Origin of the sequence: Mucilaginibacter phenanthrenivorans, from assembly GCF_024721155.1 — a bacterium.
Lineage (GTDB): Bacteria > Bacteroidota > Bacteroidia > Sphingobacteriales > Sphingobacteriaceae > Mucilaginibacter > Mucilaginibacter phenanthrenivorans.
The window spans coordinates 344,194-459,536 of record NZ_JAHVAP010000003.1 but is presented as its reverse complement, the minus strand read 5'-3'; the positions used below and the strand labels follow the sequence as shown (position 1 = coordinate 459,536).

Sequence of the window (115,343 nt, the reverse complement as noted above, 5' to 3'; positions counted from 1 at the left end):
TATTGCAGTAGCGTTCCTGACATTTGTCGTAGCGTCTTTAATTGCACCGGTTGCTGAACTGAAGGCGCTTTCGTTAAAGTGATATACGCCCTGGTAGTCGCTGCTCCAGGTACTGGTAGTAGCGGGATGTGAGGCAGGGGCATTTGATCCAAAATAATAATATATGGCTGTACCCGTCCCCGACGCGCTCAAAGTGGGTATCTGCACCCAAACCAAAAGGGTATTGGTTGAGCTGTCATAATTATCAATTTGATAGGGCAGTTCTGCTGTTTGTCCGGTGGTTGCATCAGTAAATGCCAGGTCGGCCAGCGTAGTTGATTGTATTTTATTGGTACAGCTATTGGCGGTATAAACCAGGTCGGGATCAACTATTTTTAGCAATACCGGGAAACTGGTGAGGTTGGCAGCACCTGATATTTTTGTTCTGTCTAAAAGAATTTTTTTTCTGAAAACATAGGTGGAGTACCAACTGGCAGACCCAACTATTACCGTTTGTGTAATTGTTGAGGAGCATCCGTTTGCATTACTTACTGTTAGCGTAATGGTTTTTACTCCTGCGGTGCTCCACGAAACAGAAAATGGCCCCTGCCCGGTACCTGTGGTGGGAGTGCCGCTATTAAAGTTCCAGGCGTAGGTCAACGTAGGGTCATAAGTACTGGTGAGTGTAACAGTAGCGTTTACGCCTGTATTAACGGTTGATGTGGCCGTAAACGTTGCTGCAGGTGTGGTATAAAATGTAGGCGTAACCGTAGCTGTTGAACTACAACCGCCCGGGCCGCCTGTTACAGTAAGGGTATAATTACCCGCAACCGCATTTGTAAAAGTAGGGTTTTGGCCCGTAGCGGCAGCGCCGTTTGGATCGGTCCAGTTGTACGTTGCACCGGTTATTAGCGGACTGTAAATTGTTAACGACGAACCAGGGCAAACCGGGGCATAAGCCCCGATCTGGTTTATATCATTTATTGTAGTTATTCCCGTTGTTGATAAATCGGTGCTGTATACCGAAACGTCATCAATTGTTCCCTTAAAATAGGCACTTGTTACGCCCGTTCCTGATGGCCACCCGCTAAGGTTATTCCCACCTATTTCCCAATAGCCTGTTACCGATTCTGCAGCTGTATAGAGTGGATTAGAATCCTGCAATACATTATCTACATATAGTTTCATCCCCGCGCTGGAAAGTGTGCCAACCACGTGGTGCCAGGTGCCATCGTTATATGAGTTTGTTGTAGTAAGTGTATGTGTAGCGCCAGAATAAACACCAAAATATAACTGGCCTGAATTAACCATATAAATATGCCTGTCAAACTGGCCGCCACCATTTTGAGCCCCCGAAAACCCGATTAATCTTCCGCCCGTTGTGGTTGTTGTATTAAACCACAGGCTTATTGTAAAAACCTGCGGACTTACAAACGGAGTTGTGGTTTCAATAAATTGGGTTGTGCCATTAAAAGTATATGCGCTGTTTGCAGCGCCATACCTGTCTGTTGTTAGTGTAGGTGCGTTTTGCGGGATCCCGTCATTTTGATTTCCCGATATGTCCTTAGTATTGCCTGTAAAAGGGTAGGAAAACGAGGCATTGGCTACCGGCGATGAAACGATAGGATTGATGGTAACAGTGGTATTAGACGAAGTAATACTTGTTGAGCCTTGCGTATAGATTGCGTAATATGATCCGCTTACAATTGGTGAAAAGCTGGTGCCCGTACCCAATACAGGATCGGGTGTTATGGTGCTTGATGAGTTATACCAGCTATAGGTACCGCCGGAGGGTGTGCCGCCCGATGCTGTAAGGGTTACCGACCCGGCCCCGCAGCCGGGGTTTCCTGCGGCACTAACGCTAATGGTAAGGGCAGCACTTTTAATATCATCTGCCCTTATCCCCGCAGTGCCAAAGCCCGTAATCTTAATTTCATCAATGCTGTAAAAGCTGGAATTTGTTGAAAAATCAAAAAGCACTTTGGTGGTACTACCGACAGATTTTGTGACAGGCGAGCCAATAGCTACTCCATTTGCGTATGCCTGCACCGAGACGTTCGAAGTTCCGGATACTGTGAGCAAGTTAATAGATACTAATTGAAACTCTCCTCCCGGTGTGGGCAATGAAGTTGCCGAATTTGTGGTTGTTGCTCCTGTAGCCGCACTCATGATATATGCTGCGTTTACTGACAGACTTGTGCTCGAACGGTCAAATGATATCATCCCATCATTGAAGGCGAAGGGATATGAGTATGAAGAGACATAAAGAGATGCTCCCCCCGGAGTACTTACGGTTCCCTGCGTTACAAATTCATATCCCAGGCCCATGTCCTGTGTTGCCGTTCCTGATGCAGGAACATAGCATGAAAAACCGGCATATCCGTACACTAGCTGGTAATTTCCCTGGTATTGGAATGTAACCGTTCCTGGTGTGGGCGTTTGGGCAAATGCTGTTGTGAAACAGACAAAACAAAATAAAAAAAGAACGAAGATTCTTAGTAAGCGTTTTTCCAATGTTTTAAATTAATTGAGGCCCTAAACGCAAATGTAACGTAATGAAATAGTTACTTAACTTATGTAATTATCAACAAGCTAACATTGCTAATTGTAAATTTTTCAATGAATTAACCATTAATATATAAATTCCTTATTTTTTTCGTTTGGAGCACTTCGTATTGAGTATACGTTAAATTCAGGACGTTGGATTTATGACGAATGGCATTTATTTTTCGAATTTTAAATTAACATTTCCATAACTATCAATATTTTATAATCATATTGACATATTATTGGTGGGTTAAGTCTAATAAATCGAACAGCCCTTATCTTTGTTAAAACAAAATATGAATATTCAGAAAATAACATTTGGCAATGGTTGCTTTTGGTGTACCGAAGCCATATTTGAAACACTAAAGGGAGTGAAAAGCCTGGCATCGGGCTATATGGGAGGGCACACGCTTAACCCGACTTACAAGGATGTCTGCACAGGAACTACGGGGCATGCTGAAGTTATCCAGTTGGAGTATGATGCGGATGAATTATCGTTCGATGAGTTGTTGCTTGTGTTTTTTAAAACGCACAATCCTACTACGTTGAACCGCCAGGGAGGCGATGTTGGAACACAGTACCGTTCGGCTATATTTTATTATAACGATGAGCAGCGCGATCAGTCTTTGGCCATGATAAAAAGATTAACTGATGAAAAGGTTTTTGATAATCCGATTGTAACGGAAGTTACGGCTGCAAGTGAATTTTACAAAGCCGAGGATTACCATCAAAACTACTTTGCCAACAATCCTGGAAATCCGTATTGCGCAGCTGTTATACAACCGAAGCTTTACAAATTTGCCAAGGAGTTTACCGAAAAAATTAAGCCGGAGTTGCTTTAAGCTACTGCTGACTTTAAGCGAGGAAGGTAGAAATAAAGTGGTTTAACGTGAGTTCGATATAAAGGTTGGCGGTGTAATATTTGATTTGTCGGTCAGTCTTATACGGCTATAGGTTTCCAGTCAATTCCTGGCGAAAAATAGAACTGTTGATAATCAACATGTTTCACTTTGTTCCGGGTGTTCCGCGTGTAAAAATGGAACGTTTTTCCGACTTGGATACACATTAATTAAACAACACATCCGCAGCCACCAACCGCTTATCAACTGTCCCTGGCGCTATCATATAAATGCGCGGTGATGGCGTATTCCTACGACGAACTCCCACTGCCGGTGCATTATAAAAGTATTTGATCTTAATTTTATGGTAGCCTTTTAGCAGTGATATGGCGCCCTCATTTTCATTTAGTTTAATATTATCGATAGATAGCTGGGTGTCATTATAAGTAGCGGTGTAGAAATTATAAATGCCGTCTGTTAGCACGGAAATATAGCCCTCGTAAATAATTCCGGAGTTCGGGCGTGTTTTCCGGAATTCTGTAGTTTCTAAAGTTTTGGTGATGCCGCTTGTGTCTGCAGGCGCGTAATCCAGTTCATCAATTGATGTAAAGTTCCCCTTTACCAAAGTGAATTTTAAACCCGGGTTGTTGGCGGTATAGGCGGTTGCCGTTATTGGCGCCTGGTTGAACATTACTGCGCTGGTGGGTAAACTTCTTCTGCCTGATGGGGTAATTACCAATGTTTTAAAGGTTCTCTTTTCGCCCGGCGGGATGTTAAACACAACCGGCGCTTCATAAGGCAGGTCGGTATCCAATGGGTCGCGACCATTCAGTGTATAAAAGATCCTTGCACCGGGGATGAACGTTTTGGGTTCCATGGTAAATTGTGCACCAATCATCATGGTATCGATCACATCGAATGCGGTTGGCACACGATAGTTATAATGCATGGCATCCAGCCGCTCAAAATGCTTGGCCAGGCGTAACTCGAAAAATGTCTTATAATCCTTCTTCTCCGGTTTGCTCCAGGCAATTTCCGAGAGGGCGAACAACCTTGGCAGGATCTGGTATTGTAATTTGGCGACAGACGGTACATACTCTGTCCATAAATTCCCTTGTACGCCGATGATATATTTCTTTTCTTCAGCAGTAAGTACTTTAGGTACGGGCTCATAATTATACGTTTCGGAGAAAATAGCGTATCGCCCGAATGAAACGGGTTCCAACGGCGACCTGCTTTGGTAATGATCGAAGTATAAACCGGTAGTTTGCGGCGTCATGATCACATTATGCTTTTGCTGGGCTGCTGCTATTCCGCCAGCCTCGCCTGTCCAGCTCATTACCGTTGCATTTGGCGCAAGGCCGCCCTCTAATATTTCGTCCCAGCCGATTATGCTGCGCCCTTTGGAGTTCAGGAATTTTTCTATCCGTTGGATAAAATAGCTTTGCAGCGCATTCTCATCCTTCAGGTTTAACTGCTTGATCAGACTCTGACAAAAGGCAGATTCTTTCCAAGGCTGCTTGTTGGCTTCATCGCCACCAATGTGGATGTATTTGCTGGGGAAGAGATCCATAACTTCAGTAAGCACATTTTCCAAAAAGGTAAATGTTTCTTCAGTAGGACAATAGATCCCGGTTGTTCGCGCCGGATTTTTAATGGAAGTGTCGGGCGTGCACATCAACTCCGGGTAGGCACGTAAAGCGGCGTCAGAATGGGCCGGCATCTCAATTTCAGGCACTACATTGATAAAACGGTCGGCAGCATATTTTACCACATCACGGATTTCATCCTGGGTGTAAAAGCCGGTATAAGGCAGCCCATCGGGCCAATCGCGGTTACTACCAAACATGGTTTGCAGGCGGGTGCCGCCAACCTCGGTAAGCTTTGGATATTTCTTTATTTGGATGCGCCAGCCCACACCGTCAACCAGGTGCCAATGAAAATTGTTCAGCTTATAAAAGGCCATCAGGTCGATCACCTTTTTTACCTGTGCCACATTAAAAAAGTGACGGGATACGTCAAGCATCATTCCCCGGTATCCAAACCGGGGTTCATCAGTAATAATCAGGCAAGGCAGGTTTGCGGTGGCCACCTTATCAATAGGAAATAGCTGTATTAAGGTTTGAATTCCATAAAACAAGCCCGCGCCTTTGCCGATGACAGTAATTTTACGTGGTGCTATGATAAGTTTATAACCTTCGGCAGGCAACGCTTCCGAACCACGTGCGGTAAGCACCACCTGTGTGCCGCTTCCTTTTGTTTTAGGACTATACTTAATTACCTTATTATTTAACCCTCGATTGATTAAAATAAAATCTTTAAACAGCGCTACGGCCTTGTCATTTGGCTGACTGGCCTTTATAATGGTGCTTTTGCTAAAGGTAAATGTCCCCGACGATTTAACCAGCGACGCCGGTGCCGGTATAATACCCAGGTTAGGATCATCCTGTGCGTAGGCGGTGTTCATTAACAAAACCGGGAATAGTAAAAATAACGCAGCGTTTGTGATTCTCATTTTGTTTGTTTTAGGGCGGATATGATTAATTGCCGGGTGTTAAAGTTAAACTATTACTTTAACAGGAAAGTAGTACAACAAATTGACTTTGAACAGAATTGAGGCTACTGTAATCATATTATTACAAAAAAATCCCCCGACTGTATATAGCCGGAGGATCATAAAATGGTTTAAATCTCAACTATCAAAGCCCTTTGCCCTAGAAATGTGTTACGCTACCGCTAGTGGCATCATAAAGGATACCATGAGTAGAGCCTACGGTGTTTCCATCGGAACATTTACATAATATTCCTATACGAAAGCCATAGCTGGCAGAAGGACGCGGCAGGGTAAGTGTATTTGAATAAGTATTTCCGGCCGGGAATGGCACGAACGGACTGCCATTATAATAGCCGCCGTAATTGAACGAAGTTGGCGAACCTGTGTAGGTCCAGGTTACGGTAAACGAGCTGGAAGTTACCGATACAAGGTTAACAGTACCCATATCGGCTACGCAATTAGCCATTTTGGAAGGCACTGCTTTAGCATGAGCCTTTTTGCGGGGCGTTCCATTTTTAATAATAGAGAAAGATGCGGTAACAAGCAGTGCAACGCACAGCGTTAACGCCAGAATTAGATTTCTTTTCATAGCATGTGTTTTAATGGTTTGGTTAATAAATTGGTTAATAATAGCTTAGGCTCTGATAATTTTTAGGTAAGGCAATATAAATAAAATATTTGCAGATATTATTTTAATTTATATTATAATTAAATCAAAACTCAAATACATATCCTGGTCATCTTTATTGCTTTATTATTTATAACCGATGCAAGAATGTTTAACTTTGCGCTCCAATAATTACAAAGCTTATGCAATATGATGTTATCGTTATCGGTTCGGGCCCTGGTGGCTACGTTGCCGCTATACGTTGTGCCCAACTGGGTTTAAAAACTGCAATAATTGAAAAATATAATACCCTTGGCGGTACCTGCCTTAATGTAGGCTGTATCCCATCGAAGGCCCTGCTTGATTCATCAGAGCATTACCATAACGCAGCCCATGCATTTGAAGCACACGGGATCAAGCTCAGTAACCTGGGCATCGACTTCGGGCAGATGATAAAACGTAAGGAAGAAGTGGTTACTGCGAATACCAGTGGGATAACTTACCTGATGAAGAAGAATAAGATCGACGTGCACACAGGAGTAGGATCGTTTAAAGATAAAAACACCATCATCGTAACCAAGGCCGATGGAACAACATCGGAGTTAACCACCACCAATGTTATCATAGCTACCGGCTCAAAACCATCTTCGCTACCTTTTATAAAGATCGACAAAAAACGGATAATTACTTCAACTGAGGCGTTAACGCTTAAAGAGATCCCAAAACATTTGGTATTGATTGGCGGCGGGGTGATTGGTTTGGAGCTGGGCTCGGTTTATGCCCGTTTAGGATCAAAGGTTTCTGTAATTGAATTTATGGATGGTATTATTCCCACTATGGATAAGGCCCTTGGCCGCGAGTTGCAAAAAGTATTGCAAAAACTCGGTATGGAATTTTACCTGGGCCACAAAGTTACCGGCGCTGCTGTAAAAGGCAAGGAAGTAACCGTAACGTTTGACGACCCGAAAGGCGAAAAGAAGGAGCTGAAGGGCGATTACTGCCTGGTGGCTGTTGGCCGTATCGCCTATACCGATGGCTTAGGACTAGATAAGATAGGCCTAACCGTTGAGGAACGCGGCCGCAAGATAACGGTAGACGAACATTTGGAAACAAGTGTTAAAGGCGTTTATGCAATAGGCGATGTTATTAAGGGAGCAATGCTAGCCCATAAAGCTGAAGATGAAGGAACATTTGTTGCTGAGATTATCGCCGGCCAAAAGCCGCATATCGATTATAACTTAATCCCAGGTGTAGTTTATACGTGGCCCGAGGTTGCCGCCGTTGGGCAGACCGAAGAACAGTTAAAAGCTGCCGGTGTAAAATATAAAACCGGCTCATTTCCATTCAAAGCCAGCGGACGTGCGCGCGCCAGTGGCGACCTGGATGGCTTTGTAAAAGTACTTGCCGATGCAACTACCGATGAGATCCTGGGTGTACACATGATAGGCCCACGGGCGGCAGATATGATTGCCGAGGCAGTTGTAGCAATGGAATACCGTGCATCAGCCGAGGATATCTCGCGCATGAGCCATGCACATCCAACCTATACAGAAGCTATGCGCGAAGCTTGTTTGGCGGCTACTGAAAATCGGGCGATCCATATTTAATCTGGATTCCGGAGGTCGGAATTCCGATCCCGGAATTGGGATTAACGCGGATAGATTCGACAACTTTTAAAGTTGTCGAATTTTTTTTATGTTTTTTTTGGAAGGTCTGGCAAATGCTTTCCATTATTAACTCTTTCATAGACTTTCTTATTTAAATAAATGCAATAAGCCGCCGGCCTGTGGCTTTTTAGTGCTCCGCAGCTTCTCCGCTACTACCCGTATTGAGAAATTATAAATGGCTTTTTTAATTAGTAATTTATCCATAATACAATAACAGTATAATGAATAAAACCAATTCTATTAACCGCCTTTAAGCCTTATTTTCAACAATGAAGCAGAATGTTTTTACGCGATTTTACGTAAAACCAACAGGTGTTTTCATACAAAAAAGCGGGTTATTTAACTCCAAAAAATGGGTTATTAAACGGGCGTTAATATGTATTTATGAAATTATATTTATATATAGTTTTGATAAGTTAAAGCAACTTATCAAACCATGATAAAGGCCTGGTAAAGAAAGCCCGTCTTGTGAATTGTAGCACTCGCGATTTTGTATTTATCTATAGTTATTAAAGCAAGCGGGCTCTCAACCGTGCTCAGGCCCAAAGACTTTGAAAGATAAAGGGTTAACTCTGTTTTTATTTATGAAAAAGCAGAACATTTATTTTTTTCACCCGTATAATATTTTGTTAAGGCATTTTTAGCTCTGCTAGCTATGAGAAAAATTTTATTTTATCTTTTGGGGGCAATTGTTTTAATGCTGCCGGGTTACAATATCATGGCTGCCGTCCCTGTTATTACTTATACCCCATCAACAAATACTTATACTGTAGGTACAACAATTACTACTTTAACACCTACTATTACCAACGGCGTTAGTACTTTTGGTTTTGGTACCGGCACTGCCCTTACCGGCGCTACTTTAAACAACCCGCGTGGTATAGCTATTGATGCCTCGGGTAATGTTTATGTAACCAATAGTGGCAATAACACCATTAGTAAATACAGTTCAAGTGGCGCGTACGTCGGCACATTTGGCACCGGAGCTACAATGTCTCTTCCGAAAGACCTGGTTTTTGATTCATCAGGCAATGCTTATGTATTGAACCTTGGCGCTACACCCGGCACAGGCAGCGTGTATAAATATAATTCAAGCGGTGTTTATCAGTCAACCATACTTAGCGGCCTAAACTACGCTTTGGGGCTTACTATTGATGCATCCGACAATATTTATGTTGCCGATCAGGGGGCTACAACGGTAAAAAAATACAGCACAAGCGGCACACTTTTACTTTCATTACCTACCACTAATTTAAGCACTCCCCTTGGTGTGGCGGTGGATGCATCGGGTAACATTTATGTGGCAAATAACGGCACTGGCAACGTAACAAAATATAATTCAGCCGGAACATTTCTATCTACTTTTCTTACCGGATATACATCCCTGCAAACCATAACAATTGATGGCGCCGGGAATATCTATATAGGCGACAATGCAACTACTAATGTGGTTAAAGTTTATAACCAAAGCGGCACATTGCTTACCAGTACAGCAGTTACCGACCCCGAAGGGATTGCTGTTGACAGCAAGGGCAATATGTTTACATCGGCCTATTATGCCAACCAGGTAAATGAATATGCGCCGACGGGCGGCGTTTTTTTAAACAAGGCTTTACCGGCAGGCTTAAGCTTTAACAGCAGTAATGGCAGCATCAGCGGTACGCCAACAGCAGGAATGGCAACTACTGTTTACACTGTTACGGGCTATAACGCCAGCGGCAGCGGGAATACTACGGTTACTATTACTGTAAACTTAGCCATAAACAATTGGAACGGTTCAACAAGCACTGACTGGAACACTACAAGTAACTGGAGTAGAGGTATAGTACCGGCAATCGGCGATGCTGTACAAATAGGTGTCTCTACCGCCTTTAAATTCCAGCCAGTTATTAGTGCTGGGGCAACAAATACTATTGGCAGCCTAACTATTGGAACCAATAATAGTACTTTGGGCTTTCCTGTTACGCTTACCGTAAATGCTAGCAACAGCCTTACAGTTAGTGGCGCTCTCGTTCAAAACCCGAGCAATACAGGGAGCTACACATCCACACTTGCCGGTGGCGGGAGTATTATATGTGCCTCAGTTCAGGTAGGAAATACTACTACATTTCCACCTGTGCTCGCTGTGGACCTTACACAGTTAACTTCAACAATAGCTAATTTACATGTAACAAGCAATGTAACCGTTAATTCTACCGACTTTGGGGTTCTTTTTGTCGGCGTTGGGCTTATTAATGCAACCTTTTCATTACAGGGGGGCACCACTATTGTTGATGGTACAATATTAACCACAAATACAAATAGCGGGGTTCTATCGCTAGTTTTTGCCACTCCAACGTTTAGTATCGACATGCCAACAGGTTCATCGCAAACGCCCGTTTTACAACTAACTAATGCGGCTCCCATAAATACAGCAAGCGTTTCCGGAAGTATTGATTTTTATAACAACACAGGGGGTACAGGGACAGCCACCGTAAATTATAATTATGGCAGTACTAACCAGGAGGTCTACACAGCTTCAACTTCGGCTTTAAATACAAGCCCGCAAGTTTACCAATACCTCACGCTCTCCGGGACCGGCTCACAAAGGGTTGACGCAGGTTCCTTAACCACAGGGCAGGATATTACTTCGTCATCAACTGTAGATTTGAATACCAATAACCCCACAATATCCGTTGGCAATAGCTGGGCAAATTCCGGTAATGTAACCCAGGGCTCCGGCACTATAGCGATAACCAACACCCTTCAAAACACCAGCGGCACATTTCAATTGGGAACCGGCAACACAACAACCAGCACTTTGCAAAATAGCGGCGGAACAGTAGCCGGAGGCGCAGGTCCGGGAACCATAACAGTTAGCGGTACATTCCAAAATAATGGTGGAACGTATCAATGTAATGCCGAAGATCTTTACGTAAATGGCGGCTATCAAAACACATCGACGTTTACGGCCGGTACAGGCACCGTATTTTTTAATGGAACTGCCCAAACGTTAACAGACGCCAGTTCGGCAGGAACATTGTTCAATAATGTCACATTTAGTAACAGCGGTACAAAAACCATATCATCAGGCGTTTTTGGGGTATCAACAACTGGGGTATTAAGCGTTTTGGGCTCATCAACGATATTGGCGCCGGGTGGAAATCTTACGCTGTATGCCAGCAGCTCTTCGCCGTTAGCCTATGCACAAATAGCCCCGGTTACAGGTAAAATTAGCGGCAATGTTAATTACCAGGTATATTTTACCGGTGGCGCAGGTTACCGTAATTACCGTTCAATGGCTTCGCCTGTGTATAACAATACTTCAAGCTATAGTTCAACAAATGGAACATATACACTGGCAAGCCTTATCAATTCTTTTATAATAACCGGGGTAAATGGTTCAACCAATGGGTTTGATAAATCAACAAATAATGGCGCTACTCTTAGAATCTATAACACAGCCACCAATATTTATACATTTATAACAAGCCTGTTGACGGCACCTACCGTTGCATCGGGTACTGCTTTTTATATGTATTTCAGAGGGAGCCGCACCCCGGCAGGCACGGTAACCGCAGCAGACCCGTTTGGTTCAAAAACAAACCGGACAGATGGCGGTGGATTATACGCTACAGCTGATGCTGTAATGTATACTTATACCGGAGTGCCAAACCAGGGGAGCCTTGCAGCACCAACGTTTGCTGCAACCGATTCAAGATATTACTACCTGGCAAACCCTTATGCTGCAACGTTAGATGCAAATGCTATTATTAACAGCGCTTTGGTATCGGGTACTACTTATTTTGTAAATACCAAAACCTGGATCTGGAGCCCTTCGGCGGCTAACTATGCGATATACAATTTTACCACTCCAGGCTTATCTGTTAATGGAGGTAAACGATATATAGTACCGGGGCAGGGCTTTTTTATCCAGGCCGCAACCACCGGAACTGTAAAAACGCTAACTATAACCGAAGCTATGAAGAGCGTTACCAATAGTTCAAATGCAGCCCGCTTTTTATACCAGGCAGAGCCGTTAGCGGCATCTGATCCGCCGATATTAAGACTGAAATATTTGAAGGATACTGTTTTATCTGATGAAATTGCTATTGCGTTTATAGACAGTTCAAAGGCGACGATGGACAACCAGGATGCAACCCACCTGGAAGGCTCCAGCCTCACCTTGTCCAGCTTAACTACCGATAATCAATATCTTGCTAACGACGTAAGGCCTTTTACTGGAAAAAAAACAACCTTTCAATTGTATATAACCCCTGACAAGGATACTACTTACACGTTAAAACTATCATATAAAAATGCTTTAATGAATAATTTTAAGATAAGCTTGAGCGACAGCTTGCTTAATACAACCACTGATATTACCAATAGTGTTTATACATTTAGCGTGGTCTCGTCGCAGGCAAATACCTATGCCAAACGTTTTAAGCTTATTGTTGAGCCACAACCACCATCACCGGCTTTTATGAAGTTTACAGCCCAGCTTACTCCGGTAAGGCAGGTTTTTTTGCATTGGGACGTTATTGGTGATCGAAGCGCTATCAAGTACCAGGTACAGCGCAGCGTCGATAACAAAACGTTTACCGATATCGGCAATCCGGTAAATATTATCGGGGAAACTTCTGCCGGAAGCTACCAAATACTTGATCAAAGCCCACGGATAGGTTTAAACTACTACAGGTTGGTACAAACAGATATGTTTAATGACAATAGCATTTCTGACACGGTAACAATAGCAAACAACCCGGGATTATTGAATGGGATTGCAAAAAATGGATTTGTTTTGTATTCAAACCCTGTAAAGGACGTTTTGGCAATAGTAAGTGATAAGAGTTACCAGGGGACAGTAAAGCTGCAGATCTATAACAACATGGGGCAAATGCAGGAATCACAATCATTTACAGGGATGAGTGCCCAGGTACCTATACAAAAGGACATAAGTGATTTAAAAATGGGTGTTTACACTGCACACATAGCCAATAACAACAAGGAAATGGCGATAATTAAGTTTATAAAGGAGTAGAGATAAATCGCCTAACCTACCGGGAGTTGGCCTTAACTAAAAGGTCACCTCTCCCTAAATCCTTCTGCAACAGCGTTAAGGTGATGTGCAAATTGGATATCCGCACCTGACAAAGCGTTCCATTTTTACAAGTGGAACACCCGGAACAAAGTGAAACATGTTGATTATCAGCGTTTCTATTTTTCGCCGGGAATTGAATAGATGTAAGTAGCTGAATCCTGTATATCGATAAAACTTACGAAGTTTTAGAAACTTCGTAAGTTTATGGGCAGCAAAAAGCCCCGGCAAAAATACCAGGGCTTTTCAAAATCAGTGTAATCCAAAAATATATTATTCTTCTACCAACAGATCACCGGTAACAGTAGATTTAATTTTAGCTTCCAGTTCTTCCATTAGTTCAGGGTTATCAAGGATCAGCTGCTTAACGGCATCGCGGCCCTGCCCTAAACGGGTTTCGCCGTAGCTGAACCATGAACCTGCCTTTTTTATGATGTTATGCTCAACGCCAAGGTCGATGATCTCACCAGCCTTTGAAATGCCTTCGCCAAACATAATGTCGAATTCAGCAATACGGAAAGGAGGAGCAACCTTGTTTTTTACAATTTTTACCTTAACACGGTTACCTGATACTTCGTCGCTATCCTTTATCTGCGAGATCCTGCGCACATCTAAACGAACCGATGCATAGAATTTAAGGGCATTACCACCGGTAGTGGTTTCCGGGTTACCGAACATCACACCGATCTTATCGCGCAGCTGGTTGATGAAGATACAGCAACATCCCGTTTTACTGATGGTACCGGTTAGCTTACGCAATGCCTGCGACATTAAACGTGCATGCAAACCCATTTTCGAGTCGCCCATTTCGCCTTCAATTTCCGCCTTGGGAACTAATGCAGCAACAGAGTCGATAACCAGGATATCGATAGCTCCTGAGCGGATCAGGTTATCGGCAATTTCCAAAGCCTGCTCACCATTATCCGGCTGAGAGATCAGAAGGTTCTCTACATCTACACCCAATTTCTTGGCATAAAAACGATCAAAGGCGTGCTCTGCATCGATAAATGCTGCGATACCACCATTCTTTTGGGATTCAGCAATGGCATGGATTGCCAGCGTAGTTTTACCTGATGATTCCGGACCGTATATTTCTATAACACGGCCTTTAGGCAAACCGCCAACGCCCAGGGCGATGTCGAGCCCTAAGGAGCCGGTTGATATAACTTCAGTAGGTTCAATAACAGAATCGCCCAGCTTCATGATGGTGCCTTTTCCGTACGATTTTTCCAGCTTGTCAAGGGTTAGCTGTAATGCTTTTAATTTATCTGCGCTGCTCATTGTAAAAATTGTATGGACAAATATAAAATCTATTTTTTATAAATGCTAATATTTTTAGTAATTTATTTTTTAGTGTTTTAAGGTCTGATTTGGTTGAGTAAGGTAAGAGGAATATCTAAATATATCAAAACAAACTACTCACTTAATCTAACCTAATCAACCACTCACTCACTCATCACCAACACTTCTCTTCCGTAGTTCTTTGGTGATCTTATTTAAGGTGTTCCGCTTCTTAAGCTCCTTTGCCTTCTTCACCTTTAATGCCTCTGCCTTCAGCAATGCAGTTTCTGTATGGGTGCGCTCATAATACCTGCAAAACCAGCTGATAGGACAGATCTCGCATTTAGGCGTGCGGGCAACACATATATAACGGCCATGCAATATCAGCCAGTGATGCGCAATACCCAGTGTTTCCCTTGGTAAAAATTCCACCAATTGCTTTTCAACTGCAAGTGGCGTTTTGGCTTTATTGGTTAAACCAATCCTCTCCGAAACCCGGAACACATGGGTGTCAACAGCAATAGCCGGTGCCTCGAAAACTACAGATGAAATAACATTTGCTGTTTTACGCCCAACGCCGGGCATCTTCTGCAAATCATCAATAGCTGATGGTACCACGCCGCTAAAAACATCCAGCAATACTTTAGCCATGCCCACCAAATGCTTTGCCTTATTATTGGGATAGCTTACGCTGCGGATATAAGTAAAGACCTCATCGGGAGTTGAAGCCGCCAATGACTCCGGCGTAGGGAAGCGTTCAAATAATGCCGGTGTTACCTGGTTAATCCGCTTATCGGTACACTGCGCCGAAAGAATAACCGCTATTAATAATTGAAATGGGTTGCCATAATGCAGCTCAGTTTCCGCATCCGGCTGGTTCTTTGAAAAATATTCGACGAAATGTTTGTAGCGTTCCTTCCTGTTCATTTGTTCAATTGTTCATTAGTTCATTGGTATTTGCAGGCGGGCAAAGGCAATAACTAAACCGTAATAATCTTGAAAAGCCAAAGATATATAGAATAAATTATTGATGATTAGTATCGAACTTTTACCAATGAACTAATAAACCAGTAAGCAAATGAACTAAAATAGAAAGGTTCACAAATCGCAGGGTGTTTGTTACAACAACGAGGATCTGTGAACCAGTGGGGCAGATACTGTACTAACGTAAACTCTTCGAATAATCGAGAATTTGGTGGATGGTTTGAACTTTCGGGGTTCTTTTCAGCAGATCCAAATCAGCACGAAGTGAGTGATAGAACATCAGTTCGTCGCCTTCCAGATTCTCCTGTAATTCCGCGTTTACCATGGCCTTGTCGGTCAGTAAATTTAAAGTCGTTGTAAAGGTTTCATCCATAAGCTTTGTTAAAATTTTGTGGTTTACAGAATACTAAACGAAAGCTTAAATATAATATTTTATCAAGATGAAAATTAAATGAAATTTTTTTGTTACAAAGCTGGAGGTTGTGAAGAGAAGTTGTAAAGGTTGTAGTTGTTGCAAGGGTTGTAAATGTTAGAAAACGTGTAAGGGGTGTAAAAGAAGCGCTTTTTACGACTTCAACCTTTACAACCCTTACAACTTTTATAACGTTCTTAAACTTAATTTTTCAAGCTCAATTCCTTGCTTTGCATCATTTTGCGCAGGTTATTCAGCGCGTAACGCATGCGGCCAAGGGCGGTGTTGATGCTCACGTCGGTAATATCAGCAATCTCCTTGAAGCTCATATCACCAAAATGGCGCATTATCAGTACCTCTTTTTGCTCGGCAGGTAACAGGTGAATCAGCGATTTAAGATCCTTATACGTTTGCTCCCTAACCATACGGTCCTCGGTGCTTTCGTCATAATTTCCAAGTACTTCAAAAATATCGAAGTCGTCGCCATTGCTGATCATCGGCGCGCGTTTTTCGCGGCGGAAATGGTCGATCACTAAGTTGTGTGCTATTCTTGTTACCCAGGGTAAAAACTTTCCTTCCTCGTTATATTTCCCGGCTTTTAAAGTATTGATCACTTTAATAAAGGTGTCCTGGAAAATATCCTCGGCAAGGTATTCATCCTTAACAAGCAAGTAAACAGAAGTGTATATTTTTGATTGATAGCGGCGAATTAGTTCTACCAGCCCTCCTTCATCACCCGCAATGTAAAGATGGATTAGATCCTGGTCACTCTTCAATTGAAAATCCATAGAAAAAACTACTAAATATAATTAATTAAATATTTTAATAAAGTAGAGTTCTATCTATAGCGTTATTTTTTAGGGATTAAAAAATTGTTATCCCAAATAAAACAATTTATCGCGTAAAAAACAAATATTATTTCCTGTCAAAAATGCTACAAGGGATTATTTAACATTTTTTAACACTTTGCCACACAATAAACATATCGGCGTACTGTTGCAAAATACGTTATTGTCAGCCCAATGCAAACTCTGCAACAAATTGCCAGTTAACCAAATACATTTCTCAAACTCATTTGGATTCTGCTAAATATTTTAGGATTTTTGCATTTTGGAAGTAGTTCATGGTTGATAGTTAATGGTTCATAGCCGGAATGCTATTTGCTATCGTCAGTAAATCATCAAATACCACCCAAAATTCGCATAGTTTTAGTGTAAGTACCACCATGAACTATGATCTATGAACAATGAACTACATGAAAGAAGCAGATAAAGATCCTCAAAAACATATTATTATAAAGGGAGCAAGGGTGCATAACCTGAAAAACCTGGATGTTGCCATACCCAAAAACAAACTTGTTGTGGTTACAGGCATGTCGGGTTCGGGTAAATCATCGCTTGCTTTTGATACTTTGTACGCCGAGGGGCAGCGCCGGTATGTGGAGAGCTTATCATCCTACGCGCGCCAGTTTTTGGGCAGGATGAACAAGCCTGATGTTGATTATATAAAAGGAATAGCCCCGGCAATAGCAATCGAGCAAAAGGTAATCACTTCAAACCCGCGCTCAACAGTTGGCACCTCCACTGAGATCTATGATTACCTTAAATTACTTTTCTCGCGGATCGGCAAAACCATTTCGCCAATATCAGGCGGCGTCGTTAAAAAGGATTCGGTTACCGACGTGATCAATTTCATTATGACCCTGCCTGCCGAAACGCAGGTTACTATATTATGCCCCTTATATCCGCATAACAACCGCAGCTTAAAGGAAGAGCTGGCGGTGCTGATGCAAAAGGGGTTTGTTCGTGTGGAATTCCGTGGCAAGCTTTCAAAAATTGAAGACCTGCTGGAGGATATGAGCATTGTGGATGATGGCAGCTGGTTAGTGGAAGAGGTGGGAGCTGAAAGCGTAAAGCCGAAAGCTAAAAGCAAAAAGGCAAAAGCGGAAGTTGCAGAGCCTGAAGTTGAAATTTCTGGACCTGCGTCTAAAATCATCACTACCGTTCGCATAGTTATCGACCGTATTTCTAAAAATGATGAAGATGAAACGGTAAGTCGTTTAGGCGATTCTATCCAAACCGCCTTTTTTGAGGGCAAGGGCGACTGCTATGTACGTTACCGCGAACCGGATGCAGAAGACGAAACTGAACGCTTCTTCTGCGACAGGTTTGAATTGGATGGGATTCGCTTCGAAGAACCTACGCCAAACTTTTTCAGCTTTAACAACCCTTATGGCGCTTGCAAACGCTGTGAGGGTTACGGAAAGGTTATAGGTATTGATGAGGACCTGGTGATCCCTGATAAAAGCAAAAGTGTTTACGAGGGCGCAATAGCCCCATGGCGTGGTGAAAAAATGCGCGAGTGGAACGATGTGCTGGTAAAACACGCATTGAAGTTCGACTTTCCTATCCACCGCCAGTATAACCAGCTTACCGAGAAGCAACAACAGTTGTTATGGACCGGCAACGGCTTTTTTCGTGGGTTGAACGAGTTCTTTAAAGAGATGGAGGAGCAGACATACAAAATTCAGTACAGGGTTTTGCTATCGCGATACAGGGGGAAAACAACCTGCCCGGAATGTAAAGGCAGCCGTTTAAGGCAGGATGCCAGCTACGTAAAGATCAACGAAAAATCAATCACCGATGTGGTATTGATGGCGTTGGATAAGGCGCTTGATTTCTTTCAAACAATTCAGCTCAACGAAACAGACACCAAAGTGGGTAAGCGCCTGCTGATGGAAATAACCAACCGCCTGTTGTTTTTAAACGATGTTGGTTTGAGCTATTTAACCCTTAATCGCTTATCGAATACATTATCGGGCGGTGAATCACAAAGGATCAACCTGGCTACCTCTTTAGGCAGCAGTTTGGTAGGCTCGGTTTACGTATTGGACGAGCCGAGCATCGGCCTGCACCCGAGGGATACACAACGATTGATCGGCGTGCTTAAATCCCTGCGTGACGTTGGCAACACCGTTTTGGTGGTTGAACACGAGGAGGAAATAATGAAGGCCGCCGATCATATTATCGACATTGGGCCGGAAGCCGGGACACATGGTGGTAATTTGATATTCAGCGGCACATACGACGAAATCATAAAGGATGAGAATAGCCTTACAGGTCGTTACCTAAGCGGCAAAGAAGAAATTGCTATCCCAAAAAGCCGCCGTAAATGGAACGATTTTATCGAGATAAAAGGTGGCCGGGAAAACAACCTGCAACATGTAAATGCCAAATTTCCGTTGGGGATTTTAACCGTAGTTACCGGGGTATCCGGCTCGGGTAAAACCAGCTTGGTAAAACGCATTCTTGCTCCTGCCCTGCAAAAAGTACTTGGTAATTATAACGGTGAACAAACCGGCGCATACGACAGCATTGAGGGCGACTACCAGAAAATTGAACAGGTTGAAATGGTGGATCAAAACCCCATCGGTCGTTCATCACGCTCAAACCCGGTTACTTATGTAAAGGCCTGGGACGAGATCAGGAACCTGTATGCTGCCTTACCTGTTGCAAAGGCCGCCGGTTTAAAACCATCGGCATTCTCATTTAACGTAGAGGGCGGCCGTTGCGATGTTTGCCAGGGCGAGGGTGAAGTAAAAATAGAGATGCAGTTTATGGCCGACATTTTCCTTACCTGCGAGACCTGTGGCGGTAAACGCTTTAAGCAACACATTTTGGATGTTACGTACCAGGATAAAAATGTATCGGATGTATTGAGCATGACCATTGAGGAAGGCCTGGAATTTTTCGCGAAGGAGCCGAAGATCATTGCCAAAATAAAGCCGTTGATGGATGTGGGTTTGGGCTACGTGCAATTGGGACAATCATCAAACACCCTATCCGGTGGTGAGGCGCAACGGATCAAGCTGGCGTCATTCCTGGTTAAAGGCAATAACACACATAAAACGCTTTTCATTTTTGATGAGCCAACAACGGGGCTTCATTTTGCAGATATTAAAAAGCTACTGAAGTCATTCGATGCATTGCTTGATCATGGCAATACCATTATTGTTATAGAGCATAACATGGATGTAATTAAATGCGCCGATTGGGTAATAGATATCGGCCCTGAAGGCGGCGACCGTGGTGGTAAAGTTGTGTTTGAAGGATTACCGGAGAATTTAATTAAGGAAAAGGATTCTTATACCGGGAAGTTTTTGAAGGAAAGGTTTTCGTAGAGCTGCGGTATTATTTGCATTGCCGTACAAAAAAGGTGAGAAATTGTTCCTTTGTTATTCTAAAGCCTTACGCTATATAATCGCTTTACCGGCGACCTTTTATTTTTTAATAAGTATTAAACCTTCGAGGGTTTCACGTGTCAGTGATCTGGTATTTTGTTGTTTAATAAACCGATCAATAATATACGTTTAAACTGTCCGTTTTACATCCTGTAACTTATCACGAAATGAAAACCTTTACTCAGCCTTTCAAACAGAATTTTTTAAAAATTTCTTTTTTATTATTAATCTTATTTTCAACAGCCTGTAAAAAGGACCTTGACCCACTTATGCCAGCCTCTAAAAAAGCTATCGTTTTTTTTGGGGGACAGGATGGTAACTTTTATGCGCTTAATGCCCAAACTGGCGATCTGGTCTGGAAATACCATTCAGATGGTAATTTTTCTTATTCAGCACCGGCACTCGAAGATAGTACATTATATTCCACCAATACTGATCATAACCTTTATGCACTTAGCGCCATCACAGGTGCGTTAAAATGGAAGTTTACTACTGCGAGCTCTGTAATATCCAGTCCTGCCGTAGTTAATAACATTGTCTATTTTGGCAGCGATGACCATTATATATATGCTGTAGATGCAGTTTCAGGTAATTTGAAGTGGAAATACCTCACCTTTCAAAACGTGGATTCGAGCCCGGTAGTTGCAAATGGCGTAGTATATATTGGCAGTGCCGATGGAAATCTTTATGCCCTGGATGCATTAACCGGGAACTTAAAATGGAAATATGACACTGGCAGCATAATAGTTGAAGCAATCCCTGTTATTTCAAATGATGTCGTATTTATAGGAAATAGGAATGGCTATTTAAATGCTATAAACGCCACTAATGGTCAATTAAAATGGACATTTAGTGCGGATGGCATTTCGCTTGAACAAGCCAAGCCATCTGTCAATAACGGGGTGATCTACCTGGCAAGTTGGTATAACGTTAATGGACCTAATCAACCTGGTTCTCTGTTTGCCATTAAAGAAAGTGATGGAAGCCAGATCTGGAAGGCCCTGAATGGGCAGGGCTTTACATCAAGTCCGGTTTATGCTGATGGAAAAGTATTTATAAACAGCGATGATCTGAATATCTATGCAGTTGATGCTGCTACCGGGAACGAGGCCTGGAAAAAATCTATTGTTGCGAATGGCGCCGTACCTACCGTTGCAAATGGTAAAGTATATGCAGGCGGCGGTGGATCAAATGCTTTTTACGTGTTAGATTCTGCTACCGGCAATGAAAGCTGGAAATTAGCATTGACTAATTGCATTGATACCTCGAAACCGTTGATTGTAAGCGAAAAATAAGCGTTACAAATTGTGATGGACTATTTCACCGATTAAAATGGATGATTACACCGATTGCTTTCTCAATCGGTGTAATCATCCCCAAAATCAGTGTAATCTAAAAATGATACCTGACAAAGGCCTCCATAGCTTCATATTCCGCCATGCCGAGTTTGTCATAAGCCCTTGCAGTTTCTCTTGTACGATCCTCTGCCCTTACTACAAAGGCCTCCATAGCTTCATATTCCGCCATGCCGAGTTTGTCATAAGCCCTTGCAGTTTCTCTTGTACGATCCTCTGCCCTTACCCAGAACTCCCTGGCATCATCACCCGGGAATACCGGCCTGTCCTTTTGGCTCTGGTGCTTGAAGATGGCATTCCTTTTCCTGATCACTTCCTGTGGTGAAAGCGGTACGGCCATCTCTATCTCGTAGGTCTCAAACTCCAGCCATGCACCACGGTACATCCATACCCAGCAGTCCTTTACCCAGTCTTCTGTTTCGCTTAGTTTTCTCAGTGCTGCTATAATGATGTTGAAGCATACCAGGTGAGTACCGTTCGGGTCGGCAAAGTCACCCGCTGCAAATACCTGCTGTGGTTTTACTTTTTGCAATAGCTCCATCGTGAGCCTGATATCTTCCTCGCCTGCTGAGTTCTTCTTGATCTTCCCGGTTTCATAAAACGGCAACGCCATAAAGTGGATATGGTCGTCTGCTAAGCCTGCATATCTTGCTCCTGAAATGGCTTCTGTCTTCCTGATAAATCCCTTTACATCCCTGATCTCTTTGGTGTCAACCTGGTTAGGCTGCTTGGTAGGGATAAAAGCTCGCATATCTTCATAGGTTTTGATCAGCTTTGTATTGTCTTCGCCTATGCTCTTTGAAAAGTCTATCGCAAATTCAACAAATCGAAGTACGTCATCATCCCAAACTGCGGTATTCCCCGAGGTTTGGTAGGCTACATGCACATCATGCCCCTGGTCAACCAGCCTGATGAATGTACCACCCATCGAGATCACGTCATCATCGGGGTGCGGTGAAAAGATGATCGAGCGTTTTCTAGCAGGCAATGCACGTTCCGGCCTTTGGCTGTCGTCGGCATCCGGCTTGCCACCCGGCCAGCCGGTGATGGTATGCTGTAGTTGATTAAAAATATCTATGTTGATGTTGTATACAGGTCCCTGCTCTACGGCAAGCTGTGCCATGCCGTGGTTATTGTAGTCTTCTTCGGTAAGTTTTAGTATCGGCTTGTTCAGGTTATCTGCCAGCCAGATCACTGCTTTCTTTTTCAGTGTGTTTTCCCATACACAATCCTTTACCAGCCATGGGGTATTGAACCTTGTTAATGAAGAGGCAGCCGGTTCATCCAGCACAAATTCCACATGATCCGACAATTGCAGGTATGTTGCAGGTACCTCGCCCGAGATCTCTCCTTCTACTGCCTTTTTGATGATCGGTGCCTTCTTCCCGCTCCAGGCCATCAGGATGATCTCCTTGGCCTTGAAGATCGTGCCTACACCCATCGTGATAGCTTTGGTGGGTACGTTTTGCTTGCCGCCGAAATCACGGGAAGCATCGTTACGGGTAAGGTCGTCAAGGGTTACCAGTCTTGTTCCCGAGTTGGGGGCAGAGCCCGGCTCATTGAAGCCGATGTGACCGGTTCGGCCGATCCCTAAGATTTGCAGGTCCAGGCCCCCAAGTGCCGTGATCTTTTTTTCGTAGTCCAGGCAAAAGGCCGCTACCGCGTCCTGGTCCAGGGTACCATCAGGGATGTGTACATTTGCTTTATCTATATCTACATGGCTGAACAGGTTCTCGTTCATGAACGTTACATAGCTCTGGGCTGCATCGGGCTGCATCGGGTAGTATTCGTCCAAATTGAAGGTGATCACGCTTTTAAAGCTTAAGCCTTCCTGCTTGTGCTGGCGCACCAGTTCGGCATAAACGCCAATCGGGGTTACACCAGTTGCAAGGCCCAATACCGTCTTTTCGCCTTTTGCTGTTTTGTCTTTTATCAGCTTTGCTATCCGCTGCGCTACTGCTACTGACGCTGTCTTTTGATCTGCGTATACCGTTACCGGCAATTTCTCGTATCGCGTCTCTTCTAATAAATTTAATCGGGCCATTTTTACTGACGCTGTCTTTTGATCTGCGTATACCGTTACCGGCAATTTCTCGTATCGCGTCTCTTCTAATAAATTTAATCGGGCCATTTTGTGCTTTTTTGTTAGTCCAAAACCTGGAGATAAAAGCCTGTAATGTGGCTCATTACAGACTTATAACTAAAGACTTAGACCTGAAATTGGTGAAAACAAATATATAGGTTTAGCATGTTGATTTATTAATAAAAAACACGCAATCGTTTGCGGAAATATTAAACCGCTACGAAAAGCCTTTTTGATGCGAATTCCTTTTTGAGTAATTTGAGCCCATGTTAGCACTTAACAAAAACCTGCAGCGACTTGTAAATATCGCCCAAAAAGAAGAAAAATTGGGCATCGGCTTAATGTCGGGCACATCACTTGATGGGTTGGATATTGCCCTTTGCAGGTTTACAGGCAGCGGACTGCAAACCAAATTTAAGTTGCTCAACTTTATCACTATCCCTTACCAGGAAGATTTTAAAAAAGACGTACAACAGGTGTTTGCGCGCAAGGAGGCCAGCCTTGAAAAAGTTTGCCTGCTTAACGAATATATCGGAACCTTTCATGCGGAGCTGATATTACAGGCACTAAGCGAATGGAATATAAAGCCGAACGAAGTCGACTTTATCGCCAGCCACGGACAAACCATATACCACGCACCTAAAAGCCAACATCGGCAACCGGGCTATCCAAATGCTACGCTTCAAATTGGCGATGGCGACCATATCGCTGTTAAAACAGGGATTATAACGATCAGCGATTTCAGGCAAAAGCATATTGCAGCAGGCGGCGAGGGCGCCCCACTGGCTTTATATGGCGACGTTTTGCTGGGCAGCAAAGCCGGCGAAAACAGGATTCTGCTGAATATCGGCGGGATTGCCAATCTTACTTATTTGCCAGGCGATGGCAATTACGCTAATATTTTATGCACAGACATTGGCCCGGGCAACACCCTGATTGATGCTGCTTGTCGGAAATATTTTGACCGGCCTTATGATGAGGATTCAAAAATCGCGTTGTCAGGAACAGTAAATGAAGATCTATTAAACGCCTTGCTTGATCACCCTTTTTTCAATGAAGCCGCCCCAAAAACTACAGGGCCGGAATTATTCAACCTGGCATTTGTTGAGGCAGCTCAACAACGGTCGGGCACCTTACCCATCAGCAATGAAGATCTGATAAGTACCTTAAGCGAGTTTACCGTTAAATCAATCGCAAATTTTATATCGGAGAACTTTAAGGCTGATCACGTTAAAATATTCACCAGTGGCGGCGGGGCACGCAATATTTATATCATCGAAAATTTAAAAAAGGCATTACCACAGGCAGCTATTACAGGCACAGGAGAGTTAGGCATTGATCCGGATGCAAAAGAGGCTATTCTTTTTGCATTGCTAGGCAACGAAACGCTTTGCGGCGAACCGATGGCAATAGGGAATAATCCTGCTGTATTGATGGGAAAGATTAGTTTTCCTTTGTAAACCAACTGGGTACATAAAGATGTCCCACCGGGCAATGGGTGCTTGATTATCAGCTATTTTATTATTGCTTTAAAATGAATAGACTGATAATCAGCATGTTTCACAGCGTTCCACGTGTTCCACCTATAAAAATGGAACACATGGAACACCTTGCCGACGCTGATCCGCAAACTTGCATTTCGCATTAACAGACTAGTTTATCAATAGCTTATATCCCCGCCCGTGAACATTGATGATCTCAACAGATGGATCATCCCTCAGGTACTTCCTGATCTTACTCAAAAAGACGTCCATGCTGCGACCATTAAAATAGTTATCGTCGTGCCAGATGTTCAATAAGGCTTCCTCGCGGGTTAATACCTCGTTTTTGCGGATACAAAGCAGGCGCAATAATTCGGCCTCTTTGGTCGACAGCTTTTGCTGGGTATCACCAATGGAGATAAGTTGAGAAGTATAATCAAAGGTGTAGCGACCAAGCTTAAAGGTGGTTTGTTTTTCCTCCTCATGCTTTTCCGAATTACTGGTGCGCTTAAGCAGTGCGTTTATCCGGAGCAACAGCTCCTCGATGCGGAAAGGTTTTGTGATGTAATCGTCTCCCCCTAAATTAAATGCCTGGGTTTTATCTTCAATCATTCCCTTTGCTGTTGCAAAAATAATCGGGACATGGGCATTGATCTTCCGGATATCCTTACCCAATGTAAAGCCATCCTTTTTAGGCATCATCACATCCAGGATCAGCAGGTCGAATGTGTGTTTGGTAAACGTGCGTAAACCCTCCTCCCCGTCCTTGCATAAAATAACATCAAACTTCCCCTTTAGCTGCAGGTAATCCTGTAACAGTAAGCCTAAATTCGGATCGTCCTCAACCAGCAGTATTTTTTTCATGTTTTTTTTAGTCCGGAAAGTCGGGAAAGTCCGAAAGTCCGGAAGCGTATTATTTAAGGTTTGTCAGTCGTATTATTATAATTTAAAATCCGAAATCGAACATACGATTTCCGAAACCCATCCTCACGCCGCCTGGAACTTTAATTCAAATTCCGATCCTTTTTCCTTTTCCGATTTTACGCTGATAATCCCGTTAAGTCGTTTTACAACAGTGTTCACATAGCTAAGGCCGAGGCCAAAACCTTTAACATCATGCAGGTTCCCGGTTGGGATGCGATAAAACTGTTCAAAGATCTTGGTTTGCTGATCGCGGCTCATACCTACACCCTTATCGGCCACCTTAATCACCACCTGCCCGTTTTTGTTAAGCGTGCTTATGGTAATTTCAGGGTGATCAATGCTGTATTTAATAGCATTATCTATCAGGTTATAAATTACATTCGAAAAATGGAGCTCGTCGGCACTAATTATTGCATTTTCGGCATCAAGCTGCAGCGTTATTACAGCGTTGTTTTTTTGCAGTTTAAGTTCCATACTGTCAACCACAACAGCAATCATATCGTTAACATCAAGCGGTTTTTTCTCCAGCTTAAAGTCGTTTTTCTCTATCCGGGCAATGTTAAGCACCCTTTCTATATGGCTGCCAAGTCGCTCATTCTCCTCGTAAATAATATTCGCGAGGCGAGCTACCCGGCTTCTGTCCTGTGCAATTTCATTGTCTTTTAAAGCTTCGCTGGCAATCATTATGGTTGATACAGGAGTTTTAAACTCGTGGGTCATGTTATTAATGAAATCGGTTTTCATTTCAGAAACCTTCTTTTGCCTTAAGATAGAGAATATGGTATAGCCAAAGCAAAGGATCAGCACCAGTAACAATCCCCCTGTTGTAGCCATTGAGGCAGTCATCTTGTTTAATATTAGGGTGTTTTTTTGCGGGAATGCTACGCGGATAAGCCCCGGATCGTTAATCACTTCCTTGCTGAATATAAGGGTTTGATAAGGGGTTCCGTCATCAAATGTTGGCCTGCTGCCAGTCATGTCATTCGCCTTTGAAAATATCAGCGAGTCCTTATTGGCCATTGTAACTTCATAGCTAAATGGCAGATTGATGCCTTTGTTGTGCAGCTCAAACCTTAATAAAGTATCAATCCAATACGGATCAACGCGCAATCTTAAAGGCTCACCATATTTACCATATTCTTCCGCCAAATTTTCAATAACCGTTGATTTGGTTTGCGGAGTATTTTGCAGCGAATCATTTTCCAGTAACTTTCTAACCTCAACAAGTTGCCTTTCCTTTAATTTCCTGTCCTGTTCACGCGCCCATATCGGGTTAATATGCGTTTCAGTTATAATTTGCTTGCCAAACTGGGGGTCGCTGTAAATAAAGCGTACGGTATCAAATTTATGCAGTCTGTGGTTTTTCTTTGATCCCTGGAATAACGGGTTGCGCACCAGTACCGGCGTCATGCGCCGTTGAATAACACCGGTTTCGTCGGTAAATTCTTCAAATTGCAATTGAAGATCATACTTGCCACCTTGTGTAAGCTTAGCGTACTCATCGTCAAGCTTCTTGCTCAATATCAGCCGTTGCAGGCTGTCGCGTAATATGGATAGTTTCTTGTCGCGATAGGTAAGTCTTTTTTTTGAGATCCCCTTATTAAGGGTTGCATTAATTGTCCCGTTGTCAATAACGGTTTTATTGGCCCAAATCAGGTTTTGATTATTACGTTCGCGGGTTTTCCTGTTTAAAAAGTCGAGTGCATCCTTGCGGGTAACTTTTGCAACAACATTATTTAAAGCCTCATTAACAGAACGGTCAAAGAGTTCAGACTGTAATTGGTACGATTGCTTAAGAAAGTATAATTGCATGGTTACTACGCCCAAAAGCGCAAAACCCATCAAGCCGATAATAAGTGCAATACTCCTTTTTTTCATCGTAACAACAAAAATATTTTAAATAAGCTCATATATTTTGCTTTTAACAAAATTTAACAATTTATAACCACTAAATAACATATTGACGTCTAGTTGTTTGCTACATTTGGAATGCAAAATAAACCTCGTACATGTAACTTTGATGTGCGCAAATAATAATTAGAACCCATTAAAGTTAATTAACTTAAATAACATACCCCACCATGAAAAAGCTTTTAGTAAAACCCGGCTTCGAATTAATTTTCTCAGTTAGTTTTATGGCGATACTCTGTCTGCCGCCCATGTTGCTTGCCCAAAACAAAATTAAGAAGGATATGGACATCCAGATCCTGAATGGCGACACTACCGTTAACGGTAAAAACATAAAACAGTTGTCTGCTGCCGACAGGCAGGATGCATTAACAGACATCAATAACCTGCACAATCCCGCTAAAGGAAAAGTCTTCTTCTTTAAACACATAGATACTACCGGCGGAAAAATAAATCATGTTGAAATCAGGAGAAGAGATGGCCGGAACGACCAGGTTTCAATAGCCGAAAATTTTGTGTTTAGAGATAGCCTTGGCAACGCTGTTGAAAGACGGCCAAGGGTAATGGCACGCAGATGGGAGATCAGAGGCGACAACAACGATGGAGGCCCCGGCATGGGAAGAGGTGCTGACCGCAGGACGATGGGCCCAATGGCGAGGTTTGACCGTAAGAACAGCCAGAACTTTGAATATGTGAACACCGATAACGATGGTGTAGCCACCCGGGTAAGCTTCCACGTTTCTGAAGCATCAGACGATGATTTAAAAAGAATGCCTTATGTTGAAGGGCCTAAATTTGAAATTAAAGACCTGAACCTGGTGCCACAGTTTTCGAGCGGAAAAGTATTACTGATGTTTAACCTGCTTTCAAAAACCCCGGCTGAAGTTAAGCTGAGCGACAGTGAAGGCAAATTCCTGTGGAGCGAGAAGGCTGTTAACGGAACATTCAGCAAAAGCTTTGCCTTAGGACTTAATGGTATTTACTACCTGCAAATCAAGCAAGGTAAGAGCATTTCATTAAAGAAGATAATGAAAGAAGAATAGTTGGCAGTGAGCAGTTTTCGGTTGGCAGTCAAACTTCAAAACACAGAAAAGCCATTTCGTGATCGAAATGGCTTTTCTTATTCTTCTTACTGCTAACTGCCTACCGACAACTGCTTAGATTAGAAAGGCAAATCATCCTCATCAGGCGTAGCGCTGATATCGGCTGGCGGGGCATATTCAGGGGTTGCTGCAGCACCGGCACCGGCCAATACGTTTATTTTCCAAAGCTGCATAGAGTTGAAATAGCTCTTTTTGCCTGTTTTATCGGTCCATGGGCGGCCCTTTAAGTTGAAGAAAACTTCAACGTCATCACCTACCTTAGTATTATCTAATAAGTTGCAGCGATCCTGTATCGCTTCAAATTTTAAGTATTCCGGATACTGAGGATTCTCAATATATTCAAGTATCAATTCTCTTTTTTTCAGTGAATCTGTAACCTGCGTGGTTGGTCCCACTTCGTGTACTTTACCCTTAACTTCCATAATTTCAAAATTAAAAATGTAAAGTTAATAGATAAGAAATAAAATCGGGTGTATTTAATTCATAAATTCGCAAAATATCATGCAAGTTTTCCACACTGAAAATAAAATCATCATAACCTGTAATAAGAGGTTATCGCCCTACCTGCAACAGGAGGTTGAAGAACTGGGCTTTAAACCCGTTCGCGTTTTTCAAACCGGCATCGAACTTTTGGGCACCGTAACAGACTGTATAGCCTTAAATTTAAATTTACGCTGTGCCAGCCAGGTTTTATATTTAATAAAAAGCTTTAATGCCGATGACCCCAAACAGTTGTATGACGAGCTGGTTCAGATTGAATGGGAAAACCTGATCGATTTTTCGGGATATTTCTCCGTTACTTCAACTGTAAATAACGAACATATCCTTACACCGCTTTTTGCAAATGTTAAGGTAAAGGACGCAATTGTCGACCGGATCAAATCTGTTAAAGGCATCAGGCCGAACTCAGGTGCCGAAGCTAATAAAACGGTTGTTCACCTTTACTGGCAGGATAATGAGGCCGATATATTTTTAGATACATCGGGCGAAACACTGGCAAAACATAGCTATCGTAAAATTCCCGGTAAGGCACCAATGCTTGAGGCACTTGCGGCATCAACCATAATGGCTACCCGCTGGGACAGGAAAAGCACGTTTATTAATCCTATGTGCGGATCGGGCACGCTGGCAATTGAGGCTGCATTACTTGCTACCGATAAATGCCCCGGCCTGTTCAGAATGAACTATGGCTTTATGCACATAATGGGTTACGACGAAACCGTGTTTTTTACCGAAAGAAGAAAATTAAAGGACAAAGCAAAGAAGGAAACCGGCTTTAAGATCATCGCTACAGATATCTCTGAAGATGCGGTTGACATCGCCCAAAAGAACGCAAAAACGGCCGGCGTAGAACATTTGATTGATTTTAGCGTTTGTGACTTTGCAGACACGCCGGTACCGGAAGAGCCCGGTATTGTAATGTTTAACCCGGAATACGGCGAGCGCCTTGGTGTGCACAACAAGCTTGAAGCCACTTACAAGCGCGTTGGCGACTTTATGAAGACCAATTGTTTGGGTTACCGTGGTTATGTTTTTACCGGCAACCCCGACCTTGCAAAGGTAATCGGTCTGCGTGCAGCCCGCAAAATTGAGTTTTACAATGGCAAGCTTGATTGCCGACTGTTAGAGTACGAACTTTACGAAGGCAGCAAAAGAGAGCCGAAAGTTTAGTTTTGGGTTGATTGGGTTAGACTGGGTTGATTAAGTTAAACCCGGATTGCCAGTCAATTTTATTTAAGGATTTACAATATGAAAAGGATCGCAATATCAATAATAGCTCTTTTAATAACGGTTAGCTGCTTTGCGCAGGAAAGGACAATATTCCCCTTCCAGGGCGGCAAGGAGGCTATGACCGGTTTTTTTAGAGATAGTGTCGTGGTTGGCCAGAATATCATCCATAAAAGGGCGACCGGTGTGGTTATTTTAAAGTTCTCGGCAGATTTGCAGGGAAACGTGAGCCAAACCATTATTTATTATGCCGATGATGCAATTTTGGTAACACCTATTATTGAGGCTATTAAAAAGTCAAACCATAAATGGATCATCCCGAACCGGGAAAAGAGCCATGATTATATCATTTCGGTTAATATCCGCTATAATTTACCCGACACCGATGATAGTGCAATTGTAAAGGCCGCTATGGAAAACTATCGTAATAAACGCCCTATATTCTCAAATAACCAGGTGCCCCTTGGTTTGGCTACCCTTTTGCCTGCCGTAACAATTAATTACGATATTATGTAGTGCTTAGGGGCTTGCCTGCTTTTTCGTGGATGTAAACCGTGTTATATTTGTATAACCAGTAAGCGTTAAATGGAAAAGGAGCCGGTTCAAATTTTTCGTAAGATCATCCATATTGATATGGATGCTTTTTACGCATCTGTTGAGCAGCGCGATAATCCGGAATATCGCGGAGTTCCATTGGTTGTGGGCGGCTTACCGCAGGGGCGGGGCGGGGTAGTTGCTACCGCAAGCTACGAGGCCCGAAAGTTCGGCATCCGTTCTGCTATGTCATCCAAGCAAGCTTTACAGCTTTGCCCGCATGCCTTATTTGTACCGCCACGGTTTGATGCTTATAAGGAGGCTTCCCGAAAAATTCGCGAAATCTTTAGCCGCTACACCGATTTAATCGAACCGCTCTCGTTAGATGAAGCTTATCTGGATGTAACCACCGATAAACTGAACATCGGCTCTGCAATAGAAATAGCGCAGCAAATAAAACAAGCTATTAAAGACGAATTACAGCTAACCGCATCTGCCGGCGTATCCATCAATAAATTTGTTGCCAAAATTGCTTCTGACATCAATAAACCGGATGGGTTGAAATTTATCGGCCCCTCATCCATCGAGGGTTTTATGGAGAAGCTGCCGGTAGAAAAGTTCTTCGGCGTGGGCAAGGTAACCGCTCAAAAAATGAAGAACATGGGCCTGCATCTTGGTGAGGACCTTAAAAAACTTACCGAGGACGAGTTGACCAAACACTTCGGCAAGGTCGGCAGGTTTTATTATAACATAGTGCGGGGGATCGATAACCGCGAGGTCCAGCCTCATCGTGAAACAAAATCATTAGCCGCCGAAGACACCTTTGCGTATGATTTGACCACCATTGAGGAAATGGAGACCGAACTGGACAAAATAGCAGTCACCGTTTGCAACCGCCTGCAGCATTACCAGTTAAAGGGTCGCACCATCACCTTGAAAATAAAATACCACGATTTTAAACAGATCACCCGAAATCAATCTTTTACCACGGGTTTAAATGACCTGGAGATAATCAGCTCAACCGCTAAAAGGCTGCTTGCCGCAACCGAACCAGAGGATAAAAAAATCAGGCTATTGGGAATTTCGCTGTCAAATTTTGGCGAGGTTGTGGTAAGGGCCAGGGAAGAAAAGCAAACGGACCAACTAAGCTTGTTCCCCTTTTAACAATTTTATTTTGTTTAGATTTTGCCGGGGAAAAGCGCCATTGTTAGGGGGCGACGGGATAATTACGAAGTAGCCATGAATTTAAACATTGCTATATTTGTTTTAAGTCTAATCTAAAAGCAGCATTCACCTATGCAGGAACCCAATTTTTATGATAGCGTTTATGAAGTAGCCAGGCTAATCCCTAAAGGGAGGGTAACATCTTATGGTGCAATTGCTGCCTACCTGGGCACAAAAGGCTCCTCAAGAATGGTTGGGTATGCCATGCAGGCGGCGGGCAGCGCGAATCCACCGGTTCCGGCACACAGGGTAGTAAACAGGCAGGGCTTGTTAACCGCGAAATTTCATTTTGGTGGAAACCTGATGGAAACTTTATTGGAAAATGAGGGTGTAAAAGTTGTTGACGACCAGGTACAGGATTTTAAAACCGTATTCTGGGATCCGTCGATTGAATTGGCTTTATAAAAAACCGGTTATAGCTTGGCTACGCTGTGGATGCTATCGCCCCTGTAATCTGTAACCAGCCAGGTTAGCAGTAAGCAATTACCGAATATCACATAGAATAATTTACCATCGGCGGTGTTGCCAAAAGCAGTGTAAGCAAGCACGATTACTGCTACAGCAACAATAAACTCAATCAACTCGTGGATACTAACCGGGATGATTTTAACTATGCCCATGTTGAAATCAGTAAGCAATGTGAGTATCAAATGCGCCACGCCCAATCCGTAAGTAAATATGGCCAAAGTGCCTGTAAAGCCAAAAATTATTGGCGATGCCAGTAAAAACACACAAACCAGTATATCTATAATTCCGTGAACTTTGGGCGACATGAATTTCATAACTGTAATTTTTTATGTTAACTAATTTACAACTTATTATTTAATATACAACACTACTAATCAACTAATTGCAACAATTCCATCCTGTTGCCAAAAGGATCGAGAAATGCGAATCTCTTGCGGCCCGGGATTACCGGCTCCTGTAGTATGTGTACGTTATGTTTTTCAAAAAGTTTCAAAGCATCGTCAACATTTTTTATTTCAAATGCAATGTGCCTAACCGATTGTGGCTTCGGCGGCTCAACGCCGACATGCAGCTGGATATTGCCGATATCGAACCAGTAACCCGGGGTTTCAAAAAGATGGTCGGGGCGCTCAATTTGTTTAAGGCCAATCACATCTGTATAAAAAGCCCTTGCCTCCTCCAGTCTTTCCGGTGGCACGCAAATGTTGATATGGTCGGCGCGGATAAATTCAATCATTATTCATCTTCGGCAAAGGTGAGCACATAGTTATTATTGTCGACAATTGAGAATTCGGTCGCCCCATAAAAAGTAGTTTCCAACCCCTTCAACACCTTTACCTTGTCCTTTATCAAATCAAAATATTGGCGAATTTCCTTTAGCTTGATATAAAGCAATTGCGACGCACCGTTCTTCCGGCTTATTTCCGGCAACTCCTCACCCAGGCTGGCAAAGGTTTGAAACATAAAGGTAACATTGCCATTCATCATCATGGCCCAGATAAAATCCTCGCCATTGTCAGGTACGGTCATCACCAATTGAAACCCTATCGACTTATAAAAAGCGATGGTTTCGGTCATACTATCAACAAAGATATTAGGGGAAAGGCTTTCCATGGTATTTGAATTTCGGAGTAATTGAAAAAGGAAAATTACAAAAATGAAATTAATCTATATCGTAACTTGCCCCCTAAATTATTCACATTATTTATCCCAAAAAATCACTAATTCACTAATTCGCCAACTCACTAATTGTACAACTCATGGGGAAACTTATTGACGATTTTGAAAGCTACAGAACAAAAATGAACGACCGGATCATGGAGTCGTCCAATACCAATATCAAACGTTTTTTTGCGCTGGATACAACCACCTATGCTGATGGCGCACTGGATGTTAAAACCAAAGAAATGCTCGGCCTGGTTGCCTCTATGGTTTTGCGTTGCGATGATTGCATAAAATATCACCTTGGCAAATGCCATGAAGCAGGCGTTAAGCATGACGAAATGAATGAGGTGTTTATGATCGCCAATTTGGTTGGCGGATCGATTGTTATTCCGCATTATCGCAGGGCGGTTGAGTATTGGGATGAACTAAATGAGGAATCATAAGTCTAGAGTCGGAAGTCTTGAGTCAAAAAATGGTTGGTTTGGTAGTGTGACAATATTTATCGACTTTAGATTTAGCCCTAAATTTGATATCAATGAGTTCATTCCGAGATTTAATCGTGTATAAAAAAGCATTTTCATTGTCGATGGAAATCTTCTTGATTACTAAGACCTTTCCTAAAGAAGAAACTTATAGCTTAATAGACCAAATCCGCCGCTCGTCTAGATCGGTTTTTGCATCAGTCGCGGAGGCTTATAAAAAACGAAGATATCCTAATCATTTTGTAAGCAAGCTTACAGATGCTGATATGGAAAACGGTGAAACCCAAGCATGGCTTGATGCATCGTTAGCATGTAAATATATAACTGATGAAAAATACAAGGAACTAAACGAGTTAAGCGAAGAAGTAACTCGTTTACTTATTTACATGATCAATAACCCCGAAAAATTCAAATAAAAATGACTCAAGACTCAAGACTTAAGACTCAGGACTTGCATCGCTGCCGCTGGGCAGGTACAGACGAACTCTATATCAAGTACCACGACGAAGAGTGGGGGAAGGAAGTTCATGACGACCATACGCTATTTGAATTTTTAATCCTTGAATCTGCTCAGGCGGGATTAAGTTGGATAACTATATTAAGACGGCGCGAAAACTACCGCAGTGCATTTGCAAATTTTGACGTTAAAAAAGTTGCTGCCTTTAACGATGATGATGTGGAGCGGTTGATGAATGATGCAGGGATCATTCGAAATCGTTTAAAAATATTGGCGGCTATAAGCAATGCCAAATTTTTCATCGGGATTCAAAAGGAATTCGGTTCATTTGACAGCTATTTGTACAGCTTTATGCCGGGTGGAAAATCCATCAATAATCACTCCGGCATTACACCCGCAAGTACTCAAATCTCCGACGCGATCAGTAAGGACATGAAAAAGCACGGCTTCAAATTTTTCGGCACTACAATTTGTTACGCCCACATGCAAGCCACCGGAATGGTAAACGACCATATACCGGAATGTAGTTTTAAGTGATTTCACTGATTGGAGAATGATTTCACCGATTACCCGAGGCGAGTCCTCGATTGAAAGGGATTTCGTTGATTTACGATTTTCGTGATTCGGTAAACACCATTTCATCAACATAAATTGTATTTTTGAAACACACTTTTTCAAATTGGAAGCACCATTAATTATTAAAATCACCTAACATTGGTGTAATCAAGAATTAATCGGTGTAATCACAAAAGATAATCGGTGCAATCAATAATATGAAAAAACTATTTCTCCTGGATGGCATGGCCCTTATTTACCGGGCGCATTTTGCTTTGAGTAAAACGCCGCGGTTCACTTCAAACGGATTGAACACATCTGCGGTAATGGGCTTCACCAATACGCTGCTGGAAGTGTTACGTAAGGAAAACCCTACCCATATGGCCGTGGTATTTGATACCGAAGCACCTACTGATCGCCACATTGAGTTTGAAGCTTACAAGGCCCATCGCGAATCCATGCCGGAAGACCTGAGCAAGGCTTTGCCGTATATATTTAAGGTGGTGCTGGGCTTCAATATCCCACTCATCACCTCCGACGGTTATGAGGCGGATGATATTATAGGCACCCTCGCCAAAAAAGCCGAGGCTAAAGGCTACCAGGTTTATTGCATGACACCTGACAAGGATTTCGGTCAGTTGGTGTCTGAAAATATCTTTGTTTACAAGCCTGCCCGCATGGGTAACGAGATGGAGATATTGGGTGTAAAAGAAATATTGGAGAAATGGGAAATTGAGCGCGTTGACCAGGTAATTGATATTTTAGGCCTTTGGGGCGATGCCGTTGATGGCATTCCCGGTATTCCCGGCATCGGCGAAAAAACCGCCAAGCTGCTGATCAAGCAATATGGCTCGGTTGAGGAGATCATCGCGCATAGTCACGAGTTAAAGGGCAAGCAGCGCGAAAACGTGGAAGCCTTTGCCGAGCAGGGGTTAATGTCAAAACGACTTGCGACCATCAACCTAAATGTACCGGTTGAGCTTGATGAAGCAGGATTGGAAATGTGTGCACCAAGCAAGGATCTATTGGAGCCGCTATTTGCCGAATTGGAGTTCAGAACTTTAGGCAGACGTGTATTTGGCGATGATTTCAGCATTACTGAAACCAGGGCAGTATCTATTCAAACGGATCTCTTTGGCAACCCGGTTGCTGAAGGCCGCACCACCATGACAGTTGACGTGACGGATATTTATGAGCCGCCTGCATCTGTCGAGATAAAAAACATTCATACTGTTCCGCATGAATATCATTTAGCAGATACTGTTGAGAAACGCGCGGAACTCATCAGCCTTTTAAAACAACAAAAGAGTTTTTGCTTTGATACCGAAACCACAGGTACTGATGCCAACCATTGCGAGTTGGTCGGCTTATCGTTCGCTGTAAAAGCCGGCGAGGCCTGGTACGTACCGGTGCCTGTTGACGATGAGGGAATAAGAAAAATAGTGCAGGAATTTAAACCTGTGCTGGAAGATGCCGCAATCGGCAAAACAGGGCAGAACCTGAAGTTCGATATCCTGATGCTGAAATGGTATGACGTAGAAGTTAAGGGCGACCTGTTTGATACCATGATGGCGCATTATATCATCGACCCGGATACCCGCCATAATATGGATATCCTATCAGAGAATTATTTGAGCTACAAGCCCGTTTCCATTACAGAGCTGATTGGCGCCAAGGGTAAAAACCAGGGCAACATGCGCGATGTGGAGATTGAAAAAATAAAGGAATATGCTGCAGAAGATGCCGACATCACCTTACAATTAAGAACAGTTTTTGAGCCCAAATTGAAGGAAGTTGAAAGCGAAAAGCTGATCCATGAAATTGAGCACCCTTTAATATATGTGCTGGCGGATATTGAATACGAAGGCGTAAAGATCGATCATGATACGCTGAAGGAATTTTCCAAAGAATTGGAAACCGACATAGCCAAGCTGGAAAAAATAGTTTACGAAAAAGCAGGTGTGCGCTTCAATATAGCATCGCCAAAACAATTAGGCGAAGTGCTTTTTGAAAAACTGATGCTTGATCCAAAAGCCAAGAAAACAAAAACAGGCCAATACCAAACCGGCGAGGATGTACTGCTTGCGCTTGCTGCAAAAAGCGATATCGTTCGTGATATTTTGGATTACCGCCAGCTGCAAAAGCTAAAATCGACTTACGTTGATGCTTTGCCGACAATGGTAAACCCTAAAACCGGCCGCATACATACTTCCTATAACCAGGCGGTGGCTGCAACCGGGCGTTTAAGTTCAACCAATCCCAACCTGCAAAACATCCCTATAAAAACAGAACGTGGCCGCGAAGTGAGAAAAGCTTTTATCCCACGTGATAGCGGACACACCATCGTCTCTGCGGATTATTCACAGATAGAGCTGCGGATTATTGCCGAGATCAGCAAGGATGCGAACATGATGGAAGCATTTGTTCAAAACCTGGATATTCACACGGCAACTGCTGCCAAAGTTTACGGCATCGGTTTGGATGAAGTAACCGGCGAACAGCGCCGCAATGCCAAGGCGGTAAACTTTGGGATCATTTATGGGCAGTCGGCGTTTGGGTTGTCACAAAGTTTAGGTATCCCGCGTAAGGAAGCTGCAGAGATCATTGAAAATTATTTCGCCCAGTACCCGGGAATCAAAAATTACATGAGCGACACCATGAACTTTGCGCGCGAAAACGGGTATGTGTGTACGCTGATGGGGCGCCGCCGGTATTTACGTGATATCAATTCAGCCAATCAAACCGTGCGCGGCTTTGCAGAGCGAAATGCCATTAACGCGCCGATCCAGGGTTCGGCCGCGGATATGATCAAGATAGCGATGATCAATATTCACCTTGAATTTAAAGCCCGCAACCTTGATGCCCGCATGACCATGCAGGTGCATGATGAGTTGGTGTTTGACGTTCCGCATAACGAAGTGGAGATAGTAAAACCCATCATTATGGAGAATATGAAGAATGCTATTAAAACCACGGTACCTATTATGGTGGAGATTGGAACCGGCTTGAATTGGTTAGAAGCACATTGATTTTTTAAGCGAATGGTTGATTGGGTTAGATTAGGTTGATTAAGTTTATTTTAACACAACAATTTTTAAATTCTAAGAGTTATATTTGTGATAAGGGCATAATAATCCATGAGCGATCAGCATAAATATAAAAACTTCATATCTGAAATACCTTCAACAGCGGTAGAGGTTTACCGTATGCTACCTGAAGGTACGCGTTGTGAGGTTATTTTTAATGAATTAATTATGTCACCATCACCTTCATCCTTGCACCAGCTTTTACTTTCTGATTTGCATGTGCTCATTTATTCTTTTATAAAAGAGCGGAATTTGGGGAAGGTAATATTGTCTCCCTTTGATGTTTATTTTGAGGCGTATGATTCCGCGGTTCAGCCCGATCTGATGGTACTTTTAAATGAGAATTTAAATAAGATCGGTAAGGACGGGTTATATGGGGCACCTGACATCGTGATCGAAATTCTATCTCAAAACCGCGCCTACGATACCAAACGTAAAAAAGCGCTCTACGAAAAAGCCGGGGTGAAGGAATATTTTATGATCGACCCGGAAAACAAAATAACTACGCTGCTTACCTTAAATTCCTCCGGTGTGTATGAACAAACCTACGAAGAAACCGGGGTGCTTAATTCTGCTATACTTTCCTGTAAACTTACATTCTAACATACAAGCTTCTACACTTTCGAAAGGTCAACCAGGTCCCGTAAATAGGTTAGCGGGTACAGGTTTTCAATATTCGCTTCATCCAGCGCAACAAAATCAATCCAGCTGATTCGGGTTTCCATATCATATTCACCAATAAGTCCGTCCAATAGGATAAAGGCGGCATTCTTAAAGGTATTATTTTCCGGGTCGTAATTTCTGATGTTTAGCTCAATGCCTATTTTGTTATTCTCTTCGCCATACCTGAAAAATATATCGGTATAGCCTAGTTTAACCGGTCCCATTTTTATCTGGATGGTGTCCCCGGGAATTCGTTGCCTGAAGGCATAAAACTCCCAGTTAATTAATTCGGGCGCTTTTTCAATTAACGCAATAACATCGGGAAACGAGGCTTTTATACCATCCGCTGAAATCGAAAACTCACGAACGCCACCTTCGCGGATCGGGCTGAATTCAAATACCAGGTTGTTATTTACTTGCTTTAGTTTTTGCGATAATCCATCAAAGAGTTCCTCCTGGTTGTCTTCAAAATGATATAACTCCTCCTGATGTTTTGTAAACCACTTCCAAAACTCCTTTTGTTTATCTGCGCCGAATAATTTGCCAAACATGCAGGCAATATAATAAAGCTATAAATATAATCCTTGCCAAAACCGTAATAAATCGGCATTAGAATGGCCTGAACGATGGCCTGCTAATCAACGGAGAAAATGACCATGGAATAGAGCTTAATATCACCAGCAGGGCAATAGTAAACCATATCGCCATACACTTGAACTTTTCCTTATCTGTAACCTTGCGTTTTGCCTTTGCAGATCCTATGGTAATTAAGGTGATCGCGATCAGCATCATGGTAACATGCTCCATTCCAAAGAACCTTATCTGCCGCTCATGCACCGCCTCATGAAAATTATGCAGGAAATAGCTAACTATCGGACTGATAAAATATAGCCACACCCCTATTGTTAATTGAATGTGTGCAATGGTTGCAGTAACAAGCCTAACGCTATTATCAAACTTCCCGAAGCTTTTATTAAACAGCCAGCCGCGGTATGCCCGGTAAATAGCAAAAAGCAAACTTATCAATACAAACCAACGAACAAGCGAGTGCAGCGCCAAAATAAAAAGATACATGGTAATAAAGATAAGTTGATTATAAAGGCAGACGATTGGTTAGCAAAAACATTTTAATGGAAATTGAGAAAGTGAAGCCATATCAAAACCACAGTGCGCAAAACTAATAAGCACAAGTTTTTTTCTCCAAAATATAATTTTTAAATTAACTCGTAAATTGTTGTTTATCAGTATATTATATTGCGTAAAACTACGTGAGCGTTTTACGGTATTTCAGTAATTCTACGCTTTACATTCCATAACATCCCGCTTAATTTTACTCAACGAAAACATACAACCCTGGTATGTTGACATCTGCCAATTACTAAGCCCCTAAAATTAGTTTACAATTTACTGCTCATAAATTATACTTTAATGATAGACCTGGCTTTAAATTTTTTAAATACACAATTGGATAGCTACCTGCGGGCCAAACTCGACCCAACGCATGGCGCCCCTTTTATCCAGCTGGCCAATATTGCCTGGAATGATACTGATAATTCCACCTCCAAAACAGACACTACATCAAGCGCCTTTATAACATTGGTAAATATTGAGGAGGACAGGATCAGCAAATCGCCGGATGGGTTTAGCCGCCTGAATAACAATAATATAGTTTACCAAAACCCGCAGATCTTTTTAAACCTGTATGTACTGTTCTCGGTAAACTTGTCATCGTATTCCGAGTCATTAAAAAGGATCTCGCTCATTATCCAGTTTTTTCAATACAAAAACGTCTTTACAACGCTTAACTCACCGGGATTGCCCGATGGTATTGACAAACTGATTCTTGACTTGAGTACCCTGAGCTTCCAGGACATGAACAATTTGTGGGGTATCCTGGGTTCTAAATACCTGCCATCGGTGATGTACAAATTAAGGTTGATCAAGATCAGCGAGGATTTTGTACAGGGCGATGCTTCATTAATACATGAGATAGTTGTTAACGATAAAAGCCTTACGATATGATAGACATAAAATTTGAAGGCCTGTTTACTATTGAATTACTACACAAGTATTTTACCGATACGCTGTGCCCCGATTTCAGCATCACACCATCAACCCCGACGCTCTCTGTGATAAAAGGGCACAAGGCAATTGTAAAACAACATCAGAACAAACTATACGCAGGTATCCAGTCAAAGGCCGGCATTCCATTTATGCCTGTTGAGAGCGGGATGCGTATGACTTTTTACCTGTGGCTGAACAACCCGTTGTTTGCTAATTATACAAATCTGCCCGCCGGTTATAATTCAGAGAAGATCTATTATTTCACTAATCGCAACAATAACAAGGATGTGCCCAATGCAAAGCAATACCTGTCGGTGCCGATAGCCGCTTATGACAAAACACTTCCATACGTCCCCGGCAACCTGGCAAAGGACAATACAAATAAAGTTTACAGGGCAATCCGCTCAAATAACAACGCCAATAAACACGCCTTAACCGAATTGAATTTTTGGCGTCCGGTTGATACCTTTTCATACGCTACTGATAATGATGTTTTACAATATCGCGCAGCATTATCAACGTACAATTTTTTAACGCCGCAATCATTTGCCTCAATTTCGGTTTTTGGCTATAACAAGGTGATGAATGACTATACCTCTCTTGTTTTTGCAAATGCGCTTAGTTTTACTACCCCGACATCTTCCTTTACCTTAAAGCTGCCATCATTACCAAATGGAAAATACTCTCTGGTTGTAAACGGCGTACAGGAATGGATCTATTTAAATGATGAATTGAGTACCAACAGGCCATTCGGGGTAATTGATATTTTCAATGAGGCCAAGCCCGCATCATGCAACCTTGTTGACAATGTTACAGGTGCGTTATTGTCGCCCAATTATTCCATCTATTTTTTAAACAGGGCAACTGTTTGGAAATATGTACTGCCGCCTACCAAAACAGGCAGTATAACCGACATGCAGGGTGTTTACAATTTCACAACCGCATCAAACGACATTACATCAAATGCACCGATACCATTAACCGACAGTTTGTTAATCGATAACCTGCTGAAGTTTAAGATAACTGTAAACGGTCATCATTTCACACCCATTCCCTCCGCCGATCCGCAGCGGCTTACGTCGTTAACGCTGGGGACAGACACCTATGCATGTTCAGAAATCTATATAAATTATTAAAAACCAAAAAATATGTCACAGATAAATGAAAGCACAATTGCGACACCAGGGGTTTATGTAACCGAAATCCCCTCGTTTCCGCCATCCATTGCACAGGTGGCTACAGCCATCCCGGCATTTGTAGGTTATACCGCTAAGGCCGATAACCTTCAGCCTGGTGATTTGAACCTTGTACCAACAAGGCTGTCATCAATGGTTGAGTATCAGCAGTATTTTGGCAACGGCCCTGACCCGGGCATAACCGAGGTTGACATTGATTTGAACAACATTGTTACCGGTGTTAAAAGAAATGCCACCTATTACATGTACGACAGTATCAGGATGTTTTTCCTGAACGGCGGAAGTACCTGTTACATCGTATCGATAGGTGAGTTTCCAACGGCACCGAATCCGCCTTCATATGACAAAACTGATTTTGAAAACGGGCTGGATGCATTGCGGAAATATGACGAGCCTACGCTACTCCTTTTCCCTGATGCTGTGCTGCTGGGTGCTGATTTGTACACTGTACAGAATTATGCATTAAAACAATGCGGTGATCTGCAGGACAGGTTTAGTATTTTGGACCTTTTAGAACCGGCAAGCTGGCCAAATGGTGCAACCGATTTCAGGAACAGCACGGGCGTTGAAAACCTGAACTATGGCGCAGCATATGCTCCGTACCTGAAAACAAACCTGGGTTTATCTGTAGTATACGGCAATCTGCAAAATAAGATCTTCCAGGCAGGCAGTCCTATCGACCTGAAAAACTTTACAAGCTCAACCGATGCTCAAAATTTAATTACGAGCATGAATAACCTGATACTTGACACAACAACTGTTCAGAATACGGTGAAAGCTTTATTTACAGGCCACAACCTCGATCTTGCAGAGCAATGGCAGTTCTTGGTGAATGAATATCAAACCTCATTCGATTCAACAGTTACTCCACCTACCGATGACGAGCCAAAGTTTGAAGCGTTGGTAACATTCCTTTATACCATTGCAAAAGTTGTGGATACCTGGGCAGCAGCCGCAGGAGCAAACAGGGTATTAGGAGATTCTGCAGGTGCAGGTTTAAAACAGGATATTCTGAATATCATCACCAGCTCGCTGATTGCAACAATGACAAAAGTGCTGCATTATGATGAAGCTGCAGATACTTTGTTTACTGCAGGCGCATACTATACAGCCCATCACACTGTTATCACATCATTTACAGATGCAACCTGGGGCCATATATTTACCGCAGCTTCGGCTCCGGATGCTAGTATATATGTTGGTGCAAACCTGCCATCAAAAAGATTGCATGCCGTGCCGACGTTTACAACGCTGTTTAATCAACTAAACAAGGGAGTAGCACAAATACTTAGTTTACTAGGAACTTACCAGGCAAACTACGAGCAAAACCTGTTGCAAACTCATCCTGTTTACAAACAAATTGTAAACGTTGTAAAAAATGCTGCCACAACCTTACCGCCAAGCGGCGCCATTGCCGGTGTTTACGCCAGTGTCGATGCTACCCGCGGTGTTTGGAAGGCCCCGGCAAATGTTAGCCTAACCGGCGTTACCGCACTTACCTATAATATTGATGATCCTACGCAAGGCGGATTAAACATCGACGCTATGTCGGGCAAGTCGATCAACGCCATCCGTGCCTTTACAGGTAAGGGGATCCTGGTTTGGGGCGCACGTACCCTTGACGGAAACAGCAACGACTTCAGATACATATCTGTACGCCGCTTTTTAATCAATGTTGAAGAGTCAGTAAAAATGGCTTCGATGCAATTTGTATTTGAGCCCAATGATGGTAACACCTGGGTAAGGATTCGCGCGATGATAGAAAACTACCTGACCAATTTATGGCGCCTTGGTGCACTGGCCGGTTCAAAACCTGAGCAATCATTTTATGTAAAGGTAGGATTGGGCCAAACCATGATCTTCGATGATATCCTTAACGGTAAAATGATCATCGAGGTTGGCCTGGCACCTGTTCGCCCGGCTGAATTTATCATCCTGCGTTTCTCACAGATCCAGCAACAAGCTTAACCAATTGAGTTTTTTAAATTATAGAATTTCATTTTAAGAAGAAAATATTATGGCTAATTACCCACTTCCCAAATTTCATTTTAGTGTTGACTGGAGCGGTACGCGCATAGGCTTCACTGATGTAAGCGGACTTGATATCACCAATGATATAATAGAATACCGCGATGGCGCCAGCCCCGAGTATCACAAAATAAAAATGCCCGGGCAACGCAAGTTCAGCAACATTACGCTTAAGCGCGGCATTTTTAAATCGGATAATGAATATTATACCTGGTTTAATACCATCAATATGAACACCGTTGAACGCCGGGACATCACCATAAGCCTCCTTGACGAATCGCTGGCTCCGGTTATTGTATGGAAGATTAAAAATGCATGGCCAACAAAAATCACTTCGACCGATCTTAAAGCAGATGGCAACGAGGTTGCAATTGAAACGCTTGAACTTGCACACGAAGGCTTAACCATACAAAACGACTAACGATGTTTGATTACCCTTTTACCGGCTTCCATTTCCTGGTGGTTTTTGAAATATTTCCACAGGTGCCCAACGACTTCCGTTTCCAGGATGTTACAGGCCTGAGCGTAAACGTGGATTTGGATACCTATAAAGAAGGCGGCGAGAACCGTTTTGTTCACCGCCTGCCCGGACGGAACACCTATTCGGACCTGGTATTGAAACGCGGAATGACGCTGGTATCAGGGGTTACTGCCTGGTGTTTGGACTGTATCGAGAACTTCAACTATCAGCCAACTAATATGCTGATATCACTTTTAAATGAAGACCATTTGCCTGTATCGTCATGGTACATCACGAATGCCATTCCTATAAAGTACGAGATCTCGGGTTTGGATGCCATGCAAAATCAAATCGTTATTGAATCGATGACCTTGCGCTACGAGTATTATAAAACGCTCAACCTTTCAGCCGCCGCATCAGCTGCCATTGGGGCAGTTGCCGGTTTGCTGGGTGGCGGCGCAACCGCCAGCGCGAGCATTTCGGTAGCCTAAGCACATAGGATAGAATAATATAAAGGCAATAATTAATTCTTACCACAGACTTAACCGCCTCACCCTGCCCTCTCCAAAGGAGAGGGTTCTGAGAAGCGCGAAGTTCAAGTCCTCTCCTTTGGAGAGGATTTAGGTGAGGCCAGTTGATAACCAATTAAAATCTACAATCATGCCAGTTGAAATTCGAGAATTACAGATCATCACAACGGTGCAGGATTCTGGCGGTAAGTCCTCATCCGGCTCCGCCGGCTCACCCGGCAATTCGGATGATATTGTGGCCAAATGTGTGGAGCAGGTGCTGGAGATTTTAAAAGAAAAAACTGAACGCTAATGAGTTCCGGACAATTATTAAAGATGAAGCTGGTAGCGTATGACGATATCGGCTTTAACACCCCATCAGGCGATGAGTATGAAGTGTTGATTAACCCGGAATCGTACGCGTTAACCTATGCTTCAGAAACCAACCCGAAGAGCGCGCAGGGATCGAGTGAAAGTATTACGTCGTTCAACAAAAGGTCACCGCAATCGCTCACGTTCAAGTTTTTGTTCGACGGAACGGGCGTGATAAAAAGAGGCGGAGGCGGGCTATTGTCTGGCTTGGCGGTGCCGGGATTGCCGGTCGATAAACCGGATGTGATGCAGGATTTTGAGAATTTTAAATCCGTTGTTTACCAGTATGCCAGCGATACCCACCAGCCGCGTTTTGTGCAGCTGCAATGGGGGCCGTTGCTTTACAATTGCCAGGCAACCAACCTTACCATTACCTTCAAATTGTTCAATCCGGACGGCACGCCGTTGCGCGCCGAGGCCGATTGCACCTTCCAGGGGGTGATTGACGAAACAAAGCTGGCCGCCATTGAAAACCGGCAATCGCCCGATCTGACGCATGTACGAACTGCAATTGAGGGCGATACACTGCCACTGATGTGTTTCAGGGAGTATGGCGACAGTAAATACTATTACCAGGTTGCCAAATTTAACGGCCTTACCGATTTTAAAAAGTTAACAGCAGGAACAAAGATCATTTTACCCCCTATCGCAAAGTAACCCATGTCACTAAGTCAAACATTACCCGGACCACAAAATACCGACCTGGTTACATTCACCATAAAAGTGAATGGCACCGCGCTTGGTACCACCTACCAGGTAGTGTCAATGACTTTTAGCAAGGAGATTAACCGCATCCCGGTAGCAAAGCTGGTGATCTATGACGGCGACCCGGCAAAGCAGGACTTCCCCGTAAGTAACGAGGCCACTTTGGTACCCGGTGCTACCATTGAAATTGCCGTTGGCTATCATTCGGATGAGGCAACACTTTTTAACGGGGTAATTTTAAGGCATAGTTTGAAGATAAGAAATAACGGTTCGCCGGTATTGATCCTTGACTGCCGCGACCTTGCTGTAAAAATGACCGTAGCACGCAAGAATAAATATTTCTACGACTCGACAGACAGCGATGCCGCCACGGAAATTATCGGAACTTATGGGTTAGAAAGCGACATTGAAGATACCACTGTTAAGTTGGAATCAATTGTGCAATACGACAGTACCGATTGGGACTTTATTGTATCGCGCATGGAAGCTAATGGCAAGCTGTGTGTAGTGGACAATGGAAAGATCAGCGCAAAAAAGCCCGACTTTACAACAACACCGGTTTTGGACACCGTTTACGGAGCAACCATGCTGGAGTTTGACGCTGACTTGGACGCCCGCAATCAATACCAAAGCATAGTAGCCAAAACATGGGACTATGCCAACCAGGCAATCACCACAGCAAACGCTGCTGAACCCGGTTTCCAGGAAAACGGAAACTTTTCCAGCAGCGACCTGGGCAGCGTGCTTGGAATTGCGGAATACGATGTGCTTTCGGGTGAAGACATTACCACAGATGAGCTGCAAAGCCTGGCTGATTCACGTTTGTTAAAGGCAAGAATGTCACGCTGCCGCGGCAGGGTAAAGTTCAGGGGCTACGGCGGCCAGCTCAATCCCGGCGATTTGATAAATATTGGTGGCGTGGGCGATAGGTTTAATGGGGCCGTATTTGTTTCGGGAGTTAGGCACGATATCGTAAACGGCAACTGGAATACCGATGTGCAGTTTGGCCTCACTAATGAGTTGTTTGCAAGCCAGCCAGAAGTTAGCTCGTCATCTGCGGTTGATATGTTGCCCGCTATACAAGGTCTGCAAATCGGTGTAGTTACGAATTTAGAAAACGATCCTGACAGCCAGGACCGCATCAGGGTAAGGCTTCCGATCATCGATGCCAATGAGGACGGGGTATGGTGCCGGATAGCAGCCCTTGATGCCGGAAATAAACGCGGAATGTTCTTCCGTCCGGAAGTTGGCGATGAGGTAATACTCGGCTTTTTAAACAACGATCCGCGCCACCCTGTAGTGCTGGGCATGTTGAACAGCAGCGCAAAACCTGCACCCCTGCAAGGTTCAAACCAAAACAACGAAAAAGGCTACACATCGCGCAGCGGGATGAAGATGATTTTTAATGATGATGAAAAATCGCTAAAGATTGAAACGCCCGCAGGCAAGAAAATAACGATAAGCGAGCAGGATGGCGTGATGAAGATGGAGGACGAGAACGGCAATTCTTTTTCGATGGATTCATCAGCGATAAGCATGACAAGCGCCGGCGATATCAAACTAACAGCAACCGGCGATCTGACCATCTCGGCGGCCAATGTTTCAATAAGTCCATCGTCAAGCTTTGCAGTAAGCGCGGGCGGGGCGTCAATAAATGCCGGGAGCGGGAGTGCTTCTATATCCGCACCATCGGTAAAGGTTGAGGGCTCAGGCACGGCAACCCTAAAGGGTGGAGTTGTAATGATAAATTAAAGATAAAAAGATGCCATTTGCAGCACGCGTTTCGGATATGCATGTGTGCCCGATGTTTACCGGGCCTGTGCCCCACGTTGGCGGGCCGGTTTTACCGCCGGGCAGTGCAACGGTACTGATTGGCGGTTTACCCGCAGCTTGCGTTGGCGATATGTGTACATGCGCCGGCCCACCGGATGTAATAGCGATGGGCTCGGCAACAGTTTTAATAAGCGGGAAACCCGCAGCCCGCATGGGCGATACCACGGCACACGGAGGTTCAATAATAATAGGGTGCCCAACTGTAATTATAGGAGGTTAATATGGCAAATTCATTTTTAGGAACGGGCTGGAGCTTCCCGCCAACGTTTGATAATTTTTCAAATAACCTGGTAATGACCAGCGATGAAGCAGATATACAGCTAAGCCTGCAAATCCTGCTGGCAACCCGCAAGGGCGAAAGGATCATGCTGCCCGATTATGGCTGCAACCTGGATGAGATGCTGTTTGAGCCCATCACCACCACGTTTAAAACATACATCAGCGAGATGATCAGGACAGCGATACTTTTTTACGAATCGCGGATAGATCTTAACTCGGTTAAAATTGATGATAGCAGGGAAACCGAGGGCGTCATCGCCATCGTGCTCGACTATACCGTCCGCACAACAAATTCAAGGTTCAATTTTGTATACCCCTTCTATAAAAACGAAGGAACAGAAATACAGTAATGGCAAAAAATTGTTTAGACACCGGCTTACTCTCATATAACGGCACCAGCCAGGCGCAACGGTCGCTGGATGCCCTATTGGCAAATTGCCCAAAGGTGGATGAGCGCACCACGGCTGATCTGATCCTCTTTACAAAAAAATATGGCGCCTATTTAAACTTCTACGACCTAACAAATACCATTGCAGGCGACTGGCAGGCCTTAATGGGTAACGACAGCGCGGTAATAATTGCCGGCCTTGCCGATTGGAAAACGCAGGACTATGCACTATTTATAAAAACCATAACCGACAGCGCCATCAACGCAACAACAGATGCCGATGCAAAAAGCTATTTTAAGGTTTTGTTTGATTTTGTCTTTTCGTTGGCTACAGCGTTGGACAAGGCTTATCATCAACTGCCTGATGGCTCAGAATATGGTGAGTTTTTGTCGGTGTCCATCGCATCAAGCTTATCCACACCTTTGAATGGGTTGCTGTATTACTACGACCAGTTTAAAAACAACCTGCCTGATTCGCTGATTGACGAAACATCAACATTCACCTATAACGGAACGCCGGTTGACGACCTGGTTTTATCGCAAAACTTCAACATCCCGGCATTAACTGCGCCGTTTAACATCGACACTACCTTCGTTACCAATAACATCCTGATGAGCGGTGTATTGCGTGATGATATCAACCATATTTTAACACACAATTTATTCTCGGGTATTTACCAGGCCTTTATCGATGGGGTAACCAACATCATCAGCCGCACGCCCGGATTTTTGGCAAACATGCTGGATACATATCCATCACATACACCGCATTATGCCCTATACCTTGCTTTTTTAAAGCTTTTCGCATTTGCGCAGGAGCACCTAAATCAATACACCAAACGCAACCTCGATTTTTATTATAAGGATGTTTTAGCGCTGACCAATAATGCTGCTGAAGCTGATTTTGTACACCTGGTTTTCTCGCTTCAAAAAAACATCAACCAACATTTAATCCCGGCGGGTACTGAATTTAAAGCTGGCAAAGACGCCAACAAAAACGACCTTTTCTATGCGACAACTAATGACGTTGTACTGCAAACGGCAAGTGTGCAGGAACTAAAAGCGCTCTACCTAAATAAGGGAATGAACCCGGCTACCCTTTTTGCCGCTCCGGTTGCAAATTCGCAGGATGGGCAGGGCGCAAAATTGCTAAGTGCCGATGGATCCTGGTTCCCCTTTGGCGGTCCTCAGCAAAACATAACGCATGCGGGCTTAGGCTTTGCCATAGCATCAAAAGTGTTATACCTTAACGAGGGGACCAGAACAGTAACACTAACCTTTAACTGCAATAATTTAACCGGCGTTACGCAGGCAAGCCTGTCGGATATTTTCACTGTTGAGCTTACCGGGTTAAAGGGATGGTATACCGCAACAGGTTACACCCCAAAAGTAATCGACAGCACCTCATTCTCGTTAACCATAACCCTTGAGGGAGATGCCCCGGCAATAGTGCCCTTTAATGCGAAACTGCATACCGGCAATTTTACAGCCGCGCTGCCGATGGTTAGGTTAACGCTGGATAGCTCGATATCGTACCAAATAATTAAAAACCTGCGGATAAAAACAATAGGCGTAACAGCAACTGTAAACGCGGCTAAAAACCTGGCGCTTCAAAATGACGACGGTAAGATAGACGCCTCGAAACCGTTTAAGGTTTTTGGCGATTTCCCGGACTCTGGTGCGTCGTTTATCATCGGCAGCAAGGAGATTTTTCAAAAGGATCTGACCAGCCTAACCATCAACCTTGATTGGCAGCAGGAACCACATAGCAACATTACAACCCAAATATCATCGCTGGTAAAAGGCGTTTGGAAGCCTGTAAACAGCAGTAGCGTGAGCTTATATGCCTCGAGCATTACCATAACTCCGGCTACGCAAAAGGTCTCAGCTGTTACAGCGGCACAAAAAAGCGGACAGGTAAAGTTTGACAAGATGCTTAAACTGACCCCCAAATTTGAAGTTGAAACACTTGAAGATTATATAACATTTGAAAAGGGAGGAATCAGTGCAAAGGAAAAAGGGTTTGGATCTGCAACACTTACAGAAATAACCGGCGATACTTATTATTTAATAGGCCTGCCTGCCGTTACCACAACCGGCCTGGAGAATGTTGTACAATCGCAACCCGATTTTACCGCGAACGGTGGCTATGCAATAACATCTGTTGATGGCTACATAGAACTGACGCTGAACAATACCGATTATAATCTGAGTACTTTTATCAACAGCATCCCCCAGCCATCGGTAACTGTGCTTACCGATGGCGCAACGCCCCCTAATGTAACCGGTTACCAGGTAAACAAAGTAACCACACCGATTGCAGCGCCGCCGGCTATAAAATCTATCAGCATCAGCTATACTGCCGAGGATAATTTATTATTTAACGATTTTAATGACCGCAGCAGTTACTATTACCATGTTGAGCCGTTTGGCTATCGCGAAATGCATCCGGCTATTACCACCGATGCACCGCTTACCTTTTTACCGGTTTTCAACCTGGATGATAACAATGCAAGTGACAACGGCGGCGAGCTGTGGATCGGATTAGCCAATGCCCTGCCCGATGAAACATTTTCGGTTTTGTTCGAGGTATCTGACGGCAGCGCAAATCCTTTAAAGAATATGACTGAAGTTGACTGGTATTATTTAAGCGCCAACAACTGGATCCTGTTTGATAAGCAATCGGTAACGGATCAAACGAATAATTTAACCACATCGGGCCTGGTGATTTTTAATGTTCCCGGGCAGGCAACGCTTAACAATACACGTGTTGATAGTAATTTGATCTGGATAAAGGCAGTTGTTGCACATGATACCGATGCCGTATGCAAATTAATTGCAGTTGATACCAATGCCACCAGGGCGCAGTTTGTGCAGGATATAGCGAAGGGTATAGCATTTACAAATGTGCTGCCGCCAAATACCATCAGTAAACCCGCTATTCCCGATGGAGCATTGAAGCAAACGCAGCAGCCATACAGCTCATTCGGAGGCAGGGTAGCCGAAACAGATGACCAGTTTTATGTGAGGGTGAGCGAACGCCTGCGCCACAAGCACCGTGCTATTACTGCGTGGGATTATGAGCGCTTAACGCTGCAATATTTCCCGCAGATCTTTAAAGCAAAATGCCTCAACCATACCGGGTTTATACTGGACGAAAAGACCAACCAGCCAAGGTATTCTGAAACATTGGCCGGCCAGGCGATGGTAATTACCATTCCCGATCTGACGCACCTTAATACCGCCAATATTTTGCGGCCATATACCAGCATTGGCTTGCTGACCGAGATCCAGGCTTACCTGAAAACATTGACATCGCCGTTTGTAAGGTTGAATGTTTGCAACCCGCAGTTTGAGGAAGTGCAGTTTGATTTTGCGGTAACATTTAGAGAGAATTATGACCCTACGTTTTTCTCCAATCAACTGAACGACGATATAGAACAGTTTTTAACGCCATGGGCTTTCGGCAACCCACAGGCCATCAGCTTTAACACCACCATTCAAAAATCGGTAGTACTCAATTTTATTGAGGAAAGATATTATGTTGATTTTGTAACCTGCTTCAAGATGAATCAGTTTGTTCGTGACGGCGAAACGGTTGTGCAATACTTCCCCGATATTGAGGAAGCCGTTCCGAGCACTGCACGGTCGATATTGGTATCGTATTACGACGAAACCACCAAAGTAAAACACCTGATTAGTACACCTGCTAAATGTGATTGTATATGACAGATTTAACCATATCAAAAGCCCCTGTCCTCTCGCATGACCAGGACTATGCTTTTCTCCGCGAAGCAGGGTTAAAGTATATTGAAAAATTAGGGAGCACACGGTGGACCGATTATAACGAGCACGACCCAGGCATCACCATTATGGAAGCCTTGTGCTACGCAATTACCGAGCTGGGTTATCGCACCGACCTGCCCATGCAGGATCTGTTGACGCAAGCAGACGGCACCATAGCACCATCACAAACCTTATTTACTGCAAAGAATATCCTCACCCAATCGCCATTAAACGTGGATGATTACCGTAAATTGCTGATAGATATTGTAGGGGTACACAATGCATGGTTTATGTTCAATGACTTCTTTACCATAAACAATAAAAAAGTACCTGCCGGTGAGGTTGCCATTTATGCAGATTGCAAAGCCGATGCGCTGACTTATGATGTTACCCCTCACCCTATCTTTTTGTCTGGCTTATACAATGTATTGCTCGACCTGGAAAACGACGAGCAATTTGGCGATCTGAATAATGGTGAACTACAAATCTTAAACCCGGCATTCGGCGCATTTAAAGCAGGAACAGTTAGCCTTACGGTGATTTTCCCTGTTTGGAATGATGCTACTGTCGCGGCATTGTTAACAGCCGACCCAAAATCAATAACTGCTGTAAGTACAACTTTCCCGGCAGGCGCTGGTATCAACATTAAAGTAAATTTCTCCTATAAATCCGGGGGGATAAGCCACGCTAAAACCCTTAATGGGATAGTAAGCGTTAACCTGCAGCCATCAGGCCAAACTGTTGGAGCTGCAGAGATCCAGGGATTTTTCGATACCGCTTTTGCATTGCAGGTCATCAACCTTTACATTTTAAAAATCCAAAAAGCGAACAACATAGTTAAGACGGCAATCCTCACCCTAAATAAAAACCGCAACCTGTGCGAGGATTTTGTAACAGTTAATACCATTAAGGACGAGGAAATTGCGATTTGCTGTGACATTGATGTTGCGCCTTCGGCGGACATGGAGGAAGTGCAGGCGCAGGTATTTTTCGCGATCGAGGAATACTTCGATCCATCGATAAACTTTTACCAGTTGAGTGACATGCAGGCGAAGGGCTACACTACCGACGAGATTTTTGAGGGCCCTGTTTTGCAGCATGGCTTTATCGATACCGTTGAATTAGAAAAAACACAACTCAGAGATGAGATCTACGGCTCCGACATTATCAGCCTGATCATGAATGTTGAGGGCGTATTGGCCGCCCGTAATTTCAGGATGACCAAATACGATGCAGACAATAATCCGATCCCTGCTGAAACCGGGAAAAAATGGTGCATGCCGATCACAACCGGCTGTAAACCTGTGCTGGCCGAAACCAAATCAAAGATCCTGTTCTATAAAAACCAGTTCCCGTATCTGCCGTCTATGGCAGACGTGCGCAGCAGGTTGAACTGGATGAATGCGGTTAAAGCACGTAATAAGTTATTAGGCCATACCTATGATATTGATGTGCCGGTTGGTACTTATTACGAACTGGATAGCTATACATCGGTGGAAGACCTCTTCCCGCAAACCTATGGCATCAGCGAGGCCGGTTTGCCGCCAAATGCCACTGATGAGCGACTGGCGCAAGCGAAACAATTGAAAGCCTATTTATTATTATATGACCAGTTGCTGGCCGATTTCTTCTCCCAGTTAAAGAACGCAAAAGAATTATTCTCAACAGAGATCACTGATCAAACCTATTACGCGCAATTTTTAAATACCATAAAGGATATCCTGCCTATCTACAAGCAGGACAGCAGCGCAAAAACCATTGATGATTTGGTAATGCAGCACCAGGATTCGGCAAATGTCACAGTGAACAGCTGGCAAAATTTGTATGAGGAACGTGAAACGTTTTTAGACAGGCGAAATCGTTTCCTCGATCACCTGATGAGCCGCTTTGCAGAGTCGTTTAACGAATACGTTTTGCTGATGTACACACTGGATTATACAACACAGCAGGAAACCGGCATTAACCCGGTTGACCTGATCAACAACAAGATCCAGTTTTTGGATAACTATCCTACTACCAGCTATCAGCGCGGCAGGGCATACAATTACTTTCCGCAGAACGCCGATTTCACTGTTGATACCACACAGCTTTGGGATACCGACAATGTATCGGGTGCTGAAAAGAAGTTGAGCAGTCTTGGTGGTTATAATAATTTTATCCGCAGGTTTTTATACTGCATCGGCAACGCAACTATAATTACCACGAGCGATACGCCTGCCAAATTCCAATTTGTTTTTGGCGATGGAAATGGCAACACATTGAAATCTGTAGCCAGCTATGCTACGCAGGATGATCTGAACAGCTCACTACCCGCCTTTATGGATTTGGTACTGGCCGGGCGCAGCTTTGTGATAAAACAAACCGGAAGCAACTGGAACATTTATGTGGTTGACGATGGCGGCAATAACCTGGCAATAAGCAACAATTTTACATCACAGGCGGACGCCAATACAGCGCTGACCCAATTTATAAAGGAATTCAACAACGAATGCGATGCAGAAGGTATGCACTTAATTGAGCATATATTGCTGCGCCCCCGCGATAACACGTTTGCTATGGCGCCTGTTTGCCTTGATGCCGACTGCGATTTTTGCGGCGAGCAGGACCCCTATTCATTCCGCATTTCGGTGGTGTTGCCTTACTGGCCTGTTCATTTCCAGAGCATGGCATTCAGGTCATACTTCGAAAACATCATCAGGCAGGAACTGCCCGCCCATACCATTGTAAAGGTATGCTGGGTGAATGATGTGATGCTTTACAACTTTGAAAATGCTTACAAGGCATGGATCATCGCGTTAGCTAATTACTCTGCCGATAAAACAACCTTGCCCGTTTTTGAGGCTGCAAATAAAACTTTATTACAATTATTATTCACCCTGCATAGCGAATACCCGGTAGCTACCCTGCACGATTGTGTCGAGAGCAAGGATACCAACTCGGTTCAGCTGGGCAAAACAGTTTTAGGATCTTTAAAAAATTGATATATGGCAAATCCATTTGAGTACATCGTGTACGAACCAGACCAGGTGCTTACCAATGAGCACCTTAACGAAACCTTTAACTACCTTGACCAGCAAAACCGCTGGACACGGAACAAGCTAATTGGAATTGGCATTGTTTGCGGTTTGGATATTGTGCTGAACCCCGGTGTTATTGAGGTAACAAAGGGATGCGGAATAACATCGCAGGGATACCTGATTGCCCAGGAAGCAACAAACTATACGTATTATATTCCGTATAGCCCGGTTGAGATCCCCGGCGACCTGCCGTTTGACCATGGCGCCAAATTGCCCTTTTATGCGCCGTTTTGGGCGACGAAAAAGATCTGGCAGCTGATTACCGACGATCAGTATGCTGCGCTTGAAAGCGCCAAGCAGCTAACGGCGGTAACCATTTCATCGGCCACCAGCTTTTTGCAGGATTACGTGGTTGCGCTGTTTTTGGAAGCAAAGGAAACCGACCTGAAAAACTGCAATATGCAGGATTGCAATAACAGCGGCGCAACCATGGCTTTTGCCATAAGGCCATTATTGGTTGCCATAAAAGATCTGCCTGAAGTATTGGCTGATTCGACAAACAACAAGCCAACTGCCCCGGCTGCGAACATCCCGCACCAAATCAGCCTGAAACGCTTTAATGTACCTTACGCGGCGCTTAATTCAACAGCGGATGTATTGAACGCGTTCGCCAATATTGTTGACGATACAACTTTAACCCAGGTAAGTAATGCTTATAATTTCGCCTTTCAAAAATATGGTGGCCTGGTAAACGTTGCCACTAATCCGTTTGCCAATTTACTGGCTAATTTAAAAAGCTACAGGAATACAGTGCTTACTCAAAACCAGGTGTTCATTCAATATTTTTATGATTTTGTTGACGATCTGATAAAAGCCTGGTACGAATTTTCGGTTAAGGTGTCAGACATTAACGACACCTGCTGCCCGGATGAAAACCTGTTTCCGCTGCATTTAATTTTAGGGCTGGCTTCTGATGATACTGATCCTTTCACAAAAGATGCCTATCGGGATTACTTTATGTATTCAGGCTTGTTTTCACAAAATGAGGACGCCGTTTCAGGAGCAATGCTATTGTTTAACCGCATGGTGATAATGGCGAATAAATTTACGGTGCAATCGCAGGCGCTGCAATTACAGGCCACCTTAAAGATCACCCCGAGCCAGTACGAATACCCATGGCTTTCGGAACGCGCCATCCCTTATTATTACCAGGTAAACGCAGCCGGAGCCGAATTGTATAAATACTGGAATTATCATAAAACCAGCCATGGCAGCGCTGCCTTTAACCTTGGTTACAACGCAAATCTGTACAACAGTAATACTGCCGTAACCCAGCCATTGTTGTATGATATTGAGTATAATAATTTTTTTAGGATAGAGGGTTTTATCGGCCAGAATTATAACAATGTTTTAACCAATATCCTGAATCAGCGGCAGCAGTATAACCTGCCATTTGATGTGGTAGCTGTATCCGCTGATCAGTTAAAAGCCGGCGCAACCTTACCCCAATGCAATATAAACGACCTTGAAACCGACTATAAACTGATAATTGGCGAAGCCGCCTGCAAGATTCACCTGGTTTTTTGTTTTATCTCCAAGTTGCCTTACAAGGTAGTTGCCTACAATTCGCGGAAAAAGACAGATACAGGTTTGTTTGAAACTGATAAACCTGTGGCTTTAAAATTCTCCGCATTTAAGGTAAACGTTGAAGCCATAGATGCATCGGGTACAGCAGCCACCGCCGCATATAAAAAAGGCGATTTTATGCGACAATATTGCCCGGCAGTTGCCGACACCATCGGATCAGCCTATTTGAATTCGCTGAGCTCCACAGGCGTATTTACAAACCCTGTACAGATTAACCAAAGCGTTCCGACAACCACAGCCTATCATTATTTTTTCGAGTTTATCGATTCTGTGGAAACGATGATGTATGCCCTGCAAACTAACACGCTGGCGCAATTGGACATCGCTGCTTTTAATACCATCGCCCAAACCTACCTTGTCGATACCGTGCTTACATTCACCATTCTTACAGAGTTGACCGTGGCCTTAACGCCCGCAAGTACGGGTGGAGCAAACGCACAATTTGTTACCCTTGTTGAAGATACGGAGCTTGATCTGTTAGTTGATGAAATGGGCGTGCTGACAACCATTTGTATTGCAGAACGGATTGCAATTTTGAAGACGGAGTATACTGCCAGGCTAACCAAATACCAGCAGCAGCTTAACTTTTTAAACTATTATAAAAATCATCCCGGCCTTGAACATAAGGCGGGTGTGCCAAAGGGTGGGACATTTGTATTGGTTTATCATTCAGCCGCAACCAATGCCACAACGCCGCCTGCCGCAGCAGGCAGCCTGGCGTTTGAAGTCCCCGATGAGGTTGTGGCAAGGGAAAATGTGGCGGCTGCACAAGCCGCAGCTCCCGCCGCACCGGCTGCAACAGGAGAGGATACTATTAAACTTATAAGAAGCTATTTAAACAGTAAGACAGAAACACTGGCCGAAACAAAGGATAGAATTTTAGTACTGCTGGAAAGAGAAAGAGCGCAGGCACAGCAATCGCAGGCGCAAACAATTCCTGACGGGGCGGTTATAGCCGATTTCTACATCCCTTATTTATGCTGTTCTGATTGCCCGCCGGTAGCTTATGTACTTGAACAGCCCAAAAACCCACCGCCGCCAAAACCTGTTGTTTCCATGAATACAACTTTTTGTGACAATGATACCGATGCAGAAAAGATAACTGTATCTATAGCAGGGGGTACGTTTAAAAAAGTAGCTGGTTTGGATGATAAAGGCCTCACATTTACCCCTGCAACAGCAGGGGCCGGCACCTATACCATTGCTTACACCGCAGGTGGAATAGATGCGGATCCGGTTACCGTCACCGTTTTGCCAACACCCAACCGCTTTGATTTTTCGGGCAAAAGTGAAAAGGTTACCCCCAACACAGATCGCACATTTACCATTGATGCAGCGTTTGGCGTTGAAAAGCCGAATACCAAATTTACGTATAAGTGGACCTTTGGTGATGGGTTTACAGTAAAGGAAGCAACCGGGCCAGTACAGCATATGCAAATAATATTTGACCCGGAAAAAGACAAACAAATTAAAACCCAGGTAACACTCACTACCTCAAATGGTAATTGCGCTAATTTGCCTGTTGCACACAGCTATATTGTTAACCCTAACGGAATCCAACTGGCACCGACATTTAAAGAAAGTGAAACCGGGTTTATTAAGGGAATAGAGGGTTTGTTTACCAAAAAGAAGAAAAAATAATGAATTGATTGCAGGCTGATTAAAACAGATCCGGATGGCAAGGCACCTTATTTATAAGCAAAAAGTTACGCTTCATCTTTTAAAAAAGGATGAGGCGTATGCTTTGCAGGATAGGGTAAGCAGGCTGCTTCAAAATGGATTAATGGATAACCTGGAGGACATCCTGGACGCAGCATTCCCTATTGACAAGGTTGTGCGGATTGACAAGTTGCAGTTGGACCTGGGCAACATCAGACTTCAAAACTTTGAATCTGAATTTAAAACGCAGTTTATTAGCGCATTAACAAAGAGCCTGGCTGCAAAAAAGGAAAGCTTAAGCGGGGCAAAAGGTGAAGAAGCAATATTTAGTAAAGCACAATCAGTAGAAAACGCACTGATCTTTTTCCTCGAAAAAGGCTACCTGCCCTGGTATAGCCAGGCAGGCAAAAAAGTCGACTGGGAGGAAGAAATCTTAACTTATCTAAATACAGCCGAATACAAACATTTTTTCAACTGGCTAAAGACCAATTACCAGGACCGACCTGTAATTATCGACCGCCTGGTTCAGCAATTTTCAAATAAGTTTATTGCTGAGCTGTTATTCAAAATGGCCCCGATTTTTGATGATTCGTGGGAGCTTATTTTTGCAGATTACTTATTTATAATTGGCGGTTTAGATAGACCGGAGACTGCGGCGCGTGATGATAAAAAACATGCTGTAGGCGAAGAACCATTAAAAGAAAATCTATCAAAAGATGATCCATCGAAGGGAAAATCATCAAACGAAAATTCATCAAAAACAAATACTTACAATTTTGCCATTAGCAGGCTGGCTGCACGCGACCAGATCTGGAAAACCGCCGTCCGCGTTTTGCTAGCGGCCGATGGAGAAGCCCCGGCCTTCGAGATCTTAAAGGCATTATTCAATTATTGGGGTGTTAAAAGCCGGTATATTTATGCTGATAAAGAAAGCAGCATAAATGAGGGCCTTAAAACTGAAGCTGTAAGGCTGGCATTCAAAAATCTAATCGCGCAGCTAAGGATGGATGAGGGTTATACAGATGCTGAAAGCAGATCTTCTCTTCATAAAAAAAACGAACAGGCTGAGCCGGCTTCAGATGATACTGTTGATACTAACGACAGCAGCTTAAAAATAGATGATAGTATCCCATCACCAAAAGACAACAACCCGGACGATTATAACATCTTAAAAAAAGACAGCAATCCGGGCGATGCTGCTGCAACGAAAAACTCAGCAAAAGATCAGGCAAAAAAAGGCGTATCCGTAACAAAAAAAGACGGCACGAACGAGGGAAATATAATAAGTGTAAATAATAGTGGGATAGTAATGCTTCATCCCTTTTTGAAGTCATTTTTTGAGGGCCTGGAGTTATTAACCGGTGGGAAATTTAAGAATGACGATGCCCGGGCCAGGGCTGTACTATTGCTGCATTATATTGCAACCGGTGAAACAGAAGCCGCAGAGTTTGACCTGACACTTCAAAAGATTTTATGCGGACAACCGATGGAAAATACATTGCCATCATCCATAGAGCTAACCGATCAGGAAGCGACAGAAACAGCTAATTTATTACGATCCGTATTAAGCCATTGGGAACCGTTAAAAAACACATCGATAGATGGGTTTCGCGGTGCTTTTTTACAGCGCAACGGCAACTTAGAGTTAAAGGATAGCGGCTGGCTATTAACCGTTGAACAAAAAACAATAGATATTTTATTGGGCAAACTACCGTGGGGATTCTCAACCATCCGTTTGCCCTGGATGCAGGAACTGTTAAGTGTTGATTGGTATTAATTAAAAAATATGGGATCAGTTGATTTTAAACACAACGATGACAAAAAGCAGGCTAATAACCCGGCTAATGGAACTCCATTTTTCAAACCGGTCATTCAGCCTAAACTTACCGTAAATGAACCTGGCGACAGTTTTGAACAGGAGGCTGATACTATGGCCGACCGGGTTATGAATATGTCACATCCAGGCACCGGCCAAAGCGCTTTTTTTAACGCTGCAAACGCACCTTTGCAACGCAAATGCCAGGCTTGCGAGGAGGAAGATAAATTTGTACACAGAAAAGAGAGTGACGGCAGTGACGTGCAAGGCGGTCACGATCTGGATAATTATGTGGGCTCTTTGGGCTCAACGGGGCAATCGATGCCTCAAAGCAGCAGGCAGTTTTTTGAACCCCGGTTTGGGCATGATTTCTCGAACGTAAAGATTCATACGGATTCGGTTGCGGCGAAATCAGCCCAGTCAATAAATGCGCTGGCCTATACAACTGGGAACAATATTATTTTTAACAGCGGGCAATATTCGCCCGAAAGCGATAGTGGAAAAAAATTGATGGCACACGAGCTTACCCATGTGGTGCAGCAAAGCGACAGGGTGCAACCCTATCGGCCCAAAAACGCTTTTAATTTTGGTAAGGCAGACCAGCCACCCGCCCTGGTAGAGGATAGCTTTAACTGGGATAAAGACCAGGAAACCAAACCATGGATTGAAGAGATTACTGTTACACTGGATAAGCAGCAAACCGATGCCAATGGGGCAAACATGTGGACAGGTACTGGTGTGGCCAAATATTATAAAGATAAAATGACAGCGGTGAATTTTACTGTAGCAGCGGGTTCACCCGAACTCGGGATGACCACCGCCGGGAATTTCCACGTAATCCGGATGGAGGGCGTTGGCTATAACAGCGGTTCACACTCTGCCCCGTTCAAACCCGGAGAAAGGGAGGGCCCGAACAACCGGTATTCAAAAGACCTTTCTGCAAACATGCACTTTGCGGTATTTTTTCATGGAGGCGAAGCATTGCACCAGGGGCCTACAGATGCCAGCTCGCATGGATGTGTACACGTTGGCGGAGAGATCCAGCAGATAAATTATCACAGTGTGCTTTATCACACTAAGGTTAATATAATAAAAAAATAAATCCAGGAATCATTTAAAAATGGTGATTCCCTGGCATAATAGAGAAGAAGTGCTATGCTTAAGAATTAATTTTTAACACAATGAATTTAGCCCCGCAAACAGCGTCATCTAATAAGCAGAAGCAAAACCCGCCGGTAAGTGCGGCATTTTTTCAGCCCAAACTTACCGTTAATCAGCCTGGTGACGTGTACGAGCAGGAGGCCGATCATATGGCCGATAAGGTGATGCGGATGACTGATCTGTCGGCAAAGCAGAATTATTTTTTTAGGCCGGTAAATAATGCGGCACAGCGCAAATGCCAGGCTTGTGAAGAAGAAGAGGAAAAACATGTGCATCGTAAAGAGAAAGATGGAGGCGAGGTACACGGCGGCCAATATTCGCCCGAAGGTGATAGCGAAAAAAAGTTAATAGCGCATGAGCTAACGCATGTAATTCAGCAAAACGGCAGTTCGGGAAGCATTCAGCGGCTTTGTACACCGGCACCAATTTGCAGAGGTGGGGGAATCGCCGGGTCTGCCGAGGCATTTGATATCCAGGAGGAAAAAAATGAGGAGGCCGCGCGCACGAGGCGTTTGGCGCAGTCGCCATCGGTGGCGGTGAGCAACGGTCATGGCGGCCGCGCCACGCAGCTGGAGATCTTTCTGGAGGCGCAGTTTCCAGGCAGGTTAGCCACCATTCAGGGCATTTTTATTGACATGGATATGTCGCCTAAAACAGGAGCGTTTACTGAGGACTGCAGCCAGTGGATAGCCGACTCATTGCCTTCGGGCACTGTTGTGCCTGGTATGGCAGGCGCAACAAGGCATTGTGTTTTTGTACATGGCTTTTTAAACCAGCAGGCCCTGCAATTTAATACAACTTCGGCAGCTACAATTGGCCGGTTTAACCGCGAAGACTGGAGGGTAAACACTTTACAAACCCTTACACACGAATCGCAGCACGGCATATTTGATACTGCGCCACATTCAAGACCCGCCGGGATCAGAACGCCTGCCTGCACAAGGGCGCACCTGCAACCGGAACTAACTGAATTGTCTGCAGAGATAAGCGAGTTTCCAGCGGCATTCAGGGCCATACCTGCTGCTGCCCCTGCTACTGACCCGGCACGACAGCGGCTTGCAAACTGGTTCAATACAACTATTACTGATCCACGTGAAGGGATAAGAGGCATCCTTCAAACAATGGGCTGTTCCTGTAATTGCAGGGAGGTTGACGCTTTTGTAACGGATACTTATAATTTCACAACAACATCATGGACAACCGCCGAAAAAGCGGCCTTTAATGCAGAAATGAATAACCCGGTATGGGGGATCAGGTGGCCTATACCTTAAAAAACAACATATGTCAATAACTCCAGCGGGTAAACAAAATTCAAATCCACAGCCTTTAAATAAGATTGCCGGAAAGCCGTGTACATTTTTTCAGCCTAAGCTAACCATAAATCAGCCTAATGATGTATACGAACAGGAAGCTGATGCTATGGCTGACAAGGTTATGCGAATGGCCGCCCCTTCGACGAATGCAAGTGCCTTTTTTAAACCGGCCAATAATACGTTACAGCGTAAATGCCGGGCCTGCGAAGATGAAGAGGAGCACGTACACCGCAAAGAAAGCGATGTAAACGAAGTTACCGGGGGCCACGGGCTTGATAATTATGTTAGCTCTTTAAGCTCATCGGGGCAGCAAATGTCGGCAGAAAGCAAGAGCTTTTTTGAACCGCGATTTGGGCATGATTTCTCTAATGTGAGGATCCATACCGATACTGTTGCTGCTAAATCGGCACAATCTATAAACGCGCTGGCTTATACTACGGGCAACAACATTGTGTTTAACGCCGGTCAATATTCGCCTGATAGCGATGGCGGCAAGAGGTTAATGGCGCATGAGCTTACGCATGTAGTACAGCAACAGGGGCCGGGTGCAAACCTGCAGCGGTTTATTCAAAGGCAATCTATCACAATGGACTCGGGGAGGCTTGTTGGCGATACCGGTAACCTGAAGGAAGATGTGGTGGAAGTGATTGAATCATTGCACCGGTCAAACAGCCTGAGCCATGCCGATTACTCGGCCGAGTTGCTTGCTATCGCCGCGATCCCCCCCATGACCTTTGTGCCTGCTGCATCAATTCCTAAAACTATTGCCGCTATTGCTACCAATGAGCAGGCTGTATTAAGTAAACAGGTAGCACAAAACATTTATGGTTTAACCCTCGGCGACAATGTGGGCAAAGGTATGCCGAATGCCAAGGCCGATATTACAGCCTTGCAGGATTTTTTACATACCCACCTTTTAATAGCAAATAGTGATTTTAACGCGGAAAGTGCGGCAGTAAAAGCTGGCTCCGACCCTGTAAGTGAGCCATCGATAATAAAAACGCTTGAAGCACTGTCAAAAATGAAAGTTTCAAAGCTGGCAGAAGGTACCGTGCAGCATGATGTAATGAGCAATACGCACGCGTTAACTAAGGACGAACGCTCAAAGGCAGAAGCGGCTTTAATTCCGGGTGCAACATCTTCGGGTGGTAAAACTACCGTTCCGAGCCCTGATGCAATTTGTACAACCCCGGGGCTCGAAAAAGAGATCAGAAAACCGGTTGAGAAATACGTGCACGATACTGCAACAACATTTACCGCCACCAAAGCTAAACCGCCTGTTTTACCAATCCCGCAAATGAACTCTATGGCTGATGTGGTGCAGGACGAGCTGCAAACCTATTTCAAGAGCTACCTTATGGGCGCCACGCATGATGCTTCTTCTAAATTTACACCCGGGGCGTTTGATGTGAAAGGTAAGCTGAAAGACCAATCTGTAACCACGCAATGGCAAAATGAAAGCGGGCGCACAGGCTGGGTTAATTACTGGATCTCAACCCAGGCCGGAGGCAATGCACACCATTGTAAACAGGGCGATATGGATAAGGTTGCCAAAAGCATTGCGACCGACCCGGCGCTGATCCCTGATATTGATACGACAGTTCAAAGCTGGCCTGCAGAGGCGACAAATGGAATTAACATTAATCCTTATATCCGTGATGCTGACGCTGACGCAGCAGAGAAAAGAAAGGGCAGATGGGATGCATTTACAACAATTTTACATGAATCCATCCACCTGCTGGCGCACCCCAATTTTATTGCAACTTTTACCCAGATGAAAGATGATACGATGCAGATACTTAAGGAGGGGTTTAATGATATGTTTAGAAGAGAACTTTGGTCGGGGCCGGGAAATCTTTTTAACCGCATTGCTACATCGGCTTACGATCCGAAACGCAAAATTATAGAAGGAGCAGCCCTCCCCTACGACGCAAGCGTGGTTTTTTATCATACAGACTACGAGGATGAAAGAGATAAAGCCATAAAAATAAGAGACGCCGTTGGGGTTGATAATGTGAAAGCTGCATACTTTTTGGGGCACACGGAGTTGCTTGGATTGGGAGCAGGATCACATGGCGTATCGGATAAAGGAAATCTTTCAGGCAAGGGCCAATATAAAACTACCGACCCTGATGAGGAAAGTACGGTAAGTACGGTTGCAGGCGAAACATACGCTGCCCTTAGCACACGCCTTAATGCGCCTTCGGGTAGTATTAGTGATGCTGCTACAGGTAATAGTATAGCCCCGGGGGCGGCAGCCTTGCCGCCAAAGGTTAAAGTTACAGGTATAAGGCACGTTACTGTTATTACAGATGACACCTTAAGTTCTGTAGCCGATCAAAACGGGGTGACCAGCTTCGACATTATAAGGGCGAACAATTTAGGCAAAACAGATGTAACAGTGGGTCAGCACCTTATAATCCCGGTACATGCAAGTGCAGCAGCAGGCTCAGGTGCATCAGCGGCTGTGCCTGAAAAATTCATCACTCCCGATTCAAAAAGTGTGGGTGGCGTAAAGGATTCAAAGATAAGCCTGTCTGTTCATATTGATTTTTTAACTGACCATACCCGTTTGCATGTTTTCGTTACCAAATCAAAGGGAGGAGATATTAGTGCCCTCGATCCGCTCCAGGTTATAGGAGAGCCGGGTAAAGGCGGTGATTACCAGGTTACGTTGTCGCCGGTGCCTCCGGGATCATTTATAAGGTTTAAGGCTATTTCTGACAAAACAGGAAATAGTGTGCTAAACATAACAGGAAAATATACAGTAAATAACTGACAGCATGAGTTTATATGAAAACATAGGTCATAAGGATAAATGCCAAAGCAAGCCGGGTGCAAAACCATTGTTTTTCCAGGCAAAGTATTCTATAAACACGCCCGGGGATGTTTATGAACAAGAAGCGGATGCTATGGCCGATAAAGTTTTGCAGGCCGGCACGGGTAGCGCAGCCGAAAGTCAGACAATCCATCGTAAGGAAAGCGGGGACGGTGCCGGGATGGGAAGCGATAAATTGGATAGTTATGTTGGAGGATTAGGCGCATCCGGCCAATCGATGCCTGAAGGCAGCCGGAAGTTTTTTGAGCCAAAGTTTGGTCACGACTTCTCTAACGTAAAGTTGCATACCGATTCGGTAGCTGCAAAATCTGCCCAATCAATAAACGCCCTGGCTTATACCTCTGGTAACAATATCGTATTTAACACAGGTCAGTATGCACCAGAAAGTGATAGCGGTAAAAAATTAATGGCACATGAACTTACCCATGTGGTGCAGCAAGGTGCTACTGCGAAATCGTCCGGCAGTACAAAAAGTTTAACTAATACGGTGCAAAGAGCACCGGGCTGGGCTGACGGCGTAGGGACTAATAAGTCGGCAGAAAATGTAGACAAAGATGGTAAAGCTTCAACAACTACAGCAGGAACTGTACTCCGAATCCCCCTTGAAGGCCTTAAAACCGGGAATCAGGATGATTCAATGACAAAAGATGTTACCATAACAGACAAGGTAACGAAGAAACAGTCGGTAAAAACAGTACCCGTTGATACCACAGAGAAGGCTAAAGGAAAGGCTATAGCCCTGGTGCCGGATGGACTGGACCCCACAAAACCGGTAGAGGTGCTGCTTAATTTACATGGGCATAATGAAGGGTACCGGGAAGTTAAAAGTAACGTACGCGACATAAGCCTGGACCGGATTGAACAGCAAATAATAACCAGCGGACATGGCCAGATGATTGGCATTTTGCCGGAAGGCACCACAAAATCAGACTGGGGGGCCAATTTCAACAGTGATGCCTACATTAAAGAAGTAATGGGGAGGATAGCGACTGAAAAAAGCTGGAAGAAGGCGCCGGATATTGGCCGTGTAATTGTATCTGCCCACAGTGGTGGCGGCAACGTTATGGAGGAAATGCTAAAGCCGGGAGGCACAAGCCAGCCGCCCGGCCAGATGCAGGAGCTGGCGTTGTTTGAGGCTATCAACGGACCGCATGAGCTTGCAGCGGTAAAACAATGGATAACAGACAATATTAAGAAAGATGTAAATAACCTCACAACAGGCGCAGCTGCTGATCACGCTGCCTACCTGGCAAAAAGCATGCGCTTTAGAGGGTATTATACACCCGCTGGCTCGTACAAAGCCGCCTATACAGATCTGGACAAGCACATAAAGAAACAGTTTACAGATATTGTTGATAAGGCAACCGGCTTAGACCCGAAGGATGCACAGCAGATAAAAGACAATTACCAGGTTATTGTGACAGCCGCCGGAACCGGGCATGACGAAATTATGGGTAAGGACGACCACCTGGCGGACTCATTTAAGGCATTGCCGCCTTTGTAACCAGGAGTATAAAGATAACATCAGGAATTATTAGAATGGAGCAGGTAAAACATATGATCGAACCCGGTAAGGCGAAATGTAACGCGGCATCCCGGGCATTTTTTCAGCCGCGGCTATCAATAAACCAACCTAACGATGTGTATGAGCAGGAAGCAGATGCGATGGCAGATAAAGTGATGCGGATGGCAGATCCTGCCGTGGGGCAGACAAGCTTTTTTAAGCCTGCAAATAATAGCCTTCAACGCAAATGCTCCACATGTGAAGAAGATCAAAAGATCCAAAGGATGGAAAATTCAGAAAACGGATCAACCGGAAATAATGGGTTGGATAGTTATGTCGGCTCTTTAAACTCATCAGGACAGTCCTTGCCGGAAAGCTGCAGGCAGTTTTTTGAGCCTAGATTCGGCCATGATTTTTCAAATGTAAAATTGCATACGGATTCGGTAGCGGCAAAATCGGCACAGTCAATAAATGCATTGGCCTATACTACAGGTAATAACATTGTGTTTAACAGCGGGCAATATTCCCCGGATAGCGATAACGGTAAAAAACTGATGGCGCATGAATTAACACATGTAGTGCAGCAAAGCGGCGGTACTAAAAGTATCCAAAAGGCCCCGGCAACTAAAAGCAGTGAAACCAACCAGTCAGTAACAGAAACAATATCCAATGCCCCGGCAAGCGCAAGCAGCTGGAACAAAACCATCACCTGGAATTCAAAATTTCAAATTGTTTATGACCTTACATCAAATCATATAACGATAGTATCCAGGCTGTTTTCAACCGCTTCGGACACTTTAAAGGCAGGCTGGAAAGGCGCTATTGAAAGTGTATGGGGAAAAGGGCAATTTAACCTGGAAGTATGGCAAGGCTGCGAGCCCAAAGTACTGCCTATTGATGTGGACATACAATGGGTTACCGATGCGTCCAAAGCACATTATACCATCACTCCCAATGATCCTGGAACCAGTGCAAATGGCGTGGCAGGCGTAGGCGGCACTACGGGCATGACCCATTGGGGAACGGGCAGCCCGGCAGATGTGCCGCATGAATATGGCCACATGCTTGGGAACCCGGAAGAATATTTTACAACCAATGGCATTGATTATACCTACGGTGGAACAAAAAGCGGTGTCCGTGACCGCAACGCCGGTATAATGAATAATCCTTCAGAAGCGCCTATGCCAAAACATTATGAATCGGTAAGGACAGGTTTTGCAACCATGATGCTGTACCAAGTGAGCCGGTTAAGAATAGTGCCGGCCGGCACTAATATCCCCCCTTTGATCAACTGCGGCGACGGCCCTAAAAATCAGGGCACAATAGTTTAATAAAAACAATCAAATGAAATATTGCAGCAATGTTTAACCGGCAAATAAATGAAGTAAAAAAAAAGCAGGAAGCACACAATGTGTTTTTTCAGCCCAAGCTTACAGTGAACCAGCCCAATGATGTTTATGAGCAGGAGGCTGATACTATGGCCGATAAGGTTATGCGGATTACAAATCCCTCATTAAACCAGAACGTCTTTTTTAAACCGGCAAATAACAATATACGGCGCAAATGCCAGGCATGCGAAGAGCAGGAGAGGCATGTGCACCGCAAAGAAGACGATGGTAGCAAAGTACAGGGAGGGCATGAACTGGATAATTATGTAAGCTCGTTAAATTCGTCGGGGCAATCAATGTCGGATAGCAGCCGGAAATTTTTTGAGCCCCGTTTTGGACATGATTTTTCGAATGTAAAGGTGCATACGGATTCGGTAGCGGCAAAATCGGCACAGTCCATAAATGCGTTGGCCTATACCACGGGGAATAATATTGTTTTTAATAGCGGACAATATTCGCCGGAAAGTGACAGCGGGAAAAAGCTGATCGCTCATGAGTTAACGCACGTTGTTCAGCAAAATGATACCATCCAAAGGAAACCGGATATTTCGTTTGAATTGTCGGCTACCGCAACCGTCGGAAGCACTCCAAAAGAAAAGGTAAAAAACTGGATGATAAGTAATTTGTCGTTAATTGTAGCGGCCGAGTCGAAGTGGCGGATTGACCGCCGCGCCATCGCGGGGGCTATCGCCTGGGAAGCTCTTGAGAATGCAATGTCAAGTAGCTTCAGAGCTGTTGGACCTGGCAAGGTTCATTATAAATCCAGCCCATGGCCTTATAAGGAAGGCGACCCTGTATCGAAGGAGGTGGAAGACCGGGGTTATTTGCCACAACAAACAATGGATGACCGAAAGGCCTTGTTAAAAACTACCAGCGGATCAATTGAATATATTGGGGCGATAATGGATGCCTTCGCCGACCTTGCAACAGGGGCCGGCTATAATATCAGGTGTGAGCCGGCATTATTGTGCACGTTTTATAACGGGTTTGACCTTCCAAAGGCAGAGGCCCTCTTCAAAACAAAAAAATCGCCTGCTCCGTTGAGCCCATCCCCGGATATGATGGGGCATTGGGTAGCTACAAATAATCCGTACCTGGAGGATTGCGTTGGTTCAAGCGGCCTATGTCCTCCCGGTGATTTCCCGGAACCATCGGGTGATTCTAATACAAAAGTGGCCAATGCGGACGATAAATCAGTTAATGCCGATAAGGCTGCAGCATAGGCAAAAGTTAATTAAGTAAAAGCCAATTAAAACCATGTTCAAAAACATAGAAACATATATTCAACCATTTGCAGGCTTTCTGAAGGCTATTATCCAAAAAGATTATAGCACTGAATGGGACTTAGGAAACCTTGCAGGGTCTATCACAGAAGAGTTTCAAAAGCATGAAATACAATTAGCCCCACAGGAGAGCATTATTTTACTTATCGCCCTTATCCCCCATATCTACCCCAATTTTTATGACGAGGTAATTAAGGAAGCTATGCCACAGGGCGGCGATTTCCCCGAGTTTGGTGGGGTGAGGGGTAGCAATCACCGGGGCCTATTGCCTACCGGCGAAACGGCACAGTTTATACTTGCCGGCAGTGACCTGACTAAGCGCACGGTAATTCAGCATTTTCTTACGGAGGGTATAATGGTGAGGCAACTGGTGCTTTCGCTCGAAGCGGTGAAGGAAGGTGAACCTTTAATGAGCGGCAGGATTATAATTAACCATGAGTGGGTTAACCGCTTGCTTACCGGCAATGAAGTTGCGCCAAAATTCGGCCCCGAGTTTCCGGCAAAGAAGATCACCACGGCAATGACCTGGGATGATCTTGTTTTAAATTCCCACACCCAAAATCAGCTTAATGATATTGTTATTTGGGTAAAACACAACGAAACCCTGATGCAGGATGCGGTTATGAAGCGTAAAATAAAACCCGGGTACAAAGCACTTTTTCACGGGCCACCGGGAACAGGTAAAACGCTTACGGCATCGTTGCTCGGCAATCATTTAAACAGGGACGTTTACCGGATCGATCTTTCGCAGGTGGTGAGCAAGTACATTGGTGAAACAGAGAAAAACCTGGAGACTATTTTTGTTAAGGCGATAAATAAAAACTGGATCCTGTTTTTTGACGAGGCTGATGCTTTGTTCGGCAAACGTACAGAGGTACGCAGCTCGAACGACAGGTATGCCAACCAGGAAGTAAGCTATTTGCTGCAAAGGATAGAAGATTTTCCCGGGTTAGTTATACTGGCATCTAACTTAAAGGGCAACATGGATGAGGCCTTTTTAAGGCGGTTTCATACCATTATCCATTTTGCAGTTCCGAGTGCGGAAGAGCGATTAATACTGTGGGAGAAATCGATCCCGGCTTCCTACCAGCTTGATCAGGCCATCGACCTGAAAAAAATTGCCGATAAATATGAGCTAAGTGGTGCTGCCATCCTGAATGTGATCCATTACGCGGCATTGCAGTCCATCTCAAAAAATGACCAATATCTGCGTATTGACGACATAGTTGAAGCCATGCGGAAGGAATACCGGAAGGAAGAGCGGACGATGAATTAAAAATTACTCATCGGCCAATTCGATCCAGACCGGGCAATGGTCGCTGGTTTTCTCCCATCCGCGCACGTTTCTGTCAACTGCAGCAGCGGTAAGCCGACTCGCCAGTTGCGGGCTCAGCAGGAAGTGGTCTATCCTCAAACCTGCATTGCGGCCGTAAGCATCCCGGAAATAGTCGAAAAAGGTATAGATCGTTTCTGTTGGATATAGTTTTCGGATAGCATCCGTCCAGCCCTGGTCGACCAGGGTTTTAAAAGCCGCCCGTGTTTCAGGCCTGAACAGGGCATCTTCTACCCATCGTTCCGGTTTGTAAGCATCAATCTCGGTTGGCATAACGTTATAATCCCCGGTTAAAACTACCGGCATACTCGATGCAAACAATTCTGCGGCATGGAGCCGTAACCGTTCAAACCAGCGCAGCTTGTAATCAAACTTTGGGCCGGGCGCCGGGTTGCCATTTGGGAGATAAAGGCACCCAATGGTAATGCCATTTACTTCTGCTTCAATATAGCGGCTGTGCTCATCTTCAGGATCGCCCGGCAATGCACGCCTTACTTCTTTAATTTCAGCATTCCGGGCCAGGATAGCCACCCCGTTCCAGCTTTTTTGCCCGTGCCATATGGCATTGTAACCAGCATCCAGGATGGCTTGTTCGGGAAATTTCTCCTGCGGGGCCTTTAGTTCCTGCAGACAAACAACATCAGGCGTGGTTTCATTCAGCCAGCGCAACAGCACAGGCAGGCGACCATTAACTCCGTTCACATTATAGGTGGCTATTTTCATGGGAGTAAATTTAGCAGATGTTTCCGGAGAATTAAAATCAATCGCTATTCACTCAAAAACTCATCAATCAGCGTAACGCTTACTCCTATTAGTATCCTGTCCTTTGCTGTATTTGCTTCTCCCTCACCAATAAACGCACCGTGCTTGCCGGGTAATATCACTAATTGTGCGCCGGGTGCCAGGCGGGCCATCTCTGCAGTATGCTCCACGGTTATTACGTCCTTATCCGCCGCCATAAACAGGGCCGGGGCTTTTATTCCTTTTAAATCGTCATCGTTCCAATCCTTAAAGGTTACCATGCGTTGTTTGTCCTTTTCGAACATGGTTTGTAATTTAGCTTCGTCGGGGGTTACTTTTAAGAAGTCCTTTTTTAAAAATGCCGGCATATCAGCAATCGTTGCGTTCGGCATGTATTCAAAAAAGCCGGGGATAAAACCGCTGCGTTTGGTTGCGCCTGCAATAACTATTATTTTGTTGACCACCTCGGGATGCCGTATAGCAATTTGCATAGTAGTGCTGCCGCCATTGCTGAACCCCATTATATCCGCTTTGTCCACTTTTAAATATCTAAGCAGGGCTGCAACGTCGTCGGCGTCCTGCGCGAATGATTCAGGTGCATCTCGGTCGCTGGTACGGCCATGGGCCTGCAGCTCAACGGCAATTATTTTATTTTTAGCTGAAAGCAAAGGCAGGATATTACCAAACGTGCTTTCAATGGTCGACCCGCCGCCATGGATCAAAACCAAAGGCATGGCACCCTCCCCATGGATTTCGTAATACATATTGATGCCATTTACCGGGGCATGGCCTGTGGTTATCTTTTCCATATTTTTAGTTTGTGCGTTCAATGATATTGCTGATGCCATCAGAAATAAAGCAACCAGCGTAATTCTGTTTAAATGATTGACTGATTTTTTCATGGCGCTCAGGCTTGGTTGCTCATTCCCTCCAGGTAAACCTCCAGCTTATCTACATTTTGCCTTTGGCCAACGTCTGCTTTGTAAACCTTTACCACTTCTATAAAGTCCTCGTGCGAAGCGAACAGCATGTGCCAGCTGATAAACGTTTGTTCACCCCGTTCTTCAAAATCAATGGTTGCAAGGATCCAGGGATAAGAAGTGTGCTCATAAACAATCTTTTTAAGGGGGATTATTTCTTTAAAGATGCTTTTGTTGATGTAGTCCTTTCCGTCGGGGCCATGCATTACCAGGTTCCATTCGCCTCCCGGCACCATGTCCATGGTGCTGATGGTGGTTGTAAAATCGTTTGGGCCCCACCAGTTGGCAATATGTTCCGGTTTGCTCCAGGCTTCCCAAACCAATTCTACGGGTGCGTTCAATGTTCTGGTGATGTGGAGCTCCCTGTCGTGCGTGCTGCTTTTTTTATTTTCCATAGCGTTCTTTTTTTAGTTTTTCCAAATACGTTTCCAATGCATCAACCTTACTTTCCCAATGCTTGCGGTACTGATCAACAAAAGCCGATACCTCACTTAGCTGGTCCAGCTGCGCTTCGCAAAACCGGTCGCGCCCTTGTTGTTTTATGGCAATGAGGCCACAATCAGTAAGGATCTTTACGTGCAACGAGATGGCCTGCCTCGTCATGTCAAACTTGTCGGCAATGGCATTTACATTATGGGGCTGGGCGGCAATCATATTGATTATCGCGCGGCGGGTTGGGTCGGCTATTGCCTGGTATACATCGCGTCTGGCTTTCATTTTATGCAAGTAAGTGCTTGCAAATATAAATGCAAGTATTTACTTGCGCAAATTTTATTGAAAATAATTTAAGCGCATTACAATAGCTTAAAATCCAAAAAAGCCGCCCAGCAAGGCGGCTTTGATTATTATCAATAAGAATTAACTAACGGATCAGCTATTTCGCCGCCACAATCTTCACCAGCGCTGCATCCTCATGCTCCACCTTTAAAGTGAACGATGCCTTTCCGGCTTCAATTTCGCCAATAACAGCATCGGTTAAAAAATCCTTTAGCACATAGTGCCCGTTAGCGAGGCCAAGATCCTTTAAAAAGATCTCCTGCTGCATGGGTTTTACCTTGTCAAAATTAAATACAGATACCAGCGTAGTATCACCCTTAAGATAAAAGGCTAATTGCTGATCAAAGCTTTCTCCATCAGCAAATTTTAGCGGGGTAAACACTTTCGGATCGCTGAAAAACTCACAAATATTCTTGTTGTTTAGATAGATCTTTGCCCGGTCAGCAGCGATCTTGTTCCTAAAGTCGGAGCCATCACCGAGGATGCTGCCCATGGTCATCATGGCGTACATTCTTACTTTTATTTCCTGTTCGCTGAGATCGGGATTTTTCTGGAAGTTCTTCATGATGGCAACATCCAGGTTGGTATAGGGCCATAGGGTTCCCTGCACCCACCACATATGCGAGCCGGTTGCCATTGATGATTCCGTGCTGCCCCAGCTGGGAAATCCCTTTTCATCATCACGCAGGTGCGAGTATACATCTGTTGAAACAAAACGGGTATGCGCATATTGGTTAGGGAACATTGGCGAAATAGCCTGGGTGATAAAAATATCCTTACCCATAATAGAATCGGCAAGCGCCTTCAGCATCTTCATGCCATCGCTATAAGCATGCATCCCCGATCTCACCTTCGAATCATACCTTACAGTCGACTCCAATGAACCTGCGCTCAAAAAATCGATCTTAATAAATTTGGCATTGATTGCTTTGGCCTTTTCCAACTGATTGATCACATACAGGCGAACACCCGGATGCGTAGGATCAAGCGCATAGGCGCAAAAATCTCCTTCCTTATACATTATAGGCTGACCGTTTTTATCACGCAGCACTACCTCCCGCAATTGGTAATGTGAGCCGGGCATTTCCTTATCATCGATGGAATTCTTCCAGGTCCACATCGCAAAAGGAATAAAATAGAATCCCATTTGCTGGTTATTCTTTTTGGCGTACCTGCCCAGCGATGCTAAAAGTTCGGTTGTATAAATGTCCTGGTCATACGAGTCGATACTCAAAACAGGCTTGGCGTATTTGTTAAAGTTATCCAGCGTACGGATGAAATCGGTTATCTTAAGCACGCCCGGCGGCATCATTACCTTTTCGTAACCCAAAACGCCCTCAACACCAAAGCTGTTCCAGTAAACCGGGGCATAGCCCTTCCATTGCAGGCGACCGTTTAGCTTTGCGTTGGCATTGCCGTAGTCAACAAAAACCTTGCGGATGTCATTTGTGCCGGAAAGGTAAATTAGCGGGGAACTCACCGTTTCGCCCGTCATCGTACCGTGTGGTGCATGGTCGTGCGTGCCATCAAGCCCACCGTAAGCCGGCTTTTTTGATTTATTATCTTCAGTAGCCGCCCCGCCGAAGATCTTAAGCGAATCAACAACACCCGTTGCAGAGCCCGTACGGTAAACAATACCCGTTTTCCAGAAATCGTGTTTGAGGCTACCCGTTACTATCCCGGCAAAGGTGTTATTGTCGTATATCGACGACAATTCATAACTGATCCCTTCAACGGGCGCTGTTCCGGTTGCGGACCATTTGCGCTCCAGGTCGGGAACCCAGTTGTCGTTGTCAAAGGGCACATCAAGTATGCGAGGCTCACTACCCGGGATATACAGCTTGCCTTGTTGTTTGGGCAAAATGGCGAGCGGGCTGATATCCCGCGTTTCTGGCATCACGCTTTTATCCGCTCCGGCAGCATCAACACTGATTACCAGGTACGACTGATCTTTATAGATGGTGATGTGCTGGGTTAAGGATAATTTCAGCTTATCATCAGTATGTTTAATGTCGATCTTTAAGCCGGTGCCCAAACTGTCGCTAATATTTGCAGACGTAACTGTATGCGTGCTGAAATCGCTGCTGGCAAAATAACCAAGGTTGACATCATTGATATAAGCCACGGTATTTTCGGCATAGGCGCCGCTGGCAAATCGGTAGGAGATCCTGCCTTTTATATTATCGACAACGACTTTTACCTGCGGGTTGCTGATAACTGTACTATCCTTATAATTGCGCAAATCCTGCGCATACAAGCTATGTATGCACAGGATCAGGATTGAAATTTTACAAACTAATATTCGCTTCATATCTTATTTTTAATAACCAGGGTTCTGGCTGCCCAGCGTTAAGGCCTGGTTGTTCTGCAATTCGCTCAATGGTATAGGGTACAAATTATTTTTGGCCGATACATTTTGTGCCGGATGCGGATCGTCGGTCGTGCCATTTTGTTTCATATACATGGCCTTGGGATTATTGTGTGCCATTACCCGTTGAACCAGTGTACCGGTGCGTTTCAGGTCGAACCAGCGCCAGCCTTCGGCTCCCAATTCACGGCTGCGTTCGTCCATGATTATGTCACGCAAATCATCCTGGCTGGTAGTTGAAAAATCAAGCGTGTTATTACCGAAAGCACGTTCTCGTATTTTGTTAAGTGGCGCTAAGGCAGCTTGTGTCTGGCCCAACTCATTGAGTGTTTCCGCATACATCAGGAAAACATCTGCCGAACGAAGATAGTAAAGATTTTTGCCTGATGTGTAAGCGTCGATGTCGGAGCTTGAAATATCATATTTCTTTATAGTCGGCAATCCCGGGTCTACCCACCAGCTCATGGTATTACCATTGCCGTCATAACGGTCATGGTTGATCGACGCTGCGTAACGGGTATCATATTGATATTCCCATGAGTAAGGTTTCGCAAAAACAGTATCCGAATAATATTTAGTTGCCATTACCACGGTACCACCATAACCCGGGGTGTGTTTATCAAAGTTTTCATGAGGTATTGGCGGCCCGGCGTATGAGCCAAACAGGTTTTGTAAGCCCTGGCTGTTTCCGGCGTCTGTAGAGAACTGAATCTCAAAGAGAGATTCCGCATTGTTTTCGTGCTTACCGTCAAACAAATCGGCATAGTTTGTCAATAGCGAAAGGTTTCCGGTTGCTATCAGGTCCTCGAAAGTTGTTTTAGCATTCTGATAATCGTGCTGGGTTAAATAAACCTTGCCCAATAATGCCTTGGCAGCTTCAACGCTTGCCCGGCCCGGATCAGGATTTTTGCTTTTCACCCAGCAATTGGCCTCGGCAAATTTCAAGTCTGAGATTATCTTAGCATAAACATCAGCAACAGGCGAACGTTTAACACCGTCAGAGAATGACATATTTTCCAGCCTCAACGGAATATCGCCATATAGTTGTACCAATTGAAAATAGAACAACGCGCGCATGAAGTGCGCTTCGCCCAATAAACGCGCCTGCACACTTGGGTCGGCGAAGCCTTTTATTTCAGGAATATATTGTATGGCATAGTTTGCGTTGGCAATTCCCTGGTAGCTATCGCTCCAATAACCACTTACATCTGCATTCTGGCTGTTAAACTGGATGTCGTAAACATCCAACCCGGTAACACCTGCCCAATAGGCGCCATAACCCTGGCTCTGGTAGGTACAGCGGGCCTCGTCGGTTCCAATTATACCAATCAATGCATAATCTGAGGTTTTTAATACCTGTAGTTGTTTGTAGATGCCTGTTACCCCGGCAATAGCGCCAGCCTGGTCCTTGTAAACCTGCTGTGCCGAAAGGAATACCTCAGGCGTATAATCAAGCTGCTTACGGCAGCCCGCCAGCATCATCAGCCCAATAACCGGGATGATGAGCAATAATTTTGAAGATGAATTAAAAAGTTTCATTTTAAATATTTTTAATAGTTATAAGCCTAATTTTAAACCAAGTATGAATGTCCGGTATCTCGGATAGGTCTCATTGCTGCCGTAGTCGCCGGCAACATCAGGATCCAAACCTTTGTATTTCGAGAATAGGAACGGTTCGATAGCCTGCGCATAAACGTGCAGGCTCCTGATCCTTGCTTTTTGCAGCAGCTTATTAGGAATATCGTATCCAAGCGTTATATTTTTTATCCGCACATAGCTGGCACTTTCAATCGAATAGCTTGAGCCTTGTCCCGGTCCGCCTGGTAACGTTTTAAGCGAAGTACCGAATGCGTTAGGACGCGGGATATTGGTGTTGGTATTTGTCGGCGTCCAATAATTACCACCGGCCTGTGTTACGTTGCCAGTGTTTCCGTAAACTGCGTTATAATAAGTTAAATTGGTATAAGTAAGGTTATTTAACTGTTGCCCATACTCGTAAGTTGTAAATACGGTCATGGAGAATGCATCATACCTGAAGTAGTTCCAGAAACCGCCCCATCCCTTTGGAATGCTTGAGCCAACAACAACTTCATCAAGCGGGGTGATTTTTCCATCGCCGTTTACGTCTTTGATCTTGATGTCACCCGGCTTGCCGTTTGGATTAAGGGCGAAGTTATCACCTTGCTGATAAATACCATCGTACACGTAGTTAACAAAAGTTCCGCTTGGCGGCAAACCAACCCTTAAAGAAAGGCTGATGGAGTCTCTTCCCGGGAACAGTTTGGTGATCTTGCTCTTGTATTTCGACCAGTTAAGCGATGTTTGCCAGGTAAAATGTTTTGCCTGTACAGGTGTGATCTTTAATGTAAGGTCGATGCCTTTGGTGTTCATGGCAGCCACGTTTATCTGCTCGTTATAAAAGCCCGATGATGGTGCAAGCGTGAATGGCAGCAACAAGCTGCTGATGTTTTTATTGTATACATCTGCACTAAACTGCACGCGGTTATTGAACAAGGCAATATCAGTACCAACGTTAAACTGGTGTTGGCGCTCCCATTGCAAGTCGCTGTTGCCTGCCGTGCCGCCAACCTGGTAGCCGCTGGTTACAGATGAGCCATTAAACGGATATTGCGATTGATTAAAGCGGGTGTAGATAGCATCGTATGGTAAGTTCTGGTTACCGATAAGACCATAGCTCATGCGGAATTTCAGGTCATTAACCACCGTACGGAATTTGTAACCGATAAATGGTTCGTCTATCAATCTCCACGCACCGCTAAACGATGGGAAGAACCCAAATTTGCTGTCAGGGCCGAACCGTGAAGATCCGTCCTGGCGGGCTGTTACGTTGATAATGTAACGGCCTTTGTATTTGTAGATAGCCCTTGCAAGTAAAGATCTTACCGCCCAGCCGTCATAATTTGAATTGTCCTGGGTTTTGATGCCTGCGCTGCCAATGTCTTTATAGCTTAACAGATCGGTGGGGAATTGGGTGCCCTGCATATCTGCAGCAACGTTTTCATGCCTTTCGTACGTGAAGCCTCCCAGTAGATTTAATTCATGGTCTTTTGCAGTGAGGCTATAGGTAGCTGTATTTTCCCATAGTATATCGGTTGATTTATAATGGTAGATCTCTGCCTGCCCGTTGCTTGAAAAGCCTTCGCCGGTGTTGCGCGGATAATAGGTGTCTGATTCGCCCTGGTAAAGGTCAGCGCCAATGCTGGAGCGGAGTACAAGGTTCTTTATCGGTGTTACTTCCAAATAAATATTACCATCGGTACGGGTAGTATTGTTGTTATGCACCGAGTAAAGCGCCGAAGTTAGCGGATTACGGATGGTTAACGTTCCGGTAGTGTTGTCGGTGATAACCAGCGGCTGACCGTCGGCCCCGTAAATTGGCATCAGCGGACTTTGCGTTAAAGCCTGCTGGAACTCGCTGGAGCTCGGGCTTTGGGTATTATCGTAAGTTATTGAAGCGCTCCCGCCAACCTTTACGATATTCGAAAGCGTGGATTCCTCGCTGAAAAACGCATTGTATTTTTTATACCCGGTATTGATCAGCACACCCGACTGGTTCTGGTAGTTTCCGCTGAAATAAACCTTGTTTCTACTTGTTCCGTTTGAGATGGCAATGGAGTAGTTCTGCATCGGCGCATTTTGATGGGTTATGGCTTTCTGCCAATCGTAGGTTTTATAACCATCGGCAATACTTTGCAACTCGTAGCTGTTAAACACTTTAGGGTCGCCGGTGCCAAGCGGGTAAGTTAGCGGATCGGCGTCAAAGTAGGCGCTGCGTTTTAGTTCTGCATAATCATGCCCGTTCAGCATTTTGTAAACGGTAACAGGTTTTTGCACACCGTAATAAACATCAAAATCTATTGTAGAAACACCTGCCTTAGCCTTTTTGGTAGTTACTATGATCACGCCTGCAGCAGCCCTTGATCCATAGATCCCTGCTGCTGCCGCGTCCTTTAAGATCTCCACCGATTCGATATCATTAGGGTTGATGGAGCGGATATCGCCAACTAAAGCAACACCATCAACAACATATAATGGGCCCTCGCTTTGTGTAATGGAGTTGATCCCCCGCACGTTAATAGCCGAACCTGAACCGGGCGCATAACCTGTGCCATGCACCTCCAAACCGGGTGTGCGTGATGCCAGCGCAGCTGCCAGGTTGGTTGCAGGTAGTTCAGTGATTTCCTTAGCCGAAATACTGGAAACGGAGCTGGTAAGATCTGTCCGTTTTTCCTTGCCATAGCCAATAACCACTACTTCAGAAAGCGCATTTCCGTTAACCTCCAATAAAAAGCTAATAGTGGTTGTGGTATCTGTTACCGTTACCTGCTTAGGTACATAACCGGTGTAGGTTGCCTGCAAAGTGGTTCCTGTAGCTGCATTCAGTTTAAACGCGCCCTTATCATCGGTGATCAGCTTTGTTTCGGGCGATCCCTTGGTTTTGATGGTGATGGTAGCCAGGGGCAGCGATTGTTTGGTGACAGCATCCAGCACCAGCCCCCTGATCTGTTTTTCCTGGGCCACTGCACTAAAGGCACAGGTAACTCCAAGCACAAAAATTAGTAATAATTTTCTCATTTTTTATTGGGTTAATTAGGTTATTTATTGTTGATCTGCTTCTTTTAGCGGCTTATATCATTATTTTGAGCTAGAGCTTGTTTTTATATCGATAGATTATATTACGACAATGCAATATCCATTTAAAAATGCCCGGCATATCGTTTCGCGTTGTAAAAAACATTTTTACCCTGGTTTTAAGCTTTGTTAAGTGTGTATTTACAAGATACAGAAACGATAATCCTGAATTAAGAGAACCGGCTCTAATTGGTTAATGTAAATCTCACTGAATAATCCGCGAAACGAAATGGCTATTATTATGGAGATGATGGATTTTATTACGATTATTTAATAGAAAAATCCAGCATAAGTCGCAGATGGAATATGCTAAAACGTTAAAGTTTGAAAAGGACGCTTAAAGCCCCAGGTGGCAGGAACCTGGATCTTGTTTATACGGAAAAAGCCGCCTAAATATATATAGCGGCTTTTTGTAATGTTAAATCGGCTGAAAGCATAGGTTCCACCTGCAGCTGATCAAAGTTATTTGAAGAATTTACGATGATCTATTTTACGCGTTCAATATATTCTCCGGTGCGGGTATCTACTTTTACTTTGTCGCCCTGGTTTACAAAAAGCGGCACTTTTATTTCTACGCCATTTTCCGTTGTTGCATATTTAAGCGCACCCGAAGATGTGTCGCCTTTAACAGCCGGCTCGGCATAGGTAATTTCCAATTCTACAAAATTAGGGGCCTGCGCCATAATAGGCTCTTCGCTTTCGAAGGAAACAATTACGTTCATCCCTTCCTTTAAAAATTTCACGGCCGGACCGAATAAAGCCTTCGGAATATTATGTTGCTCATAACTGGTGTTATCCATGATCACCATAAACTCGCCATCTTCATAAAGATATTGGAAATCGTTAGTCTCAACGCGGCAAATCTCCACCTGCTCGTCGGTTGCCAAACGGGCCTCCACAATTCTGCCCGTTTTAATGTTGCGGAACTTGTCGAGATAGAAAGCCCCGCCTTTACCCGGTGTACGGTGCAGAACTTCAATAACAGTTACGAGTTCGCCGTTGAAACGTAATATATTCCCTACTTTAATTTCAGATGCCTTTGCCATGAAAATATGCTAATAAATTTTGAGGCCAAAGATATAATCTTTTGGGTTAAAATTTCGCATTGCGATTCACCGGCAGGATTTTACATTATTCGTCGCCAATTGATTAGAATTGGTTAAGGCCGCGAATGGACTTCCAATAGTTAAAATTCCGTCTGCTCATTACGTAAAACAATCCCACCAAAAGTTAAATCCATTTCGTTAACACGCTATTTTTTAATAATTTCGCCGCCCTTTAAATTTTACTGGTTTATTATTTCGCCCTGGCATGAAGAAGTTTTTATACGGAATTGATTTTGGAACAACCAACTCGGCACTTGCTATTTACGACGAAGAAGCGAAGGAAATACACAGTACCATTATTATTCCATCGCTCATTTATTTCTATCAGCAGTTCAGCGCCACAAGCGATAAAAATTACGTCGTAGGCGAAGATGCGATCACGGCCTACCTTAATGATGACATGAAGGGGCGTTTCATAAAGTCGGTTAAACAAATATTGTCAAGGAGCAGCTTCTCAGAAACCCGGATCCATAATAAAAGGTATAACGCGTCTGACCTGGTGGCAATCATTCTAAAGGAGTTGAAGGATCGTGCAGACCAATTGATTGGACAGGATTGCCGGAAGGCAGTGATTGGCAGGCCTGTTTTTTTTGATGACGACGATGTGAAGAAGGATACGCTCGCGCAAACACGGTTAAATAAAGCCGCAGAAATAGCGGGCTTTGAGGAGATTCGCTTTCAATTCGAGCCCATCGGCGCGGCCTTTGCGTATGAGAAAAGCCTTGTAAAAAAAGAAAACGTATTGGTAGCGGATCTGGGCGGAGGTACCACAGATTTTACCTATTTGGTGCTCGACCCCGAAAAAGTGGGAAGCAAAGACAGGAAGAACGACATGATGGCCAATGGCGGGATCTATATCGGCGGAGATAGCTTCGACTCCGCTTTTATGTGGGAAAAGGGAACGCCATACTTCGGCAAGAACACCCAGTATGAAGCTACTCCGGGCAAGGTATTGACTGTTCCAAAATCTCTTTTTGTGAACATTTGCTCCTGGGAGCAGATGAATTTTTTCAATGGCCTCCGCATTCAAAAAGACATTGAAGACTACTATTATTTTTCGGGTAACGACAGGAAGTTTAAAAACCTGATCACACTTATTGAAAATAATTTGGGCTATTCGGTATTTCAATCCATCGAGAAAACAAAGATTACGCTTACCAATGCCGATACTGCAAAATTCACCTATCATAAGATGGGAATCGATATCGATGAGAAAATCGGCCTGGCAGATTATGAACAGATCATAGGAAAAGATGTGGACCGGATTGCAAACTACCTGGATGATTTTATGTTGAAAAACAACATCGACCCTAAAAACATTGATAGTCTTTTTTTAACCGGTGGCACTTCTATGGTGGTTAGTATCCAAAAGCTATTCAAAAACAGGTTCCCGCATGTAAACCTTAATTCAGGCGACAATTTCAAAAGCGTGGCCAAAGGCTTAGCTTACAGTGGTTATCTATTTGACAACTGAAGCTAAACGACAGGCAGCTCGCGCCTGCCTTACGTGTAAACGATTTCTGTACCTGGCGTTTACGTCAACTACAAATTGATGTATAGTCTCCGTTGGGAATTTGACTCAATTAACAAAAAAGGGGGTTAACAGGGGTTTACACAATTCAATGTAAACCCCTGTATAAATAATTAAAAATCAATAGCTTACATAAAAAACCCTTAAAAAAGTGTAAACCCACTTTCCTAAGGATACTATTGGCAAAACGTTGGTTCTAAAGTAACACGATACCAGGCGCTTTTTGTAGAAAAAGGGTATTAAAAACAGTGGCTATCGTAAAACGCTACCTTCTGCGCAGCATACTTAAAAACACCGGTGTAATCCCCAGGTATGATGCGATTTGCTTTTGCGCAATTCGTTGTTCCAGTTTTGGGTATTGATTTTGAAATTGCAGGTAGCGTTCTTCTGCGGTTTTAGAAAGATTGGAAGTAATCCTGTGCTGGTATAAGTTAAACCCGTTTTGGGTGAGAATCCGAAAGAACCTTTCAAATTTTGGTACTTCCACAAAGAGTTTTTCGAACGCATTGTAGCTCAAATAGAGCACCTCTGTATCCTCCAGTGCGCTTATGGAGTAAAAGGCAGGGCTTTGCCCCGAGAAACTGGAGATATCAACCGCCCACCAGTTCTCCGGGCAAAAAGAGATGTTGTGCTCATCGCCCTCCTTGTCTTTATGAAAAATCCGCAGGCATCCTTTATCAACAAAGTAAATGTATTTACAGATCTCACCTGCATCCAGTACAGTTGTATTTTTCTTAACAGATTTATGCTGCAATACCGACAGCACATATTCCGTCTCGGTTGCATCTAATGAAATATGCATGGCGAAATTTGCCAGGACCAGGTCGTACATTTTGTTTTTATTGGTAAAGATAAGGGTTACCTGCTTAAGCCAATGCTGAAGGGTTTATAAACCCAACGATGCGGGTAATTTTGTGTTCGTCGTTATACTCAACAAAATCCATGGCATAGTGATCCGGCTTACCGGGACGACGCAAAATCCATGTGTAGAGCGCAGTATTATTGTGAGCTTCAAGGGGTTTCGGCAGGTGAAATGTCCTTCCCGGCGAAATACTGTGCGAATGCAAAATCAAGTTGGTGAATTCTTCAATTCCGTTAACCAATGGGGTCATTACGTCTATGTAAGTGATATCAGGGGTCAAGCATTGGTTAAGCGCTGCTTTAATAGCTTCCGGCTCTTTTTCATTCCATGCCTTTACATAAAAGGCAACGGATTCTTCGATGGTTTGTGCGTTTTTCATTTGGTAGTGTTCTATTAATAATATGAACTACAAAGGAACGGCATGCCCGTCGGACTAAAATTAAAGTAGTTTAATAAATGAAAATACTTAGGCCCGTTGGGGGTTAGAAGATTTCTATAAACCGGCTCAACTCTTCCTCGCGTTCACGCAGCCAGAACAGGATCATTGATGCCTTGTGCGGTATGTTCTTCAGTTCAGTTAATTTGATATTCATATTTGCGCCACGCACCGATGATATAGGCTCAATGGAAATTCCAAGACCGGCTTCAACCAATCGCAGCACCCCTATGGAGTGTGCCGACTCATGTGCCACTTTGGGCTTAAAGCCGAAGTCCTGGCAGATCTGAAGAATGGCTTCAACATAACCGACGCCGGTTGAAAGTTGCGGCAAAATGAATGTCTCATTCTTCAGCACAGATAAATCGGCAAACCCCTTTTGCGATAAGGGATGATCGCCCGGCAGGATCAATACAAAGTTTTCCCTGTATAAAACTTTAGAGTTCACTTCCGGAGGCAACATAATATTAGGCGCGACACCGAGGTCGGTTTTTCGCGCCAGCAGCATTTCAATTTGCTGAGCGTTTGATGTTTCCTGGGCAATGGTTTTCAGATCGGGCCATTTCTGCTTCACCTTAACCAGGAACGATGGCACAACTGTATTCATGGCGGAACTTGCATGCGTAACCCTAACTTCGCCTGCTTCGCCATTGTGTATTTGAGCCGCTTTGGTAATGGTTTTGTTTAGATCCTGTATGATCCTTTCGGCTTCTTTTTGGAAGAATATCCCGGCTTCCGTTAACCTAACGGAACGACTGCTCCGGTTAAACAATACAGCGCCTATCTCAGTTTCCAGCAATTGGATCTGCCTGCTCAACGCGGGTTGCACAATATTGATTTGCTCAGCCGCCTTCCTGAAGTTGAGTGTATCGCATAAAATCAGGAAGTTTTTAATTTGCTGCAAATCCATATCAATCAAAATAAACTATCAATTAATCAAAATTAAGTATTTTATTTTATCAATTAAAGCCGCTTGCTTTGTAGTAAACGCTTTACCAACAGCTTTTATTGAACGAAGCATCCGGGCTAACTGACCTGTAAACCATAATCATGAAAAACGCAAAACAAAAATTAGAACTCGCCGAACAAAAGGCAAAGGAATTATTCAACATGGCAGAGACCCGGGGATTAATCGTCCCCGGAAAATCAGAGAGTGAATTAATTAAAGAGGTGGTTGAGCTGGCCAAGACTGAGTTTGGGATTGAGAACTTCTGGCATAAAAAAATCATACGGGCGGGTGCTAATACACTCCAACCTTATAGCGGCAACCCGCCGGACCTGGTGATCCAGAAAGACGACTTGGTGATCCTTGATTTTGGCCCCATTTTCGATGGATGGGAGGCTGACCTCGGAAGAACGTACGTTATCGGCAACGACCCTTTAAAACTAAAGTTGCAAAAGGACATTGAAGCCGCCTGGCACGAAGCAAAGGCCTGGCATGCCGAACAAAGCAGCCTTACAGGCGCCCAATATTTCACTTATTTACATGAGCTTGCCAAAAAATATGGCTGGGAGTATGCCGGTGAAATTGGCGGCCATATAGTTGGGCATTTCCCGCATGAACAGCTTGGCCCAGATGACCTGGGTTTGGATATCCACCCGGATAACCATGCCGATATCCTGCAACCCGGCAAGGAAGGAAATATCCGCCACTGGATCCTGGAGATTCACTTTGTGGATAGGGTAAATAATATAGGTGGCTTTTTTGAACAGTTGCTGAATTAACCGGCTACCACCACAGATTTAACAAAATCGTATTTATTGGCTAACATTAAGGGAAACTCTTAAAAAAACTCTTGCATATTAAAAAACTAATGGTAAGTTTGTACTTACGGTAAGTTTATGCTTACTGTTTTATATGCAGATTTATGAGTAGTTCCGAAAAAGCATTTAATGCCCTTGGCGATCCGACAAGGAGGATCATATTTGAAAAACTTCGTACAAGTCCGCTTGCTGTAGTTCATATTGCTGAAGGGCTCTCCATCAGCCGGCCTGCGGTATCACAGCACCTTAAGGTTTTGAGGGAAGCAAAACTGATCAGCATTCACCAGCAGGGAACAAAAAATATTTATCAAATTGACCAGCAGGGCATTTTAGCCATGCGCAGCTACCTGGATAGTTTCTGGGATACGGCGCTGGCCGCATTCAAATCAGCAGCAGAAAAAACCGAAGATCATGAATAACCTTAACATCAAATCGATTAAAAAAGAACTGATCGTGGAAGCCTCACAAGCTACCTCATTTAAAGTTTTTACCGAACAAATGGACGCTTGGTGGCCGCGCACCCACCATATTGGTAAATCGCCTATGATTGAACTGGTATTGGAACCGGGCATAAACGGTCGCTGGTATTCCCGGCACGAGGATGGTAGCGAGGCCAACATCGGGCACGTATTGCAATGGGAGCCGTATGGCCTTGTTGTGTTGGCCTGGCAAATAAACGGCGAATTCAAGTTTGATCCAACACTCATCACAGAAGTTGAAATACAATTTATCCCCGAAGGCCCTAAAAAAACAATTGTAAAGTTTGAGCATAAGAACATGGAAAGGCTTGGCAGCGGCGGCAAAACTTTTGAAAGTATGGACGAAGGCTGGGGGCAAATTCTGGAACTATATAAGGCCGTATCAGCTAAATCTTAAAATCTAAAAAAATGAAACCAAAAATCTTACTCCGCATTGCGGCTATCATAATGTTTTTACATACCATCGGGCATACATTAGGTGCTTTCAGTTGGGATGAGGCACCCGATACTGCCGTTGGGAAAGTGATCTATGGTATGAAAACCGTTCATTTTATTTTTATGGGCAGGCAGGTTACGCTGGCAAGCTTTTATAGTGGCTATGGTTTTACTATGATATTGGTATTGCTACTCATCAGCATATTCTTATGGCTGCTTTCAACTGAAGCCGGGAGCCGCATATTCACAAGGTTTGTACCGTTATTAGGCGTTTTTTTGATAATGATGGCCGTTATTGAATACATATACTTCTTCCCCTTTGCTGCTGCGTTTTCCTTTTTGGCAGGGATCTGTACTTTAATCGCCTTTTTTATACGCGCAACAGGCAATAAGAACGAAATTACCCAAGCTTCAACTATCTAAAAATCAAAAAGCTAAGGCAGACTGTCGTTTTTTGCCCATTGGTAAGTTTACAATGAGAAGGATTCAGCAATTTTCAAAACTGCACAGCACATTATAAAACATAATTGGGAAAGGTAATCCGGTTAGCTGAGTTTATCCGGATTACCATTTGCATTTAGCTCGCCGCAACTACATTATCATTATTCGCCTTCCGTTTTAATACCAGGGCGGTAATAATGGATACGATTAGTCCTATCGGGAAAATTTCCATATAAGTTAACAGAACCACCCCTACAGGGGTGCTGTACATTTTCTTCATGGTGGCAACTTGTTTAACTTTTGCATCAATATCGGCAGCAGAGGCGCCGCTGGCCCGGGCTTTGCTGATCACATGCGCGGAGTACTTATCCATAAAATCCGGGATGAATAAATAATATTCTATCACCCATACCACCACGTACATGGTTGAGGCAACCAGCGCAATTAATATGGCAATTTTAAAGGCCTTGCCAAAAGTGATAATCCCGCCATTATATTTATCGCGGTAATTTTTTACGCCCACAAATTCCAGCGAAAAAGCCAGCAACATGGTGGTATAGCCCACCAGCATATTACCCTCGAAAGTCCCGCTCTTATAACACAATGCGGTACCAATAATTATCTCAAGTGATACCAGGCCTCCTGCTATCGATCCGAATACAAGTACATTTCTTTTCATGCTCATTTACTTTAATGTTTATGGATCAAAGTTGAGTTATCACAAATTATTTTCGGTCATACTTTAGGGTGATTTTGATAAAACACACCATTTTAGTACTAAAGTATGAGCTGGTTCAGGGGATTAGCTGCAATTTCCTGGCCTTGTCCACGGCATGTGTTCGCCGGCGAACCTCCAGCTTTTCAAACACTTTTGAGGAATGAGTTTTGATGGTGTTGAGCGACACAAATAAGCGGGCGGCGATTTCTTCGTTGCTTAACCCGTCGGCCATAAGTTGCAAAACTTCCATCTCCCTTTTACTTAAGCCAAGTTTAACGCGTTCATCTTCATTAAAAATAAAATCGGCGCCATTAACAACAACTTCTCTTTCTACTATAACCGTCTTTGGGCGGGCAAGCTTAAGCGCAAGCCAGATGCCCAGGAGGGTGAAAATCACGGCTATTAACCCTGCATAAATTTCGAATGCATTACTCAATACAATAAAATGCCACTCCAGCCATTTCATCAGTAACAGTAAAACAGCTAACGACACGCCATAGAGGATGATGGAACGGTTTCGCGATAGGAAATTGGCTGCCATTAGCATCTTTTTAAGGCCTTAAGGTAAACAATTTACAAAATATTTTATCAACAGCTAACATTAAGCTTTTAAGCGCTGCTTCCGCTTTTCGCTCAAATATTTCCTAACCGGGATATCATACAACACCATCATCAACCAGGCAAAGGCAACTAAAAGAACCAGGCTGCATATAATTATCAAGGCAAGTTGCCCTGCGACCGGTTTGTATTTGGTGTTATAGGCGGCAAACACCCAGATAAAGGCATAATGCGTCATGTAAAGAGGATAAGAGATCTTGCCTGACAACACACAGGTCTTTTTAAAGGCAGGGGTTAATATAGCCCCTGCACCTAAAGCAATCAGCAAAGGGAAGTATAGGACAATAATAAACGGTTCCGAAAGCCAGTTCCATTTTGAAAATGGTGAAAGTAAAGCCAGCATCAATAATAAAGCGACACCGATAAACCCCAGCCTGTTTTTAATGATCCAGTTTGAGCGGTAAACTAATAACCCTGCTAAAAATGAAAAGGAGACCCGCACACCGCCATGCCAAAAGGTTAGCCCGTCCCAGCCGCCCATCATGTTGCCGGCGCGGTAAGCAACTAAGCAAATACCGATTGCCGCAATTATGGTCAACAGCAGTAAATATTTGCGGCTAAGTTTGCAAAGCACAAACGCGTAAACAATATTGGCAATGTACTCCCAAAACAACGACCACGCCGGTGCATTCAAACCGAACAGGTTAAAGTAACGGCTGGGCATTGCCGGATACGGGACCAGGAAAATGGAGGCCAAAAATAGCAGCACAATTTTGCCCGCGCTGTATAATTCCGGGTGACCAACAAAGGGATCGAACAAAAACAACAGTACGCCTATTATCGAACCCAATACCACCAACGGGTGCAGCCTGATGATCCTCGACTTAAAGAATTCCATTACACCCATTTTGCCAATCCTGTCATCATAGGCATAGCCGATCACAAAGCCCGATAAACAAAAGAAAAAATCGACCGCCAAAAAACCATGGCCGATGAAATTTTTGCTGTAATCGGAATAGGCCACTTCCATAAAATGAAAAGTTACAACCCCCAGGGCGGCAACGCCCCTTAAGCCATCAAGGATTTCAAAGTGCTGTTTGGTTTTTAAAATTGCGGGAGTCGATTCTTGCATGAAAATGTTGTTCAGTCAATAGTCTTTTAAGTTTATAAATCATGAGTTATGGTTTCAGCTCCCGGGAGCGCTTTTATAGCGTGCGGGAGCTGTAAACTTATTTCCATCCGCCTCCCAGGCTTTGATATAGAGAAACTATTGCTGTTAACTGTTGTAGCCTGTCATTTACGCTGCTTAGCTGTGCCGATAAATAGCCCTGCTCAGAGGTTAGCACATCGGTATACGTTACATACCCTCCTTTTAATAATAATCGGTTATAATCAACAGACCTTTTCCAGGCATCCAGCTGCATTTTACGGGTATTGGTTTTTTCTCCCACCGCCTGATAGGCGTACATTGCGTTTGATACTTCCTGGCCGGCAGTTAAAACGGTTTGCTGAAATGTAGCCACATATTCTTCGTATTGTGCTTTGGCTACCAGCAGCCTGCGCTTATTAAGGCCCTGGTTAAATATGGGCTGAGTTAAGCCTGCGGCAACATTGCCAAATACAGATGCGCTTTTAAACAGGCTCTCAACAGTTGAAGACTGCCAGCCGCCCTGTGCTGTAATTGTAAGGGATGGATAAAAATATGCCCTTGCTACATTTATCTGCTCAAAATAATACCGTACATTATATTCGGCCTGCTGTACATCGGGCCTGTTACTCAATAGCTGCGCGGGTACACCAGCCTGCAATACAGTATCCATATGCCCAACATCAAGCGAATCTCTTTGGATGGCGCCGGGTTGTTTGCCAAGCAATAAACATATAGCGTTTTCTGTTTGATTGATGTTGTTTTGAAGATCGGGAATAGTAACTTCTGCGGCATACCGGTTAGCCTCACTTTGTGCTACCGATGCTTCGGTCACCCTATTGGCTTGTTTCAAGGCTTTATTGGTTTCCACATCCTCTTTATACTTTTCAACCGTTTGCCTGGTTATGGCCAGTTGTTTATCATAAGCCAGAAGGTTATAGTAGTCGGTGGCTATATTCGCTACCAGCTGCGTTTGTACTGATCTTTGATAGGCGTAGCTTTGCAGCAATGAAGCCAGCGCCGCTTTGTTTGCGCCTTTTAATTTACCCCAAAGATCTATTTCCCAGCTGGCGCTTCCTGACAACTCATAAACACGATTGGGCGTAAAGCCAACCCCGCCTCCCTGTGTAGCTGCAATTTTCTGCTGGGTAACCTGTGGGCTCACACTCACCGTTGGTAAAAACGCCGCTTTGGTTTGACTTAAATTGGCTTCAGCTTGTTTAATGCGTGCAACGGCCACCTTCAGATCGTAGTTATTGGCTATCCCCTGTTGCAATAACAACCGGAGGGCCTGGTCTTTAAACATCTCTTTCCATGAAACATTACCAATTGATGTGGTGTCATTGCCATACATACCCCTGTATAAGCTATCGGTTTTAACTGCGGGGCGAACATAGGCCTGCCTTAACTTGCACGATGGCAATATGATGATAGCAGCTGCGGCTATGGCAGCAGCATGCCTGAAATATTTTAAGTTCATAAACATAATATTTATTGATTAGTTAATGTGCGGCTGCAGCCCCGCCCTTTGATGCCTTACGCTTTTTCTTACTGCCGAACTTCTCCTGCAGGGTTTCAAAAATGATATACAATACCGGGATCACAAATATGCCGAAAACAGTCCCTACAAGCATCCCGCCAACTGCGCCGGTACCTATTGACCGGTTACCTTCCGCGCCAACGCCGGATGAAAACATCAGCGGCATCAAACCGAAGACAAAGGCCAGTGAGGTCATTAATATAGGTCGCAAACGGGCTGTAGCGGCTTCAATTGCCGCTTCCATTATTGGCATCCCTTTTTCGCGCCGCGCTACCGCATATTGTACGATCAAAATAGCATTTTTGGCCAGTAACCCAATCAACATCACCACGGAGATCTGCATATAGATATTATTATCTATCCCCATAATTTTGGCAAATAAATAAACTCCTGATAAACCAACGGGTAATGAAGCAAGTACGGCAAGCGGGATAATATAGCTTTCATACAATGCGCTAAGCAGGAAAAACACAAACACTACACACAATGCGTAAATAAAAACAGTTTGACTTCCCGAGCTTACTTCCTCTCTCGATAAACCCGAATAATCAAAAGTGTAGCCTGCGGGAAGGGTTTTAGCTGCGGTCTCCCGCACTGCGTTAAGCGCATCACCGCTGCTAAAACCTGGTTTGGGGCTCCCTATTACCGAGATGTTGTTGAATAAATTAAACCGGGACAAACTTTGAGGGCCATTGATAGCTGTTAACGTAACAAACTCCGAAACCGGCGCCATGGTGCCCGCGGCATTTTTTACATAAATATTATCCAAGCTTTTTGAATTGCTCCGGTATTGCGTATCTGCCTGCACCATAACCCGGTATTGTTTACCAAACTGGTTAAAAGTAGATGCATATATACCGCCATAATAGCCCTGCATGGCATTGGTTATATCGCTTACCAGCAAGCCTGCCTGTTTTGCCCTGGACACATTTACTGACATGAGGTATTGCGGATAATTAGGGTTAAACCCGGTTGCTCCATACAATATCTCGGGACGCTGGTTTAATGCGCCCAAAAAGCCGCCTGAAACTTTATAAAAATCGTTAATACTGCCGCCGGTTTTATCCTGCAATTCAATGGTAAAACCAGCTGAGTTTCCAAAGCCTGGAACTGTTGGCAGTCCAAAAAACAGGATTCTTGCATCCTTTATTCCCGCAGTCTTTCTAAATAGCTGTCCTATTACATCATCAACCTTTATACCTTTTCTTTCATCCCAGGGTTTCAGTTTAAAAAACAGGATCGCAAAGTTGCTGCCCACACCATTAATGATGCTTTGCCCGGTAACTTTGCCCCGGTTTGAAATGGTTGGGATGCCTGCGCCAATTTTATCAACCATAGTAGCTATTGCCGTTGTTTTTTCGAGCGAGGTACCCGGCGCCAGCCCAATGTCGCATAATACAAAGCCCTGGTCTTCGTCAGGTACAAAACCACTTGGGGTGGTTTTCATGCAATATACCAGCAGGGCGCTAAAGCAAGCTATCATTACAGGTACTATCCATTTTCTGCGGGTTAAAAAACCGATAGCGCGCTGGTACTTGTTTTTTACCGCATCAAATGCGATATTAAAGGCGGCATAAAAGCGTTGCAAAAGGTTTTTCTTTTTTGTTTCATGCTCATCATGCGGCTCCAGGAATAAGGCGCACAGGGCCGGGCTTAAAGTAAGCGCGTTTATGGCCGATATAACAATTGCCGAAGCTAATGTTAACCCGAATTGCTTAAAAAACACCCCCGAACTACCCCCGATAAATGATACCGGGATAAATACAGCCGCCATAACCAGGGTAATGGCTACAATGGTGCCGCCTAATTCATCCATTGCATCTACGGCCGCATCATGTGCTGATTTATAGCCCGCATCCAGCTTGGCATGCACAGCCTCAACCACCACTATGGCATCATCCACTACAATACCTATGGCCAGTACCAGCGCAAATAAAGTAAGCAGGTTAATTGAAAAGCCAAACAGGCTCAGGCAGGCAAAAGTACCGATCAGCGAAACGAGCACAGATATGCCAGGAATAATGGTTGAACGAAAATCCTGCAGAAATATAAACACTACGATAAACACCAGGATGTAGGCTTCTATTAAAGTTTCAACCACTTTATGAATAGAAGCGCCTAAAAAATCGTTTGCACTATACAGCGAAACATAGCTTACCCCTTTTGGAAATGAAGGAGCATTTTTGTCAAGCGTTTCTATTACCTGCTTAATAATTGTTTGCGCGTTTGAGCCCGCCACCTGGCTCACTGACATAACTGTTGACGGCCTGCCATCAGTACTTAATCCTGATGAGTAGGTAAGTGTACCTAATTCAAGCCTTGCTATATCTTTTAAAAGCAACTGTGAACCATCTGGATTTGAGCGCATAACAATATTCCCAAACTGTGTAGTGTCAATTAATTTGCCGGTGTATTGTATAGTGTATTGAAAAACCTGGTTGCTGTTTTCACCAAACTTACCCGGAGCAACATCAATATTCTGTTCGGCCAGTGCATTGTTAACATCATTTGGTGTTAAGCCATAATTGGCCATTACATCCGGCTTCAGCCAAATCCGCATGGAATAATCCTTTGCGCCAAAAACATTTACGCTGCCAACCCCGTTCACCCGCTTAATTTCGGGAACCAGGTTAATATTGGCATAATTATTTAAAAAAGTCTGGTCATAAGCGGGGTTATCACTTTTCAGCGAAAGAAACATCAGGTTGCTGCTCTGTTGTTTTAGAACGGTTACACCCGCCTTGGTTACTTCGGCAGGCAGCACACTGCTCGCAGCAGATACCCGGTTCTGTACGTTTACCGCATCAATATCGGGGTTGGTGCCTAATTTAAAATATACGGTTATGGTGGCGCTGCCATCATTTGCAGCGGTTGAGGTCATATAGGTCATCCCTTCCACACCGTTGATCTGTTCTTCAAGCGGAACAACAACGTTTCGCTGAACTACACCCGCACTTGCCCCTGTATAAGCGGCTGACACAACCACGGTAGGCGGCGCTATTTCCGGGTATTGCGAAACCGGCAGGCCCAGGTAGGCCAGCACACCCAGTATCACAAGCATAACCGATATCACTGTTGATAAAACCGGCCTTTCTATGAATATTTTAAGCATAATAATTTTCTTTTAAGTTTCAGGGAATCTGCCTTATAGCTTATTTATGTTTTAAACTTTTATCGCTGTTTGTAGTTGGTGTTTTGGCCGCAGCGTATAAACTGTCGGCATTAGTGGGGATCGGTTTTATGGTAATTCCGGGCTTTAAGCTGCCAATGCCTTCAATTACCAGTTTATCCCCCTGTTTTAAGCCGCTTTGTACTACATATAAATCACCTATCGGGTTATCAGATAATTGAACCCCGGTATTCACTGTACTGTCTTTAGCGCTTAATGTATATACAAACTTTTTACCCTGCATATCATAAGTAGCCTTCTGGGGGATCAGAATAGCGCTATCTATGTTAACCGGGATTTTGATTGTTGCACTGCTGCCGCTCCTGATTAAGCCCAGCGGATTAGGGAAATTAGCCCTAAAGCTCACCGACCCTGTTCCCGTAGCAATTGAACCGCTTGCCATTACTATCCGTCCTTTTTGCGCGTATTCTGTACCATCTGCCAACAAAAGTGATACATCAGCCATGGTGGCCAATTTGTCTTTTAGTGTTTTGCCTTTTGTGTTTCGTAAAAATTCGAGCAATTGCTTTTCATTTAATGAAAAGTACACGTAAATATTTTTTGTATTGTAAACAGTGGTAAGCGGATTAGTGGATGTACTGGTGATGAGGCTGCCAACTTTATAAGGTATAGTACTGATTACCCCATCAGCCGGGCTTGTAAGATAAGTATAACCCACATTCACCTTTGCGTTCACCAGGTCTGCCTGGGCAGAAGCTAAGGAAGCCTTTTTTGACTGCAATGTAAATTCATCTGATTTTAACTCGTAATCACTGATGATCTTCTTATCTACCAGTGGCCTTACTTTCTCTACATTCATTTCAGCTGTATTTACGTCTGCTTCTGCTATTTTAACAGAAGCGATAGCACTTCGTACAGCCGCATCATACTGGGGATTTCTTAGCTGAAATAATGGCTGCCCCTTATGTACAACGGCACCCTCTTCAACAAAGATCTTTTCTATAAAGCCATCAACTTTTGGCCGGATATCTATATCCTGCTCACCCTGGATAGTTGCGGGATAGCTATAATACATAGTAGCCGGTCCGGAGTAAACAATTGCCGTTTTATAAGGCGCGGGACCGGTTGGACCTCCGGGACCAGGGCCTCCTTTTTTTTCACCACTATGGCAAGCTGTAAATAGTAAGGCTGTAGTGAATAGCAGCACAAAGGCTATATTTTGTTTATGGGATGTTTTATTTTTCATAATCATTGGTATATGTTGCATTTATGTTTTATGATATTACTTTGCTTTTTATCTTATTATTTTGTTTAACAATTTTGTTAGTTCAAGATCAAAAAAAATGCTTTTAATCAAATATCTAAAAAAAGCATTTTCATTATTACATTCTTACGTTCAGCAATCAGGTTATTGTAATCATTATCTGTAAGAGATAAAGCGTTTTTTATAATTGATTTGCCTAAAAAAGGGAATGAACATAACGACATTAAGGTGATGACGTAATGATTGAGTGTAATGGGGTTCATTTTATTGGCAGCAATCTCAGCGTCAATACCTTTTTGTAATTCTACCCGCTTTTCAGTATCTATTGGTCTTGCCACTGAAAGATGCAAGACCGGGTTGGTATTAAACTCAGTAATAATAAATAATTCAAGGTAGGGGTGCTCCAAAGATTTTTTCATAAAAAAATCAATAAATCTTTCAGTTTTTATTCTGAAAGGCAGATCTTCCTGGAAGATAAGGTCTATTTTACCGTGCATTTCAGTTACAGCCTCGTCAAATACCTTATCAAAAAGTTGCTTACGACTTCTGAAATAATAATGTATTGATGCCCGGTTAATACCTGCCTCGTCCGCTATTTCCTGTGTAGTAGCATGTAAACGGCCTTCGGAAAAAAATACTTTTTTAGCGGTGTCCTTTATTAATTGCTCTGTATCTGTAGTTAAAATTCCCATTCTTGAATAGTTAACAAACTATTTACAAATATGTTTAACATTTTTGTTAAATAAAAATTTATTTTGTTTAACAATTGTAAAAAGGTCGCCATTAAATAAATTAACGTAATTAGCATTTGTTGAAATTAAAAGCGTAATAAATTTATAAATTTGGCTAACTGACCACAAAAATCAATCATCTTATGTTAAGATCAACCTCTCTCGCTGCCGTATTCTGCCTTGCTTTATTGCAGATGAACGCGCAAACATTAACCCATCCACCTGAAGTACAGCAGGCCTTTGACAAAGGCACCCGCGCCGAAAATGGCAAGCCCGGTAAAAATTACTGGCAAAACCACGGCCGCTACAATATTTCGGTAAGCATGACGCCGCCAAACAAAACAATTACCGGAGTTGAAGACATTACTTATTTTAACAGTAGCCCGGATGTTTTGAGCAGCCTGAACATGAAGCTGATCGTAAATGTTCACCGCGGCAGGACGCCTACTGCTGCAAACGCGCCGCAAGGAATTACTGTTGATGAGATAACCATAAACGGCGCCAAAGCCGATTGGGACAACGAGAAGGCGGTAACTACCAATTACATGCTCGACCTTAAATCGCCTTTGAAATCGCACGATTCATTAAAGATGAACATCAAGTGGCATTATCAATTATCAACCGGTCGCGGTCGCGATGGTGCAATTGATTCCACCAGCTTTTTCCTTGCTTACTTTTATCCAAGGGTTTCTGTTTATGACGACTACAAAGGATGGGATACGCAACCGCATACCGGCGGACTGGAGTTTTACAACGATTTTAACGATTACCAGCTAAGCGTAACTGTGCCTAAAAACTACATTGTTTGGGCCACAGGTACCCTGCAAAATCCAAACGAAGTTTTACAGCCTGAAGCTGCCAAACGCCTGCAGACCTCCATGACCAGCGATTCGACTATTCACATCGCTACCGCACAGGACCTTGCAGCTAAAAGCATCACTTCACAAAATGCAACCAACACCTGGAAATGGAACTCAAGCCATATTACCGACGTAACTGTAGGCGTAAGCGATCACTACGATTGGGATGCTGCGAGTGTTATTGTTGATGACAAAGCGCACCGCCGTACCAGCGTACAGGCAGCGTTCCCGGATAGTTCGGCTGATTTTCACCAATATGTGAAGTTTGCACACAACTCTCTGGATTGGTTCTCGCATAACCTGCCGGGCGTTCCTTACCCGTTCCCTAAGACAACTTCGTTCCAGGGTTATGCTGATATGGAGTACCCGATGATGGTGAACGACAGTCACGAAAAGGATCTGACCTTTGCTCAATTGGTACAGGACCATGAGATTGCACACACTTATTTCCCTTTCTATATGGGCACCAACGAAAGCCGTTATGCCTTTATGGATGAGGGATGGGCTACAACCTTTGAGCTATTGATCGGCACAGCCGAAAAAGGCAAAAAAGTGGCTGATGATTTTTACAAGAACTTCCGCGTTAACAGGTGGACGCACGGCCCGCACGAAAAGGAAATGCCGATAATTACCCCATCGCCTGATGTGACCTTCGGCAGTGGAAATAACGCTTATGGCAAACCATCGTTAAGCTATTTGGCTTTGAAGGATCTGCTTGGCGATGTGCTGTTTAAAAAGGCGCTGCATACCTACATGGATAACTGGAATGGCAAGCATCCTATCCCATGGGATTATTTTAACTCCATGAAGGCAGGATCAGGCAAAAATCTGGATTGGTTCTTTTATAACTGGTTCTACACCCCCTATTACATCGACCTGAGTCTTGAAAAAGCTGAAAAAGCAGGTGATGGTTATGCATTATCTATAAAAAACATCGGTGGTTTTGCGGTGCCGTTTGATGCAGTAGTAACCTATGCCGATGGTACAACCGACAGTTTCCACCAAACCCCGATAGTTTGGGAAAAGGACCAGAAGGCAATTACAATAAAGATCAAGCCTACGAAGGATGTAAAATCAATAACCATTGATGGCGGAATCTTTGTGGATGCTGATATGAAAAATAATACCTGGACAGCGAATTGAGGCAATCATTTTGTTGATTATGAAAAGCCTTTGGATGAAAATCCGGAGGCTTTTTTGTTTATAAATAGCTACCTTTATTTATATCACCGCCAATCGTAACCATAAATAATGCAACTATAATATCCTGTTATGAACTTTAAATTCAACCATATCCAGCACATAGGAATCCCCGTAACAGATTTAAATATCTCGGAGAAGTTTTATCAGAAATTAGGATTTGAAAATGTAATGGCATCCGGATTCGACCACAATGGCGAGAGAGGGAAGATGGCTATGATGCAAAAAGGGGATATGATCATCGAGATCTACCAGTTTCCGGATGCAGAGCTTGATAAAATAAGAAACCGAGCAGACGGCCATGTCGACCATGTGGCTTTTGATGTAGACGATATTGACCTTGCATTCAGTGAATTGAAAAATGCATCATTTCGAATTATCGAAGAGGCGCCCGTTTTTCTCCCCTTCTGGAAAAACGGCTGTAAATACTTTAATATTTTAGGGCCGAATAATGAACGATTAGAGTTTAACCAGATCTTATAAGAATTAGCCTTCCCATTAAAAATAACAAGCGAGACAACCTGCAATGATATCAGGGTGTCTCGCTTGCATAATTCTTATCTGTTAACTTAACGGATACTTATTGAGATGGCGGGCAAATCTGCATAAACGTAACCCCGCTGCTTGCTTCGTATGATTGTATAATCCCCGTTGGACAAGGAACGGCATAATTGCGATACGTTAAATTACGCGCCTTGTCGCGGTTGGTCCAGGCGGTGTTTGCATTTTGCTGGATCCAGCTTAAATATTGTTTTTGGCCACCGTCGTTGATCAGCATCATGATGTATTGAGCAAAGATGGCCTTCAATACACCTTGTTCGTTAAAATCGCCCTCTGCAGGTAGGATGCCGTTGGTACACATGCTGTTTTGTGTATAGTCGGCAGCCAGTTCGGCATCGGCCAGATAAGAGGCATCTTTTGTTACGTCGTAAAGCATTACGCCCGCACCGATAGCGGTTCCCTGGTTATAGGTATAATCCTGGTAGCCCGGAGGGTTATTACCTATTTTATGATCGGCCACCTCACCGCTGGTTGCATTAAACAAGTTTGCCTTTGACCATGCATAAATTGATTTGGCCTTTGAAAGATAGCTGGTATCTTTGGTAATCTGGTACAGCCGCACCGCCGCTATCACAGTTGGATAATTGATACAGGCGTTTTTTCCGCTGTGCTGAAAATCCCAGAACATGCCGCCATCAACCGGATCATACGAACCGGCCCACACATGGTTAAAGCCCGCGATGGAATTTTGCAAATAGGCTGCATTGCCGGTAAGCTGGTTGGCCCGGGCGAGTGCGGTAACCCACCACATCATATCGTCATAAATAAACCAGGTGGTGGTATTGTTCCAATTATAATTATCATACTGGTTTACCCCGCCTGCGTAAATATCATTCACCATTGTTAATTGCGCTGAGGCCTTTGTACGCTCGTAAACGTCCATCGCCAAATCCCAATAAATAGCCTGCGTCCAAATTGCGCCTACCCCACTTTTATCGGTAGCGTTGTAGTACAGCTTGTTAGCCGGATTATAAAAATAGTTATTGAATGCTGTGTAGGCTGTATCGGCATCCTTCAGCGTAAAATTTGTAATTACTGCTGCAGGCACGGGTTTTACCACCTGCGCTGCAGGTAAATGGTAAGCCTTTGTGCAGCCCATGCAGGCGAGCCCAATGGAAATAAACGAAAAGTAAAATAGGTTTCTCATAGTAAAGGTGTTTTTAAGATTTGGTATTCGGTTAATTGGTATCGCAATGATAGCCGCCGGGTGTTAAGAAACCGGTTAAAAAAAGGATTAACACCCGATTAAATTCATTAACCTTTACTGTTTATAGAGAAAATTATTTTCGCAACGAGAAATTTTAAAGGCCTGTTTTCACTAATTGCCTGATCGTTACCAAATGCGCGAACAATGCAGCCGGTACTATAAAACAAGGCAACCAAATAAACGGGAAATAGAATAATGCGGTGTTAGGCTGATCAAATCCAAATTTTTGAAAGGAGAATGGCGCCGATAGCACCGCTGTTGCCACAATGTTTGCGAGCAGCACTAAACAGGCGACGTTCCATGCGGTGAGCACTTTTTTGCAGAGGGCGTTTTTTACGTACCCGAAGTAATAGATGAATGGTGCGGTCATTCCGCAAAGAATATCGAAGTTGCGGCCCTCGAAGGTCATTACCTGCGGTACCCATTTGTGCAGGAATAATAAATACAAGCCAATTTCTATCGGGATTCGGACGATGTGTAATAAGGTTAAGTATTTCCCGCTAAAGCCGTCCATAGCAGATCGCCCCTTCCTGGTTAAAAACAGCATGATGATAAATATGATCGGTGGCACCAGCAACAATGCAAATCTCGGCGGCGTGCCTATGGTAACGGTGTAAAATCCCGTAAGGCTTATTATCGCCTGGATCGCCATCCATATCAATACAATAGTGATAGCGGTTTTTGAATTATTGGTGCCTTTATATAAAAGCGCACTAGTGAGCAAAGTAGTCAGGATAAATACGATGCTGATATAAAGTAAGTGTTCCATTTTCTTGTTTGTTTTATAAAACAAAGGAACTGCAATAAATATGGCGTCATCTTGCCAATTGGCAAGAAATGAAAATGTCAATTATAGCCATGGGTTTCAAACCCATCGTTATGCGGAATGCTGACGATACGCGTATAATCTTTCATTTCCTCGCCAAATCCTTCCTGATCCGGCTTAAGGATGTATCCGTAATGCCAAGATACGAGGCAATATGCTTTAATGGAACATGCTGGAAGATCTCCGGGTTGCTTTTCAATAAATGCTCGTAACGCTCCTCGGCTGTTTCGGTGATCATGGCAAGCATACGGGTCTTAAGCTCAGCAAATCCCTTCACCAGCATTGCCCTGCCAAATTCCCTGAATTCGGGCAGCGTATGAAAAAGGTTGTTCAACTTTTCATAAGTGATGGACCACCCCTCACAATCAGTTAAGGCCTGGATGTTTTCCTTTGATCGGGTACGATTAAAAAAGGAGGACACCTCAAAAACTACCCTGCCGGGATGATAAAAGTTGGTTGTCACTTCATTACCGTCGGTATCGTGGGCAAATGCGCGCAGGTAGCCTTTTTCAAGCAAAAGGTAGTCGTCGCTTATCTTCCCTTCAGTAAGCAGGAACTGATTTTTGGGGATCGTGATCTTTTTAAATTGCTCCGCAATGTCCGGTCTTGTAAACGGAGAGATGTGGTTGTCGTTCCGGAAGAAGTCGATCAGTTTTTCTTTACTCATAGCAGCAGGTATACGAATATAAAGATAAGTACGCCCACAGGCAACCAAACCGGCCATTTAAAGGTAATACCTATACTGATTTAAACATTATCAAACACAAAACAACACCGGGCCGGAGATAGTAACATGTGTAAAACTGCAATAATTATTGGTGCTGGTCCGGCCGGGCTTACTGCTGCTTATGAGTTGGTTACCAAAACCGATATCAAACCCATCATAATTGAAAAAAGCAATGATATAGGTGGTCTCTCAAAAACTGTGGTGCATAACGGTAACCGCATGGATATCGGCGGCCACCGGTTTTTCTCCAAGTCGGATGTGGTGATGAAATGGTGGCAAAATATTTTGCCTCTGCAGGGTTCTGAATCACGGGACGACATCCAAAATGAGATCTCTTATCATAATAAAAAAACACCGGTAACCTTGTCGCCCAACGGCCCCGATCCCGAAAAAACAGATGAGGTAATGCTGATCAGGAAGCGGTTGTCGCGAATCTTTTTCCTGCGGAAATTCTTTTCCTACCCGATTACGCTGAACCGCAAAACCCTGGCAAACCTTGGCGCCGTGAGAATCATGAAGATTGCTGGCAGCTATTTATGGGTGAAGATCTTCCGGGTAAAGAATATCAAGTCGCTGGAGGATTTCTTCATCAACAGGTTCGGAACAGAGCTTTATAAAACCTTTTTTAAGGACTACACCAAAAAAGTATGGGGCATTCCCTGCAAGGAAATCGCTGCCGATTGGGGAGCGCAGCGGGTTAAGGAACTTTCCGTATCAAGGGCCGTGCTGCACGCTATAAAAAAACCCTTCCGCTGGGATAAAAGTATTGAACAAAAAAGTACCGACACCAGCCTGATAGAACAATTTATGTACCCCAAGCTGGGCCCCGGCCAGATGTGGGAAACGGTTGCTAAAATTGTTGTTGAAAAAGGCGCCATCATTATTAAAAACAGTGACGTTATTGGCTTTGATATTGAACGGGATCAAGTTTGTGAACTCTCGTATTTTGACAATACCTCCAATAAGAAAAACAGCATCAAAGGCGATTATTATTTTTCGACGATGCCAATTAAGGATCTGATTGCGGGCATAGGTGACAAGGTTCCTGTCGACGTAAAGAAAGTCGCTGCCAATTTGCAATACCGTGATTTCATAACGGTTGGCTTGCTACTGAATAAATTAAAGATCCAGAATGAAACCGGCGTGCCAACTTTAAATGGCGTGGTGCCTGATAACTGGATCTACATCCAGGAGAAGGATGTAAAAATCGGCAGGTTGCAGATCTTTAATAACTGGTCGCCGTATATGGTGGCCGACAGCGACAAGGTTTGGATAGGCCTTGAATACTTTTGTAATGAGGGCGACGAATTGTGGGAGATGAAGGACGCTGATTTTATGCAGTTTGCCATTAATGAATTGCACCAGATCGATATCATCGACAAAGACGAAGTGATAGATCGAACGATCATCCGGATGCCCAAAACTTACCCTGCTTATTTTGGTTCCTACTCGCAATTTGATGTGGTGAAGGACTTTACCGATAGCCTTGAAAACCTGTTCCTGATAGGCCGCAACGGGATGCACAAATACAACAACCAGGACCATTCCATGCTTACTGCGATTACTGCCGTAGAAAACATAATTGCCGGCGAAAAATCAAAAAAGAACATCTGGGAGATCAATACCGAAGAGGATTTCCACGAGATTAAAAAGGGTTGATTACTTCCTGGCCGCACTGTAGATGTAATAGTCCTCGCCCTTGATAACAGCACCTTCAAAGCTTGCTAGCCTGGTAAAATTGTAAGCTTCATTGTTGTTCACAGCGCTATCCCGGTTGGTAATAAGAATAAACTCCCTGAAGCTGTTGGCATAAGTTGATGACGAGATCTCATCCATTAAATTTTTCCGTGGATTGGGAAGGTATGATTTCTTCCAGACGCAATAGCTGCCCAATTGATCTATATCCAGGTAAAATACCCTTCTCCCCAAATAGGCGCTAAGTGGTGCTCCTGCATCATATCCGTCTACCAGCAACGGTTGATTATCGAGATGAGTTACGGTTAAATAAGCGATGGTATTTTTAGCCTGTGAAAATGGTTTGGCAAAATCTACGCAATACATAAAAATGCCGGTAAACAGCTGGTTGATGAGAATTCCATAAACAAAAATCTGCGGCGCCCATTTCGTTATGAAGCTTTTGTTGTTTTTTGAAAACATTTCAACCCCATCATAATGAGCAAGCCAAAGCGCCGCTATGAAAAAGATAAAGAACATGCCGAAATACCTGCTGCCGGCCAACCCGGAGATGGCAAGAAACACCAATAAAAGGCCTACCGGCGGGATATAAAATAACAAAGCCTGCCTGCTTCCGCGCAGAAACCACAGGGTAGCCAAAAACAGTAACAAAGCTAATATCAACGAAACAACGCCGGGAAAATGCTGGATATATTGGATATCCCAAAAGTACCGCTGGTGTACTGCCGGCATTGTGATATATCCCCGTGTAAAACATTTGGCAGCGAATGCCAGGTCGTGAATATTAAGCCACGATAAACCGGGTACAGCCTTTACCGTGGCATCGGCGGGAATGCGCTTTGATTGGATAAGCGCAGAGATCGCCCCAAAAAGAAAGAGAGCAGTAAACACGGCAAATCGCCAATATAATTCCTTTTTGCGGATGGCATAATAAAGCAGGTACATAAAAATGCCCGCGGCCGCAAATACATAAAACAGGTGTGTGAAACACATTAACACAACCAGGAAACCAATACCGATCATCCTTTTTTCCGGGTTGGCCAGTAAAATGCAGCACACGAAAAGCAGCAGGATCCCGAGCGCATAATTGCGGCTGATAATACTATACACGAACAGGAAGTAGCAACCGAAAATAATAAGCGTTTTTACTGTCAGATTAAACGGAGCGTATCTCAAAAAGATAAATACCGTACTGTTGATCACCAACCAATGAAAAACCTGCATATAAATCGGTCGGGCAGAAATATAATGGGTGATAAAAAACAGGAAACTGTTCCATAAGGTAACATGGCCCTCGTACAGCATATTTTTAAAAACATCGACGATGGAATTGCTGTCCCTCCCGATGGTGAGTTGCTGGGCCTCCTCTAAAAAAATCTCGTGGTGTAACACGCCAATAATAGAAACGATGCTGTATACGAGCATTACCGGTAAGACATATTTAAGCGGCGTTTCCTTTAATTTTATCGGGCTTTGACTCATAGATCTATACTAATTTAAAGTTACGGCAATTATTGTCTAAAGGATGCCTTTAAAGTAGAATATACCTCGCGTTGAGACGACACACAGGTTTATGTATCCACATGCAGGCAAAGCGTTCCATTTTTACACGCGGAACACCCGGAACACTATGAAACACTTTGACTATCAATACATTACGTTTTATAGCTGTAAGTATCTGATAATCATTACCATAACAATATAGTCGAACTCACGTTACTAATTGGTTATTCCAATATTTCTACAGAATTTTAAACCACATTGCTTAAAATATTTTCATCATGAAATACACAATGCGTTTACTTTTAGCTTTTTGCGCGATAGGCGGATTAGCTGCAAACCCCTTCAACGCTTCGGCACAAGGCAAAACAGGCTTTAAAGTTTTGAGAACTATGCCAATCAAGAGCAGCGGAGGCTGGGATTATATTACCGTTGACGGTGCAAACAAACGCATCTACACTTCACACGGCAACCAGGTAAATATCCTTTCCACCACAACGGGCGACTCTATCAGTTATGTTCCGGGAACACCTGGCGTACATGGCATTGCTTTGGTTACTGAACTTAACAAAGGTTATATCAGCGCTGGCCGCGGTAATAAGGTAGTGATCTTCGATCTTACCACGTTTAAAGTTTTAGGCGAAGTTGCTGCCGGCACCAACCCGGATGCCATATGTTATGACCCCTTTGGCAAAAAGATCTATGCCTTTAACGGCCGTAGCAAGGATGCTACTGTAATTGACGTAACCACCGATAAGGCAGTGGCAACAATTCCGCTTGATGCAAAGCCTGAAACCGGCGTGTCTGACGGCAAGGGTAAAGTATTTGTAAATGGCGAAAATACCAACGAGGTGATCGTGATAAATGCGACCACTTTTAAGGTGGAGGCCCGTTATAAAATTGAAAACGGCGACGAGCCCTCAGGTTTAGATATGGATCGCGCCACCAACCGTTTATTCATCGGTTGCGGCGGCAATAAAACCATGGTAGTGATGGACGCCGCCAATGGTAAAAACCTGGCTAAATTCCCTATAGGCGATTGTGACGGGTTAGTATTTGATCCCGCTCTAAAACTGGCCTACACGTCAAACGGCGAGGGATCCATCAGTGTGGTTAGAGAACTTAACGCCAATAAATTTGAATTTGTGGAGAACATCCCGACCGAGCCAAGCGCACGTACTATTGGGATTGACCTAACTACCCATAAGCTTTACCTTCCTGCAGCAAAAACAGAACCTGCAGTTCCGCCTGCTACCAGGCCTAAACAGGTGCCAGGCACCTTCCATATTATTGAGGTAGGGAAATAATAATTGAATTAAACCGGGAGTAATAAAACTCTGTGTTTCTCCGTGCCTTCTTCGCGTACGTTGTGGTTAGTTACCGCAGAGCGCTCAAAGAAGGCACGGAGTTCACAGAGAAAATGTGTTAGGCATTGAGAAGGCTCAAGAGAGAAAGATAAGCGCTTTTCTTTTAAGCAAACGTATTATTCGCTTTGTTTAGCTTGATTATTGCACAGTTGAAATTGTAACCATATTTATTAACCGGGAGATCCAGGTACTCGCACGAAAAATGCCCGTTATTAAAAACATCAAAATGAATAGGGTTATTATACAGGATGACAGGATCGCGGTCTGCAACTTTTAAAATCTGGTGCATAAATTGCGTTACCATGTCTTCCTTAAAGGGGTTGTACAGGTAGAATACATTTCCTTCCTCGGGAAAATGATCGAAGATATTTTCACAGCGCATGTCTACATTTTTGAAGCGCGACAATCGCTTTCTCGTTTTAATGCCAACTACATCGTTTATTTCATAGCCGATCATTTTGTTTTTTAAGCCTTTATAAAGCAGGTAGCTGAACACCCTTCCTTTGCCCGATCCAACGTCAACAATCACGTCATTATCATTAAGGGTAATTCGTTCAAAAAAGATCACCTCCAATTCTTCATAATTGGTGCTGGCTGTTTTAATAATATTTTCGTTGTCAATGCTGGGGACTTGCCCGGCTAAAAAGGTTCTTTGAGTTAACAGGTCTATTTTTAACCGCGTTAACTGGCGTTGCAGGTACTTAAAGGGGGTCATGGCTAAGAGATTAGGGGGTATCTATTAACAATTATTATTTTTTACCGTCGGAAATTCATGAACGATTCGTGTAATTTCAAAGATGAATGATTTATTGCTTAATTGAAGATGTGTAATAAAAAAGATACTGGAAATGAAGTTTTTGTTAACTTTAAAACGATCAATCTTCCAACTTATCCGATGATAAAACCCCTCTTCTTATTCATTTTTATCGCCTTATGCAATATAACCTATGCCCAGCAAAAATTGGATCCGGGTGTACTTAAAAAAGCAGATGAGCAGGTGTTGTTTAGTTTCAAGCTGAAGAGCAACAATAAAATTGTAACAGTATGCAGGGAAAAGGATAACAAATACCTGGTTTATCGTTTTGGTACAGCTGATAAAATGGAGCTTCAATACCCGGCGGTGTTAAATGAAGCGTCGTGGAAACTTTTTAAATATAGCGGCTATAGCCGGGGCGGTGGTGTGCAAAATGAAGCAAGCGAATTGCACTCTATTTCATTTACAAACAATGGCGCCGTATATCAAATTTACGACGACTGGAACATAAACGAAGGCACCGACGCCGGTATTCTGGTTAAAGTGGGCAAAAAGAAAACCGATATTCCCGGAGACGTTAAAACTAAAACAGGAACATTGGCCGCGCTGAAGAATTATGGGCGATTAATACCCAACACCTATTCGCCTGATGAATAACCCTCAATGGAAAACTTCTTAAATTATCTTGAGCACATTACACCGCTTTCAGGTAGCGCATGTACTGCTATTAAACGAAAGTTAAAAAAGGCCGAATATCCAAAAAATGAAGTTCTTATTAAGGAATTGTCCAGGTGTGAGTATTTGTACTTTGTTGAAAAGGGCTTGGCAAGGGCCAGTTATTTCAAGGATGGAAAGGACATTACGGATTGGTTTGCCCCCGAAGGAAGCATTATAGGCCCGGTGGTCCGGCATTTTCCGACCAAAGAAGGTCAGCATTCAGTTACTTTACTCGAAGATACCACAGTTATCGGCATCAGCTTTGCTGATTTGCAGGAGCTTTACGACGAATTTCATGAGATTGAGCGTTTAGGGAGAATGATTGCGATTCAAACTATCCTGTTGCTGCAATTTAAAATTGACTCGATACAATTTTTAACCGCCAAACAGCGCTATGCGCATTTTATAAAAACCCAGCCATCCATCTTGCAAAGGGCTTCATTGGGCTATATTGCCTCATACCTTGGCATGAACCAGGTTACTTTGAGCCGGATCAGGAAAAGTTGATTTTTTAGCAATTGCTAAAAGCACCCTGTTTTATAATGCCGTTCTTTGTAAGGCTAAACACACAATTTTGAACATAGGAATCTTCACTTACGGAACCCGCGGCGATGTGCAGCCTTATATCGCCCTCGCCCTGGGCCTTATGGATAAAGGACACTCGGTAATGATTGCTGCACCGGAAAATTTCAAGGCTTTTGTTGAAGATTTTGGCATTCCCTTTCACCCGCTTTATGGTGACGCTGAAAAGCTGATGAACTCGCATGAAGGGCAAAGCGTGTTAAAGGCGGAGAACACCATTAAGCTGATGAAATACTTTTTTAAGGTGCTTAATGAAAAAAAGGTCCCTTTAAGGAAAAGTTATCTCGAAGGATTTGATAAAGTAGACTTTGTTATAGTAAACTCGGCAACATTGCCCATTACCAGCGCCATCGCCGAAAGGCAACACAAAAAAATGGCGCTTACCTATTTCATGCCCCCGGTGGTACCTACCGCCGAATTTCCCCTCGCCGATTTTGACCTTTTTAACTTCCCGTTGTATAACAAGCTCACTTACAAATTGGCCCATGCCTTTTTCTGGAAGTTTGTAAAAAAGGAAACCAATGAGTTCAGGCAGGAATTAGGGTTACCCGTTTTAAAAGAGAACCTGGTAAGCTATATAGGAAAGCAAAAGCCGCTCGACCTGTATTGCATCAGCCCGAGCCTGATCCCGCAGCCGAAGGATTGGGAGGGACTAAGTAAAATAACCGGATTTTTAACAGTCCCCCCCAAAAGCCGTGAACATACGGAATTGGATAAGATCCCGGCAGAATTACGTGATTGGCTGGTAAATGGCGACAAGCCTGTTTATATGGGTTTTGGCAGCAATGGCGTAGGTAATCCTGAAAAATTCATCAGCATCATAAAAGATGTATTAACCCAAACCAATGAACGGATCCTGTTTTGTACGGGCTGGTCGATATTTGAAGGTTTACCGGTTCATCCAAACCTTTATGTAGCAAAATATATAAACCATGAGGCGATATTACCGCAGTGCAAGGCCGGCATTTTTCACGGTGGGGCAGGCACGCTGGCAACCATGTTACGTAACAGTTTACCGGTGATCATTATCTCCTTTTATACCGATCAGCCTACCTGGGGTAAAATAATAGCACGTAAAAATCTGGGCGTGCATATTCCATTAAAAAAACTAACTGTTGAAAAGCTTATAAATGCCCTGGCGAAAGTGCAAACTGCAGAAACAAAACAGAACGTTTTGGTAATTGGTGAACGGATCAGGAATGAGAAAGGGTTGGAAAATGCGGTAGGGGAAATTGAAAGGTATTTCGCTTAATATTGAATAATGAAGACTATATTAGCTAATAAGATCAAAATTTCACGATATGGATTTGCAAATTATTGAGACGGAAAAAGATTACCAGGATTTGCTAACATGGGTAGATCTTCAATTTGATCTAAATATTGCACCAGAAAGCAGAGAGGGGAAAAAATTGCATAGTGCGTTATTACTTGTTAAGAAGTATGAAGACCAGCAATACGCTATCCCATCTCCCAATACTATTTAAATTATTAAGCCTAAAAGATGATACTACCTCTTAATAAACCTATCCTTTAAAACGGCACCCATTACATCATCATAAAAACTTTGGCCGACGGTTATTTTTGTTTTACCTGCATGCAGCATACTGCCCTCGATGGTGCTTACAAAACCGAGGTTCACAATATGGCTCTTGTGTACCTGGATGAATTTATCTGCAGGCAGCTTTTCTAAAATTCCCTTTATCGTCAAATAAACCACCAGCTTATCTGTAGTGGTATAAAGCGTTATGTAATTTGCCATGGCTTCAATATAAACCAATTCATTCAGCATCACTTTTTCAATTTTGCCGTCGCATTTCACGAAAATATGATCAGGAGCTGCTTCGGATATATTGGGTTTTCTTTGCTTTAGTGCATGTAGTTCTAAAGCTTTTTGCGATGCCTTTAGAAACCGTTCCAGCGAAAATGGTTTAACCAGGTAATCTATCACAGCCATCTCGAAACCGTCCAAAGCGTATTGACCATAGGCCGTGGTCATGATCACCATAGGTAAGTTATTAACCGACCGCAAAAAATCAAGCCCGTTCATTTTCGGCATGTTTATATCGAGGAAAATCAGGTCGACTTCCATTTTATTGATCAGGCCGGTAGCCTTCAGCGGGTTTTCGGCAGTGCCAACCAATTGCAAAAAGTCGGTTTCTTCAATATACTCCTGTAACAGCTTACGGGCAATGGGTTCATCATCAATAACCAGGCATTTTAAAATCATATCTCGTATAAAATTAAGGTTATTTCAAAAGTTTCGGGCTGGTCGTCAATAGTTAGCAGATGTTTGTTTGGGTAGATAAGCTCTAAGCGGCGTTTGGCATTGGCAATTCCTAAACCCGATGATTTCTCAGCAGGGTTGATAAACGAATCCTTAGTGTTAAAACTCCTGAAATATAAATTACCATCTGCATACTTTAAACTAATTTCTACCCGGTTTTCCCGAGCCTCGTTAAAGCCTACATATTTAAAAGCGTTTTCAATAAATGTTATCAGCAGCAGGGGGGCAACTTTAATACTGCCATTTATATCATCGGCACAAAAGGAAACTGCGATGCGCTCATCCATACGACTTTTTTGCAGCTCGATGTAATTCCTAAGGTAATTAAGTTCGCGGTCAAATTCAATCTGGTCCACGTTGCATTCATACAATTGGTACCGCAGCATCTCCGAGAAAACCAACAGCATGTTTCGCGCGGTTTTGTTTGATTTATCGATATGCGCGTAGATAGAATTGATAGAATTGAACAGGAAGTGCGGGTTAAACTGCGCCCGCAAAAAATTAAGCTCGTTGGCGGCTTTTTCCTTTTCTATCTGTTCGATGTAGCGGCTGGAGCGGACCCTGTCGGCAACCAGTTTGGCTGTTAAAATAATAACCACCCAAAACAGGATATTCACAAACGAATCCCAGAAAATAGAGAGCAGGTTGGGATGAAAATTAGCGACCTTAAAAATATAAAGGTTTACCAATATGGATACCGGGATGCGCAGTACTGAAGTGACCAGTATACCGGCAAACAGGCACAGGCCAAAGGCGGCGTACCTTTTTTTGTTGAGCAGCGCCGGAATGGTGTAAAGCGTGTTGAAATAGTAATTAGCCGCGATAAACACCAGGTAGCAAAACTGGATGGTGATGGCGTGCGTGAGCACCAGCGTACTGTTCCTGAAAATAAAGATCCAGAACACGTATGCCAGCGCCCAAAACAGCACGTGCAATATGGTCTTGTTTTTTCGCAAGCGATTGAACGGTTAAATAAATAATATAAAAGAAAGCATTTTTATTAACTATTTCCCTTATTTCTGATCGGCGCTACCATCCGGGAATGGTTGCCCCTTGTGGCATGTGTTACAGGTTACCGTTAGTACGTTACTGCCAATCTGTGGATGCTTTATTTTGAAGTACTTTTTGTTGATGCCGATGGTCATGCGCATCATGGCCCTTGTAATTTCCTTTTCGGGCTTTGCGTCACTTTCAAAATCAAGGCCATGGCCATCCTTTGCATTGGCGTGGCAAAAGCTGCAGGTAACTCCCAAATCATCCTGGAAATCGTCAACCATAATGCTTTGAAGTTCCTTCGAACTGATATTCTTAGGCAGCACCTTTAAATTCTTATACGCAGTATCCTGTTTTACAGGTTTAACGATGGTGAAGGCGGCCACGGTAGTAACCGTGCCCGCCAGCGCTGCGATCACCACCAATTTCTTATTTAACTTCACCTTTGAGTTCATTTAGGCTTTTCTTCGCCGTTACATTTAAAAAAACAACAAGCTCGTCAGATACAATGCTTGCCCCGCCAACATTAAAGTCCCGCCTGTTCATCTTGAACGATCCCTTAAACGTGTAGCCATCTGCCGATGGCGTGACAGTAAATGGAAACGAGATTGACTTTGATTTTCCTTTAATTGTTAGTTGTGCGACAGCCAGGTACACATCGGTTTTATTGGTGGCTGTAATTTTGGTTGACACGAGGCGGATGCGCGGATAGTTTTTAACATCAAAAAAGCCGCTGCCCTTTAAATGCTCGTCACGCATGCCGTTATCTGTATTTACCGTCTGGGCGTTAGCCGTTACATCAAAGTTGGAGATGCCGGGGTTTTGAGCGTCGAAATTGATAACACCCTCAAAACCGCTGAAAGTGCCATCCACACCAATCCCAAGGTTTTTTATAGTAAATTTTATAGTCGAGCTTTGTTCAACCGGTTTGTATTGCGCCATGCACACGGTGGTTGCGGCAATGGTGAGCAGCAGTAATATTATTCTTTTCATTTTAAGTGTTCTCCCTATTTCTGTTCAACCGCTTTATCTGCTTCAATTAAAGGGATATCAGTAATTGCAAGTGTGTGATTGTGTTCAACATAGTTTACGCTCGTTAGCCCCAACAAAGTGCGAAGCTTTTCGGCCGGCACCTTCATCGGGCCCGGTGCAGGTGCAGAGCCGGGAGCTGGCTGCGGGAATGCCGTAGAGTTTGCTGTATGAAATGTGATGTTCCCCTCGACTTTCTGTATGGTTTGGTGAATATGCCCGTTTAATACGGACACCGATCCAAAGCGTTTTAATAAGGCCAAAGCCTGCGCGCTGTCTTCAGTTCCCCATCCCCATTGCGGGTAGATGGCCCACATCGGGATGTGTGCAAAAATAACGATCGGAGTGCTGCTGGTAAGCCCTTTCAAATCTCCCTCAAGCCATTTCAATTGCTCAGGACCTAAATAACCCAGGCCACCGTCAACGTGATTGGTTACGTTAACCAAGCCAACAAAATGCACACCGTTGCTGTCGAAACTGTACCAGCCATCGCCTTTGGTGCCTTTGCCGTAGCGCTCAAGGTAAAGCTTACCATTGTCGGTCATGTCATGCTCGCCGGGAACATAGAAGATCTTCTCTGTCTTTACGCTTTTCAGGGATTGTTCTAAAGTATCAAACTCATCGGCCTGTGCCAGGTGCGAAAGATCGCCTGTATGAAGCACAAATGAGGGCGCCGACGGCATGGCGTTAATTTTTGCAATGGTAGCCTGCAATGTACCAACGACATCGGGATTGGCAGCTTTGGTAAACCCGATATGGCTGTCGCTGATCTGTACAAAGCTGAAATCGGATTTTGGAACGATGAGCCCCTTTTTAAGACCGCCGGTTGTTTTGTCTATCATCTGGCTCATGCCATATGATTTTAAGATTCCGCCCGACATCATCCAAAGCACGCCCGTGCCTGCCCAGGCCATACATTCTAAAAAGCCCCTGCGGTCGATGCCATCCCCGCCTTCTTCAGCGCTGTGGTCATCATTGTGGTGAAAATGGTTTTTCATGATCCTTTCTTTAGTGATTTTTGAATTATGTCACTAAGGAATGGAAAGCCGTTCGCGTGGTATAAAAATTTACACGAAGCCTGGAAACTACTTGATGAAACTATACTTTTAACAAGGCGCGCAACTCATCGCACAGTACCTTTATCTCAGCTTCGGTATTGTAATAATGTACCGATGCCCGCACAACGGTGGCTAAATTGTTCTTACTCATAAAATAAAGCGTTGATTTCGCCAACCCAACCGACACATTGATGTTCCGGGCTGCCAGTTGATTTTTTATTAAACCTGCGTCCAGGTTCTTTACAGTAAATGTTACGATGCCGCATTGATCGGCACCGAAGTCATGAACAGTTATGCCGTCAATGCTTTTCAACTCAGTCCTTAGCATTGATGCCAG

General features: G+C 43.9%; 95 protein-coding genes (2 of these 95 only partly in view). 50 read left to right on the top strand and 45 right to left on the bottom strand.

What is annotated here, in order from left to right; translation table 11 throughout:
* Positions 1-2,493: the beginning of a DUF2341 domain-containing protein gene (locus tag KXD93_RS08535; protein WP_258136598.1), read on the bottom strand. The gene continues 2,976 nt to the left of window position 1, outside the view; the window shows 2,493 of its 5,469 coding nt (coding positions 1-2,493); the start codon lies at positions 2,491-2,493; its stop codon lies beyond the left edge, outside the window.
* A 329-nt stretch (positions 2,494-2,822) separates the two neighbouring features.
* Here KXD93_RS08535 and msrA point away from each other — a divergent pair, with 329 nt between their 5' ends.
* Entirely contained in the window at positions 2,823-3,368 is a 546-nt protein-coding gene (gene msrA, locus KXD93_RS08530) for a peptide-methionine (S)-S-oxide reductase MsrA (protein ID WP_258136597.1), read from the top strand.
* A gap of 223 nt (positions 3,369-3,591) precedes the next feature.
* On the opposite strand, the gene KXD93_RS08525 is transcribed toward msrA, so the two are convergent.
* Positions 3,592-5,880, bottom strand: a complete 2,289-nt coding sequence (locus tag KXD93_RS08525; RefSeq protein WP_258136596.1) for a family 20 glycosylhydrolase — start codon at positions 5,878-5,880, stop codon at positions 3,592-3,594.
* Between the two features lie 199 nt (positions 5,881-6,079).
* On the bottom strand, positions 6,080-6,508 hold the full coding sequence (locus tag KXD93_RS08520; RefSeq protein ID WP_258136595.1) for a hypothetical protein: 429 nt from the start codon (positions 6,506-6,508) through the stop codon (positions 6,080-6,082).
* A 221-nt stretch (positions 6,509-6,729) separates the two neighbouring features.
* Here KXD93_RS08520 and lpdA point away from each other — a divergent pair, with 221 nt between their 5' ends.
* The gene (gene lpdA, locus KXD93_RS08515) at positions 6,730-8,133 is read left to right on the top strand and encodes a dihydrolipoyl dehydrogenase (protein WP_258136593.1); all 1,404 of its coding nucleotides are present in this window, start codon (positions 6,730-6,732) and stop codon (positions 8,131-8,133) included.
* Positions 8,134-8,848: 715 nt separating this feature from the next.
* Complete coding sequence (locus KXD93_RS08510; RefSeq protein WP_258136591.1) at positions 8,849-13,216, top strand: DUF8693 domain-containing protein; 4,368 nt, start codon at positions 8,849-8,851, stop codon at positions 13,214-13,216.
* Between the two features lie 330 nt (positions 13,217-13,546).
* Here KXD93_RS08510 and recA read toward each other — a convergent pair whose 3' ends face one another.
* The 4 genes from recA to KXD93_RS08490 form a co-directional block, all read right to left on the bottom strand.
* The gene (recA, locus tag KXD93_RS08505) at positions 13,547-14,554 is read right to left on the bottom strand and encodes a recombinase RecA (RefSeq protein ID WP_258136589.1); all 1,008 of its coding nucleotides are present in this window, start codon (positions 14,552-14,554) and stop codon (positions 13,547-13,549) included.
* Between the two features lie 168 nt (positions 14,555-14,722).
* Complete coding sequence (gene nth / locus KXD93_RS08500) at positions 14,723-15,481, bottom strand: endonuclease III (RefSeq protein WP_258136588.1); 759 nt, start codon at positions 15,479-15,481, stop codon at positions 14,723-14,725.
* Positions 15,482-15,716: 235 nt separating this feature from the next.
* Complete coding sequence (locus KXD93_RS08495; RefSeq protein ID WP_258136587.1) at positions 15,717-15,911, bottom strand: hypothetical protein; 195 nt, start codon at positions 15,909-15,911, stop codon at positions 15,717-15,719.
* 242 nt (positions 15,912-16,153) lie between these two features.
* Complete coding sequence (locus KXD93_RS08490) at positions 16,154-16,738, bottom strand: RNA polymerase sigma factor (protein WP_073407590.1); 585 nt, start codon at positions 16,736-16,738, stop codon at positions 16,154-16,156.
* A 467-nt stretch (positions 16,739-17,205) separates the two neighbouring features.
* On the opposite strand from KXD93_RS08490, the gene uvrA reads away from it, so the two are divergent.
* Positions 17,206-20,130 (top strand): excinuclease ABC subunit UvrA, encoded by a 2,925-nt coding sequence (gene uvrA, locus KXD93_RS08485; protein ID WP_258136866.1) that lies wholly within the window; start codon positions 17,206-17,208, stop codon positions 20,128-20,130.
* Between the two features lie 227 nt (positions 20,131-20,357).
* Entirely contained in the window at positions 20,358-21,485 is a 1,128-nt protein-coding gene (locus KXD93_RS08480; protein ID WP_258136586.1) for an outer membrane protein assembly factor BamB family protein, read from the top strand.
* 97 nt (positions 21,486-21,582) lie between these two features.
* On the opposite strand, the gene nagB is transcribed toward KXD93_RS08480, so the two are convergent.
* Complete coding sequence (gene nagB, locus KXD93_RS08475; protein WP_373417354.1) at positions 21,583-23,589, bottom strand: glucosamine-6-phosphate deaminase; 2,007 nt, start codon at positions 23,587-23,589, stop codon at positions 21,583-21,585.
* A gap of 305 nt (positions 23,590-23,894) precedes the next feature.
* Between nagB and KXD93_RS08470 the strand changes: the two genes are divergently transcribed.
* Entirely contained in the window at positions 23,895-25,088 is a 1,194-nt protein-coding gene (locus KXD93_RS08470) for an anhydro-N-acetylmuramic acid kinase (RefSeq protein WP_258136584.1), read from the top strand.
* 192 nt (positions 25,089-25,280) lie between these two features.
* Here the strand turns inward: KXD93_RS08470 and KXD93_RS08465 are convergent, their stop codons facing one another.
* Both KXD93_RS08465 and KXD93_RS08460 read right to left on the bottom strand, forming a co-directional pair.
* Positions 25,281-25,973 carry a response regulator transcription factor gene (locus KXD93_RS08465; protein ID WP_258136583.1) on the bottom strand — a complete coding sequence of 231 codons (693 nt, stop codon included), beginning with the start codon at positions 25,971-25,973 and terminating at the stop codon, positions 25,281-25,283.
* A gap of 123 nt (positions 25,974-26,096) precedes the next feature.
* The gene (locus KXD93_RS08460; protein WP_258136581.1) at positions 26,097-27,911 is read right to left on the bottom strand and encodes a sensor histidine kinase; all 1,815 of its coding nucleotides are present in this window, start codon (positions 27,909-27,911) and stop codon (positions 26,097-26,099) included.
* A 203-nt stretch (positions 27,912-28,114) separates the two neighbouring features.
* On the opposite strand from KXD93_RS08460, the gene KXD93_RS08455 reads away from it, so the two are divergent.
* Positions 28,115-28,984 (top strand): T9SS type A sorting domain-containing protein, encoded by an 870-nt coding sequence (locus tag KXD93_RS08455; RefSeq protein ID WP_258136580.1) that lies wholly within the window; start codon positions 28,115-28,117, stop codon positions 28,982-28,984.
* A gap of 119 nt (positions 28,985-29,103) precedes the next feature.
* On the opposite strand, the gene KXD93_RS08450 is transcribed toward KXD93_RS08455, so the two are convergent.
* Entirely contained in the window at positions 29,104-29,466 is a 363-nt protein-coding gene (locus tag KXD93_RS08450; protein WP_258136579.1) for a DUF3127 domain-containing protein, read from the bottom strand.
* Between the two features lie 79 nt (positions 29,467-29,545).
* Here KXD93_RS08450 and KXD93_RS08445 point away from each other — a divergent pair, with 79 nt between their 5' ends.
* From KXD93_RS08445 to KXD93_RS08430, 4 genes are all read left to right on the top strand, one after another.
* Positions 29,546-30,715, top strand: a complete 1,170-nt coding sequence (locus KXD93_RS08445) for a THUMP domain-containing class I SAM-dependent RNA methyltransferase (RefSeq protein ID WP_258136578.1) — start codon at positions 29,546-29,548, stop codon at positions 30,713-30,715.
* A gap of 78 nt (positions 30,716-30,793) precedes the next feature.
* A complete protein-coding gene (locus KXD93_RS08440; protein WP_258136576.1) occupies positions 30,794-31,288 on the top strand; it encodes a hypothetical protein in 495 nt (164 codons plus the stop codon).
* Positions 31,289-31,357: 69 nt separating this feature from the next.
* Positions 31,358-32,470, top strand: coding sequence for a DNA polymerase IV (gene dinB / locus KXD93_RS08435; RefSeq protein WP_258136574.1), 1,113 nt, complete (start codon positions 31,358-31,360; stop codon positions 32,468-32,470).
* Between the two features lie 132 nt (positions 32,471-32,602).
* Positions 32,603-32,935 (top strand): MGMT family protein, encoded by a 333-nt coding sequence (locus KXD93_RS08430; protein WP_258136571.1) that lies wholly within the window; start codon positions 32,603-32,605, stop codon positions 32,933-32,935.
* Positions 32,936-32,943: 8 nt separating this feature from the next.
* Here the strand turns inward: KXD93_RS08430 and KXD93_RS08425 are convergent, their stop codons facing one another.
* From KXD93_RS08425 to KXD93_RS08415, 3 genes are read right to left on the bottom strand one after another with little or no spacing between them, the layout of a single operon-like run.
* Complete coding sequence (locus tag KXD93_RS08425) at positions 32,944-33,312, bottom strand: hypothetical protein (RefSeq protein WP_258136570.1); 369 nt, start codon at positions 33,310-33,312, stop codon at positions 32,944-32,946.
* A gap of 56 nt (positions 33,313-33,368) precedes the next feature.
* The gene (locus KXD93_RS08420) at positions 33,369-33,734 is read right to left on the bottom strand and encodes a VOC family protein (protein WP_258136569.1); all 366 of its coding nucleotides are present in this window, start codon (positions 33,732-33,734) and stop codon (positions 33,369-33,371) included.
* The gene (locus KXD93_RS08415; RefSeq protein ID WP_258136568.1) at positions 33,734-34,111 is read right to left on the bottom strand and encodes a VOC family protein; all 378 of its coding nucleotides are present in this window, start codon (positions 34,109-34,111) and stop codon (positions 33,734-33,736) included. Before KXD93_RS08415 ends, KXD93_RS08420 begins: the two co-directional genes overlap by 1 nt.
* A 146-nt stretch (positions 34,112-34,257) precedes the next feature.
* Between KXD93_RS08415 and KXD93_RS08410 the strand changes: the two genes are divergently transcribed.
* The 5 genes from KXD93_RS08410 to KXD93_RS08390 all read left to right on the top strand — a co-directional run bounded on the left by KXD93_RS08410 (position 34,258) and on the right by KXD93_RS08390 (position 39,345).
* Positions 34,258-34,605, top strand: coding sequence for a carboxymuconolactone decarboxylase family protein (locus KXD93_RS08410; protein WP_258136567.1), 348 nt, complete (start codon positions 34,258-34,260; stop codon positions 34,603-34,605).
* A gap of 92 nt (positions 34,606-34,697) precedes the next feature.
* A complete protein-coding gene (locus tag KXD93_RS08405; RefSeq protein WP_258136566.1) occupies positions 34,698-35,060 on the top strand; it encodes a four helix bundle protein in 363 nt (120 codons plus the stop codon).
* A gap of 2 nt (positions 35,061-35,062) precedes the next feature.
* The gene (locus KXD93_RS08400; protein ID WP_258136565.1) at positions 35,063-35,638 is read left to right on the top strand and encodes a DNA-3-methyladenine glycosylase I; all 576 of its coding nucleotides are present in this window, start codon (positions 35,063-35,065) and stop codon (positions 35,636-35,638) included.
* A 236-nt stretch (positions 35,639-35,874) separates the two neighbouring features.
* Positions 35,875-38,685 carry a DNA polymerase I gene (polA, locus tag KXD93_RS08395; protein ID WP_258136564.1) on the top strand — a complete coding sequence of 937 codons (2,811 nt, stop codon included), beginning with the start codon at positions 35,875-35,877 and terminating at the stop codon, positions 38,683-38,685.
* A 108-nt stretch (positions 38,686-38,793) separates the two neighbouring features.
* Positions 38,794-39,345, top strand: a complete 552-nt coding sequence (locus KXD93_RS08390) for a Uma2 family endonuclease (RefSeq protein ID WP_258136563.1) — start codon at positions 38,794-38,796, stop codon at positions 39,343-39,345.
* An 11-nt stretch (positions 39,346-39,356) separates the two neighbouring features.
* On the opposite strand, the gene KXD93_RS08385 is transcribed toward KXD93_RS08390, so the two are convergent.
* Complete coding sequence (locus KXD93_RS08385; RefSeq protein WP_258136562.1) at positions 39,357-39,956, bottom strand: hypothetical protein; 600 nt, start codon at positions 39,954-39,956, stop codon at positions 39,357-39,359.
* Positions 39,957-40,014: 58 nt separating this feature from the next.
* A complete protein-coding gene (locus KXD93_RS08380; RefSeq protein WP_258136561.1) occupies positions 40,015-40,479 on the bottom strand; it encodes a hypothetical protein in 465 nt (154 codons plus the stop codon).
* Positions 40,480-40,833: 354 nt separating this feature from the next.
* Between KXD93_RS08380 and KXD93_RS08375 the strand changes: the two genes are divergently transcribed.
* The 21 genes from KXD93_RS08375 (at position 40,834) to KXD93_RS08275 (ending at position 71,928) form a co-directional block, all read left to right on the top strand.
* Positions 40,834-41,427 (top strand): Pvc16 family protein, encoded by a 594-nt coding sequence (locus KXD93_RS08375; RefSeq protein ID WP_258136560.1) that lies wholly within the window; start codon positions 40,834-40,836, stop codon positions 41,425-41,427.
* Positions 41,424-42,605 (top strand): hypothetical protein, encoded by a 1,182-nt coding sequence (locus tag KXD93_RS08370; protein WP_258136559.1) that lies wholly within the window; start codon positions 41,424-41,426, stop codon positions 42,603-42,605. The genes KXD93_RS08375 and KXD93_RS08370 overlap by 4 nt, the downstream gene beginning before the upstream one ends.
* Positions 42,606-42,617: 12 nt before the next feature.
* A complete protein-coding gene (locus KXD93_RS08365; protein WP_258136557.1) occupies positions 42,618-44,633 on the top strand; it encodes a phage tail sheath C-terminal domain-containing protein in 2,016 nt (671 codons plus the stop codon).
* Positions 44,634-44,682: 49 nt separating this feature from the next.
* Positions 44,683-45,114 carry a phage tail protein gene (locus tag KXD93_RS08360; RefSeq protein ID WP_258136556.1) on the top strand — a complete coding sequence of 144 codons (432 nt, stop codon included), beginning with the start codon at positions 44,683-44,685 and terminating at the stop codon, positions 45,112-45,114.
* A 2-nt stretch (positions 45,115-45,116) separates the two neighbouring features.
* Positions 45,117-45,644 carry a phage tail protein gene (locus KXD93_RS08355; RefSeq protein ID WP_258136554.1) on the top strand — a complete coding sequence of 176 codons (528 nt, stop codon included), beginning with the start codon at positions 45,117-45,119 and terminating at the stop codon, positions 45,642-45,644.
* Positions 45,645-45,813: 169 nt separating this feature from the next.
* On the top strand, positions 45,814-45,975 hold the full coding sequence (locus KXD93_RS08350; protein WP_258136552.1) for a DUF5908 family protein: 162 nt from the start codon (positions 45,814-45,816) through the stop codon (positions 45,973-45,975).
* Positions 45,975-46,691 (top strand): CIS tube protein, encoded by a 717-nt coding sequence (locus tag KXD93_RS08345; protein WP_258136550.1) that lies wholly within the window; start codon positions 45,975-45,977, stop codon positions 46,689-46,691. Before KXD93_RS08350 ends, KXD93_RS08345 begins: the two co-directional genes overlap by 1 nt.
* Before the next feature lie 3 nt (positions 46,692-46,694).
* Complete coding sequence (gene vgrG / locus KXD93_RS08340) at positions 46,695-48,491, top strand: type VI secretion system tip protein VgrG (RefSeq protein ID WP_258136548.1); 1,797 nt, start codon at positions 46,695-46,697, stop codon at positions 48,489-48,491.
* A gap of 10 nt (positions 48,492-48,501) precedes the next feature.
* Positions 48,502-48,792, top strand: a complete 291-nt coding sequence (locus KXD93_RS08335) for a PAAR domain-containing protein (RefSeq protein ID WP_258136546.1) — start codon at positions 48,502-48,504, stop codon at positions 48,790-48,792.
* A gap of 1 nt (position 48,793) precedes the next feature.
* Complete coding sequence (locus tag KXD93_RS08330; RefSeq protein WP_258136544.1) at positions 48,794-49,201, top strand: GPW/gp25 family protein; 408 nt, start codon at positions 48,794-48,796, stop codon at positions 49,199-49,201.
* The gene (locus KXD93_RS08325) at positions 49,201-52,968 is read left to right on the top strand and encodes a baseplate J/gp47 family protein (protein WP_258136543.1); all 3,768 of its coding nucleotides are present in this window, start codon (positions 49,201-49,203) and stop codon (positions 52,966-52,968) included. Before KXD93_RS08330 ends, KXD93_RS08325 begins: the two co-directional genes overlap by 1 nt.
* Complete coding sequence (locus KXD93_RS08320) at positions 52,965-56,006, top strand: baseplate wedge protein (protein ID WP_258136542.1); 3,042 nt, start codon at positions 52,965-52,967, stop codon at positions 56,004-56,006. The genes KXD93_RS08325 and KXD93_RS08320 overlap by 4 nt, the downstream gene beginning before the upstream one ends.
* A gap of 3 nt (positions 56,007-56,009) precedes the next feature.
* The gene (locus KXD93_RS08315; protein WP_258136541.1) at positions 56,010-59,330 is read left to right on the top strand and encodes a hypothetical protein; all 3,321 of its coding nucleotides are present in this window, start codon (positions 56,010-56,012) and stop codon (positions 59,328-59,330) included.
* 34 nt (positions 59,331-59,364) lie between these two features.
* On the top strand, positions 59,365-61,125 hold the full coding sequence (locus KXD93_RS08310; protein WP_258136540.1) for a contractile injection system tape measure protein: 1,761 nt from the start codon (positions 59,365-59,367) through the stop codon (positions 61,123-61,125).
* Positions 61,126-61,134: 9 nt separating this feature from the next.
* Positions 61,135-62,265 (top strand): eCIS core domain-containing protein, encoded by a 1,131-nt coding sequence (locus tag KXD93_RS08305; protein WP_258136539.1) that lies wholly within the window; start codon positions 61,135-61,137, stop codon positions 62,263-62,265.
* A gap of 80 nt (positions 62,266-62,345) precedes the next feature.
* The gene (locus KXD93_RS08300; RefSeq protein WP_258136538.1) at positions 62,346-63,596 is read left to right on the top strand and encodes an eCIS core domain-containing protein; all 1,251 of its coding nucleotides are present in this window, start codon (positions 62,346-62,348) and stop codon (positions 63,594-63,596) included.
* A 10-nt stretch (positions 63,597-63,606) separates the two neighbouring features.
* Positions 63,607-66,417 carry an eCIS core domain-containing protein gene (locus KXD93_RS08295; protein ID WP_258136537.1) on the top strand — a complete coding sequence of 937 codons (2,811 nt, stop codon included), beginning with the start codon at positions 63,607-63,609 and terminating at the stop codon, positions 66,415-66,417.
* Between the two features lie 4 nt (positions 66,418-66,421).
* Positions 66,422-67,981 carry an eCIS core domain-containing protein gene (locus KXD93_RS08290; protein WP_258136535.1) on the top strand — a complete coding sequence of 520 codons (1,560 nt, stop codon included), beginning with the start codon at positions 66,422-66,424 and terminating at the stop codon, positions 67,979-67,981.
* A 35-nt stretch (positions 67,982-68,016) separates the two neighbouring features.
* Positions 68,017-69,312, top strand: a complete 1,296-nt coding sequence (locus KXD93_RS08285; protein ID WP_258136533.1) for an eCIS core domain-containing protein — start codon at positions 68,017-68,019, stop codon at positions 69,310-69,312.
* Between the two features lie 29 nt (positions 69,313-69,341).
* Positions 69,342-70,592, top strand: coding sequence for an eCIS core domain-containing protein (locus tag KXD93_RS08280; protein WP_258136531.1), 1,251 nt, complete (start codon positions 69,342-69,344; stop codon positions 70,590-70,592).
* 34 nt (positions 70,593-70,626) lie between these two features.
* On the top strand, positions 70,627-71,928 hold the full coding sequence (locus tag KXD93_RS08275) for an ATP-binding protein (RefSeq protein WP_258136530.1): 1,302 nt from the start codon (positions 70,627-70,629) through the stop codon (positions 71,926-71,928).
* 3 nt (positions 71,929-71,931) lie between these two features.
* Here KXD93_RS08275 and xth read toward each other — a convergent pair whose 3' ends face one another.
* The 8 genes from xth to efp all read right to left on the bottom strand — a co-directional run bounded on the left by xth (position 71,932) and on the right by efp (position 82,550).
* The gene (gene xth / locus KXD93_RS08270) at positions 71,932-72,708 is read right to left on the bottom strand and encodes an exodeoxyribonuclease III (RefSeq protein WP_258136529.1); all 777 of its coding nucleotides are present in this window, start codon (positions 72,706-72,708) and stop codon (positions 71,932-71,934) included.
* Between the two features lie 44 nt (positions 72,709-72,752).
* Positions 72,753-73,628, bottom strand: a complete 876-nt coding sequence (locus tag KXD93_RS08265; protein ID WP_258136528.1) for an alpha/beta fold hydrolase — start codon at positions 73,626-73,628, stop codon at positions 72,753-72,755.
* A 5-nt stretch (positions 73,629-73,633) separates the two neighbouring features.
* The gene (locus tag KXD93_RS08260) at positions 73,634-74,101 is read right to left on the bottom strand and encodes an SRPBCC domain-containing protein (protein ID WP_258136527.1); all 468 of its coding nucleotides are present in this window, start codon (positions 74,099-74,101) and stop codon (positions 73,634-73,636) included.
* Entirely contained in the window at positions 74,091-74,423 is a 333-nt protein-coding gene (locus KXD93_RS08255; protein WP_258136526.1) for an ArsR/SmtB family transcription factor, read from the bottom strand. The genes KXD93_RS08260 and KXD93_RS08255 overlap by 11 nt, the downstream gene beginning before the upstream one ends.
* A 157-nt stretch (positions 74,424-74,580) precedes the next feature.
* A complete protein-coding gene (locus KXD93_RS08250) occupies positions 74,581-76,794 on the bottom strand; it encodes an alpha-amylase family protein (protein ID WP_258136525.1) in 2,214 nt (737 codons plus the stop codon).
* A gap of 9 nt (positions 76,795-76,803) precedes the next feature.
* A complete protein-coding gene (locus tag KXD93_RS08245) occupies positions 76,804-78,390 on the bottom strand; it encodes a RagB/SusD family nutrient uptake outer membrane protein (protein ID WP_258136524.1) in 1,587 nt (528 codons plus the stop codon).
* A gap of 18 nt (positions 78,391-78,408) precedes the next feature.
* Complete coding sequence (locus KXD93_RS08240; RefSeq protein ID WP_258136523.1) at positions 78,409-81,447, bottom strand: SusC/RagA family TonB-linked outer membrane protein; 3,039 nt, start codon at positions 81,445-81,447, stop codon at positions 78,409-78,411.
* 542 nt (positions 81,448-81,989) lie between these two features.
* Positions 81,990-82,550 carry an elongation factor P gene (efp, locus tag KXD93_RS08235; RefSeq protein ID WP_258136521.1) on the bottom strand — a complete coding sequence of 187 codons (561 nt, stop codon included), beginning with the start codon at positions 82,548-82,550 and terminating at the stop codon, positions 81,990-81,992.
* Positions 82,551-82,815: 265 nt separating this feature from the next.
* Here efp and KXD93_RS08230 point away from each other — a divergent pair, with 265 nt between their 5' ends.
* Positions 82,816-84,084: an Hsp70 family protein gene (locus KXD93_RS08230; RefSeq protein WP_258136519.1), complete on the top strand. Its 1,269-nt coding sequence runs from the start codon at positions 82,816-82,818 to the stop codon at positions 84,082-84,084.
* A gap of 322 nt (positions 84,085-84,406) precedes the next feature.
* Here the strand turns inward: KXD93_RS08230 and KXD93_RS08225 are convergent, their stop codons facing one another.
* The 3 genes from KXD93_RS08225 to KXD93_RS08215 form a co-directional block, all read right to left on the bottom strand.
* The gene (locus KXD93_RS08225; RefSeq protein ID WP_258136517.1) at positions 84,407-84,973 is read right to left on the bottom strand and encodes a Crp/Fnr family transcriptional regulator; all 567 of its coding nucleotides are present in this window, start codon (positions 84,971-84,973) and stop codon (positions 84,407-84,409) included.
* A gap of 34 nt (positions 84,974-85,007) precedes the next feature.
* On the bottom strand, positions 85,008-85,382 hold the full coding sequence (locus tag KXD93_RS08220; RefSeq protein WP_258136515.1) for a nuclear transport factor 2 family protein: 375 nt from the start codon (positions 85,380-85,382) through the stop codon (positions 85,008-85,010).
* 103 nt (positions 85,383-85,485) lie between these two features.
* The gene (locus KXD93_RS08215; protein ID WP_258136513.1) at positions 85,486-86,349 is read right to left on the bottom strand and encodes a LysR family transcriptional regulator; all 864 of its coding nucleotides are present in this window, start codon (positions 86,347-86,349) and stop codon (positions 85,486-85,488) included.
* Positions 86,350-86,489: 140 nt separating this feature from the next.
* On the opposite strand from KXD93_RS08215, the gene KXD93_RS08210 reads away from it, so the two are divergent.
* The 4 genes from KXD93_RS08210 to KXD93_RS08195 all read left to right on the top strand — a co-directional run bounded on the left by KXD93_RS08210 (position 86,490) and on the right by KXD93_RS08195 (position 88,540).
* Positions 86,490-87,164, top strand: a complete 675-nt coding sequence (locus KXD93_RS08210) for a M24 family metallopeptidase (RefSeq protein ID WP_258136512.1) — start codon at positions 86,490-86,492, stop codon at positions 87,162-87,164.
* Between the two features lie 143 nt (positions 87,165-87,307).
* Positions 87,308-87,622 (top strand): ArsR/SmtB family transcription factor, encoded by a 315-nt coding sequence (locus tag KXD93_RS08205; protein WP_258136511.1) that lies wholly within the window; start codon positions 87,308-87,310, stop codon positions 87,620-87,622.
* Positions 87,615-88,079 (top strand): SRPBCC family protein, encoded by a 465-nt coding sequence (locus tag KXD93_RS08200; protein ID WP_258136510.1) that lies wholly within the window; start codon positions 87,615-87,617, stop codon positions 88,077-88,079. The genes KXD93_RS08205 and KXD93_RS08200 overlap by 8 nt, the downstream gene beginning before the upstream one ends.
* Before the next feature lie 11 nt (positions 88,080-88,090).
* Positions 88,091-88,540 carry an LIC_13387 family protein gene (locus KXD93_RS08195; RefSeq protein WP_258136509.1) on the top strand — a complete coding sequence of 150 codons (450 nt, stop codon included), beginning with the start codon at positions 88,091-88,093 and terminating at the stop codon, positions 88,538-88,540.
* Between the two features lie 154 nt (positions 88,541-88,694).
* Here KXD93_RS08195 and KXD93_RS08190 read toward each other — a convergent pair whose 3' ends face one another.
* From KXD93_RS08190 to KXD93_RS08160, 7 genes are all read right to left on the bottom strand, one after another.
* Positions 88,695-89,237, bottom strand: a complete 543-nt coding sequence (locus tag KXD93_RS08190) for a DUF4199 domain-containing protein (RefSeq protein WP_258136508.1) — start codon at positions 89,235-89,237, stop codon at positions 88,695-88,697.
* Between the two features lie 115 nt (positions 89,238-89,352).
* A complete protein-coding gene (locus KXD93_RS08185; RefSeq protein ID WP_258136507.1) occupies positions 89,353-89,817 on the bottom strand; it encodes a helix-turn-helix transcriptional regulator in 465 nt (154 codons plus the stop codon).
* A 60-nt stretch (positions 89,818-89,877) separates the two neighbouring features.
* Positions 89,878-90,966: an acyltransferase family protein gene (locus tag KXD93_RS08180; RefSeq protein WP_373417350.1), complete on the bottom strand. Its 1,089-nt coding sequence runs from the start codon at positions 90,964-90,966 to the stop codon at positions 89,878-89,880.
* A 97-nt stretch (positions 90,967-91,063) separates the two neighbouring features.
* Positions 91,064-92,467 (bottom strand): efflux transporter outer membrane subunit, encoded by a 1,404-nt coding sequence (locus tag KXD93_RS08175; protein ID WP_258136506.1) that lies wholly within the window; start codon positions 92,465-92,467, stop codon positions 91,064-91,066.
* A 16-nt stretch (positions 92,468-92,483) separates the two neighbouring features.
* Positions 92,484-95,633 carry an efflux RND transporter permease subunit gene (locus KXD93_RS08170; RefSeq protein WP_258136505.1) on the bottom strand — a complete coding sequence of 1,050 codons (3,150 nt, stop codon included), beginning with the start codon at positions 95,631-95,633 and terminating at the stop codon, positions 92,484-92,486.
* 40 nt (positions 95,634-95,673) lie between these two features.
* Positions 95,674-96,897 carry an efflux RND transporter periplasmic adaptor subunit gene (locus tag KXD93_RS08165; RefSeq protein ID WP_258136504.1) on the bottom strand — a complete coding sequence of 408 codons (1,224 nt, stop codon included), beginning with the start codon at positions 96,895-96,897 and terminating at the stop codon, positions 95,674-95,676.
* A 107-nt stretch (positions 96,898-97,004) separates the two neighbouring features.
* Positions 97,005-97,607, bottom strand: a complete 603-nt coding sequence (locus tag KXD93_RS08160; RefSeq protein ID WP_258136503.1) for a TetR/AcrR family transcriptional regulator — start codon at positions 97,605-97,607, stop codon at positions 97,005-97,007.
* Positions 97,608-97,789: 182 nt separating this feature from the next.
* Here KXD93_RS08160 and KXD93_RS08155 point away from each other — a divergent pair, with 182 nt between their 5' ends.
* Complete coding sequence (locus KXD93_RS08155; RefSeq protein WP_258136502.1) at positions 97,790-99,649, top strand: M1 family metallopeptidase; 1,860 nt, start codon at positions 97,790-97,792, stop codon at positions 99,647-99,649.
* A gap of 129 nt (positions 99,650-99,778) precedes the next feature.
* On the top strand, positions 99,779-100,189 hold the full coding sequence (locus KXD93_RS08150; protein ID WP_258136501.1) for a VOC family protein: 411 nt from the start codon (positions 99,779-99,781) through the stop codon (positions 100,187-100,189).
* 97 nt (positions 100,190-100,286) lie between these two features.
* Here the strand turns inward: KXD93_RS08150 and KXD93_RS08145 are convergent, their stop codons facing one another.
* The 3 genes from KXD93_RS08145 to KXD93_RS08135 all read right to left on the bottom strand — a co-directional run bounded on the left by KXD93_RS08145 (position 100,287) and on the right by KXD93_RS08135 (position 102,967).
* Entirely contained in the window at positions 100,287-101,414 is a 1,128-nt protein-coding gene (locus KXD93_RS08145) for a glycoside hydrolase family 76 protein (RefSeq protein ID WP_258136499.1), read from the bottom strand.
* Between the two features lie 154 nt (positions 101,415-101,568).
* The gene (locus tag KXD93_RS08140) at positions 101,569-102,243 is read right to left on the bottom strand and encodes a hypothetical protein (protein WP_258136497.1); all 675 of its coding nucleotides are present in this window, start codon (positions 102,241-102,243) and stop codon (positions 101,569-101,571) included.
* Positions 102,244-102,385: 142 nt separating this feature from the next.
* Entirely contained in the window at positions 102,386-102,967 is a 582-nt protein-coding gene (locus KXD93_RS08135; RefSeq protein ID WP_258136495.1) for a Crp/Fnr family transcriptional regulator, read from the bottom strand.
* 126 nt (positions 102,968-103,093) lie between these two features.
* On the opposite strand from KXD93_RS08135, the gene KXD93_RS08130 reads away from it, so the two are divergent.
* The gene (locus KXD93_RS08130) at positions 103,094-104,686 is read left to right on the top strand and encodes an NAD(P)/FAD-dependent oxidoreductase (RefSeq protein WP_258136494.1); all 1,593 of its coding nucleotides are present in this window, start codon (positions 103,094-103,096) and stop codon (positions 104,684-104,686) included.
* Here the strand turns inward: KXD93_RS08130 and KXD93_RS08125 are convergent, their stop codons facing one another.
* Positions 104,687-106,204 carry a hypothetical protein gene (locus tag KXD93_RS08125; RefSeq protein ID WP_258136493.1) on the bottom strand — a complete coding sequence of 506 codons (1,518 nt, stop codon included), beginning with the start codon at positions 106,202-106,204 and terminating at the stop codon, positions 104,687-104,689.
* Positions 106,205-106,503: 299 nt separating this feature from the next.
* On the opposite strand from KXD93_RS08125, the gene KXD93_RS08120 reads away from it, so the two are divergent.
* Positions 106,504-107,529: a YncE family protein gene (locus KXD93_RS08120; RefSeq protein WP_258136492.1), complete on the top strand. Its 1,026-nt coding sequence runs from the start codon at positions 106,504-106,506 to the stop codon at positions 107,527-107,529.
* 163 nt (positions 107,530-107,692) lie between these two features.
* Here KXD93_RS08120 and KXD93_RS08115 read toward each other — a convergent pair whose 3' ends face one another.
* On the bottom strand, positions 107,693-108,304 hold the full coding sequence (locus KXD93_RS08115) for a class I SAM-dependent methyltransferase (protein WP_258136490.1): 612 nt from the start codon (positions 108,302-108,304) through the stop codon (positions 107,693-107,695).
* A gap of 180 nt (positions 108,305-108,484) precedes the next feature.
* Here KXD93_RS08115 and KXD93_RS08110 point away from each other — a divergent pair, with 180 nt between their 5' ends.
* The 4 genes from KXD93_RS08110 (at position 108,485) to KXD93_RS08095 (ending at position 111,126) form a co-directional block, all read left to right on the top strand.
* Complete coding sequence (locus tag KXD93_RS08110) at positions 108,485-109,000, top strand: hypothetical protein (RefSeq protein ID WP_258136489.1); 516 nt, start codon at positions 108,485-108,487, stop codon at positions 108,998-109,000.
* 6 nt (positions 109,001-109,006) lie between these two features.
* Positions 109,007-109,567, top strand: coding sequence for a Crp/Fnr family transcriptional regulator (locus KXD93_RS08105; RefSeq protein WP_258136488.1), 561 nt, complete (start codon positions 109,007-109,009; stop codon positions 109,565-109,567).
* A 67-nt stretch (positions 109,568-109,634) separates the two neighbouring features.
* A complete protein-coding gene (locus tag KXD93_RS08100; protein ID WP_258136487.1) occupies positions 109,635-110,894 on the top strand; it encodes a glycosyltransferase in 1,260 nt (419 codons plus the stop codon).
* A 49-nt stretch (positions 110,895-110,943) separates the two neighbouring features.
* Positions 110,944-111,126 (top strand): hypothetical protein, encoded by a 183-nt coding sequence (locus tag KXD93_RS08095; RefSeq protein ID WP_258136486.1) that lies wholly within the window; start codon positions 110,944-110,946, stop codon positions 111,124-111,126.
* A 23-nt stretch (positions 111,127-111,149) separates the two neighbouring features.
* Here the strand turns inward: KXD93_RS08095 and KXD93_RS08090 are convergent, their stop codons facing one another.
* The 6 genes from KXD93_RS08090 to KXD93_RS08065 all read right to left on the bottom strand — a co-directional run.
* A complete protein-coding gene (locus tag KXD93_RS08090) occupies positions 111,150-111,869 on the bottom strand; it encodes a LytR/AlgR family response regulator transcription factor (protein WP_258136485.1) in 720 nt (239 codons plus the stop codon).
* Complete coding sequence (locus tag KXD93_RS08085; RefSeq protein WP_258136484.1) at positions 111,866-112,882, bottom strand: sensor histidine kinase; 1,017 nt, start codon at positions 112,880-112,882, stop codon at positions 111,866-111,868. The genes KXD93_RS08090 and KXD93_RS08085 overlap by 4 nt, the downstream gene beginning before the upstream one ends.
* A gap of 57 nt (positions 112,883-112,939) precedes the next feature.
* On the bottom strand, positions 112,940-113,362 hold the full coding sequence (locus KXD93_RS08080) for a c-type cytochrome (RefSeq protein ID WP_258136483.1): 423 nt from the start codon (positions 113,360-113,362) through the stop codon (positions 112,940-112,942).
* Positions 113,349-113,912, bottom strand: a complete 564-nt coding sequence (locus tag KXD93_RS08075) for a YceI family protein (RefSeq protein ID WP_258136482.1) — start codon at positions 113,910-113,912, stop codon at positions 113,349-113,351. The genes KXD93_RS08080 and KXD93_RS08075 overlap by 14 nt, the downstream gene beginning before the upstream one ends.
* Before the next feature lie 14 nt (positions 113,913-113,926).
* Complete coding sequence (locus tag KXD93_RS08070) at positions 113,927-114,946, bottom strand: metallophosphoesterase family protein (RefSeq protein WP_258136481.1); 1,020 nt, start codon at positions 114,944-114,946, stop codon at positions 113,927-113,929.
* A gap of 100 nt (positions 114,947-115,046) precedes the next feature.
* Positions 115,047-115,343: the final stretch of an aminotransferase class V-fold PLP-dependent enzyme gene (locus tag KXD93_RS08065; protein ID WP_258136480.1), read on the bottom strand. It continues 903 nt past the right edge of the window; 297 of the gene's 1,200 nt are visible here — the last part of the coding sequence; the start codon falls outside the window, past its right edge; its stop codon occupies positions 115,047-115,049.

Excerpts from the sequence above, each read along its gene's own strand:
- KXD93_RS08135 (WP_258136495.1), bottom strand. The coding sequence starts at position 102,967 with ATGAGTAAAGAAAAACTGATCGACTTCTTCCGGAACGACAACCACATC.
- KXD93_RS08265 (WP_258136528.1), bottom strand. The coding sequence starts at position 73,628 with ATGAAAAAATCAGTCAATCATTTAAACAGAATTACGCTGGTTGCTTTA.
- KXD93_RS08090 (WP_258136485.1), bottom strand. The coding sequence starts at position 111,869 with ATGATTTTAAAATGCCTGGTTATTGATGATGAACCCATTGCCCGTAAG.
- KXD93_RS08070 (WP_258136481.1), bottom strand. The coding sequence starts at position 114,946 with ATGAAAAACCATTTTCACCACAATGATGACCACAGCGCTGAAGAAGGC.
- KXD93_RS08120 (WP_258136492.1), top strand. The coding sequence starts at position 106,504 with ATGAAATACACAATGCGTTTACTTTTAGCTTTTTGCGCGATAGGCGGA.
- KXD93_RS08405 (WP_258136566.1), top strand. The coding sequence starts at position 34,698 with ATGAGTTCATTCCGAGATTTAATCGTGTATAAAAAAGCATTTTCATTG.
- KXD93_RS08380 (WP_258136561.1), bottom strand. The coding sequence starts at position 40,479 with ATGTATCTTTTTATTTTGGCGCTGCACTCGCTTGTTCGTTGGTTTGTA.
- KXD93_RS08295 (WP_258136537.1), top strand. The coding sequence starts at position 63,607 with ATGTCAATAACTCCAGCGGGTAAACAAAATTCAAATCCACAGCCTTTA.
- KXD93_RS08110 (WP_258136489.1), top strand. The coding sequence starts at position 108,485 with ATGATAAAACCCCTCTTCTTATTCATTTTTATCGCCTTATGCAATATA.
- KXD93_RS08230 (WP_258136519.1), top strand. The coding sequence starts at position 82,816 with ATGAAGAAGTTTTTATACGGAATTGATTTTGGAACAACCAACTCGGCA.
- KXD93_RS08325 (WP_258136543.1), top strand. The coding sequence starts at position 49,201 with ATGGCAAAAAATTGTTTAGACACCGGCTTACTCTCATATAACGGCACC.
- KXD93_RS08455 (WP_258136580.1), top strand. The coding sequence starts at position 28,115 with ATGAAAAAGCTTTTAGTAAAACCCGGCTTCGAATTAATTTTCTCAGTT.
- KXD93_RS08490 (WP_073407590.1), bottom strand. The coding sequence starts at position 16,738 with ATGGATTTTCAATTGAAGAGTGACCAGGATCTAATCCATCTTTACATT.
- KXD93_RS08335 (WP_258136546.1), top strand. The coding sequence starts at position 48,502 with ATGCCATTTGCAGCACGCGTTTCGGATATGCATGTGTGCCCGATGTTT.
- nagB (WP_373417354.1), bottom strand. The coding sequence starts at position 23,589 with ATGGCCCGATTAAATTTATTAGAAGAGACGCGATACGAGAAATTGCCG.
- nth (WP_258136588.1), bottom strand. The coding sequence starts at position 15,481 with ATGAACAGGAAGGAACGCTACAAACATTTCGTCGAATATTTTTCAAAG.
- KXD93_RS08095 (WP_258136486.1), top strand. The coding sequence starts at position 110,944 with ATGGATTTGCAAATTATTGAGACGGAAAAAGATTACCAGGATTTGCTA.
- KXD93_RS08430 (WP_258136571.1), top strand. The coding sequence starts at position 32,603 with ATGCAGGAACCCAATTTTTATGATAGCGTTTATGAAGTAGCCAGGCTA.
- KXD93_RS08215 (WP_258136513.1), bottom strand. The coding sequence starts at position 86,349 with ATGGATTTGCAGCAAATTAAAAACTTCCTGATTTTATGCGATACACTC.
- KXD93_RS08260 (WP_258136527.1), bottom strand. The coding sequence starts at position 74,101 with ATGGAAAATAAAAAAAGCAGCACGCACGACAGGGAGCTCCACATCACC.
- KXD93_RS08375 (WP_258136560.1), top strand. The coding sequence starts at position 40,834 with ATGATAGACCTGGCTTTAAATTTTTTAAATACACAATTGGATAGCTAC.
- efp (WP_258136521.1), bottom strand. The coding sequence starts at position 82,550 with ATGGCAAAGGCATCTGAAATTAAAGTAGGGAATATATTACGTTTCAAC.
- KXD93_RS08415 (WP_258136568.1), bottom strand. The coding sequence starts at position 34,111 with ATGGAAAGCCTTTCCCCTAATATCTTTGTTGATAGTATGACCGAAACC.
- KXD93_RS08330 (WP_258136544.1), top strand. The coding sequence starts at position 48,794 with ATGGCAAATTCATTTTTAGGAACGGGCTGGAGCTTCCCGCCAACGTTT.
- KXD93_RS08365 (WP_258136557.1), top strand. The coding sequence starts at position 42,618 with ATGTCACAGATAAATGAAAGCACAATTGCGACACCAGGGGTTTATGTA.
- KXD93_RS08310 (WP_258136540.1), top strand. The coding sequence starts at position 59,365 with ATGGCAAGGCACCTTATTTATAAGCAAAAAGTTACGCTTCATCTTTTA.
- KXD93_RS08285 (WP_258136533.1), top strand. The coding sequence starts at position 68,017 with ATGGAGCAGGTAAAACATATGATCGAACCCGGTAAGGCGAAATGTAAC.
- KXD93_RS08355 (WP_258136554.1), top strand. The coding sequence starts at position 45,117 with ATGTTTGATTACCCTTTTACCGGCTTCCATTTCCTGGTGGTTTTTGAA.
- KXD93_RS08205 (WP_258136511.1), top strand. The coding sequence starts at position 87,308 with ATGAGTAGTTCCGAAAAAGCATTTAATGCCCTTGGCGATCCGACAAGG.
- KXD93_RS08155 (WP_258136502.1), top strand. The coding sequence starts at position 97,790 with ATGTTAAGATCAACCTCTCTCGCTGCCGTATTCTGCCTTGCTTTATTG.
- KXD93_RS08425 (WP_258136570.1), bottom strand. The coding sequence starts at position 33,312 with ATGAAATTCATGTCGCCCAAAGTTCACGGAATTATAGATATACTGGTT.
- KXD93_RS08180 (WP_373417350.1), bottom strand. The coding sequence starts at position 90,966 with ATGCAAGAATCGACTCCCGCAATTTTAAAAACCAAACAGCACTTTGAA.
- msrA (WP_258136597.1), top strand. The coding sequence starts at position 2,823 with ATGAATATTCAGAAAATAACATTTGGCAATGGTTGCTTTTGGTGTACC.
- KXD93_RS08510 (WP_258136591.1), top strand. The coding sequence starts at position 8,849 with ATGAGAAAAATTTTATTTTATCTTTTGGGGGCAATTGTTTTAATGCTG.
- KXD93_RS08165 (WP_258136504.1), bottom strand. The coding sequence starts at position 96,897 with ATGAAAAATAAAACATCCCATAAACAAAATATAGCCTTTGTGCTGCTA.
- KXD93_RS08450 (WP_258136579.1), bottom strand. The coding sequence starts at position 29,466 with ATGGAAGTTAAGGGTAAAGTACACGAAGTGGGACCAACCACGCAGGTT.
- KXD93_RS08075 (WP_258136482.1), bottom strand. The coding sequence starts at position 113,912 with ATGAAAAGAATAATATTACTGCTGCTCACCATTGCCGCAACCACCGTG.
- KXD93_RS08385 (WP_258136562.1), bottom strand. The coding sequence starts at position 39,956 with ATGTTTGGCAAATTATTCGGCGCAGATAAACAAAAGGAGTTTTGGAAG.
- KXD93_RS08440 (WP_258136576.1), top strand. The coding sequence starts at position 30,794 with ATGAAAAGGATCGCAATATCAATAATAGCTCTTTTAATAACGGTTAGC.
- KXD93_RS08320 (WP_258136542.1), top strand. The coding sequence starts at position 52,965 with ATGACAGATTTAACCATATCAAAAGCCCCTGTCCTCTCGCATGACCAG.
- KXD93_RS08130 (WP_258136494.1), top strand. The coding sequence starts at position 103,094 with ATGTGTAAAACTGCAATAATTATTGGTGCTGGTCCGGCCGGGCTTACT.
- KXD93_RS08200 (WP_258136510.1), top strand. The coding sequence starts at position 87,615 with ATGAATAACCTTAACATCAAATCGATTAAAAAAGAACTGATCGTGGAA.
- KXD93_RS08190 (WP_258136508.1), bottom strand. The coding sequence starts at position 89,237 with ATGAAAAGAAATGTACTTGTATTCGGATCGATAGCAGGAGGCCTGGTA.
- KXD93_RS08275 (WP_258136530.1), top strand. The coding sequence starts at position 70,627 with ATGTTCAAAAACATAGAAACATATATTCAACCATTTGCAGGCTTTCTG.
- KXD93_RS08250 (WP_258136525.1), bottom strand. The coding sequence starts at position 76,794 with ATGAAGCGAATATTAGTTTGTAAAATTTCAATCCTGATCCTGTGCATA.
- KXD93_RS08220 (WP_258136515.1), bottom strand. The coding sequence starts at position 85,382 with ATGAAAAACGCACAAACCATCGAAGAATCCGTTGCCTTTTATGTAAAG.
- recA (WP_258136589.1), bottom strand. The coding sequence starts at position 14,554 with ATGAGCAGCGCAGATAAATTAAAAGCATTACAGCTAACCCTTGACAAG.
- KXD93_RS08305 (WP_258136539.1), top strand. The coding sequence starts at position 61,135 with ATGGGATCAGTTGATTTTAAACACAACGATGACAAAAAGCAGGCTAAT.
- KXD93_RS08125 (WP_258136493.1), bottom strand. The coding sequence starts at position 106,204 with ATGAGTCAAAGCCCGATAAAATTAAAGGAAACGCCGCTTAAATATGTC.
- KXD93_RS08480 (WP_258136586.1), top strand. The coding sequence starts at position 20,358 with ATGAAAACCTTTACTCAGCCTTTCAAACAGAATTTTTTAAAAATTTCT.
- KXD93_RS08170 (WP_258136505.1), bottom strand. The coding sequence starts at position 95,633 with ATGCTTAAAATATTCATAGAAAGGCCGGTTTTATCAACAGTGATATCG.
- lpdA (WP_258136593.1), top strand. The coding sequence starts at position 6,730 with ATGCAATATGATGTTATCGTTATCGGTTCGGGCCCTGGTGGCTACGTT.
- KXD93_RS08115 (WP_258136490.1), bottom strand. The coding sequence starts at position 108,304 with ATGACCCCCTTTAAGTACCTGCAACGCCAGTTAACGCGGTTAAAAATA.
- KXD93_RS08495 (WP_258136587.1), bottom strand. The coding sequence starts at position 15,911 with ATGGATGAAACCTTTACAACGACTTTAAATTTACTGACCGACAAGGCC.
- KXD93_RS08410 (WP_258136567.1), top strand. The coding sequence starts at position 34,258 with ATGGGGAAACTTATTGACGATTTTGAAAGCTACAGAACAAAAATGAAC.
- KXD93_RS08390 (WP_258136563.1), top strand. The coding sequence starts at position 38,794 with ATGAGCGATCAGCATAAATATAAAAACTTCATATCTGAAATACCTTCA.
- polA (WP_258136564.1), top strand. The coding sequence starts at position 35,875 with ATGAAAAAACTATTTCTCCTGGATGGCATGGCCCTTATTTACCGGGCG.
- KXD93_RS08465 (WP_258136583.1), bottom strand. The coding sequence starts at position 25,973 with ATGAAAAAAATACTGCTGGTTGAGGACGATCCGAATTTAGGCTTACTG.
- KXD93_RS08350 (WP_258136552.1), top strand. The coding sequence starts at position 45,814 with ATGCCAGTTGAAATTCGAGAATTACAGATCATCACAACGGTGCAGGAT.
- KXD93_RS08360 (WP_258136556.1), top strand. The coding sequence starts at position 44,683 with ATGGCTAATTACCCACTTCCCAAATTTCATTTTAGTGTTGACTGGAGC.
- KXD93_RS08145 (WP_258136499.1), bottom strand. The coding sequence starts at position 101,414 with ATGAGAAACCTATTTTACTTTTCGTTTATTTCCATTGGGCTCGCCTGC.
- xth (WP_258136529.1), bottom strand. The coding sequence starts at position 72,708 with ATGAAAATAGCCACCTATAATGTGAACGGAGTTAATGGTCGCCTGCCT.
- KXD93_RS08150 (WP_258136501.1), top strand. The coding sequence starts at position 99,779 with ATGAACTTTAAATTCAACCATATCCAGCACATAGGAATCCCCGTAACA.
- KXD93_RS08175 (WP_258136506.1), bottom strand. The coding sequence starts at position 92,467 with ATGTTTATGAACTTAAAATATTTCAGGCATGCTGCTGCCATAGCCGCA.
- KXD93_RS08245 (WP_258136524.1), bottom strand. The coding sequence starts at position 78,390 with ATGAAACTTTTTAATTCATCTTCAAAATTATTGCTCATCATCCCGGTT.
- KXD93_RS08290 (WP_258136535.1), top strand. The coding sequence starts at position 66,422 with ATGAGTTTATATGAAAACATAGGTCATAAGGATAAATGCCAAAGCAAG.
- KXD93_RS08240 (WP_258136523.1), bottom strand. The coding sequence starts at position 81,447 with ATGAGAAAATTATTACTAATTTTTGTGCTTGGAGTTACCTGTGCCTTT.
- KXD93_RS08370 (WP_258136559.1), top strand. The coding sequence starts at position 41,424 with ATGATAGACATAAAATTTGAAGGCCTGTTTACTATTGAATTACTACAC.
- KXD93_RS08445 (WP_258136578.1), top strand. The coding sequence starts at position 29,546 with ATGCAAGTTTTCCACACTGAAAATAAAATCATCATAACCTGTAATAAG.
- dinB (WP_258136574.1), top strand. The coding sequence starts at position 31,358 with ATGGAAAAGGAGCCGGTTCAAATTTTTCGTAAGATCATCCATATTGAT.
- KXD93_RS08210 (WP_258136512.1), top strand. The coding sequence starts at position 86,490 with ATGAAAAACGCAAAACAAAAATTAGAACTCGCCGAACAAAAGGCAAAG.
- KXD93_RS08420 (WP_258136569.1), bottom strand. The coding sequence starts at position 33,734 with ATGATTGAATTTATCCGCGCCGACCATATCAACATTTGCGTGCCACCG.
- vgrG (WP_258136548.1), top strand. The coding sequence starts at position 46,695 with ATGTCACTAAGTCAAACATTACCCGGACCACAAAATACCGACCTGGTT.
- KXD93_RS08105 (WP_258136488.1), top strand. The coding sequence starts at position 109,007 with ATGGAAAACTTCTTAAATTATCTTGAGCACATTACACCGCTTTCAGGT.
- KXD93_RS08315 (WP_258136541.1), top strand. The coding sequence starts at position 56,010 with ATGGCAAATCCATTTGAGTACATCGTGTACGAACCAGACCAGGTGCTT.
- KXD93_RS08225 (WP_258136517.1), bottom strand. The coding sequence starts at position 84,973 with ATGTACGACCTGGTCCTGGCAAATTTCGCCATGCATATTTCATTAGAT.
- KXD93_RS08525 (WP_258136596.1), bottom strand. The coding sequence starts at position 5,880 with ATGAGAATCACAAACGCTGCGTTATTTTTACTATTCCCGGTTTTGTTA.
- KXD93_RS08255 (WP_258136526.1), bottom strand. The coding sequence starts at position 74,423 with ATGAAAGCCAGACGCGATGTATACCAGGCAATAGCCGACCCAACCCGC.
- KXD93_RS08400 (WP_258136565.1), top strand. The coding sequence starts at position 35,063 with ATGACTCAAGACTCAAGACTTAAGACTCAGGACTTGCATCGCTGCCGC.
- KXD93_RS08460 (WP_258136581.1), bottom strand. The coding sequence starts at position 27,911 with ATGAAAAAAAGGAGTATTGCACTTATTATCGGCTTGATGGGTTTTGCG.
- KXD93_RS08300 (WP_258136538.1), top strand. The coding sequence starts at position 62,346 with ATGAATTTAGCCCCGCAAACAGCGTCATCTAATAAGCAGAAGCAAAAC.
- KXD93_RS08520 (WP_258136595.1), bottom strand. The coding sequence starts at position 6,508 with ATGAAAAGAAATCTAATTCTGGCGTTAACGCTGTGCGTTGCACTGCTT.
- KXD93_RS08345 (WP_258136550.1), top strand. The coding sequence starts at position 45,975 with ATGAGTTCCGGACAATTATTAAAGATGAAGCTGGTAGCGTATGACGAT.
- KXD93_RS08185 (WP_258136507.1), bottom strand. The coding sequence starts at position 89,817 with ATGGCAGCCAATTTCCTATCGCGAAACCGTTCCATCATCCTCTATGGC.
- KXD93_RS08470 (WP_258136584.1), top strand. The coding sequence starts at position 23,895 with ATGTTAGCACTTAACAAAAACCTGCAGCGACTTGTAAATATCGCCCAA.
- KXD93_RS08140 (WP_258136497.1), bottom strand. The coding sequence starts at position 102,243 with ATGGAACACTTACTTTATATCAGCATCGTATTTATCCTGACTACTTTG.
- KXD93_RS08280 (WP_258136531.1), top strand. The coding sequence starts at position 69,342 with ATGTTTAACCGGCAAATAAATGAAGTAAAAAAAAAGCAGGAAGCACAC.
- uvrA (WP_258136866.1), top strand. The coding sequence starts at position 17,206 with ATGAAAGAAGCAGATAAAGATCCTCAAAAACATATTATTATAAAGGGA.
- KXD93_RS08195 (WP_258136509.1), top strand. The coding sequence starts at position 88,091 with ATGAAACCAAAAATCTTACTCCGCATTGCGGCTATCATAATGTTTTTA.
- KXD93_RS08160 (WP_258136503.1), bottom strand. The coding sequence starts at position 97,607 with ATGGGAATTTTAACTACAGATACAGAGCAATTAATAAAGGACACCGCT.